Annotated in this window: 100 protein-coding genes; 58 read left to right on the forward strand and 42 right to left on the reverse strand. The window is 72.8% G+C overall.

Annotated elements, in window-relative coordinates:
- Positions 1 to 59 precede the first annotated feature (59 nt).
- The 7 genes from serC to ACFV6E_RS17690 all read right to left on the reverse strand — a co-directional run bounded on the left by serC (position 60) and on the right by ACFV6E_RS17690 (position 7340).
- Positions 60 to 1178: a phosphoserine transaminase gene (gene serC / locus ACFV6E_RS17660; protein WP_385462585.1), complete on the reverse strand. Its 1119-nt coding sequence runs from the start codon at positions 1176 to 1178 to the stop codon at positions 60 to 62.
- 303 nt (positions 1179 to 1481) lie between these two features.
- Positions 1482 to 2753, reverse strand: a complete 1272-nt coding sequence (locus ACFV6E_RS17665) for a cytochrome P450 (RefSeq protein WP_385462588.1) — start codon at positions 2751 to 2753, stop codon at positions 1482 to 1484.
- Positions 2750 to 3916 (reverse strand): cytochrome P450, encoded by a 1167-nt coding sequence (locus tag ACFV6E_RS17670; protein ID WP_385462744.1) that lies wholly within the window; start codon positions 3914 to 3916, stop codon positions 2750 to 2752. The genes ACFV6E_RS17665 and ACFV6E_RS17670 overlap by 4 nt, the downstream gene beginning before the upstream one ends.
- Before the next feature lie 53 nt (positions 3917 to 3969).
- On the reverse strand, positions 3970 to 4707 hold the full coding sequence (locus tag ACFV6E_RS17675; protein WP_385462591.1) for an ATP/GTP-binding protein: 738 nt from the start codon (positions 4705 to 4707) through the stop codon (positions 3970 to 3972).
- Complete coding sequence (locus ACFV6E_RS17680) at positions 4688 to 5044, reverse strand: DUF742 domain-containing protein (RefSeq protein ID WP_385167788.1); 357 nt, start codon at positions 5042 to 5044, stop codon at positions 4688 to 4690. The genes ACFV6E_RS17675 and ACFV6E_RS17680 overlap by 20 nt, the downstream gene beginning before the upstream one ends.
- Positions 5041 to 5448 (reverse strand): roadblock/LC7 domain-containing protein, encoded by a 408-nt coding sequence (locus tag ACFV6E_RS17685; RefSeq protein WP_385462594.1) that lies wholly within the window; start codon positions 5446 to 5448, stop codon positions 5041 to 5043. The genes ACFV6E_RS17680 and ACFV6E_RS17685 overlap by 4 nt, the downstream gene beginning before the upstream one ends.
- Positions 5445 to 7340, reverse strand: a complete 1896-nt coding sequence (locus ACFV6E_RS17690; RefSeq protein ID WP_385462597.1) for a sensor histidine kinase — start codon at positions 7338 to 7340, stop codon at positions 5445 to 5447. Before ACFV6E_RS17690 ends, ACFV6E_RS17685 begins: the two co-directional genes overlap by 4 nt.
- A gap of 327 nt (positions 7341 to 7667) precedes the next feature.
- On the opposite strand from ACFV6E_RS17690, the gene ACFV6E_RS17695 reads away from it, so the two are divergent.
- Entirely contained in the window at positions 7668 to 10733 is a 3066-nt protein-coding gene (locus ACFV6E_RS17695; RefSeq protein ID WP_385462747.1) for an FAD-binding and (Fe-S)-binding domain-containing protein, read from the forward strand.
- 27 nt (positions 10734 to 10760) lie between these two features.
- Here ACFV6E_RS17695 and ACFV6E_RS17700 read toward each other — a convergent pair whose 3' ends face one another.
- Together ACFV6E_RS17700 and ACFV6E_RS17705 are read right to left on the reverse strand one after the other, a co-directional pair.
- Entirely contained in the window at positions 10761 to 11042 is a 282-nt protein-coding gene (locus tag ACFV6E_RS17700; protein ID WP_385167784.1) for a hypothetical protein, read from the reverse strand.
- Positions 11039 to 11290 (reverse strand): hypothetical protein, encoded by a 252-nt coding sequence (locus tag ACFV6E_RS17705; RefSeq protein WP_385462600.1) that lies wholly within the window; start codon positions 11288 to 11290, stop codon positions 11039 to 11041. Before ACFV6E_RS17705 ends, ACFV6E_RS17700 begins: the two co-directional genes overlap by 4 nt.
- 140 nt (positions 11291 to 11430) lie before the next feature.
- On the opposite strand from ACFV6E_RS17705, the gene ACFV6E_RS17710 reads away from it, so the two are divergent.
- The 12 genes from ACFV6E_RS17710 to ACFV6E_RS17765 all read left to right on the forward strand — a co-directional run bounded on the left by ACFV6E_RS17710 (position 11431) and on the right by ACFV6E_RS17765 (position 23699).
- Entirely contained in the window at positions 11431 to 11682 is a 252-nt protein-coding gene (locus ACFV6E_RS17710) for a GntR family transcriptional regulator (RefSeq protein WP_385462602.1), read from the forward strand.
- Between the two features lie 119 nt (positions 11683 to 11801).
- Positions 11802 to 12740 (forward strand): DMT family transporter, encoded by a 939-nt coding sequence (locus ACFV6E_RS17715; RefSeq protein WP_385462605.1) that lies wholly within the window; start codon positions 11802 to 11804, stop codon positions 12738 to 12740.
- A gap of 86 nt (positions 12741 to 12826) precedes the next feature.
- The gene (locus ACFV6E_RS17720) at positions 12827 to 13189 is read left to right on the forward strand and encodes a DUF6247 family protein (protein ID WP_385167778.1); all 363 of its coding nucleotides are present in this window, start codon (positions 12827 to 12829) and stop codon (positions 13187 to 13189) included.
- Positions 13186 to 13446, forward strand: a complete 261-nt coding sequence (locus ACFV6E_RS17725) for a hypothetical protein (RefSeq protein WP_385167776.1) — start codon at positions 13186 to 13188, stop codon at positions 13444 to 13446. Before ACFV6E_RS17720 ends, ACFV6E_RS17725 begins: the two co-directional genes overlap by 4 nt.
- A gap of 109 nt (positions 13447 to 13555) precedes the next feature.
- Positions 13556 to 14350 (forward strand): TIGR03084 family metal-binding protein, encoded by a 795-nt coding sequence (locus tag ACFV6E_RS17730; RefSeq protein WP_385167774.1) that lies wholly within the window; start codon positions 13556 to 13558, stop codon positions 14348 to 14350.
- Positions 14347 to 16041 (forward strand): acyclic terpene utilization AtuA family protein, encoded by a 1695-nt coding sequence (locus ACFV6E_RS17735; RefSeq protein WP_385462608.1) that lies wholly within the window; start codon positions 14347 to 14349, stop codon positions 16039 to 16041. Before ACFV6E_RS17730 ends, ACFV6E_RS17735 begins: the two co-directional genes overlap by 4 nt.
- Positions 16038 to 17651 carry an acyl-CoA carboxylase subunit beta gene (locus tag ACFV6E_RS17740; protein WP_385462611.1) on the forward strand — a complete coding sequence of 538 codons (1614 nt, stop codon included), beginning with the start codon at positions 16038 to 16040 and terminating at the stop codon, positions 17649 to 17651. The genes ACFV6E_RS17735 and ACFV6E_RS17740 overlap by 4 nt, the downstream gene beginning before the upstream one ends.
- Before the next feature lie 11 nt (positions 17652 to 17662).
- A complete protein-coding gene (locus tag ACFV6E_RS17745; protein ID WP_385462614.1) occupies positions 17663 to 19534 on the forward strand; it encodes an acetyl/propionyl/methylcrotonyl-CoA carboxylase subunit alpha in 1872 nt (623 codons plus the stop codon).
- Between the two features lie 32 nt (positions 19535 to 19566).
- Positions 19567 to 20727 (forward strand): acyl-CoA dehydrogenase family protein, encoded by a 1161-nt coding sequence (locus ACFV6E_RS17750; protein ID WP_385167768.1) that lies wholly within the window; start codon positions 19567 to 19569, stop codon positions 20725 to 20727.
- 76 nt (positions 20728 to 20803) lie between these two features.
- Positions 20804 to 22369 (forward strand): 4-coumarate--CoA ligase family protein, encoded by a 1566-nt coding sequence (locus tag ACFV6E_RS17755; RefSeq protein ID WP_385167766.1) that lies wholly within the window; start codon positions 20804 to 20806, stop codon positions 22367 to 22369.
- Complete coding sequence (locus ACFV6E_RS17760) at positions 22366 to 23106, forward strand: enoyl-CoA hydratase family protein (RefSeq protein WP_385462617.1); 741 nt, start codon at positions 22366 to 22368, stop codon at positions 23104 to 23106. Before ACFV6E_RS17755 ends, ACFV6E_RS17760 begins: the two co-directional genes overlap by 4 nt.
- Positions 23094 to 23699 carry a TetR/AcrR family transcriptional regulator gene (locus ACFV6E_RS17765; protein ID WP_385167762.1) on the forward strand — a complete coding sequence of 202 codons (606 nt, stop codon included), beginning with the start codon at positions 23094 to 23096 and terminating at the stop codon, positions 23697 to 23699. Before ACFV6E_RS17760 ends, ACFV6E_RS17765 begins: the two co-directional genes overlap by 13 nt.
- Before the next feature lie 15 nt (positions 23700 to 23714).
- On the opposite strand, the gene pdxH is transcribed toward ACFV6E_RS17765, so the two are convergent.
- Positions 23715 to 24383 carry a pyridoxamine 5'-phosphate oxidase gene (gene pdxH, locus ACFV6E_RS17770; protein ID WP_385167795.1) on the reverse strand — a complete coding sequence of 223 codons (669 nt, stop codon included), beginning with the start codon at positions 24381 to 24383 and terminating at the stop codon, positions 23715 to 23717.
- Positions 24384 to 24925: 542 nt separating this feature from the next.
- Here pdxH and ACFV6E_RS17775 point away from each other — a divergent pair.
- Positions 24926 to 26044 (forward strand): citrate synthase 2, encoded by a 1119-nt coding sequence (locus ACFV6E_RS17775; protein WP_385462620.1) that lies wholly within the window; start codon positions 24926 to 24928, stop codon positions 26042 to 26044.
- 473 nt (positions 26045 to 26517) lie between these two features.
- Complete coding sequence (locus ACFV6E_RS17780; protein WP_385167759.1) at positions 26518 to 27933, forward strand: PAS domain-containing protein; 1416 nt, start codon at positions 26518 to 26520, stop codon at positions 27931 to 27933.
- A 158-nt stretch (positions 27934 to 28091) separates the two neighbouring features.
- Here the strand turns inward: ACFV6E_RS17780 and ACFV6E_RS17785 are convergent, their stop codons facing one another.
- Positions 28092 to 28847 carry an SIS domain-containing protein gene (locus ACFV6E_RS17785; RefSeq protein WP_385167758.1) on the reverse strand — a complete coding sequence of 252 codons (756 nt, stop codon included), beginning with the start codon at positions 28845 to 28847 and terminating at the stop codon, positions 28092 to 28094.
- A gap of 339 nt (positions 28848 to 29186) precedes the next feature.
- Between ACFV6E_RS17785 and ACFV6E_RS17790 the strand changes: the two genes are divergently transcribed.
- Entirely contained in the window at positions 29187 to 29879 is a 693-nt protein-coding gene (locus ACFV6E_RS17790; RefSeq protein ID WP_385167756.1) for a metal-dependent transcriptional regulator, read from the forward strand.
- 826 nt (positions 29880 to 30705) lie between these two features.
- Positions 30706 to 31794: an alpha/beta fold hydrolase gene (locus ACFV6E_RS17795; RefSeq protein WP_385462622.1), complete on the forward strand. Its 1089-nt coding sequence runs from the start codon at positions 30706 to 30708 to the stop codon at positions 31792 to 31794.
- Between the two features lie 263 nt (positions 31795 to 32057).
- On the opposite strand, the gene ACFV6E_RS17800 is transcribed toward ACFV6E_RS17795, so the two are convergent.
- The 3 genes from ACFV6E_RS17800 to ACFV6E_RS17810 are packed head-to-tail and all read right to left on the reverse strand — an operon-like array spanning position 32058 to position 35098.
- Positions 32058 to 33638, reverse strand: a complete 1581-nt coding sequence (locus ACFV6E_RS17800) for a transporter (RefSeq protein ID WP_385462624.1) — start codon at positions 33636 to 33638, stop codon at positions 32058 to 32060.
- On the reverse strand, positions 33635 to 34426 hold the full coding sequence (locus tag ACFV6E_RS17805) for an ABC transporter ATP-binding protein (RefSeq protein ID WP_385462627.1): 792 nt from the start codon (positions 34424 to 34426) through the stop codon (positions 33635 to 33637). The genes ACFV6E_RS17800 and ACFV6E_RS17805 overlap by 4 nt, the downstream gene beginning before the upstream one ends.
- A gap of 24 nt (positions 34427 to 34450) precedes the next feature.
- On the reverse strand, positions 34451 to 35098 hold the full coding sequence (locus ACFV6E_RS17810) for a bifunctional DNA primase/polymerase (protein WP_385167750.1): 648 nt from the start codon (positions 35096 to 35098) through the stop codon (positions 34451 to 34453).
- Between the two features lie 322 nt (positions 35099 to 35420).
- On the opposite strand from ACFV6E_RS17810, the gene ACFV6E_RS17815 reads away from it, so the two are divergent.
- Positions 35421 to 36806, forward strand: coding sequence for a transcriptional regulator (locus tag ACFV6E_RS17815; RefSeq protein ID WP_385167749.1), 1386 nt, complete (start codon positions 35421 to 35423; stop codon positions 36804 to 36806).
- Between the two features lie 251 nt (positions 36807 to 37057).
- A complete protein-coding gene (locus tag ACFV6E_RS17820; RefSeq protein WP_385462628.1) occupies positions 37058 to 38722 on the forward strand; it encodes a hypothetical protein in 1665 nt (554 codons plus the stop codon).
- A 29-nt stretch (positions 38723 to 38751) separates the two neighbouring features.
- Here ACFV6E_RS17820 and ACFV6E_RS17825 read toward each other — a convergent pair whose 3' ends face one another.
- Positions 38752 to 40065: an ABC transporter substrate-binding protein gene (locus ACFV6E_RS17825; RefSeq protein WP_385162775.1), complete on the reverse strand. Its 1314-nt coding sequence runs from the start codon at positions 40063 to 40065 to the stop codon at positions 38752 to 38754.
- A 117-nt stretch (positions 40066 to 40182) separates the two neighbouring features.
- Between ACFV6E_RS17825 and ACFV6E_RS17830 the strand changes: the two genes are divergently transcribed.
- Positions 40183 to 40683 (forward strand): hypothetical protein, encoded by a 501-nt coding sequence (locus ACFV6E_RS17830; RefSeq protein WP_385162777.1) that lies wholly within the window; start codon positions 40183 to 40185, stop codon positions 40681 to 40683.
- Between the two features lie 132 nt (positions 40684 to 40815).
- Positions 40816 to 41700: a formyltetrahydrofolate deformylase gene (gene purU / locus ACFV6E_RS17835; protein WP_385162779.1), complete on the forward strand. Its 885-nt coding sequence runs from the start codon at positions 40816 to 40818 to the stop codon at positions 41698 to 41700.
- Between the two features lie 37 nt (positions 41701 to 41737).
- On the opposite strand, the gene ACFV6E_RS17840 is transcribed toward purU, so the two are convergent.
- Together ACFV6E_RS17840 and ACFV6E_RS17845 are read right to left on the reverse strand one after the other, a co-directional pair.
- Entirely contained in the window at positions 41738 to 43132 is a 1395-nt protein-coding gene (locus ACFV6E_RS17840; RefSeq protein WP_385462631.1) for a maleylpyruvate isomerase N-terminal domain-containing protein, read from the reverse strand.
- Entirely contained in the window at positions 43129 to 43707 is a 579-nt protein-coding gene (locus ACFV6E_RS17845; protein ID WP_385162783.1) for a sigma factor, read from the reverse strand. The genes ACFV6E_RS17840 and ACFV6E_RS17845 overlap by 4 nt, the downstream gene beginning before the upstream one ends.
- Positions 43708 to 44052: 345 nt before the next feature.
- On the opposite strand from ACFV6E_RS17845, the gene ACFV6E_RS17850 reads away from it, so the two are divergent.
- Positions 44053 to 44433 carry an STAS domain-containing protein gene (locus ACFV6E_RS17850; RefSeq protein WP_385162785.1) on the forward strand — a complete coding sequence of 127 codons (381 nt, stop codon included), beginning with the start codon at positions 44053 to 44055 and terminating at the stop codon, positions 44431 to 44433.
- 196 nt (positions 44434 to 44629) lie between these two features.
- Positions 44630 to 45142, forward strand: a complete 513-nt coding sequence (locus tag ACFV6E_RS17855; protein WP_385162787.1) for an EF-hand domain-containing protein — start codon at positions 44630 to 44632, stop codon at positions 45140 to 45142.
- A 34-nt stretch (positions 45143 to 45176) separates the two neighbouring features.
- Here ACFV6E_RS17855 and ACFV6E_RS17860 read toward each other — a convergent pair whose 3' ends face one another.
- Positions 45177 to 46691, reverse strand: a complete 1515-nt coding sequence (locus ACFV6E_RS17860; RefSeq protein ID WP_385162789.1) for a class I adenylate-forming enzyme family protein — start codon at positions 46689 to 46691, stop codon at positions 45177 to 45179.
- Between the two features lie 190 nt (positions 46692 to 46881).
- Between ACFV6E_RS17860 and ACFV6E_RS17865 the strand changes: the two genes are divergently transcribed.
- The 4 genes from ACFV6E_RS17865 to ACFV6E_RS17880 all read left to right on the forward strand — a co-directional run bounded on the left by ACFV6E_RS17865 (position 46882) and on the right by ACFV6E_RS17880 (position 51289).
- On the forward strand, positions 46882 to 48099 hold the full coding sequence (locus tag ACFV6E_RS17865; RefSeq protein ID WP_385162791.1) for an amidohydrolase family protein: 1218 nt from the start codon (positions 46882 to 46884) through the stop codon (positions 48097 to 48099).
- Positions 48099 to 49277: an acyl-CoA dehydrogenase family protein gene (locus ACFV6E_RS17870; protein ID WP_385462634.1), complete on the forward strand. Its 1179-nt coding sequence runs from the start codon at positions 48099 to 48101 to the stop codon at positions 49275 to 49277. Before ACFV6E_RS17865 ends, ACFV6E_RS17870 begins: the two co-directional genes overlap by 1 nt.
- Positions 49278 to 49296: 19 nt before the next feature.
- Positions 49297 to 50331, forward strand: coding sequence for an acyl-CoA dehydrogenase family protein (locus ACFV6E_RS17875; protein ID WP_385462637.1), 1035 nt, complete (start codon positions 49297 to 49299; stop codon positions 50329 to 50331).
- Positions 50332 to 50806: 475 nt separating this feature from the next.
- Entirely contained in the window at positions 50807 to 51289 is a 483-nt protein-coding gene (locus ACFV6E_RS17880; RefSeq protein WP_385162797.1) for an ATP-binding protein, read from the forward strand.
- Positions 51290 to 51761: 472 nt separating this feature from the next.
- Here ACFV6E_RS17880 and ACFV6E_RS17885 read toward each other — a convergent pair whose 3' ends face one another.
- Positions 51762 to 52697: a cyclase family protein gene (locus ACFV6E_RS17885; protein ID WP_385162799.1), complete on the reverse strand. Its 936-nt coding sequence runs from the start codon at positions 52695 to 52697 to the stop codon at positions 51762 to 51764.
- 84 nt (positions 52698 to 52781) lie between these two features.
- Between ACFV6E_RS17885 and ACFV6E_RS17890 the strand changes: the two genes are divergently transcribed.
- The 4 genes from ACFV6E_RS17890 (at position 52782) to ACFV6E_RS17905 (ending at position 57510) form a co-directional block, all read left to right on the forward strand.
- Positions 52782 to 53693: an SDR family oxidoreductase gene (locus ACFV6E_RS17890; protein ID WP_385162801.1), complete on the forward strand. Its 912-nt coding sequence runs from the start codon at positions 52782 to 52784 to the stop codon at positions 53691 to 53693.
- 54 nt (positions 53694 to 53747) lie between these two features.
- Positions 53748 to 55025: an acyl-CoA dehydrogenase family protein gene (locus ACFV6E_RS17895; protein WP_385462640.1), complete on the forward strand. Its 1278-nt coding sequence runs from the start codon at positions 53748 to 53750 to the stop codon at positions 55023 to 55025.
- Complete coding sequence (locus ACFV6E_RS17900) at positions 55025 to 56074, forward strand: Zn-dependent alcohol dehydrogenase (protein WP_385162805.1); 1050 nt, start codon at positions 55025 to 55027, stop codon at positions 56072 to 56074. The genes ACFV6E_RS17895 and ACFV6E_RS17900 overlap by 1 nt, the downstream gene beginning before the upstream one ends.
- A gap of 176 nt (positions 56075 to 56250) precedes the next feature.
- A complete protein-coding gene (locus tag ACFV6E_RS17905; protein ID WP_385462643.1) occupies positions 56251 to 57510 on the forward strand; it encodes an MFS transporter in 1260 nt (419 codons plus the stop codon).
- Here the strand turns inward: ACFV6E_RS17905 and ACFV6E_RS17910 are convergent.
- Positions 57436 to 58530 (reverse strand): GlxA family transcriptional regulator, encoded by a 1095-nt coding sequence (locus ACFV6E_RS17910; RefSeq protein WP_385162808.1) that lies wholly within the window; start codon positions 58528 to 58530, stop codon positions 57436 to 57438. The genes ACFV6E_RS17905 and ACFV6E_RS17910 overlap by 75 nt on opposite strands.
- A 71-nt stretch (positions 58531 to 58601) precedes the next feature.
- Here ACFV6E_RS17910 and ACFV6E_RS17915 point away from each other — a divergent pair, with 71 nt between their 5' ends.
- Positions 58602 to 59921, forward strand: coding sequence for an MFS transporter (locus tag ACFV6E_RS17915; protein WP_385462645.1), 1320 nt, complete (start codon positions 58602 to 58604; stop codon positions 59919 to 59921).
- A 27-nt stretch (positions 59922 to 59948) separates the two neighbouring features.
- Here ACFV6E_RS17915 and ACFV6E_RS17920 read toward each other — a convergent pair whose 3' ends face one another.
- The 4 genes from ACFV6E_RS17920 to ACFV6E_RS17935 form a co-directional block, all read right to left on the reverse strand.
- Positions 59949 to 60560, reverse strand: a complete 612-nt coding sequence (locus tag ACFV6E_RS17920; protein WP_385162812.1) for a flavin reductase family protein — start codon at positions 60558 to 60560, stop codon at positions 59949 to 59951.
- Positions 60561 to 60714: 154 nt separating this feature from the next.
- Complete coding sequence (locus tag ACFV6E_RS17925) at positions 60715 to 61494, reverse strand: enoyl-CoA hydratase/isomerase family protein (protein WP_385462648.1); 780 nt, start codon at positions 61492 to 61494, stop codon at positions 60715 to 60717.
- Positions 61495 to 61687: 193 nt separating this feature from the next.
- The gene (locus ACFV6E_RS17930; protein ID WP_385462651.1) at positions 61688 to 63913 is read right to left on the reverse strand and encodes an acetate--CoA ligase family protein; all 2226 of its coding nucleotides are present in this window, start codon (positions 63911 to 63913) and stop codon (positions 61688 to 61690) included.
- Positions 63914 to 64004: 91 nt separating this feature from the next.
- Positions 64005 to 65204, reverse strand: coding sequence for a flavin-containing monooxygenase (locus tag ACFV6E_RS17935; RefSeq protein ID WP_385462654.1), 1200 nt, complete (start codon positions 65202 to 65204; stop codon positions 64005 to 64007).
- 166 nt (positions 65205 to 65370) lie between these two features.
- Here ACFV6E_RS17935 and ACFV6E_RS17940 point away from each other — a divergent pair, with 166 nt between their 5' ends.
- Genes ACFV6E_RS17940 through ACFV6E_RS17950 form a run of 3 tightly spaced genes read left to right on the forward strand, consistent with a single transcriptional unit; the run spans position 65371 to position 66878 of the window.
- Positions 65371 to 65823, forward strand: a complete 453-nt coding sequence (locus ACFV6E_RS17940; protein WP_385162900.1) for a DoxX family protein — start codon at positions 65371 to 65373, stop codon at positions 65821 to 65823.
- On the forward strand, positions 65820 to 66275 hold the full coding sequence (locus ACFV6E_RS17945; protein WP_385462657.1) for a Zn-ribbon domain-containing OB-fold protein: 456 nt from the start codon (positions 65820 to 65822) through the stop codon (positions 66273 to 66275). The genes ACFV6E_RS17940 and ACFV6E_RS17945 overlap by 4 nt, the downstream gene beginning before the upstream one ends.
- A complete protein-coding gene (locus ACFV6E_RS17950) occupies positions 66276 to 66878 on the forward strand; it encodes a GNAT family N-acetyltransferase (protein WP_385462660.1) in 603 nt (200 codons plus the stop codon).
- Here ACFV6E_RS17950 and ACFV6E_RS17955 read toward each other — a convergent pair whose 3' ends face one another.
- Positions 66879 to 67535, reverse strand: a complete 657-nt coding sequence (locus ACFV6E_RS17955) for a pyridoxal 5'-phosphate synthase (RefSeq protein ID WP_385162823.1) — start codon at positions 67533 to 67535, stop codon at positions 66879 to 66881.
- A 344-nt stretch (positions 67536 to 67879) separates the two neighbouring features.
- The gene (locus ACFV6E_RS17960) at positions 67880 to 69052 is read right to left on the reverse strand and encodes an acetyl-CoA acetyltransferase (RefSeq protein WP_385462663.1); all 1173 of its coding nucleotides are present in this window, start codon (positions 69050 to 69052) and stop codon (positions 67880 to 67882) included.
- A 136-nt stretch (positions 69053 to 69188) separates the two neighbouring features.
- Here ACFV6E_RS17960 and ACFV6E_RS17965 point away from each other — a divergent pair, with 136 nt between their 5' ends.
- Together ACFV6E_RS17965 and ACFV6E_RS17970 are read left to right on the forward strand one after the other, a co-directional pair.
- Positions 69189 to 70445: an acyl-CoA dehydrogenase family protein gene (locus ACFV6E_RS17965; protein ID WP_385462665.1), complete on the forward strand. Its 1257-nt coding sequence runs from the start codon at positions 69189 to 69191 to the stop codon at positions 70443 to 70445.
- Positions 70442 to 70954 (forward strand): nitroreductase family deazaflavin-dependent oxidoreductase, encoded by a 513-nt coding sequence (locus ACFV6E_RS17970; protein WP_385462668.1) that lies wholly within the window; start codon positions 70442 to 70444, stop codon positions 70952 to 70954. The genes ACFV6E_RS17965 and ACFV6E_RS17970 overlap by 4 nt, the downstream gene beginning before the upstream one ends.
- A 161-nt stretch (positions 70955 to 71115) precedes the next feature.
- On the opposite strand, the gene ACFV6E_RS17975 is transcribed toward ACFV6E_RS17970, so the two are convergent.
- Positions 71116 to 71751 (reverse strand): TetR family transcriptional regulator, encoded by a 636-nt coding sequence (locus tag ACFV6E_RS17975; RefSeq protein WP_385162902.1) that lies wholly within the window; start codon positions 71749 to 71751, stop codon positions 71116 to 71118.
- 201 nt (positions 71752 to 71952) lie between these two features.
- Here ACFV6E_RS17975 and ACFV6E_RS17980 point away from each other — a divergent pair, with 201 nt between their 5' ends.
- The 3 genes from ACFV6E_RS17980 to ACFV6E_RS17990 all read left to right on the forward strand — a co-directional run bounded on the left by ACFV6E_RS17980 (position 71953) and on the right by ACFV6E_RS17990 (position 76022).
- Positions 71953 to 72723 (forward strand): VOC family protein, encoded by a 771-nt coding sequence (locus ACFV6E_RS17980; protein ID WP_385462671.1) that lies wholly within the window; start codon positions 71953 to 71955, stop codon positions 72721 to 72723.
- 220 nt (positions 72724 to 72943) lie between these two features.
- Entirely contained in the window at positions 72944 to 75271 is a 2328-nt protein-coding gene (locus ACFV6E_RS17985) for a PQQ-binding-like beta-propeller repeat protein (RefSeq protein ID WP_385462674.1), read from the forward strand.
- 157 nt (positions 75272 to 75428) lie between these two features.
- On the forward strand, positions 75429 to 76022 hold the full coding sequence (locus ACFV6E_RS17990) for a hypothetical protein (protein WP_385162835.1): 594 nt from the start codon (positions 75429 to 75431) through the stop codon (positions 76020 to 76022).
- 24 nt (positions 76023 to 76046) lie between these two features.
- Here ACFV6E_RS17990 and ACFV6E_RS17995 read toward each other — a convergent pair whose 3' ends face one another.
- From ACFV6E_RS17995 to ACFV6E_RS18005, 3 genes are read right to left on the reverse strand one after another with little or no spacing between them, the layout of a single operon-like run.
- Complete coding sequence (locus ACFV6E_RS17995) at positions 76047 to 76823, reverse strand: enoyl-CoA hydratase/isomerase family protein (protein WP_385462676.1); 777 nt, start codon at positions 76821 to 76823, stop codon at positions 76047 to 76049.
- A complete protein-coding gene (locus tag ACFV6E_RS18000; RefSeq protein WP_385462679.1) occupies positions 76820 to 77278 on the reverse strand; it encodes a Zn-ribbon domain-containing OB-fold protein in 459 nt (152 codons plus the stop codon). Before ACFV6E_RS18000 ends, ACFV6E_RS17995 begins: the two co-directional genes overlap by 4 nt.
- 10 nt (positions 77279 to 77288) lie before the next feature.
- Complete coding sequence (locus ACFV6E_RS18005; RefSeq protein WP_385462681.1) at positions 77289 to 78473, reverse strand: lipid-transfer protein; 1185 nt, start codon at positions 78471 to 78473, stop codon at positions 77289 to 77291.
- 112 nt (positions 78474 to 78585) lie between these two features.
- On the opposite strand from ACFV6E_RS18005, the gene ACFV6E_RS18010 reads away from it, so the two are divergent.
- Positions 78586 to 80190: a FadD3 family acyl-CoA ligase gene (locus ACFV6E_RS18010; RefSeq protein ID WP_385162843.1), complete on the forward strand. Its 1605-nt coding sequence runs from the start codon at positions 78586 to 78588 to the stop codon at positions 80188 to 80190.
- A 100-nt stretch (positions 80191 to 80290) separates the two neighbouring features.
- Here ACFV6E_RS18010 and ACFV6E_RS18015 read toward each other — a convergent pair whose 3' ends face one another.
- Together ACFV6E_RS18015 and ACFV6E_RS18020 are read right to left on the reverse strand one after the other, a co-directional pair.
- Entirely contained in the window at positions 80291 to 80461 is a 171-nt protein-coding gene (locus tag ACFV6E_RS18015; RefSeq protein ID WP_385162845.1) for a hypothetical protein, read from the reverse strand.
- Positions 80462 to 80791: 330 nt separating this feature from the next.
- Complete coding sequence (locus ACFV6E_RS18020; protein WP_385462684.1) at positions 80792 to 83728, reverse strand: BTAD domain-containing putative transcriptional regulator; 2937 nt, start codon at positions 83726 to 83728, stop codon at positions 80792 to 80794.
- A 221-nt stretch (positions 83729 to 83949) separates the two neighbouring features.
- Here ACFV6E_RS18020 and ACFV6E_RS18025 point away from each other — a divergent pair, with 221 nt between their 5' ends.
- From ACFV6E_RS18025 to ACFV6E_RS18075, 11 genes are all read left to right on the forward strand, one after another.
- On the forward strand, positions 83950 to 85197 hold the full coding sequence (locus ACFV6E_RS18025; RefSeq protein WP_385462687.1) for an amidohydrolase family protein: 1248 nt from the start codon (positions 83950 to 83952) through the stop codon (positions 85195 to 85197).
- Entirely contained in the window at positions 85185 to 86135 is a 951-nt protein-coding gene (locus ACFV6E_RS18030) for an LLM class F420-dependent oxidoreductase (RefSeq protein WP_385162850.1), read from the forward strand. Before ACFV6E_RS18025 ends, ACFV6E_RS18030 begins: the two co-directional genes overlap by 13 nt.
- Positions 86136 to 86142: 7 nt before the next feature.
- A complete protein-coding gene (locus ACFV6E_RS18035) occupies positions 86143 to 86955 on the forward strand; it encodes an SDR family NAD(P)-dependent oxidoreductase (protein WP_385462690.1) in 813 nt (270 codons plus the stop codon).
- 123 nt (positions 86956 to 87078) lie between these two features.
- Complete coding sequence (locus ACFV6E_RS18040; protein ID WP_385162854.1) at positions 87079 to 88200, forward strand: LLM class flavin-dependent oxidoreductase; 1122 nt, start codon at positions 87079 to 87081, stop codon at positions 88198 to 88200.
- 13 nt (positions 88201 to 88213) lie between these two features.
- Complete coding sequence (locus ACFV6E_RS18045; RefSeq protein WP_385162856.1) at positions 88214 to 89947, forward strand: amidohydrolase family protein; 1734 nt, start codon at positions 88214 to 88216, stop codon at positions 89945 to 89947.
- A complete protein-coding gene (locus ACFV6E_RS18050; RefSeq protein WP_385462693.1) occupies positions 89944 to 91416 on the forward strand; it encodes an aldehyde dehydrogenase family protein in 1473 nt (490 codons plus the stop codon). The genes ACFV6E_RS18045 and ACFV6E_RS18050 overlap by 4 nt, the downstream gene beginning before the upstream one ends.
- 182 nt (positions 91417 to 91598) lie before the next feature.
- Positions 91599 to 91973: a hypothetical protein gene (locus tag ACFV6E_RS18055; RefSeq protein ID WP_385162860.1), complete on the forward strand. Its 375-nt coding sequence runs from the start codon at positions 91599 to 91601 to the stop codon at positions 91971 to 91973.
- Positions 91974 to 91983: 10 nt separating this feature from the next.
- Positions 91984 to 93588 carry a peptidoglycan-binding protein gene (locus ACFV6E_RS18060; protein WP_385162862.1) on the forward strand — a complete coding sequence of 535 codons (1605 nt, stop codon included), beginning with the start codon at positions 91984 to 91986 and terminating at the stop codon, positions 93586 to 93588.
- Complete coding sequence (locus tag ACFV6E_RS18065) at positions 93560 to 94075, forward strand: protease inhibitor I42 family protein (protein WP_385462696.1); 516 nt, start codon at positions 93560 to 93562, stop codon at positions 94073 to 94075. Before ACFV6E_RS18060 ends, ACFV6E_RS18065 begins: the two co-directional genes overlap by 29 nt.
- 57 nt (positions 94076 to 94132) lie before the next feature.
- Positions 94133 to 94537: a hypothetical protein gene (locus ACFV6E_RS18070; RefSeq protein ID WP_385162866.1), complete on the forward strand. Its 405-nt coding sequence runs from the start codon at positions 94133 to 94135 to the stop codon at positions 94535 to 94537.
- 120 nt (positions 94538 to 94657) lie between these two features.
- Positions 94658 to 95017, forward strand: coding sequence for a hypothetical protein (locus ACFV6E_RS18075; protein WP_385162868.1), 360 nt, complete (start codon positions 94658 to 94660; stop codon positions 95015 to 95017).
- Positions 95018 to 95029: 12 nt separating this feature from the next.
- Here ACFV6E_RS18075 and ACFV6E_RS18080 read toward each other — a convergent pair whose 3' ends face one another.
- From ACFV6E_RS18080 to ACFV6E_RS18090, 3 genes are read right to left on the reverse strand one after another with little or no spacing between them, the layout of a single operon-like run.
- Complete coding sequence (locus ACFV6E_RS18080; protein WP_385162870.1) at positions 95030 to 95326, reverse strand: DUF397 domain-containing protein; 297 nt, start codon at positions 95324 to 95326, stop codon at positions 95030 to 95032.
- 11 nt (positions 95327 to 95337) lie between these two features.
- A complete protein-coding gene (locus ACFV6E_RS18085; RefSeq protein WP_385162872.1) occupies positions 95338 to 95673 on the reverse strand; it encodes a DUF397 domain-containing protein in 336 nt (111 codons plus the stop codon).
- Positions 95561 to 96412, reverse strand: coding sequence for a helix-turn-helix transcriptional regulator (locus ACFV6E_RS18090; protein WP_385162874.1), 852 nt, complete (start codon positions 96410 to 96412; stop codon positions 95561 to 95563). Before ACFV6E_RS18090 ends, ACFV6E_RS18085 begins: the two co-directional genes overlap by 113 nt.
- Before the next feature lie 226 nt (positions 96413 to 96638).
- Between ACFV6E_RS18090 and ACFV6E_RS18095 the strand changes: the two genes are divergently transcribed.
- A complete protein-coding gene (locus tag ACFV6E_RS18095) occupies positions 96639 to 97076 on the forward strand; it encodes an ATP-binding protein (protein ID WP_385162876.1) in 438 nt (145 codons plus the stop codon).
- 136 nt (positions 97077 to 97212) lie between these two features.
- Here the strand turns inward: ACFV6E_RS18095 and ACFV6E_RS18100 are convergent, their stop codons facing one another.
- Both ACFV6E_RS18100 and ACFV6E_RS18105 read right to left on the reverse strand, forming a co-directional pair.
- Positions 97213 to 97632, reverse strand: a complete 420-nt coding sequence (locus ACFV6E_RS18100; RefSeq protein WP_385162878.1) for a nitroreductase/quinone reductase family protein — start codon at positions 97630 to 97632, stop codon at positions 97213 to 97215.
- A gap of 65 nt (positions 97633 to 97697) precedes the next feature.
- On the reverse strand, positions 97698 to 99296 hold the full coding sequence (locus ACFV6E_RS18105; protein WP_385162880.1) for a CehA/McbA family metallohydrolase: 1599 nt from the start codon (positions 99294 to 99296) through the stop codon (positions 97698 to 97700).
- Positions 99297 to 99434: 138 nt separating this feature from the next.
- On the opposite strand from ACFV6E_RS18105, the gene ACFV6E_RS18110 reads away from it, so the two are divergent.
- Both ACFV6E_RS18110 and ACFV6E_RS18115 read left to right on the forward strand, forming a co-directional pair.
- The gene (locus ACFV6E_RS18110) at positions 99435 to 100292 is read left to right on the forward strand and encodes a TIGR03619 family F420-dependent LLM class oxidoreductase (protein WP_385162882.1); all 858 of its coding nucleotides are present in this window, start codon (positions 99435 to 99437) and stop codon (positions 100290 to 100292) included.
- Positions 100293 to 100380: 88 nt separating this feature from the next.
- Positions 100381 to 102984, forward strand: a complete 2604-nt coding sequence (locus tag ACFV6E_RS18115) for a bifunctional FO biosynthesis protein CofGH (RefSeq protein WP_385162884.1) — start codon at positions 100381 to 100383, stop codon at positions 102982 to 102984.
- A 120-nt stretch (positions 102985 to 103104) separates the two neighbouring features.
- Here ACFV6E_RS18115 and ACFV6E_RS18120 read toward each other — a convergent pair whose 3' ends face one another.
- Positions 103105 to 103632, reverse strand: coding sequence for a DUF2165 domain-containing protein (locus tag ACFV6E_RS18120; protein ID WP_385162886.1), 528 nt, complete (start codon positions 103630 to 103632; stop codon positions 103105 to 103107).
- A gap of 118 nt (positions 103633 to 103750) precedes the next feature.
- Here ACFV6E_RS18120 and ACFV6E_RS18125 point away from each other — a divergent pair, with 118 nt between their 5' ends.
- The gene (locus tag ACFV6E_RS18125) at positions 103751 to 106474 is read left to right on the forward strand and encodes a tetratricopeptide repeat protein (protein ID WP_385462699.1); all 2724 of its coding nucleotides are present in this window, start codon (positions 103751 to 103753) and stop codon (positions 106472 to 106474) included.
- A gap of 214 nt (positions 106475 to 106688) precedes the next feature.
- Positions 106689 to 107804 (forward strand): ADP-ribosylglycohydrolase family protein, encoded by a 1116-nt coding sequence (locus ACFV6E_RS18130; protein ID WP_385462701.1) that lies wholly within the window; start codon positions 106689 to 106691, stop codon positions 107802 to 107804.
- A gap of 14 nt (positions 107805 to 107818) precedes the next feature.
- On the opposite strand, the gene ACFV6E_RS18135 is transcribed toward ACFV6E_RS18130, so the two are convergent.
- A complete protein-coding gene (locus tag ACFV6E_RS18135; RefSeq protein ID WP_385462703.1) occupies positions 107819 to 109405 on the reverse strand; it encodes a sodium:solute symporter family protein in 1587 nt (528 codons plus the stop codon).
- Positions 109406 to 109755: 350 nt separating this feature from the next.
- Entirely contained in the window at positions 109756 to 110541 is a 786-nt protein-coding gene (locus ACFV6E_RS18140) for an SDR family oxidoreductase (RefSeq protein WP_385162893.1), read from the reverse strand.
- Positions 110542 to 110617: 76 nt separating this feature from the next.
- Here ACFV6E_RS18140 and ACFV6E_RS18145 point away from each other — a divergent pair, with 76 nt between their 5' ends.
- Positions 110618 to 111457, forward strand: coding sequence for a hypothetical protein (locus tag ACFV6E_RS18145; protein WP_385162895.1), 840 nt, complete (start codon positions 110618 to 110620; stop codon positions 111455 to 111457).
- Between the two features lie 258 nt (positions 111458 to 111715).
- Here ACFV6E_RS18145 and ACFV6E_RS18150 read toward each other — a convergent pair whose 3' ends face one another.
- Positions 111716 to 111922, reverse strand: coding sequence for a DUF397 domain-containing protein (locus ACFV6E_RS18150; protein ID WP_385162897.1), 207 nt, complete (start codon positions 111920 to 111922; stop codon positions 111716 to 111718).
- Between the two features lie 328 nt (positions 111923 to 112250).
- The gene (locus ACFV6E_RS18155) at positions 112251 to 113108 is read right to left on the reverse strand and encodes a helix-turn-helix domain-containing protein (RefSeq protein ID WP_385162898.1); all 858 of its coding nucleotides are present in this window, start codon (positions 113106 to 113108) and stop codon (positions 112251 to 112253) included.
- Between the last annotated feature and the right edge of the window lie 226 nt (positions 113109 to 113334).

Consider the following 113334-nt stretch of genomic DNA (forward strand, 5'->3'; position numbering starts at 1 on the left):
GGGCCCAGGGCGCCCGCGGGTCTCCGCCGGGCGCCCTTCGCTGCTGTTGTCGTTGAGAACTACAGCTTCTCGATCACATAGTCGACGCACTTCGTCAGGGCCTCGACATCGGCCGGGTCGATCGCCGGGAACATCGCCACGCGCAGCTGGTTGCGGCCCAGCTTGCGGTACGGCTCCGTGTCCACGATGCCGTTGGCGCGCAGCACCTTCGCCACCGCAGCCGCGTCCACCTCGTCCGCGAAGTCGATCGTGCCGATGACCTGCGACCGCTTGGCCGGGTCGGCGACGAACGGGTTCGCGTACTTGATGTCCTCGGCCCACCCGTACAGCGTCCGCGCCGACGTGGCCGTACGCCGCACCGCCCAGTCGAGCCCGCCCTGCCCGTTCAGCCACTCCAACTGCTCGTTCAGCAGGAAGAGAGTCGCCAGGGCCGGAGTGTTGTAGGTCTGGTTCTTGCGGCTGTTGTCGATCGCAGTCGGCAGGCTGAAGAACTCGGGCACGTGCCGACCGCTCGCGTGGATACGCTCCGCCCGCTCGATCGCCGCCGGCGAGAAGATCCCGATCCACAGCCCGCCGTCCGAGGCGAACGACTTCTGCGGCGCGAAGTAGTAGACGTCCGTCTCGGAGACGTCCACCGGCAGGCCACCCGCACCACTGGTCGCGTCCACGAGCACCAGGGCGCCCTCGTCCGCACCGGCCACCCGCTTGATCGGCATGGCCACACCGGTCGAGGTCTCGTTGTGCGTGAAGGCGTACACGTCCACGCCCGCCTCGGCCACCGGCTCCGGATGCGTACCCGGCTCGGAAGCGATCACATCCGGCTCGGCCAGCCACGGAGCGAGCTTCGACGCCTTGGCGAATTTGCTGGAGAACTCACCGAAGTTCAGGTGCTGCGACCTGTTCTCGATCAGACCGTGCGTCGCCACGTCCCAGAACGCGGTCGAGCCGCCGTTGCCGAGGACGACCTCGTACCCGTCCGGCAGCGAGAACAGCTCGCGCACGCCCTCGCGAACGCGCCCGACCAAATTCTTGACCGGGGCCTGGCGGTGAGAGGTGCCCATCAGGGACGTACCGGTGGCGGCCAGCGCGTCCAGCGCTTCCGTCCGCACCTTGGAGGGGCCCGCGCCGAATCGTCCGTCGGCGGGCTTGATGTCAGCGGGAATCTGGATCTCAGCCACGACGGGAGCCTAACCGTTCGGGGAAACCTGGGCGAAACGTCGTCCGTCCGGTGAGACGGAGCGAGCAGGGAGGGGCGGAATTTCCCCCTGCTGACTTCTGTACGGCGGGTCGCCCGGTGCCTCATGGCAAGCCGGCCCGCAGCCGCGTACGCACGGAAGGGGCCGCACCGGTACATCAAATGCCCGTCGATTGCGTGGTCGTACCGATACGGGAGCTCCGTAGGAAAGTCAGGCGACCGCGCAAGCGACGGGCGGATGTACCGGGGCGGCCCCGACCCGCCCACTACCGGCAGCGAACCGGCGTCAGCCCAAACGCACCGGCAGCTCGTACAGATCGTTCTGCGTCACCACCGGCTTGTTCCGCAGCTCGGACGCCGGTACCGCCAGATCCAGCTTCGGGAAGCGACGGTACAGAGCCGGCAGCGCGACCCCCGCCTCCAGCCGGGACAAGGCAGCGCCCGGGCAGACATGCGGCCCGTGCCCGAACGAGATGTGCCGGTTCTCCGTGGTGCGGGTGATGTCGAAGACGTTCGCAGACGGTCCGTGCGCGCTCTCGTCCCGCCCGATCGCCCCGTACGACACGATCAGCGCATCCCCCGCCGGGATCACCTTGTCGCCGACCGGCACGTCCTCCGTGGCGAACCGGATCAGCACGTGCGACGTGGGCGCGGACCACCGCAGCGTCTCCTCGACGACCGCGGACCAGTCGGCCTCCCCCGACAGCACGAGCTCCCGCTGCTCCGGATGCGTCGACAGGTTCACCACCGCGTTCACGATCAGCGAGATCGTCGTCTCGTGTCCCGCCGCGACGATCACCTGAAGCGTGGAGACGATCTCCTGATCGGTGAGCTGGTCACCGTTCTCGGAGGCGAGAATCAGCGCGCTCGTCAGGTCGTCGCCCAGGTTCTCCCGCTTCTTGGCGACCGTCGCGGTCATCAGCTCCGACAGCTCGGCGAGCGTCGCGAGGACCACCTCGGGCGCGGCCAGCGTGTCGAAGAAGTTCTCGAACAGCACCTTCAGCCGCGGAAGCTGCTCCTCCTCGAGCCCCATCAGGTCGGCGACGACGTACATCGGCAGCCAGTAGGCGAACTCGGCCTTCAGATCGACGGGACCGTCACCGTCGGCGGTACGCGCGGCGAGCCGGTCGAGCAACCCCTCCGTCAGCTCGACGATCCGCTCCCGCATCCGCTCCACCCGCCGCACGGTCAGCGCCTGCGCGGTGAGCGTGCGCAGCCGCCGGTGATCCGCCCCGTCCACCGTGAGCATGGACCGCCCCGGATTCGCCAGCCCGATCAGCGGCCAGTCGGGCGCGATCTCGCCCCGCTGCCAGGCCCCCCACACGTTGATGTCCTTGACCATCCGGGGATCCGTGAGCAGCGCACGGGCCTCCGCGTGCCGGGTGACCGCCCACACAGGCACCCCACCGGGCAGCTCCACCGCGGCGAGCGGCCCCGCCGCCCGCAGCCGCGCGCTCTCGCCGACGAGGTCGGACACTAACGGGTCGAGGGCGATCCGCTCGGGGTCTGCGGGGGTCTCTCTGCCGGTGCCGGGGTGTATGCCGCTGTCGGTGGTCATGCGGACGTGCCTCCAAGGGCCGGGATCGGGGTGAACCGCACAGGAAGTTCGCTGAGCCCGCGCAACCAGGGCGAGGGCCGCCGCGCCAGGGATTCCGCCGGTACGGCGAGATCGATGTCCGGCAGCCGGTCGAGGACCACCTCGATCCCCGTACGGGCGATGACCTCGGCGATCTCCTGTGCCGGGAACGGGCACCGGTGCTCGCCGTGGCTGAAGGAGAAGTGCGCGTTGTTGCCGCCGGTCAGGGCCGAGCCGTCGGTCCGCACCTGCGGATCGGAGTTCGCGCCCTGGAGACCGAGCAGCACCATGTCACCGGTACGGACCCGGTGGCTGCCGAGCTGGATGTCACGGGTGGCCCAGCGCCCGGCGATGTTCTGGCTGGGCGTGTCCTCCCACAGGACCTCGTTCATCGCCTCGGCGACACTGTGCCGCCCGCCGAACAGCGAAGCCGCGAACCGCTCGTCGGTCAGCATCAGCCGCAGCGAGTTGCCGATCCAGTCGGCGGTCGGCTGGTGGCCCGCGGCCAGCGCGACCATCAGGTCCTGGATGATCTCCTCATCGGTGAAGCCGGAGGAGTCGGCGAGCATCCGGGAGGCCACGTCGCTCGCGGGGGAGGCCTTGCGGTCCGCGAGGAGCTGCGCCATGGAGGCGCCGAGGTGCTGCTGCCCGGCGATCGCCCCCTCCCGCCCGTTGATCATGTCGTTGAGGGCGGTGACGAGCCCCGGCCCCTGCTCGTCGGCGAAACCGAAGACGAAGGCCAGCACTCGCACCGGCAGCAGCATCGCGAAGTCGGCGATGATGTCGGTCTCGCCCTTGGCGCACACGGCGTCGAGCAGTTCGTCGGCGTACCGCTCGGTGGTCGAGCGCAGCTCGAAGGAGTCGACGGCCTCCAGCGCGTTGCCGATCATGGCGGCACGCTCGCGGTGCCGCTCGCCGACGGTGTAGAGGATCGAGTTCTGCTTGCGCCCGATCATCGGCAGCAGCGGCCAGTCGTCGGGGATGTTGTCCCACTGGTTCCACAGGTCGGAGTCCCGGCTGAACAGCACGGAGTCGCCGGTGACCTGGTGCAGCTCGCGGTAGCCGAGGACGAGCCAGGCGGGGACGTCGCCTTCGAGGATCACGGGGACGACGGACCCGTGGTCGCGCCGCATGTCCCGGTACATCGCGGCGGGGTCGGTCTGGAACCTGGGATCGCTCAGCAGTACGGGATCAGGCGTCACAGGGCCAACTCCGGTGATGTATGGGGTTCGTCGACGCCGGCCTGCCCGGCGTGAGCAGCCTGCCCGGCCTGAGCGGTCTGCCCGGCGTGAGCAGGCCCGGCCTGAGCGGTCTGCCCGGCCTGACGAGCCTGCCCGGCTTGCCCGGCCTGCCCGGCGTACAGGGTCTTGAGATGCTCGACCAGCGTGATCAGCACCCGCTTGCTGGACTCGCGGGACCGCGCGTCGCACTCGACCAGCGGCACGTGCGGGTCGAGGTCGAGCGCCTCGCGGAGCTGGGCCGGGGTGTGGGTGGTGCCGCCGAAGTCGTTGCAGGCCACGATGAACGGCGTCCCGTGGTGTTCGAGCCGGTCTATGGCGTACCAGGAGTCGTCGATGCGGCGGGTGTCGACGAGGACGACCGCGCCGAGCGTGCCGGAGAACAGCCGGTCCCAGAGGAACCAGAACCGCTCCTGACCGGGCGCGCCGAAGAGGTAGAGCACATTGCGTGCGTCGAGGGATATTCGGCCGAAGTCGAAGGCGACGGTGGTGGAGGTCTTGCCGCGCACCTCGCTGGTGTCGTCGACGGCCTCGCCGGCCTGGGTCATCGTCTCCTCGGTGTTGAGGGGACGTATCTCGCTGACGGAACGGACCAGGGTCGTCTTGCCGACGCCGAAGCCGCCGACGACGACGATCTTCAGTCCGTTGTCGGCGGTGGCCCCCAGCGGGGTCCTGGCGTCAGAGGTTACGGAGTCCAACGAGCACCTGCTCCAGGATGTCGGGATCGGGGAGACCGGAGGAGACGGCCTTGCGCGGGTGGCGGGCGCTGACGCGGCCCGCGGCGAGGAGGTCGGAGAGCAGGATCCGGACGATGCTCACCGGCAGTTTCAGCTCGGCGGCGATCTCCACGACGGCGGTGGGCCGCTCGGCGAGCCGCAGGATCCGGGCGTGCTCGGACTGCATGCCGGGTACCGGATCGCACTCGGCGACCACCAGGGTAACCAGGTCGAACGGGGTGTCGGGGCCGGACCGGCTGCGCCCTCCGGTGAGGGTGTACAGCCGGTCGGGTGCGTCGTCCCTGCCGGGCCGGCTCATGAGGTCCGGGGCCGAGCGATCAGGTGCTCGCCGAGTTGTTCCACGAGCTCGCTCATGTTGTGTCCGACGAGTCCGGCGTCCGCGTCCTCGGCGGTGACGACGGCCAGGTGGGCACCCTGGCCGGCCTCGACGATGAACAGGACGCCGCCGTAGAACTCGGCCATGGCGGAGCGGACGCCGCCGCTGCCGTCGCCGAATTCCACGGAGGCGCCGTGGGACAGCGACTGGATGCCGGCGGCGATCGCGGCGAGCTGGTCGGCCTGGTCGACGGAGAGCTCCGGGGTACGGCACAGCTTCAGGCCGTCGCGGGAGAGCACGAGGGCGTGGCGGGCGCCCGGGGTGCGCTCCAGCAGACCCTCGATGAGCCAGGAGAGCTTCTCGTCGGCGGTGGTGGTGCCGGTCATGAAGTGGTGTCGCCTTCCGGGTGCGAGTGCGCGGGCGGGGGGCTGGCGGTGGCGTTGGCCGGTTCGGACACGGCCTCCCGTTCCGCCTCTTCGGGTGCGTTCGTGCGGGCCGGGGTGCCCGCGGCGGCGGTCGCGTGCGAACGCGGCGCTTTTGTACGGGCGCTGTCTCCGGACGGGGTTTCCCCGGACCGGGTCTCCTCGGGCCGCGTTTCGCCGGGCCGTATGTCCTCGGGCCGTATGTCCTCGGGCCGGGTTTCCTCAGGCACGCTGCCCTGGACGGCGGCCTGGTCGGGCACGGTGTTGCGGACCGCCTGGCGGAAGCTGCTGAAGCGGGCGGCGCGGGCCTTGGTCTGCTCGGCCGTCGGGGGTTCGCGGTCGACGCGGGCGGTGCTCGCGGCCTGGGCGCGGCGCTCGGCCTCGGCGAGGGTACGGCCGCGACGGCGCTTGGGCAGACCGCCGCTCGCGGTATCGGCGCTCGCGGTGTCGGCGCCCGTACCGGCGCGGGCCGGCGACTCGTGGGTGGGCACCGGGTCGGGGTCGAGGTCACCGGTGGCGCGGGCGGCGGCGTAGGAGGTCTGCGAGGGCGACGACTCGCTCGCCCCCGAAGCCGCTGAGGTCGTCACCGCACCCGAGGCCGTCACCGCGCCCGAAGCCCCCGAGCTCCCGGCAGCGCTCCCCTTGGGCAGCGCGGCCGGCGGCGTGGCCGACGTGGAGAGCAGCTCCTGAGGTACGAGCACCAGCACCCCCGTACCGCCGCGCGCCGACGGCCGGAAGGACACCTTCAGGCCGTGCTTGCGGGCCAGCCGGCCGACCACCGCGAGGCCGAGCCGGGTGCCGGTGATGCCGCCGAGGTCGGAGGTCTCGCCGGACACGGCCTGTTCGGCGCGGCGGAGCTGTACGTCGCTCATCACCAGGCCGCTGTCCTCGACGGAGACGATGACACCGGCCGGCACCTCCTCGACGTACACGTGCACCTCGGCCGTGGGCGGCGAGAAGTTCGCGGCGTTGTCGAGGAGTTCGGCGACGGCGTGCATGACGCCCTCGGCGGCGTGCCCGGAGACGGCGGCCTCGCTGGTGGAGTGGATGCGGACGCGCTGGTAGCCGCTGATGCGGCCCATCGCGCCGCGCAGGATCGACTCCATGACGATCGGCCGGGCCCAGCGGCGGCCGGAGCGGGCGCCCGCGAGGACGGCGACGGAGTCGGCGAGCCGGCCCGCCTGGGCGGTGCGGTGGTCGAGGTGGAGCAGGTCGGCGAGGACGTCCTCGTCGGAGTGGCGTTCCTCCATGGCGCGCAGGTCGGCGAGCATGCCGGTGGCGAGCGCCTGCATCCGGCCCGCCGCGTTGGCGGTGGCCGCGACGGCGGCGTCGCGGGCGCGGGCGGCCTGCCGGGCGCGCTCGTTCAGCCGGGCGTTGTCGTCGGCGAGCCGGGTCCGGTCCGCGGTGAGCCGCTGCCGCTCCTGGGCGAACTCCTCGGTCAGCCGTATCCGTTCCGCGCCGAGCTCGTCGGCGATCCGGGCGCTCTCGCGGGTCGCCTCGTCGGCGAGCCGGGCGCGCTCCTGCGCGAACTCCTCGGCCAGCCGTCCCCGTTCGCGGGAGAGTTCGTCGGCGAGCCGGGCGCGTTCCTGGAGCAGCCGGCCGGAGTCCGCGGCCACCGCGTCGAGCCGGCGCCGGGTCAGCCGGGCGGCGTGCAGGGAGCGGGCCGCGACGGCGACGGCCACGCACAGCAGGACGGCGCCCGCCCCGGCGCCCCACGCGAGGGGCACGCGGACCGAGTCCGGTGCCGCGGCGACCGCGCCGGCGACCACGAGGGCGGACAGTACTGCGGTGATCGCGGGGGCCGGCGCGACCGTACGGAAGGTGGGCCGTTCGCCTGGGGGGAGGGGCGCGGTCATCAATCGTGTCCTCGGTCGGAGCTTGGTCCTCGGTCTGTGCTTCGTTCTCTGTTCTGGGCGTGGGTGGGTCTGCGTGGTTTCTGTTGTTTACGCATAGGGGAGCGTCACCCGTTGCCCAACAAGCCGTCACTATATGAGAGTTCGTGATCGATGCGGGGAGGTTCCTGAGCAGCTTTCTGGATCCGGCCCCAAATCGCCGTAAAGACCGGCGATCCCGCGCCAAGGCGCGCGGCGATGACCGGCGATCCCGCGCCGAGGCCCGCCCCCCGACCCCCGATGCATCCTGAAGCCATGACGGATCCAGGGAAGCAGGGCACGGCGGAGGGCATGGCGGGGGACACGGCGGGGGACACGGCGGAGGGTACGGCGGACCCCGTCGAGCTGCGGGCCGCGCTGGCCGCGGCGGTACGCGGCGAGGTCGCCTTCGGCGCGACGGCCAGGGCGCTGACCACCATGGACGCCTCCAACTACCGCCGCGTACCGCTCGGCGTGGTGGCCCCGCGGGACGCCGAGGACGTCGCGGCGGCCCTCGCGGTGTGCCGGGCGCGCGGCGTGCCGGTCGTGCCGCGCGGCGGCGGTACCTCGATCGCCGGACAGGCCACCGGCACCGGAGTCGTCCTGGACTTCACCCGCCACATGAACCGGCTGCTGTCCCTGGACCCGGAGTCGCGCACGGCGGTGGTCCAGCCGGGCCTGGTCCTCGACCGGCTCCAGGAGGCGGCGGCCCCGCACGGCCTGCGCTTCGGCCCCGACCCCTCCACCCACGGCCGCTGCACGCTCGGCGGCATGATCGGCAACAACTCCTGCGGCTCGCACTCGGTGGCCTGGGGCACCACGGCGGACAACGTGCGCGGGCTGACGGTCCTCACCGCGCGGGGCGAGACGCTGCGCCCCGGCCGCGACTGGGCGGGCGCCCCGGCGGGCCTCCGCTCCCTGGTCGACGGCGAACTGGCCCGGCTCCGTACGGGCTACCCCGACCTCCCGCGGCGCATCAGCGGATACGCCCTGGATGCCCTGCTGCCCGAGCGCGGCGCGGACGTGGCCCGCTCCTTCTGCGGCTCCGAGGGCACGCTCGGCGTCCTGACGGAGGCGGTGGTCCGGCTGGTCGAGGCGCCGCGCGCGCAGGCGCTCGCGGTGCTCGGGTACGCGGACGAGAGCGCGGCGGCGGAGGCGGCGGCGGGCCTGCTGCCGTACGGGCCGCTGACGGTGGAGGGGATGGCCGCCGACCTGGTCCGCTCGGACGCGGGGCTGCCCAGGGGCGGGGCCTGGCTGTTCGTGGAGACGGGCGGGGCGGACGCCGGTGAGGCCGGGGCCCGCGCGGAGGCGATCGTGCGGGCGGCGGACGCGCTGGACGCCCGCGTCGTCACCGACCGGGCCGGGCAGCGCGCCCTGTGGCGCATCCGCGAGGACGCGAGCGGCGCGGCGACCCGCATTCCGGACCGGGCGACCGCGCCCGGCGCGGAGACCTGGCCGGACAAGCGGACGCGGCCGAGCGGTGAAGTCTGGCCGGACAAGCGGACGCGGCCGAGCGGTGAGGCCTGGCCCGGCTGGGAGGACTGCGCCGTCCCGCCCGCCCGGCTCGGCGCGTACCTGCGGGACTTCCGGCGCCTGCTCGCGGACCACGGCCTGCGCGGCACCCCGTACGGGCACTTCGGCGACGGCTGCATCCACGTCCGTATCGACTTCGATCTGCTGACGCCCGCCGGGGTGGCCCGCTTCCGGCGCTTCTCCGGGGAACTGGCGGACCTGGTCGTCGCGCACGGCGGCTCCCTCTCCGGGGAGCACGGCGACGGGCAGGCCCGCGCCGAACTCCTGCCGAGGATGTACGGCACGGAGCTGGTCGCCCTCTTCGAGCGGGCGAAGGCCGTCTGGGACCCGGACGACCTCCTCAACCCCGGGATGCTGGTACGGCCGCACCCGCTCGACACGAACCTGCGCTTCGCAGTGCTGCCGCGCGAACCGGTGGACGTGGAGTTCGGCTACCCGGCGGACGGCGGCGACTTCTCGGCGGCGGTACGGCGCTGCGTGGGCGTCGCCAAGTGCCGTACGGAGGCCACGAGTCCACCCGGCCCCGGGGTGATGTGCCCCTCCTACCGGGTGACGGGGGAGGAGGAGCACTCCACCCGGGGGCGGGCCCGGCTGCTGCACGAGATGCTCGCGGGCGAGGTGATCACGGACGGCTGGCGCTCGACGGAGGTCAGGGACGCACTCGACCTGTGCCTGTCCTGCAAGGGGTGCCGCACGGACTGCCCGGTCGGCGTGGACATGGCCACGTACAAGGCGGAGTTCCTGCACCACCATTACGCGGGCCGCAGGCGCCCGGCGGCGCACTACGCGATGGGGTGGCTGCCGCGCTGGCTGGAACTGGCCGCCCGGACGCGTACGGCCCGCCCGCTCAACGCCCTGGCCGCGCTGCCCCCGCTGGCCGCCCTCGCCAAACGCCTCGGCGGCATCGCGCCGGAGCGCACCCTGCCCCGGCTGGCGCGGGAACCGTTCAGCCGCTGGTGGTCGCGACGCTTCCGGGACCGGGCCCGCGGCTGGCTGCGCGCGGCCGGTACCGGTACCAGCACCGGGGACCGGGGGCCGTTCCCCGGCACCGGCCGGAACGCCGTCGTGCTGTGGCCGGACACCTTCACCGAGCACCTCTCACCCTCCGTGGGCAAGGCGGCGGTACGGGTCCTGGAGGCGGCCGGGGTCGAGGTACTGCTGCCGCCGACGGTCCGCTTCCCGTCGGCACCCGTAGGGGACGGGAAGACGACCGGGCTGGGGGCCGTTCCCGCCCTCCGTACCCGCCGGGGCCGGGTCTGCTGCGGCCTCACGTACGTCTCCACCGGCCAGCTCGACCGCGCCCGCGCCGTACTGCGCCGCACGCTCGACCTGATGGAACCGGTGCTGGAGAGCGGCCTGCCGGTGGTCGTCCTGGAGCCGAGCTGCGCCGCCGCCCTCCGCACGGACCTGCCGGAACTGCTCCACGACGACCCGCGCGCGCCGCGCCTGGCGTCCGCCGTGCTGACCTTCGCCGAGGCGCTGGAACGCCACGCGCCGGACTGGACCCCGCCGCGCGTCGACCGGCCCGCGGTGGGCCAGACGCACTGCCACCAGTACGCGGTGCTGGGCGACGCGGCGGACCGGCGGCTGCGTGAGGCGGCCGGTCTGACCGGCCCGCTGTCCGGCGGCTGCTGCGGCCTGGCGGGGAACTTCGGCTTCGAGAAGGGGCACTACGAGGTGTCGGCGGCGTGCGCGGAGGAACAGCTCCTCTCGGCGGTGCGGTCGGCACCGCCGGAAGCGGTGGTCCTGGCGGACGGCTTCTCGTGCCGTACGCAGGTGGCGCAGCTCGCGGGGCGGGACGGCCGGCACCTGGCGGAGGTACTGGCGGAGGCGCTGCGGGAGTAGCCGGACCGGGGTGCCGGACGCCCACCGTCACTCCCACCGCTCCAGCCGCCGGCCCCGGCTCTCCGCGATGCGCAGGGCGTCGCGGAGCGCCCCGGTCAGGCACTCGGCGAGATGGCGGAGGTCGCCGGGAGGGGTGTCGGGGAGCAGGGCGTCGGCGTGCGTGAGGAGCCGTGCGCCCATGTCCAACTGGACGGTTTCGGTGGTGTCGGCGAGCCGGGACATGGGCCCGTCCGGGTCGTCGGTGATCAAGTAACAGGTCTTGCCCTCGCCGCCCGCCCAGGGCAGCAGCCGGCCGGGGCGCTCCATCATGCGGCGACCTCCAGGACGAGGTGGGCCAGGTAGGGGCGGAGGGCTTTCGTGGCGGCGCCGTCGAGGGGGGTGTCGAGTCCGTAGGGGCTGCGGTGGGGAGGGAGGGAGGAGGGGGGTGACGGGGAGCAGGCGGCGGGGCGGGGCGGGGCGACCGGCCGTACGCGGTGACGCGCGGTACGGCGGTGCGTTCCGCGCGGGGTGAGCAGGAGACTTACCCAGGCGGTGAGGCGGCGGATAAGGTGGGTCACGTCGTCAGCTCCAAATCTGGTGACCGTGCCCCCGGACGGTTAGGCCCCGTCGCGGGGGTGTTTCGTTGAGCACGCTAAGTGCGGTAGACCGCAGTGTACTGCGGTCGCGCGGTCTACCGCAGAGTTTTAGCGTCAACCGCATGAGTCCCGAACTCGACCGCACCCGCCCCGTCTGGCGTCAGGTCGCCGCAGCCATCGCTGAGCGCATCGCCGACGGTCGGTATCCCGTAGGGGCTCGGGTGCCGTCCGTTGTCGAGTTGTCCGCCGAGTTCGGGATCGCGGCCTCGACCGCTCAGAAGGCGCTGGCCCACCTCAAGGCGGAGGGTCTCATTCGCGCGGAGGTCGGCCTCGGATCGTTCGTCGCCGAACGTCTCGGAGAGTCCACTGAGTAACAGGTCGCCCTTCCCTGTCAGTTGCATAACGGCTGTACGCCCCTGAACCGGTGCACTACCCTGAACTTCCCAGTGCATCGAGCTGGACGTACCCCCGCACCTGATCCCTGGAAGGCGCCGTGACCACCCCCACCCCCGCCCAGCCCACTTCCACGGCGGCCCCCGCTGCCGCACCGGCAGGTGCGCCGCGCCGGGGTTCGCTGGGGCCGGTCGGCCTGGTGCTCGCCGGCGGCATATCGGTGCAGTTCGGTGGCGCGCTGGCCGTGAGTCTGATGCCCCGGGCGGGAGCCCTGGGCGTGGTGACGCTGCGCCTGGTGGTGTCGGCGATCGTCATGCTGCTGGTGTGCCGGCCGAGGCTGCGCGGGCACTCGCGCAACGACTGGGGGACGGTCGTGGTCTTCGGCCTGGCGATGGGAGCGATGAACGGCCTCTTCTACCAGGCGGTGGACCGCATCCCGCTGGGTACGGCGGTGACGCTGGAGGTGCTGGGCCCGCTGACCCTGTCGGTGCTGGCGTCGCGCAGGGCGATCAACTTGGTCTGGGCGGGGCTGGCGCTGGGGGGCGTCTTCCTGCTGGGCGGCGGAAACTTCAGCGGGTTGGACCCGGCGGGCGTCGCCTTCGCGCTGGGGGCGGGCGTGATGTGGGCGGGGTACATCATCTTCAGCGCGCGTACGGGGCGGAGGTTTCCGCAGGCGGATGGGCTGGCGCTGGCGATGGCGGTGGCGGCGGTGTGTTTCCTGCCGCTGGGGATCGCGGAGTCGGGGGCGAAGCTGGTGAATCCGACGACGCTGGGGCTGGGCGCGGCGGTGGCGATGCTGTCGTCGGTGCTGCCGTACACGCTGGAACTGCTCGCGCTGCGCTCGTTGCCGGCGTCGACGTTCGCGGTCCTGATGAGCCTGGAACCGGCCATAGCGGCCATCGCGGGCTTCCTGGTCCTGGACCAGGCCCTGACCGCGCCGGAGGCCGCAGCGATCGCCCTGGTCGTAGCGGCGAGCATGGGCGCGGTCCGCACCCAGGTGGGCCGGAGGAAGGCACCCCTCCCGACGGAACCCGTCTGAGGGTTCACAAGACGCGGCCGAGCGTTCTGGGGCTAGAGTCGGGCACGCGTTGACATTCGGACCGAGGGCATGAAGGGAGCGGCAGCATGAGCCTTCAGCACACGGAGAGGGCCGGGGACGGGCCGTTGATCCCCCGTCCGGAGCGCACTCCAGGCGCCTTGCGTGCCGCGTGTGCCGTTGTCGCCCCGCAGCTTCTGACCGCGTACGACCAGGCGAAGGACCAGGCGCTCGCGGAGGCGGTGGAGCACGGTTCGCTCGGGCCTGTCCACGCCTACCTGGCCCATTGGGCGGCTCTGATCGAGATCGAGCGTCACCCGGAGTATGCGAGGGCGTATCACCGGGCCGAGTACCTTGCCCAGGTCGCGACCACGCCCGAGGCGGCGCGCGAGCATCTGGTCGAGGCGAGCGGCATCTACCGAGAAGCCGCAAGCGCGGTGCGCGGCGAGTGACCTGGCGCTGGGAGTACGTTCCGGACGAGGACACCGTGGCAGCCGGCGCGCCCGCCGCCTTCCTCGCCGAGGTGGAGCGTAAGGCCGCCGAGCTGGTCCGTGCCGCCGAGGCGCTTCATCTTCACGGGTCGGCCTTCCAGGAAGCCGACGAGGGCGCCAAGCAGGTATTCGTGGCGGGCGGCTTCTTCGTGTACATGGTCACGCCGCGCTCGGAACTCGTCAGCATCTGGCAGATTCAGCCCGACCCTTTCGCCTGAGCACCTTTCGCTCGAGCGCGGCAGACCGCTGCTCGACGGGTCCCCGAGTGGGTGAACCATTCATGCAAGCACGCTTGCTTGTTTCTGGGGGCGCTGCCATGCTCCCGTCATGGCCGATCCGACGCCCGTGCTCGACGACCTGTGTGCCGAAAGTGATGAACTCGACCTTCTGGTAAGCGAGTTGACGCCAGAGGGGTGGGCGCTTGCGACGCCCGCCGCCGGGTGGACCGTCGCTCACCAGATCGCCCACCTCGCCTGGACCGATCACTCCGCCCTGCTGGCCGTCACCGACGAGGACGGCTTCCGTGTCCTGGTGGAAAGGGCGCTCGCCGCGCCGTACACCTTCGTGGACGAGGGCGCGGCGGACGGCGCGAAGAAACCGCCCGCCGAGCTGCTCGCGACCTGGCGGCAGGGCCGTACCGCGCTCGACCGCGCCCTGCGCGACGCACCGCCCGGCGCCCGCTTCCCCTGGTACGGGCCCCACATGTCGGCCGCCTCCATGGCTTCCGCCCGTCTTATGGAGACCTGGGCCCACGGCCAGGACATCGCGGACACCCTCGGTGTGGTGCGCGCACCCACCGCCCGGCTCCGGCATGTGGCCCGCATCGGCGTACGCGCCCGTAACTACGCCTACGCGGTACGGGGGCTCATCCCGCCCGACGACGAGTTCCGCGTCGAACTCGTCGCCCCGGACGGTGGCCTGTGGAACTACGGGCCCGAGGGCGCCGACCAGCGGGTCACCGGGGCCGCGCTCGACTTCTGTCTGCTGGTCACCCAGCGCGCCCACCGCGACGACCTCGACGTCCGCGCGGAGGGCGAGGACGCCGACCGGTGGCTGGACATCGCCCAGGCGTTCGCCGGGCCACCGGGGGACGGCCGCCCGCCCAGGGAGGGGGAGAAGTGACCGTTCTGCGGATCGGCAACGCCTCCGGCTTCTACGGCGACCGCTTCGACGCCGTGCGCGAGATGCTCACCGGCGGCCCCCTGGACGTGCTGACCGGCGACTACCTCGCCGAGCTGACCATGCTCATCCTGGGCCGCGACCGGCTGCGCGACCCCGCGCGGGGGTACGCGAAGACCTTCCTGCGGCAGATGGAGGAGTGTCTGGGGCTCGCCCACGAACGCGGCGTGCGCATCGTCACCAACGCCGGGGGCCTCAACCCGGCCGGACTCGCCGACGCGCTCCGGGAACTGGCCGCCCGCCTCGGCGTCCCGGTACGCGTCGCCCACGTCGAGGGCGACGACCTCGCACGCGACCACCCGACGGCGCTCGCCGCGCACGCGTACCTCGGCGGCGGCGGAATCGCCGCCTGCCTGCGCGAGGGCGCCGACGTCGTGGTCACCGGGCGGGTGACGGACGCGGCCCTCGTCACCGGCCCGGCCGCCGCGCACTTCGGCTGGGGACCCGAGGAGTACGACCGGCTCGCCGGTGCCGTCGTCGCCGGGCACGTCCTGGAGTGCGGCACGCAGGCGACCGGCGGCAACTACGCCTTCTTCACCGACCACGACCCCGCCCGGCTGCGCCGCCCCGGCTTCCCGCTCGCCGAACTCCACGCGGACGGCACCGCCGTGATCACCAAGCACGCCGGCACCGGCGGCGTGGTCGACCTCGGCACGGTCACCGCGCAGCTCCTGTACGAGACGGCGGGCGCCCGCTACCCAGGGCCCGACGTCACCGCCCGCCTCGACACCGTCCGGCTGACCCAGGAGGGCCCGGACCGGGTACGGATCGTCGGCGTACGGGGCGAGGCACCGCCGCCGACCCTCAAGGTCGGCCTCAACCGGCTCGGCGGCTTCCGCAACGAGGTCACCTTCGTGCTGACCGGCCTCGATATCGAGCACAAGGCGGCGCTCGTACGGGACCAGATGGAGGCCGCGCTCGACGCCGCCAAGTCCCGTCCGGCGGACGTGCGCTGGGACCTCGTACGGACCGACCGTCCCGACGCGGCGACCGAGGAGACGGCGAGCGCCCTGCTGCGCCTGGTCGTCCGTGATGCCGACCAGGACGCGGTGGGCCGGACGCTCAGCGGGGCCGCCGTCGAACTCGCCCTGGCGAGCTACCCCGGCTTCCATGTGCTCGCCCCACCCGGAAAGGGCGCGCCCTACGGCGTCTTCGAGGATGTGTACGTAGCCCATGGCGCCGTGGACCATGTGGCCGTCCTCCACGACGGACGCCGTATCCCTGTGGCCCCGCCCGCCGAGACCCGCGCACTCGGGCCGGTCGGGGACCCCTCTTCGCCGCCGCCGTTCCCCGACGGAACGCCGGTCCGCCACGCCCCCCTCGGCCTCGTCGCCGGCGCGCGCAGCGGCGACAAGGGCGGCCACGCCAACGTCGGCGTCTGGGTGCGGACGGACGAAGCCTGGCGGTGGCTGGCGCACGAGCTGACGGCCGACCGGTTCCGGCAGTTGCTCCCCGAGAGCCGTGACCTGCCCGTCGCGCGGCACGTCCTGCCCGGCCTCCGTGCCCTGAACTTCGTGATCGAAGGGATCCTCGGCGAGGGCGTGGCCTCCCAGGCCCGCTTCGACCCTCAGGCCAAGGCGCTCGGCGAATGGCTCCGCTCCCGCCACCTGGACATACCGGAGACGCTCCTGTGACGGTCCTTCCCACCTCCCTGGACACCACCGGCCCCGACTACGCGGCCCACCGCGAGGCCATGCTCGGCAAGCTCACCGCCCTCGACGCCGAGCACGCCAAGGCGCTGGCGGGCGGCGGCGAGAAGTACGTCGCCCGGCACCGCAAGCGCGGAAAACTGCTCGCCCGGGAGCGCATCGAACTGCTCCTCGACCCCGACACCCCCTTCCTGGAGCTGTCGCCGCTGGCGGCCTGGGGCAGCGAGGCCCCCGGATACACGGTCGGCGCCTCGCTCGTCACCGGCATCGGCGTCGTCGCGGGCGTCGAGTGCCTGATCACCGCCAACGACCCGACCGTGCGCGGCGGCGCCAGCAACCCCTGGAGCCTGAAGAAGGCCCTGCGCGCCAACGACATCGCGCTCGCCAACCGGCTGCCCTGCATCAGCCTCGTCGAGTCCGGCGGCGCCGACCTGCCCTCCCAGAAGGAGATCTTCATCCCCGGGGGCGCCATTTTCCGCGACCTGACCCGGCTGTCGGCGGCCGGGATCCCGACGATCGCGGTCGTCTTCGGCAACTCCACGGCCGGTGGCGCGTACATCCCCGGCATGTCCGACCACGTCGTCATGGTCAAGGAACGGGCGAAGGTGTTCCTCGGCGGCCCGCCCCTGGTGAAGATGGCCACCGGCGAGGAGAGCGACGACGAGTCCCTGGGCGGCGCCGAGATGCACGCGCGCGTGTCGGGCCTCGCCGACCACTTCGCCGTGGACGAGCCGGACGCCCTGCGCCAGGCCCGCCGGATCGTCGCCCGCCTCAACCACCGCAAGGCGTACGACGATCCCGCCCCCGCCCTGGTCGAACCCCCGAAGTACGACTCCGACGAACTCCTGGGCATCGTCCCGGACGACCTCAAGACGCCCTTCGATCCGCGCGAGGTGATCGCCCGGATCGTCGACGGCTCCGACTTCGACGAGTTCAAGCCGCTGTACGGGACGAGCCTGACGACCGGCTGGGCCCGCCTGCACGGCTATCCCGTCGGCATCCTGGCCAACGCCCAGGGGGTGTTGTTCAGCGCCGAGTCCCAGAAGGCGGCCCAGTTCATCCAGCTCGCCAACCAGCGCGACATCCCGCTGCTCTTCCTGCACAACACCACCGGCTACATGGTCGGCAAGGAGTACGAGCAGGGCGGCATCATCAAGCACGGCGCGATGATGATCAACGCGGTGAGCAACAGCCGCGTCCCCCACCTCTCCGTCCTCATGGGCGCCTCCTACGGAGCGGGCCACTACGGGATGTGCGGGCGCGCGTACGACCCGCGGTTCCTGTTCGCCTGGCCCAGCGCCAAGTCCGCCGTCATGGGCCCGCAGCAGCTCGCGGGCGTCCTGTCGATCGTCGCCCGGCAGTCGGCGGCGGCGAAGGGACAGCCCTACGACGACGAGGCGGACGCCGCGCTGCGCGCCATGGTGGAGCAGCAGATCGAGTCGGAGTCCCTGCCGATGTTCCTGTCCGGGCGGCTGTACGACGACGGGGTCATCGACCCGCGCGACACCCGCACCGTCCTCGGCCTGTGCCTGTCCGCGATCCACACGGCCCCCTACGAGGGCGCCCGCGGCGGCTTCGGCGTCCTCCGGATGTGAGGTCCTGCTTGATGATCACTTCAGTGCTCGTCGCCAACCGCGGTGAGATCGCCTGCCGGGTCTTCCGCACCTGCCGCGAACTGGGCATCCGTACCGTCGCCGTGCACTCGGACGCCGACGGGGGCGCCCTCCACGCGCGCGTGGCAGACGCCTCGGTGCGGCTGCCGGGCGCGGCACCCGCGGACACGTACCTGCGCGCCGAGCTGATCGTGAAGGCCGCCCTGGACGCGGGCGCGGACGCCGTGCACCCCGGTTACGGATTCCTGTCCGAGAACGCCGACTTCGCGCGGGCGGTCATCGACGCGGGCCTGGTCTGGATCGGGCCGCCGCCCGCCGCGATCGAGGCGATGGCGTCCAAGACCCGCGCCAAGGAGCTGATGGGCCTCGCGCCGCTCGGCGAGGTCACCGAGGACGACCTGCCGGTGCTGGTGAAGGCGGCGGCGGGCGGCGGCGGACGCGGCATGCGCGTCGTACGCGAACTCGGCGCCCTGGAGGCCGAGCTGACGGCAGCACGGTCCGAGGCGCTGGCCGCCTTCGGCGACGGCGAGGTCTTCGTCGAGCCGTACGTGGAGGGCGGCCGGCACGTCGAGGTGCAGGTGCTGGCCGACACCCACGGCACGGTGTGGGCGCTCGGCACCCGCGACTGCTCGCTCCAGCGACGCCACCAGAAGGTGATCGAGGAGGCCCCGGCCCCGGGCCTGCCGCCCGCGCTCACCGCGGAGCTGGAGGAGCTGGCCGTACGGGCCGCCCGTGCCGTGGACTACGTCGGCGCGGGCACGGTCGAGTTCCTGGTCGCCGACGGCCGGGCGCACTTCCTGGAGATGAACACCCGCCTCCAGGTCGAACATCCGGTGACGGAGGCCGTGTTCGGCGTCGACCTCGTGGCCCTCCAGATCGAGGTCGCCGAGGGCGCGGCCCTCCCGGCCGACCCGCCACGCGCGCGTGGACACGCGATAGAGGCCCGCCTGTACGCCGAGGACCCCGCGCACGCGTGGGCACCGCAGACCGGCACCCTGCACCGGCTCGCCGTACCTGACGGCATCCGCCTGGACACCGGTTACGCGGACGGCGACACCATCGGCGTCCACTACGACCCCCTGATCGCCAAGGCGGTCGCATACGCTCCCACGCGCGCGGGAGCCGTCCGGGCACTCGCCGGTGCCCTGGAGCGTGCGGACGTCCACGGCCCGGTCACCAACCGGGACCTGCTCGTCCGCTCCCTGCGCCACCCGGAGTTCACCGCCGCGCGGATGGACACCGGGTTCTACGACCGGCACCTGGACGACCTCACGGCGGCCGTACCGGACCCGTACGCCCCGCTGGCCGCCGCCCTCGCGGACGCCCACGGGCGCTCCCGCTTCGGCGGCTGGCGCAACCTGCCCTCCCAGCCGCAGACCAAGCGGTACCTGGTGGACGGCGATGGCCGGGGCGACGGCACCGGCACCGAGCACGAGGTCCGCTATCACCACACCCGGGAGGGCGGTCTGGCCGCCGAAGGGGTGCGCGTGGTGCACGCGGACGCCGGGCTCGTCGTCCTCGACATCGGCGGCGTCCGTCGCAGGTTCCCCGTCCACCGCTACGGGGACCGCGTGTACGTCGGCGCCACCGCCCTCACCGCCCTGCCCCGCTTCCCCGACCCCACGGCCCGGCAGGAGCCAGGCTCCCTGCTCGCGCCGATGCCCGGCACGGTCGTCCGCGTCGCCGACGGCCTCACCGAGGGCTCCCCGGTCACGGCCGGACAGCCCCTGCTCTGGCTGGAGGCGATGAAGATGGAGCACCGCGTTTCCGCCCCGGCGGACGGCACCCTCACCGCCCTGTACGCCACTCCTGGCCGACAGGTCGAGATGGGCACGCTTCTGGCCGTCGTACAGAGCACCCCCTGAACCCCGTACGCGCAGAGCGAGGAGAGGACCCGATGACCGCCGTCATTGAAACCGAGGAACACAAGGCGCTGCGCGCTGCCGTCGCCGCCCTGGGCGCCCGCTACGGCCGTGACTACATGTCGCGCGCCGTGGACGCGGGCGGCCACCCCGACGCCCTCTGGTCGGAGGCGGCCAAGCTCGGCTATCTCGGCGTGAACCTGCCGGAGGCACACGGCGGTGGAGGCGGCGGCATAGCCGAGCTCTCCATCGTCCTGGAGGAGCTGGGCGCCGCGGGCTGCCCGCTGCTCATGCTGGTGGTCTCCCCGGCGATCTGCGGCACCGTCATCGCCCGCTTCGGCACGGACGCGCAGAAGGAGCGCTGGCTGCCCGGCCTCGCGGACGGCACCCGCACCATGGCGTTCGGCATCACCGAGCCCGACGCGGGCTCCAACTCGCACCGGATCACCACCACCGCCCGCCGCGACGGCGACGGCTGGGTGCTGAACGGGCGCAAGGTGTTCATCTCCGGCGTCGACATCGCGGACGCGACGCTCGTGGTGGGGCGCACGGAGGACGCCCGCACCGGCCGGCTCAAGCCCTGCCTGTTCATCGTCCCCCGGGACGCCGAGGGCTTCGGGCGGCGCCAGATCGACATGGAACTGCACAGCGCGGAGAAGCAGTTCGAGCTGATCCTCGACGACGTACGGCTGCCCGCCGACGCCCTGGTCGGTGACGAAGACGCGGGGTTGCTCCAGCTCTTCGCCGGGCTCAACCCCGAGCGGATCATGACGGCCGCCTTCTCGATCGGCATGGGCCGCTACGCCCTCTCGCGTGCCGTCGCCTACGCGCGCGAGCGCAGCGTCTGGAAGACCCCCATAGGCGCCCACCAGGCCATCGCCCACCCCCTCGCGCAGGCCCACATCGAACTCGAACTGGCCCGCCTGATGATGCAGAAGGCGGCCCATCTGTACGACTCCGGGGACGACGTCGCGGCCGGTGAGGCCGCCAACATGGCCAAGTACGCGGCGGCCGAGGCGTGCGTGAAGGCCGTCGACCAGTCCGTGCACACCCTCGGCGGCAACGGCCTGACCAGAGAGTTCGGCCTCGCCTCCCTCATCACGGCCTCCCGGGTGGCCCGGATCGCCCCGGTGAGCCGGGAAATGATCCTCAACTACGTCTCCCACCAGACCCTGGGCCTTCCCAAGTCGTACTAGATGCCGTACGAGGGAGCCGTACCACGAGACGCACCAGGAGCCGCACGCCGCCCAGAGGCCGCACCCAGGAGGAACCGTGTTCCGCAGCGAGTACGCAGACGTCCCGGCCGTGGACGTGCCCATCCACGAGGCGGTCCTCGGCCGGGCCGCCGAACGGGGCGACCTCCCGGCCCTGGTCGACGGGGTCGACGGCACCACCCTCAGCTACGCGCAGGTCGACCACTTCCACCGCAGGATCGCCGCCGCGTTCGCCGAGGCGGGCCTCGCCAAGGGCGACGTGCTCGCCCTGCACAGCCCGAACACGATCGCCTTCCCGACCGCCTTCTACGCCGCCACGCGCGCAGGGGCCTCGGTCACCACCGTGCATCCGCTCGCCACGGCCGAGGAGTTCGCCAAGCAGCTCCGCGACAGCGGCGCCCGCTGGATCGTCACCGTCTCACCGCTCCTGGACGTGGCGCGTGCGGCGGCCGGACAGGCGGGCGGCATAAGAGAGATATTCGTCTGCGACAGCGCCCCGGGCCACCGCTCCCTGATCGACCTGCTCGGCACGACCGCGCCCGAGCCCGCGGTCGCCATCGACCCCGCCGAGGACGTCGCCGCCCTGCCCTACTCCTCGGGCACCACCGGCACCCCCAAGGGCGTGATGCTCACCCACCGCTCCATAGCCACCAATCTGGCGCAGCTGGAGCCCACGACCCCGACGGGCCCGGGTGACCGCATATTGGCAGTTCTGCCCTTTTTCCACATCTACGGTCTGACCGCGCTCATGAACGGCCCCCTGCGGCAGGGCGCCACCGTCGTCGTGCTGCCCCGCTTCGACCTCGACACCTTCCTCGCGGCCATCGAGAAGCACCGCATCACCCGCCTCTACGTGGCCCCGCCGATCGTCCTCGCCCTCGCCAAGCACCCGGCGGTCGAGGGCTACGACCTGTCGTCCCTGGAGCACATCGTCAGCGCCGCCGCGCCCCTGGACGCCGAACTGGCCGCCGCCTGCTCCCGAAGACTCGGCCTGCCGCCGATCGGGCAGGCGTACGGCATGACCGAGCTGTCACCCGGTACGCACGTCGTCCCCCTGGACGCCGAGAACCCGCCCCCGGGCGCGGTCGGCAAGCTGATCCCCGGCACCGAGATGCGCATCCTCGCCCTGGACGACCCGCGGCAGGACCTGGGCGTCGGCGAAGCCGGCGAGATCGCCATCCGCGGCCCCCAGGTGATGAAGGGCTACCTGGGGCACCCCGAGGCCACCGCCGAGATGATCGACGCGGACGGCTGGCTGCGCACCGGCGACGTCGGCCACGTGGACGCCGACGGCTGGCTGTACATCGTCGACCGGGTCAAGGAACTCATCAAGTACAAGGGGTTCCAGGTCGCGCCCGCCGAGCTGGAGGCCCTGCTGCTCACCCACCCCGCCATCGCCGACGCCGCCGTCATCGGCGTCTACAACGACGACCACAACGAGGTCCCGCACGCCTTCGTGGTCCGCCAGCCGTCCGCGCCGGACCTCTCCGAGAACGAGGTCATGCTGCACGTCGCCGAGCGCGTCGCCCCGTACAAGCGGGTGCGGGGCGTGACCTTCGTCGAGAGCGTGCCGCGCGCCGCCTCCGGGAAGATCCTGCGCCGGGAACTGCGGGAGAGGTCATGAGCGTTGTCACCGTCACGCGCGCGCGGGGCGTCGCCACGCTGACCCTGGACTCCCCGGGGAACCGCAATGCCCTGTCAGCCGCCCTGGTGGGCGAGCTCGCGGACGCGCTCGCCGACTGCGGCGCGGACGCAGACGTGCGCGCCGTCGTGCTCACCCACACGGGGAACACCTTCAGCGCGGGCGCCGACCTGAAGCAGCCGCCGGACCCGGCCGCGTTCGTGGCACTGCTGCGCCAGGTCGTGGAACTGCCCAAGCCGGTCGTCGCCCGGGTCACCGGCCACGTACGGGCCGGCGGGCTCGGCCTGGTCGGCGCCTGCGACCTCGCGGCGGCCGGACCCGACGCCACCTTCGCCTTCACGGAGGTACGGATCGGCGTCGCGCCCGCGGTGATCTCCATGCCGCTGCTGCCCCGCCTCGACCCGCGCGCCGCCGCCCGCTACTACCTCACCGGCGAGCGCTTCGACGCGGAAGAGGCCGCCCGGATCGGGCTGCTGACGGTCGCCGCCACCTCCACCGGCATCGACGCCGCCCTGGAACCCGTACTCGACGGCCTGCGCAGGTCCTCGCCCCAGGCCCTGGCCGAGACGAAACGGCTGCTCACGGCTATCGTGCTGGAGACCTTCGACCGGGACGCCGCCGCGCTGACCGCGCTCTCGGCACGGCTGTTCGCCTCCGCCGAGGCCCGCGAGGGGATGACGGCCTTCCTCGAACGACGGGATCCCGCATGGGTGCTGTGACCGCGACCGGCGCCGACCGGGCCCCGAAGCAGGACCGCAGCCGGGCCACCCGGCAGCGGCTCCTGGAGGCCGCCGTGGCCTGCCTCGCCGTACACGGCTGGGCGGGCTCCACGGTCTCCGTCGTCGCCGAGCGCGCCGGCGTCTCCCGGGGCGCCGCCCAGCACCACTTCCCCACCCGCGAGGACCTGTTCACCGCGGCGGTCGAGTACGTCGCCGAGGAGCGCTCCACGGCGCTGCGCGCCCTCTTCCCCGAGGGCGCCGCCGACCGCCGCGCCGTGGTCGCCGCCCTCGTCGACCTCTACACGGGACCCCTCTTCCGGGCCGCCCTGCACCTGTGGGTCGCCGCCTCCTACGAGGAGCCGCTGCGCCCGCGCGTCACCGAGCTGGAGGCCCGTGTCGGCCGCGAGACCCACCGCATCGCCGTCGACCTGCTGGCCGCCGACGAGTCGCGGCCCGGCGTCCGCGAGACGGTGCAGGGCCTGCTCGACATGGCCCGCGGCCTGGGCCTTGCCAATCTGCTCACCGACGACGCGGGGCGCCGCGAACGGGTGGTCGCGCAGTGGGCGGCGCTGCTGGACGAGGCGCTCGGCTGAACCACGCCCCGGGGCTCACGGGCTCAGCCGCTCCACCCGCCAGCCGCCGTCCGCCCCGGCCACGTACCGCAGGCGGTCGTGCAGCCGGTTCTCGCGGCCCTGCCAGAACTCCACCGATCGCGGCGTCACCCGGAAGCCGCCCCAGTGCGGCGGGACCGGCACCTGCTCGCCCTCCGGATAGCGGGCCGCCAGCTCCTCGTACGAAGCGTCCAGCTCCGCGCGCGAGCCGATCACCGAGGACTGGGCGCTCGCCCACGCACCCAGCCGGGAGCCGTGCGGGCGGGAGCGGAAGTACGCCGCCGTCTCGTCGCGCCCGGTGCGCCGCGCCACGCCGGAGACGATCACCTGCCGGGCGATCGGGTGCCAGGGGAACAGCAGCGAGACATACGGGTTCGCGGTCAGCTCGCTCCCCTTGCGGGAGTCGTAGTTGGTGTAGAAGACGAAGCCGTGCTCGTCGTACTGCTTCAGCAGTACCGTGCGGGAACTGGGCCGCCCCTCGGCGTCGGCCGTCGAGACGACCATGGCGTTCGGCTCGTACAGCGTGCCCCGGACGGCGGCCTGCGCGGCCTGCTCGAACCAGCGGGCGAACTGGCCCATCGGGTCCGGCGCGAGATCGGGCTCCGCGAGCCCTGCCGCGCGGTAGTGGGCGCGCATCGTCGCGGGGTCGGCGGCGAGTGCCCCCATGGCGGCGGTGCCGGGCGCGGCGTCGGCTGCCGCCGCCGCGCGCAGGACGAGGGGTTCGGCGGCGGATTCATCCGGGTGGCGGTCGTTCACACGGTCGTTCACGCGGTCATCCTGCCGTACGGGCAAAGGACTTCGCGGGCGTGCGCTTCGTCACTGTGTGGCACTCAGTGCCGCAGAGTCTCCCCAACGGTGGCACTCGGGGATATCGTGCTGCTGCGGCACCCGGTCGGACGACCGCCGGCCGGTACCCGGCCGGATGGCCGTCGACCGGTACCCGGCCGGATGACCGCGGACCGCACCGGGCATCACCGCAGTGACCGCCGCAGCACCGCAGTGACGGCCGAAGCACCACAGCGTCCGCTCCGGACCGCGAGCCGCCGAGGTCTCACCGGGTACGTGTTACGGGACCTCGCCCACGGACGTGGAACCGGACCGGACACCGTCACCCCGTACGACACGGGGCGTCCGACCCACGAAGAAGCCGCCCCACCCAGCAGAACGAGCTGTCGCCCCATCGCACCCTTCTCACGAGGAGCCGCCCGATGTCCGACTTCGTACCCGGACTAGAAGGAGTCGTCGCGTTCGAGACGGAGATCGCCGAACCCGACAAGGAGGGCGGCGCCCTGCGGTACCGAGGCGTCGACATCGAGGACCTGGTCGGTCACGTCTCCTTCGGGAACGTCTGGGGCCTCCTCGTCGACGGCGCCTTCAACCCCGGCCTGCCGCCCGCCGAGCCCTTCCCGATCCCCGTCCACTCCGGTGACATCCGCGTCGACGTACAGTCCGCGCTCGCCATGCTCGCCCCCGTCTGGGGCCTCAAGCCGCTCCTCGACATCGACGAGAAGCAGGCCCGCGAGGACCTGGCCCGCGCCGCCGTGATGGCCCTGTCGTACGTCGCCCAGTCCGCCCGCGGACAGGGGCTCGCCATGGTCCCGCAGAGCGAGATCGACAAGGCGCAGTCGATCGTCGAGCGGTTCATGATCCGCTGGCGCGGAGAGCCCGACCCCAAGCACGTCGCCGCCGTCGACGCCTACTGGACCTCCGCCGCCGAGCACGGCATGAACGCCTCCACGTTCACCGCCCGGGTCATCGCCTCCACGGGCGCGGACGTCGCCGCCGCCCTCTCCGGTGCCGTCGGCGCCATGTCGGGCCCGCTGCACGGCGGCGCCCCCTCCCGCGTCCTCGGCATGATCGAGGAAATCGAGCGCACCGGCGACGCCGACGCCTACGTCAAACGGGCGCTGGACAACGGCGAGCGCCTGATGGGCTTCGGGCACCGCGTCTACCGGGCCGAGGACCCGCGCGCGCGGGTGCTGCGCCGCACCGCCCGCGAACTGGGCGCGCCCCGCTTCGAGGTCGCCGAGGCGCTGGAGAAGGCGGCGCTCGCCGAACTGCACGCCCGGCGGCCCGACCGGGTGCTGGCCACCAACGTGGAGTTCTGGGCGGCGATCGTGCTCGACTTCGCCGAGGTCCCGGCGCACATGTTCACGTCGATGTTCACCTGCGCCCGTACCGCGGGCTGGTCCGCGCACATCCTGGAGCAGAAGAGCACGGGCCGGCTCGTGCGGCCGTCCGCGCGCTACGTGGGTCCGGGCTCGCGCAGCCCCCGGGAGATCGCGGGCTTCGACGACATCGCCGACATCGCGCACGACGCCCGCTGAACGCAGGCGACCCGCGGGCTCTGGTCTCCCACCGGGGCGGTGAAGCCTCGGCGGGAGAGCCGGCCGGACGTACCGGCGAGCCCGCGGGTCGGGTGACTGCGTTGAGATTCGGCCGGCTGCGCGCTCAGCTCGCGCGCTGGTCCGGCACCGCACTGAAGACGTGGTGACGGGCCGCTAGCCCGCAGCCACCTCGCTCGTCCGGGTTTGATACATCTGCCGGATCACCTCCTTTCTCAGCGTGCGGCACAGCCTAGGAAGCGATCGATGGCGGCTCAACCGATTTTCGGGACGACTTTTCTCCGGCGTCCGGGGCAGGCGGCCTGGCAGGCGGCCTGGCAGGCGACCGTGCGGGGTACAACGATTTCGTCGAATCTTCGGGGAACGTGCTGTGGGCTGGGTCACGTTCGAGTTGAATGATGGCCAGTGAGCGATGGGACGCGCCGTATACGCGGACGCAGCCGTAGGGGGTCCAGGTGAGTGCTTCCCGGCGTAGTGGGACCACCGACGAGCTGGGGCCCGACGAGCCAGAACGCGACGGCGCGGATCTGCTCGCGGCGCTGCTGGACGGCATGGACGCGGCGCTGTGCGCCTTCGACGCCGACGGCATCGTCACCCACTGGAACCGCGAGGCCGAGCGGATCCTCGGCTGGAGCGCGGAGGAGGCGGTGGGGCGGCACGGGTTCGCCGGCTGGGCCGTGCGCACCGCGGACGCCCAGGAGGTCGAGGAGCGGCTGCTGTCCGCCATGCGGGCGCCCGGCCGCCAGGTCCACGAGTTCGCGCTGCTGACCAAGGACGGCGGCCGGGTCCTCGTCCGCACCCAGTCCGCCGCCGTACGCGGCCCGGACGGCAAGCCCGCCGGTGTCTACTGCGCCTTCAGCGAGGTGCACACCCAGATCGACCTGGAGCGGTCCATCGCGCTGAGCGAGGCCCTCTTCGAGGACGCCGGCTGGGGCGTCGTACTCGTCGACGCCGACCTGCGGCCCGCCGTGGTGAACGCGCACGCGGCCCGCTCCCTCGGCATCGGACGCACGGCCGTCCTGGGGCGGCCCCTGGGCGAACTGCTCGTCCAGGGCGTCGAGGAACTGGAGAGCGCGCTCACCCACGTCCTCGCCGAGGGCGCGCCGCCCGCGCCCGCCGAGATGTGGGTGAGCGTCAGGGGCGCGGAGGGGGCCGACCGGCGGCGCTGCTGGCGCAGCGGGTTCCTGCGGCTGGCCTCACCGCTCGCGGAGGAACCGGTGCCGCTGGGCGTCGGCTGGCTCTTCCAGGACGTCACCGAGGCGAAGCAGGCCGAGCAGGAGGCCGCGCTGCTGCGGTTCCGCGCCAACCAGCTCCACCGGGCGGCGCGGGCCGCCGCCGAGTGCGAGGACCCCGCCGAGGCGGCCACCGTCCACCTGGACTTCGCCCTCGCGGGCTTCGCCGACCACGCGGTGCTCGACCGGGTGATCGACCAGCCGGCCGCGCCCGGCGCGGGTCCGGGCGCCGCGGGTCCGGCGGGCGAGGGCGGGCCGGTGCGGCTGGTACGGGTCGCGGCGACGCCTTCCGGGACGCCGGGGCCGAGCCATCTGGCCGGGCGCGCGGGACTGCCCGTCCGTTACGAGGAGGGCCATCCCGCCCTCCAGTGCGTGGACCGGGCCGGCTCGGTACGGGCCACCGCGGGCACCGTGGGCGCGGAGTCCGCGCGCGCGTGGGCCGTCGGGCGCCAGTGGCCGCCGGACTCCGTGCACGCGCTGTGCGCCGTCCTGCGCAGCCGCGGGCGCACCCTGGGCGTCGTGACCTTCCTGCGGACGGCGGGGCGCAGCCAGTTCGAGCGCACGGACGCCACGTACGCGGAGGACGTGGCCGTACGGATCGCGGGGGCGCTGGATCTGGCGGGGCTCGTGGGCGACTGACGCGAGGCACGGACGGGGCGGGCGGGCGTACCGGTGGATGCGCTCTGTGCGGTTCGCCGGTGGGCGCAGGAGCGTTGTCGGGTGCGGGTGCGGGTGCGGGTGCGGGTGCCGGTGCGGGTGCCGGTGCGGGTGCCGGTGCGAGTGCCGGTGCGCCCCGGTCAGCGCCGGTAGAAGATGCGGTCCCCGTACTCCCTCAGCACACGGCCGTTCCACTCGTGGCCGCCGTCGACGTTCCCCGAGCGCAGCAGCGGGGGCTCGATGCCGCGCTCGGCCAGCGCTCCGGCCGCCGTCGCCATCACCGCCTGGAGCACCGCACTGGTGACGACCGTCGACGCCGGGGCGAAGGGCGCCGGGACGGTGTCCACGGTCAGCTCCGCGTCCCCGACCGCGATCTTCGTGTCCAGCACCACGTCGCAGTGGTCCTTGAGGTACGTCCCGGAGCTGTGCCGGGACTTGGTCTCGGACGCGTACGCCACCGACGTCACCCCGACGACCTGCACGCCCAGGGCGCGGGCGTTCATCGCCATCTCCACGGGCAGGGCGTTGCGGCCGGACAGCGAGATGATGACCAGCAGATCGCCGGAGCGCAGGGGGCTGGAGTCCAGGACGGCGCCCGCGAGACCGTCGACCCGCTCGAGCGCGGAGCCCAGCGTGGCGGGCATCACGTCGACGCCGACGACCCCGGGGACGGCGAGCAGGTTCATCAGGGCGAGTCCGCCCGCGCGGTAGACGACGTCCTGCGCGGCGAGCGAGGAGTGCCCGGCGCCGAAGGCGAACAGCCGGCCGCCGTCGGCCACGGTGTCCGCGACGAGTTCACCGGCCGCGGCGATGGACTCGGCGCCCTCGTCCCGCACCCGCTGCAACAGGCCGATCGCGGCGTCGAAGAACTGCCCGGCCAGCTTGCTCTCGCTCATCGCGGAACCCTTTCGAGGTCGGTGGCGGCACGTCGGCATACTGGGGGGAGCACCGGTGCCCGGCCGGTGAGCCGGCGGCCCGGCACGGCACGGCCGCGCCGACGGCTCCAACGCCTTCGTCGTGTCGCGGATCACGTTGCGGTCTGGACCAGTGCCCTGTCAATACGGCTCCCGTACGGGCCCGGCCGTCGGCCGTCGCCGGTCCCGTGCGCGCAGGCGGTACCGCCCGTCGGCACCGGCGGGACACGGTTGTCAGTGGTATGCGTCAGAATTGAAGCCAGGGCCAGCGCACACGCCGGAGAGCCGACGAGCCTTCGGCAGAGCAATCGAGGGGCACGTATGTCCGGACTGATCGACACCACCGAGATGTATCTCCGCACCATCCTGGAGCTGGAGGAGGAAGGTGTGGTCCCCATGCGCGCCCGGATCGCCGAGCGGCTCGACCAGAGCGGCCCGACGGTCAGCCAGACGGTGGCGCGGATGGAGCGCGACGGCCTGGTGGCCGTCGCCAGCGACCGGCACCTGGAGCTGACCGAGGAGGGCCGGCGGCTCGCCACCCGTGTGATGCGCAAGCACCGGCTCGCCGAGTGCCTGCTCGTCGACGTCATCGGGCTCGAGTGGGAGCAGGTGCACGCCGAGGCGTGTCGCTGGGAGCACGTGATGAGCGAGGCGGTCGAGCGCCGCGTCCTGGAGCTGCTCCGCCACCCCACCGAGTCGCCGTACGGGAATCCGATCCCGGGCCTGGAGGAGCTGGGCGAGAAGGACGGGGCCGACCCGTTCCTCGACGAGGGCATGCTCTCGCTGGCCGAGCTGGACCCGGGCGCGGAGGGCAAGACCGTCGTAGTGCGGCGCATCGGCGAGCCGATCCAGACGGACGCCCAGCTCATGTACACGCTGCGGCGGGCCGGCGTGCAGCCCGGTTCCGTGGTCAGCGTCACGGAGTCGGCGGGCGGGGTGCTGGTGGGCAGCAGCGGCGAGGCCGCCGAGCTGACGACCGACGTCGCCTCGCACGTGTTCGTCGCCAAGCGCTGAGTCGTTGCCGGGCGCTGACTCCGCGTTCGCCGCCGAGCGCTGATTTCGCGCTCACTTTTACTGAGCGCTTACTTCGGCGGGGCCGTCCCGCGGTGACCTGCGGAGGCGTCAACTGGCGTGACGGGTGAGCGGTTTGTGGCGCTTTAGCGGCCGCACCGAAACCAAGATTCAGTGCGCGGAACCGCAGCGCGGCGACCGTTCGCGTGCGACGCTGTCGCGTGAGGCATATGACCGAGGGGCACTCGGAGGCCCTCGGTCGTCGGTCGACAGCGATGTCATACCCGGCCGGTGGGTGCTACCGGCCGTTGAAGGACCTGTACGGGTCCGGGGAAGGGGCGGGAGGATGTGCCACAGACAAGCCGAGGGCCCCGGCGCCTCGCGGCGCCGGGGCCTGTCCTCCCCTGTGCTGACCCGGAGCCCCGAGCTCTCAGGGTCATTCCCTGCGGACCGGTTTCCCCGAGCGGCCCGCTCCCCGCAGAAGATCTCCCCGCGGCGACGGCGGCCAACCCCTGAGCGGGGTCACCCGATCGAGGGGTGTTGGTGCGGGACGGAGCATTTTCGAATATGTATTCGATAGCGTGAGGGTGACGGGCCCTCACGACCCGCGTTGTACCCACCGGCGTACGCGGGTCCGCGTGAACAGTGCGTGGCGTGGATCTGTGGGACCGGCGCGAATGGCGTTACGGTGCGGCGCAGGCAGCACGGTGCCGCGGACAGCGGTGCCGACCTATCAGCGGGACAGCAGGAGCAGCGGGACGACCGGCAGTATGAACGAGGGGACCGGCGGGAGCGAGCGGTCCTAATGAGCCTGGGGGGTGCCAGGACGATGGTGCGGCGCATCGACGTGACCGGCGCGGGCGGTGTACGGCTCGCGGCCTGGGAGTTCGGTGATCCTCCCAAAACCGATCCGGCCCGGAACGGCTCGGTCGGCGGCGGTTCGGCCCGGAACGGGTCGCTCGGCGGCGGTTCGGTCGGGAACGGCTCGGCGGTCGGGAACGGTTCGGTCCGGAACGGGTCGGTGGACAGCCGGTCGGCCGGGCGCGGGGCGGCGCGGGACGCGGGCCTGGAGGGTGGCTCCCTGCGGGACGGTTCCGTGCGCGACGGCTCTGTACGGGAAGCCCTGGTGGGGGACGGGGGTGAGCAGGGCCCCGGGGTTCTTCTGCTGCACGGTCTGATGGGGCGTGCCTCGCACTGGGCGTCCACCGCCCGCTGGCTCTCCGAGCGGTACCGCGCGGTGGCGCTCGACCAGCGCGGGCACGGTCGCAGCGACAAGCCGCCGGTGGAGTACTACACCCGTGATGCGTACGTCGAGGACGCCGAGGCCGCGCTGGAGCAGCTCGGGCTCGCGCCCGCCGTCGTCATCGGGCACGCCATGGGGGCGCTGACCGCCTGGCAGCTCGCCGCCAAGCGGCCCGATCTCGTGCGGGGGCTGGTCATCTGCGACATGCGGGCCTCCGCGTTAGGCGCCGCGTCGCAGCGGGAGTGGGAGGACTGGTTCAGGGCCTGGCCCGTTCCGTTCGCGACGCTCGCCGATGTCCGCAAGTGGTTCGGCGAGGACGATCCCTGGGTGGAGCGGCCGAGCGCGGCGCGTGGTGAGTTCTACGCCGAGGTCATGGCCGAGTCCGGTGACGGGTGGCGGCCCGTGTTCGAGCCGGAGCAGATGCTCAAGTCCCGGGAGAGCTGGGTGTACGACGCGCACTGGGAGGAGCTGGCGCAGGTGCAGTGCCCGGCTCTGGTGGTGCGGGGGCTCGACGGGGAGCTGGGGCGGGCCGAGTCCCAGGAGATGGTGCGGGTGCTGCCCCGGGGGCAGTACGCGGAGGTGGCCGACGCGGGGCATCTCGTGCACTACGACCAGCCCGAGGCCTGGCGGACGGCCATCGAGCCGTTCCTGGACGGGGTGCTCGCGTCGTCGTGAGGCGGGGTGCTCGCGGGGCTCGCCTCGTGCCTCGACCTGCGGCCGGTGGTCGCAGCGCCTTCCCGCCGTGGTGGGCCGGGGCCGTGCCGGTACATCCGCCCGTCGCTTACGCGGCGTCCCGGACGTGCGTGGTGCGGGCTTTCTGATGACCACGTAAGCGACGGGCATTTGATGTACCGGCACGGCCCCTTCCGGGTGTTCGGCGGGTGCGGGCCGTCGGGCGTGCGCCTGACCCCTTCCGCGCGTTCGCGCCTGCGGGTGCTTCAGCCTCTGCTCACCGCTGTCAGGATCTCCGGGAGTCTGCGGGCCGTGCGCGGGGCCGCCAGGCGCAGGCCCAGGAAGGTGGCCGCGGCGCCGTACGCGATGCCCAGGGGGAGGAGGGGCCAGGTGGTGGCCGACGCGAGGTTCAGCCAGACCGTCAGGGTCAGGACGGGGGCGCACAGCAGGGCCGCCGAGACCATGCCGCCGAAGATGGAGATCCAGGCCAGGCCCGCCTGCCCCGGGGCCACGTTCTTGTAGCCCTCCTGCGGGATCGAGTACGGGAAGCGCGCTGAGGACCAGGCGCCCGTCGCCAGCATCGCGCCCAGCAGGGCGAACGACAGGCCGAGTACTTCGGGCAGGCGGCGCCACTCGTCGAGCATCGCCGTCGTCAGGACGGTCACGAGCGCCGTGTAGGGCAGCGTGATGACCAGGAGGGCCAGTGCGCGGCCGCGCAGCTCCAGATAGGCGTCCCGGGGTGAGGAAATGGTCAGCGCCACCGTCCAGAACGCCGAGGTGTCCTGGCCGAACTGGTTGTACATCTGGATGCCGAGCATGCCGGCGGCGAAGCAGGCGAAGTACGGGGAGCCGGTGCCCTGGAGGGCATTGAAGACCGGGACGATCAGGCCGATGGCGAGTGAGGTGACCCAGGCCGCCTTCGTCTTCGGGTCCCGCCAGACGTAGCGCAGGCTGCGCTCCATGACCGTTCCGGTGCGGCCGGCGGGCAGAAGGCGGCTCAGGCCCGTCGACGCGCGGGCACGGGTGGGCTGTTGGGCCGCCTGGAGCGTCGAGCCGTCCGGTGCGGTCATGAGCTTCGTCAGGCTGCGTGACCAGAGGGTCAGAAGCGACACCAACGCTGCCGCGCTGAGCAGTAGTTGGGCTAGTGCTGTGGCGTACGAGCCTTGCGATGCGTTGTGTACGGCCGCGATTGATGTGGCGGGTGGGATCCAGCTGATTGCGTCCGCTACGGGGTCCAGGCGGCTGATGCCGCCTGCCGTGCCCAGGGCCTGGATGCCGAAGTTGACGAGCTGGATGCCGATCGCGATGACCAGGCCGCTCAGGACCGCCAGGTCGCGGCCGCGGCGGCTGGTGAGGAGGCGGATGTTGGCGGCCGCCACGGCTCGGGCCAGGGCCACGCAGGTCAGCAGGGCGAGCGCCGTGCCGAGCACCGCGGTCACGTACGCCGCCGGGCCGTGGGCCAGGGCGATCACCGAGCCCGCCAGCAGGCAGAGGGTGAACAGGGGGCCTATGCCCACCAGCGAGGCGGTGAGCAGGGCCAGGATCAGGGGCCGGGGGCGCAGGGGGAGCATCACCAGGCGGGTGGGGTCCAGCGTCTCGTCGCCGCTGGGGAAGAACAGCGGCATGACGGCCCAGCCGAGGGCCAGGAGCTCCACCAGCAGGAGGGTGACGGTGGTGGCGTGCGCGGTGCCGCGCAGGGCGATGAGGCCGATGAGCTGGAGGGCGGCGAGTAGCAGGACCAGGACGGCCGAGGTGATGAACGCCGCCCGCCGGCCGGTGGACTGGCGCAGGCCGTTGCGCAGCAGCGACAGCTTCAGGCGTACGAGGGTGGGGGTGGTCGTGTTCATCGGGGGGTGCCGCCCAGCCAGTCCAGGTCGGAGTGGCTGGTCCGGGCCTGGGCGCCGACGAGTTGCAGGAACGCCTGCTGGAGCGAGGGGGCGTCGCCGCGCACCTCGGTGAGGGGGCCGTGGGCGCGGATGCGGCCCGCGGCCAGGACGGCCACCCAGTCGCACAGGGACTCCACCAGCTCCATGACGTGGGAGGAGAAGACCACCGTGGCACCGGAGGCGGTGTAGCGCTCCAGTACGCCGCGGATGGTCTGCGCGGAGACCGGGTCCACGCCCTCGAACGGCTCGTCCAGGAACAGGATCTCCGGGTTGTGCAGGAGCGCCGCGGCCAGGCCGATTTTCTTGCGCATGCCCGTCGAGTAGTCGACGACCAGTTTGTGCTGGGAGCCGGAGAGATCGAGGACGTCCAGGAGCTGGGTGGTCCGCTTGTCCACTTCGGCGCCCGGGAGGCCGCGCAACCTGCCGGTGTAGGCGAGCAGTTCGCGGCCCGAGAGCCGCTCGAACAGGCGCAGTCCCTCGGGCAGGACGCCGATCCGGGCCTTGACCTGCACCGGGTCCTGCCAGACGTCGTGGCCGACGACCTCCACGGTGCCCTGGTCGGGGCGGAGCAGGCCGGTCACCATGGAGAGTGTGGTGGTCTTGCCCGCTCCGTTCGGTCCGACGAGGCCGATGAACCGGCCGGCGGGCAGATCGAGATCGATACCGGCGACCGCTACCTGGTCACCGAAGCGTTTCCACAGCCCCCGTACGCGTACGGCGGCTGCTTCTTTCCGTGCTTCCTCCGTCATGTCTGCACGATACGGGGCCTGCCGTCAGCGGCGGACGTCCCGTCCACAGGCGTAGGCGAGGGGGGAGATGACTTCCTCCGCGTCCGGCAGCCAGCGGTTGGCCGCGGTCGGCCGGCAGGCCCACTGCACGGCGCCGCGTGATCCGTAACGGGTGGGCGGGGCCGCCACGTACGTGCCCTCGCCGAGGGCGACCAGGTCGAGGGAGGCGGGCAGCCAGCCGAGCCCCCGGATGAGGTCGGGGATCTTGACGGCGCCGCCGGGGAGCACGAAGAACTGCATGCGCCGGTCCGGCGTGCAGGTCACCGGACCGAGCGTCAGCTCCATGCGCTCCATGCGGGCGAGCGCGAGGAAACCGGCGGTCTCGGGCACGTCGATCGCGTCGAACGTACGCCCGGTGGGGAGCAGGATCGACGCCGACGGCTGTTTCGACCACATGCGGCGGGCGGCCGACGCGCTGCCCGTGGCCTGGGTCGCCCAGTCCTCGCGCGCCGGGTGCGCGCCGGGCAGCGTGCACGCCGGGTCACCGCAGGAGCAGCGCTGGGTGCCGTCGACGGCCTCCAGCCAGGTGCCGGGGAACACGTCCCAGTGGCGCTCCTCGGCATAGCGCACGGCGGTGTCCAGCAGCGCCTCCCCACGCTGGTGGGGGATCTGTGCGGTCTCGGTGACTGCCATGGTCTCTTCCACGATCAGCTCAACTCCCGGGTTCACAACGGGTTACGGGGGACGTGCGCGCGGGGGCGGAGCACTGATTTCGCACCTGGGGCGCATGGATGCACGGGTGGGGGCGCGCGCGGGCTATGGCAGCGGGGGGTGGGTAGCCAGGTGTGGGGCCCGGGCAATCGCCTTTACCCCGGCAATCCTCGCATGCCTCGCATCTTCCGTATCTCGGCGGGGCATCGATCTTCATGGCCGTGCTCCCGGGACGGAGTTCGGCTATTGAGGACATGACAAATCTGGTGCGTGGGCAGAGCACCACAGCCACAGGGGGTACGCCATGGCCGCAAGGCCGCTCGTCGCGCGGCAGCCGAACGAACGGTTGCAGGCGCTCATTCAGGAAGCGGGCTGCTCGAACGCCGGGCTGGCCCGCCGGGTCAACATGTGCGGGGCCGAACACGGTCTTGATCTACGTTACGACAAAACGTCGGTCGCCCGCTGGCTGCGCGGACAGCAGCCGCGGGGCCGGGCTCCGGCCATCATCGCGGAGGCGCTGGGACGCAAACTCGGCCGTACGGTCACGATCGACGAGATCGGGATGGCCAACGGCAAGAACCTCGCGTCCGGCGTCGGGCTCCAGTTCTCGCCGACCGTGCTGGGCGCCATCGAGCAGGTCTGCGAGCTGTGGCGCAGCGACGTGGGGCGCCGGGACTTCCTGTCCGGCTCGTCCGTCGCCGCCTCCGCGCTCGTCGAGCCCAGCCGCGACTGGCTGATCTCGTCGCCGGACTCGCAGGTCGCGCGGTCGGCGGGGCCCCGGGTCGGGCCCTCGGACGTGGCGGCGGTACGCGCCATGACGCAGGCCCTGGTCCAACTCGACCACCAGTACGGCAGCGGTCATGTGCGCCCGGTGGTCGTGCACTACCTCAACAGCGTGGTCTCCGGGCTGCTCGCCGGCTCCTACCGGGAGGCGGTCGGACGCGAACTGTTCTCGGCCGTCTCGCGGTTGACCGAACTCGCCGGCTACATGGCCATCGACACCGGCCAGCCGGGACTGGCCCAGCGGTACTACATCCAGGCGCTGCGCCTCGCGCAGGCGGCCGGCGACCGCGGTTACGGCGGTTACGTACTGGCCGCGTCCATGAGCCACCTCGCCGCGCAGCTCGGGAACCCGCGCGAGATCGCGCAGTTGGCGCGGGCGGCCCAGGAGGGCGCGCGCGGCCGGGTCACCCCGCGCGCGGAGGCGATGTTCCACGCGGCGGAGGCCAGGGGGCACGCGCTGATGGGCGACTCCCGGGCGGCGCAGGCCGCGTCCGGGCGGGCGGTCGGCGCCCTGGAGTCGGCCGACCCGTCCTCCGGTGACGACCCGGTGTGGATCGCGCACTTCGACGAGGCGTACCTGGCCGACGAGTTGGCGCACTGCCACCGGGACCTCGGCCAGCCGGAACCGGCCGCGCGGTACGCGCAGGAGGCCCTCGACGGGCACCCCGAGTCGCGCGCGCGGCGCCGGGCGATCGGCTACGTGCTGCTCGCCACCGCGCAGGTGCAGCGGCGCGAGGTCGAGGAGGCCTGCCATACGGGCCTGCGCGCCGTGGAGTTGCTCGGCACCCTGCGCTCCAACCGCGGCGCCGAGTACCTCGACGACTTCCAGCAGCGCCTGGAGCCCTACCGCGAGGAGCCGGTGGTGCGGGAGTTCGGGGCCCGCCTCGAACTCCAGGCAGCTGCCTGACCAAGGGAGTTGGGAAACCGCGCACGTAAAAATGGTGTGCGTGAGGTGAACGGATGCCTCTTTATGGCCTGAACGGGGCGCAAAGAGGCGCACTTGGTGGGAAAGGAGTCAAATACAGCGTACGGAGGGGCGGTTTCGTTACCCCGGTCACAGGGGTAGGAGGTCATGCCCTGTGCTGCGTGGCATCGGGTTGTGGGGACCCGGTAGCGTGAGCCGACGATTCCGAAGGTCCCCCAATCGTAGGAGCCCCGGTGACGCAGAGTGGACAGGGCGAGGAGCCCTCGGCGCGGCAAGCGCGCGAAGGCATCGTGCTGCCCTCCGACGGCGGTGAGCCCCTGCTGCCGGGGATGACCGGCGACCGGGCGGCACCGGCCGGCGGTCGGTCCTGGGGGCAGCAGTGGGGCCCCGCCCCGTCGGCGCCCCAGCAGCAGGACCACGGGACCGGACACGGTCCGGGACAGGGCTGGAGCGCGCCCGCCGCCGACGGCAACGCCCCGCAGACCCAGACCTGGGAGATGCCGGAGGCGTCCAGGTCCGGGTCCGCCCCGGCCCCGGACTGGGGCACCCCCGAGAGACCGGGCGGCTGGGACGCGTCCGCCGCGCCCCGGCACCCGCACGCGGGCGACCACGCCGCGCAGGGCTGGACGGGCACCACGTCGGCCGCGCTGCCCCCGGAGGGCGCGCCCCCGGCCTCGTACGGGACCACGGGCGGCCACCCCGGCGCCCTGCCGCCGCAGCACGCCGCGCACTCCTCGGCGCCGCTGCCGCCCGTCGCGCCCGCAGACGAAGGCGCGACCCAGTACATCCCGCCCGTCCCGGCCCACGACGACGGCGCGACGCAGTACATACCTCCGGTGGCCGCGGCCCCGGACGAGGGCGCCACGCAGTACATACCCCCGGTGGGTCCGGGCGCGCTGCCGCCCGAGGTGCCCGCCGACGCCGCGCAGTACCTGGGCCGCGCACCGCACGGCGGGGCGGGACCGCTGCCGCCCACCGCGGACCCCGACGCCCAGGCCACGCAGTACATCGCCCCCGTTCCCGCGGAACCGGCCGCCCCGTCGTACGGGATCCGTCCCGGAGGGCCCGAGGACCGCCAGCCGCCCGCCGAGTTCGACAACCTCTTCCGCAGCGAGCAGGAGGGGCCCGCCTCCACCCAGCAGCTGCCGAAGTTCGACGCGCCGCGTCCGGCGGGCGCGCCCCAGGCGGGGCCGCCGCAGGGCCCGGGGGCGCCGGGCGGGCGGGCCGCCGCACGGCGCGGCGGCTCCGGCGGCGGACGCGGCGGCCGTACCGGCTCGCGCGTGCCGCTGCTCGCCGCTCTCGGCGTGGGCATCGCGGTGCTCGGCCTCGGCGCCGGTGCGCTGCTCAGCAGCGGTTCGGGCGACGACGGCGGTGACGACGACAGCAGGACGGTCTCGGCGACGGCGCCCGCCACCGAGGGATCACCGTCCGCGTCGGCCGACCCGGTGAAGGAGCAGGCCGTCGCGCTCGACCAGCTCCTCGCGGACAGCAACAGCAGCCGTGACTCGGTGATCAAGGCCGTCGCGAACGTCAAGGCGTGCAAGGAGCTGGACCAGGCGGCCACGGATCTCCGCGACGCCGCCAAGCAGCGAGGCGAGCTGGTCACCCGGCTGTCGAAGCTCCAGGTCGGCAAGCTTCCGAACCACGCCGAGCTGACCACCGCCCTGACCAAGGCCTGGCAGGCGTCCGCCTCGGCGGACAACCACTACGCCGCCTGGGCCGACCAGGCCGCGGGCAAGAAGGGCTGCCGCAAGGGCCAGGCCCGTACGACGGGGCAGACGCAGGCGGGCAACAAGGCCAGCGGCACCGCGAGCGCGCAGAAGACCGAGGCCGCGAAGCTCTGGAACTCCATCGCGTCGAGCTACGGGCTGACGGAGCGTCAGCCGACCCAGCTCTGACGGGCGGCGGCCCGCGCCGGAGGCGTCGTTCAGCGCAGCGCGCTGGACGACGCGCTCTCCAGGATCTTCTTCACGTCGACGAAGCCGTTGCGCGCGGGCACGAGCTGCCCGTCCCGCACCACCTGGTACGTGACGTGGGCGTTGACCAGGCGCGGGAAGTCGACGGCCGCGATCAGGTCCTCGAACTGCCAGCTCAGCGCGGGCGTGAGCCCGCCGGTCCTGACCTTGAGTCCGTCGTCCAGCGCCCGCCGGATGCTCTGCGCGGTCACCTCGCCGTCCCCGAGGGACTCGACGACCTGCTTCAGCACGCCGTACGCGATCCAGGTGGTCTGCACGCCCGCGTCCGCCGGATCGATCCGGTTGTCCCCGAAGGCCTGCTGCTTGATCACCTTCTTCATCGGGTCCCAGCGGTCGTCGCTCGCCGCCGGGTACCAGCCCGTGACGTACGCCTCCTCGTACGGGCCCGACTTGCCGCCGGTGGTGTCGATCACCGTCTGGTCGACGCTGCCGAGCACCGAGGCGGCCCGCACCGACGGGTAGTCCTCGCGGTCGTGCCGGAAGGAGTCCATGAACGCGTCCGTACGGTCGCCGAGCGCGGCGACCACGCAGCCCTTCGCCGTGCTGTCGGCGCTCGCCCGCTCCAGGGCCTGCTTGGCCTGCCCGGAGTACCCGGTGGCGTCGTCGGGGGCCCGTACGTCGGCGGCGGGGTCGTGCCCGCCCTTCTCCAGGCCGGTGTCGATCAGCAGCGGCAGCTCGTCGCCGGCGATGGTGTCGGGCCGCACCAGGGAGACGCCGCCGCAGTTCTTGGCCAGCTCCTCGCCGAGGCCGGCCAGCAGCGCGGGCTGCCCGCCGTTCACCGGGTAGGAGAGCGGGCTCTTGAACTCGTCGTCGGTCAGCCCGTACCCGCCGATGTACGGGATGCCGGACGCTTGCAGCGGGGTGAGGAAGGAGCTGCCGTACTGGCTGTAGGAGCCGACGACGGCGACGACGTTCTCGTTGACCGCGCGCCGTGCGCACTTCGCGGCGTCCTGCGAGTTGTTGTGGTCGTTGCAGGTGAGGACCTTGAGCTCGTGGCCGTTGATGCCGCCCTTGGCGTTCACCCAGCGGGCGTACGCCTGGGCCATGGCGGGCATGCCGGGCTTGTTGGTCGCGGCCGTGTTGTCGGGCGCCCAGGTCATGACGGTGATGGGGTCGTCCCCGGATCCCCCTGTGACCCCGGGGACGACTCCACAGCCGACGGCCGACGACGCACACGCCGTCAGCGCGCACGCGGCCAGCAGCGCGGCCTTGAGCGGGCGGGAACGGAGGGGGGTGGAGGTGCGGGTGCGTCGCCTGCCGGTCATAAGCACACACGTTTCCGCCACATCGCCAACCCCGGAGTGACCGGCGGTCAACGTGGGGTGACGTGAAGGTGAATTGCGGGGGGCGGTGATCCGCTTCCGCGGCGGAACGTACGATCGGTGACCGTGCAAGGTTCGGAGAACTCTTCCCGTCGCGGGCGCCGCTCATCCACCATGGGCGTCATGCCACTGAACGACATGCCGTGGTGGCGCTGGCGCAGCAATGTGCGCTCCGCGCTGCACATGCTTTCCGACCCCGTCTTCCAGCGGGACGTCTGGCTCGCGGGCGTGGACGGCTACGGGGACGTCACCGACGCCGTGTACCGCCTGGTCGAGGACACCTGGCTGGACAACTGGTCGGCCGAGAAATACGTCGGCACGATCTTCCGCGACTCGCAGGAGGCGGCGCTCGTCGACACCGCCGTGCTGCGGGTGCTGCGGATCATGCACCAGGTCGGCCCCGACGCCCCCGTCTCCGCCTATCTCGACCACCACGGGTGGCCCGAGGCGGTACGGGCCGCCCGGGACGCGCACCTGCGGATGGCCGCGAGCGACGGCGAGGACCCGGACACGCCGCCCCGCACGCTCGAGGTGCTGAACATCATGACGCGGTCCGCCTGACGCCCGGGTGCCGGGCCCGTGGCCCGGGGCGGCCGGGGGCGGGCGGCCGGGGCACGGGGCGCACGGCGGGGGCGCACGCCGCACTGTGGACGGATTGACCACCGCGGCGGCCCGTGTGGGACCCTGTGCGGCATGAACGAGCAGCCCGTCCGCGCCGCCGCGGTGCCCGCCGACCAGTACGTCCTGACGCTGTCCTGCCCCGACAAGCAGGGCATCGTGCACGCCGTGTCGAGCTACCTCTTCATGACCGGCTGCAACATCGAGGACAGTCAGCAGTTCGGCGACCACGACACGGGCCTGTTCTTCATGCGCGTGCACTTCTCGGCGGAGGCCCCGGTGACGGTGGAGAAGCTGCGCGCCAGCTTCGCGGCGGTCGGCGACTCCTTCCAGATGGACTGGCAGATCCACCGGGCCGAGGAGCGGATGCGCGTCGTCCTCATGGTCAGCAAGTTCGGCCACTGCCTGAACGACCTGCTCTTCCGCGCGCGGACCGGCGCCCTGCCCGTCGAGATCGCCGCAGTGGTGTCCAACCACACGGACTTCGCCGAGCTCGTGGCGTCGTACGACATTCCCTTCCACCACATTCCGGTGACCAAGGACACCAAGGCCGAGGCCGAGGCGCAGGTCCTGGAGCTGGTGCGCGGGGAGAACGTGGAGCTCGTCGTCCTCGCCCGCTACATGCAGGTGCTCTCGGACGACCTGTGCAAGCAGCTCAGCGGCCGGATCATCAACATCCACCACTCCTTCCTGCCGAGCTTCAAGGGCGCCAAGCCCTACCACCAGGCCCACGCGCGCGGGGTGAAGCTCATCGGCGCCACCGCGCACTACGTCACCGCCGACCTCGACGAGGGCCCGATCATCGAGCAGGAGGTCGAGCGCGTCGGCCACGGCGTGACCCCGGACCAGCTCGTCGCCATCGGCCGCGACGTGGAGTGCCAGGCGCTGGCCCGCGCGGTGAAGTGGCACGCCGAGCGCCGCATCCTGCTGAACGGCCGCCGCACGGTCGTCTTCCCGTAGCCCCACGACTGCCTGGCAGCCCACCGGCCGGCGGTCGCTACATCCGGCTCAGTGACGCCGCGGCGAACAGTACGTCCTTGATCGCCGCGCGGTCGCCGTCCTGTCCGGCGGCCGCGTCCTCCGGCGCCACGTGGCCCGCCGCCAGCCGGCAGAACTCCACGCCGTCCAGGGCGACATGCGCGACCTCGCGGTCCGCCGTGGCGAGCGCGGCCGGGGAGTCGAGCGGGATCAGCCACTCCCCGCCGCCGGAGCCCTCGATCTCCAGCCGCAGACTGCGCCCCGGCGAGCCCGCCGCGACGAGATGGCGCGGCGCCGCCGCGTCCGCCCGCCCCGCGCGCCGCCGTTCGGCCAGCGCCACGGGCAGCAGCCGCGCCGCCAGGTCGATCATGCGGTGCAGATGCCGCGGCGCCGGCGGCTGGTACGGGTAGTCCACGGCCTCCGCGATGTCGTCCGCGTGCACCCAGCACTCGAAGGCGCGGTCCAGCATCGCGTCGCGCAGCGGCAGCGTGAACGCGCCGTACGGCACCGCCATGCCGCCCCGGCCGCCGCCCGCGAAGGACACGGTGCGCACCAGGTCGTGGCTCTGCTCCCGCCACGGGCCGCGCAGCGACCGGGTGGGCGGCTGGTCCGATGCCTTCCAGTACGCCTCCGTGCGCCCGGTGGGATTCGCCTCACCGGGGCGGGCCGCGCCGAGCGGGTCCTCCAGACCGAGCGCCACGGCCACCAGGCCGTCGACGCTGAGCAGATGTGCGATGACACCGGCGACGGTCGTGCGGCGCACGGCGGGCGCGTCGTCCGCGAACCAGCGCAGCCGGACCGGCGCGTGCCAGTCGGCCTCGCCGATGTCCTGCAACAGGGCGTCGAGGCGCGCGGCCTCGGCGTCGTACGGGGCCGCCCACTCCGGCACCGGGATGCGCGGCGGGCGCCGCTCCAGGCAGCTCTCCAGGACGCGGGTGCGCAGCGCCGGGTCGAGGTCGAGGCTCTCCGCGGGGTGCAGCAGGCCGACCGCCTCGCGCAGCCGCCGCGCCTCGTCCGCGCACGGGCCGCAGCCCCCGAGGTGGTCCTCGACGGCCGCCGCCTCCTCCGCCGAGCAGGCGGCCAGCGCCCAGGCGCCCAGCAGCGACTTCAGCACCCGGTGCGCCAGGACGGGAGGGGTGGCCGGGGGCGGCGGGGGTCCGGGCCGTCCGGTGCCGAGCCGCGGCAGCGAGCGCCCGGTGTCCTCGACGGAGGACCGGGGCGGGGGTATACGGGGGCCGGGCTCCCCGGCGGGATCACCCTTGCCGGGACCCGGGGGCCTGCCGGGACCGCCGCCACCACCGGCGGCGCCACCGCTGCCGTACCGGCTGTGCGGCCCGTACGGATCGTACGGATCGTGCGCGCCGAAGGAGCCGAAACGTTCCGGGCGGTCGGGGTGGTCCGGCTGTGCGTTCAAGGGGCACCCCCGTGGCCGGGCGGCGCCCCGGCGGGGCCGACGTCGTGGGCGGTGGCCAGCAGTTGGAGGCCGAGGCGGAGCCGGCGGCGGGACTCGTCCTCGGTGATGCCGAGGTCCGCGGCGGTCTGCCGGTAGTCGCGGCGCTGGAAGTAGGCGCGCTCCAGGGCGGCCCGCAGCGGGGTGGGCATCGAGGTGACGATGTAGTCGGCGCGGGCGGCCACCGAGGCGCGGCGCACCTTGTGCTCCAGGTCCTCTGCCGTGCCGCCGCCGTCGCCGAGCGCCGCGGTCTCGGTGGCGCGCAGCCGCTGCACGGCGAGCCGGTGCGTCAGCGTGGCCAGCCAGGAGCGGAGCGGTCCCTGCTTGGGGTCGTACGTCTCCGGGTGCTCCCAGACGTGGGTGAAGACCTCGCGCGTGATGGAGTCGGCGGACCGTTCGTCGCCGACGACGCGGTGGGCGAGGCCGTGCACGAGCGAGGCGAACCGGTCGTAGAGCTCGCCGAGCGCGGCGGCCTCGCCGCGGGCCAGCCGCTGCTGCATCTTGCGGTCCCAGCGAGGCGGTGCGTCGTTGCTCGCCATGCGGCCACCTCACCCCTGTCCGTGCCCGGTGCCTGTTCCGTGTCGACGTGTGCCCAGGTGTCCAGCCTCTGTGCACCACTGTCTCGAATGTAGTCGGCACGTCTAAGAGCGCACGCCCCTTTACCGCAATGTGCGCCCCCCGACAGGAGACGGATGGTAAGGCCCTGCGGGTGACGGACGGTGTGCGGTGTATCACCGCTCAGCAGCCGGAAAGGGACCGTCCACCCCGTGCGTTCGGGCGCGGGGCGGTGTTTCATGGGACGACCGCCTGGGCAGCCGCGCTGAAAGAAACGTACGGACTGCTTCCGGTTGCGAAGGGCGGGCCGGCGGGCGGCGACGAGAGGCATGGCGGTGACGCTCAAAGTGACCGACGGGGAGCACGGCGAGTGGGCCGTGCTCCAGGTGACGGGCGAAATGGACCTGATGACGTCGCCGGTGGTGCGCCAGGGGGTGCACGACGCGGTGGCGGACGGCCGCCACAGCCTGGTCCTCGACCTCTCCGACGTGCTCTTCTGCGATTCCAGCGGGGTCGGCGTGCTGATCGCATCCCGCCGTCTCATGCACTCCTGCGGGGGCCGGCTGCGGCTGATCCTGCCCGCGCAGGGCGCCGTCGACGGCTCGCACGTCAACCGGGTGCTGGCCGCCCTCGGGGTGCGCCGCCTCTTCGACGTCTACCAGGACCTCGACGCCGCCCTGGACGAGGACTCGCGGCCCCTCTCGGCGTGACGCCGGCCACATCGTCCCAGTGACTCTGATCACATCAAGTGGGTGGCGATGCCACACAGTTGTCCCGGAATTCCCGCGGTCTTGGTACAAGCGTCGTTTTCCCTGCCTGTCGGGGCACCCGCGTCGTACGCTCCCTGCCAGGCAAACCGGCAGTCCGGCTGTGAGTCCGGCTGAGATGTAAGGCGGTCCGAACACGATGATCAGCACCGAGTACGAACGGCGGATCGCCGCCCGGTTCGCCACCTTCGACCAGGACGGCAACGGATACATCGACCGGGCGGACTTCAACGCGGCCGCCAAGGCGGTCCTCGCCGCGTTCGACACGGCGGCCAGGTCGGACAAGGGCCAGGCCCTGTACAGCGGTGCCGAGGCGTTCTGGCAGGGCATGGCCGGGATCGCGGACCGGGACGGCGACCAGCGCATCACGCGGGGCGAGTTCGTCGGCGGCGCGGTGAAGCGGCTGCGCGACAACCCCGAGCGCTTCGCGGAGATCGCCCGCCCCTTCCTGCACGCGACGCTCGCGGTGGCGGACACCGACGGGGACGGCTCGGCCACGGTCGACGAGACCGTACGCGTACTGCGGGCGCTGGGCGCCACCGAGGAGGTCGCGGCGTTCGCGGCCGGCGCGCTCGACGCCGACGCCGACGGCCGGATCGGCGAGGCGGAGATCGTGAACGCCTTCGCCCGCTACTTCACGGTGCCGGAGTGACACCGACCCGCTGAGCACCGGCCGTGGAGGCCCGTCACCCGTACCGCTCCCGCAGCCGGTACTTGAGCACCTTGCGCAGCGTCTCGTTGCGCGGCAGGGCGTCCACCACCTCCAGTTGCTCCGGCAGCTTGTGCACGGACAGCCCCTGCGCGCGCAGGTACGAGGTGACCGCGGGCAGCGTCAGCTCCCCGCCGTCCGGCGGCCGTTCGACCACCGCGCAGACCCGTTCCCCGCGCTCGGCGTCCGGCAGTCCGATGACGGCGACGTCGCCGACGTCCGGGTGCCGGTGCAGCAGGTCCTCGATCTCCTTGGCCGAGATGTTCTCGCCCTTGCGGATGATGACGTCCTTGCGGCGGCCGGTCAGCACCAGGTGGCCGCTGCCGGTGAGGTGTCCGAGGTCGCCGGTGCGCAGGAAGCCGTCCTCGTCGAACGCCTCGGCGCTCTGCGCCGGGTCCAGATAGCCCTGGCAGACGGCCTCGCCGCGCAGCCGCACCTCGCCGTCCACGATCCGGATGGTCATGCCGTCGGGCGGCCGCCCCTCCGTCGTCGCCAGGTTCTCGGCGGTGTCGTCGGGGGAGCCCATGGTGATCATCGGCACCTCGGTCATCCCGTACCCGTGGGTGAGCTGGACGCCCATCTCGCGGACGACGTCGTGGTAGAGCGCGGGCGGTTTCGGGGCGCCGCCGCCGGCCAGCAGCCGCAGCGTGGGGACGACCGGCTCGCCCGGCCGCTTGCGCTGCTCGGCCAGGAACAGGGAGTAGAAGGCCGTGGAGCCGCCGGCCACCGTCACCCCGTGTCTGCGGTAGTCGGCCAGGGCGTCCTCCATCGCGAAGTGCTCGAACATCACCGCCGGGAACCCGTACAGCAGCAGCATCACCGTGTAGTCGGGCCCGGCGATGTGCGCGTACGGGAAGGCCATGGAACCGACGTCGGCGGCCGACAGGCGCAGCGCGTGCGCCAGGCAGGAGCCGCCCGCGATCAGCGAACGGTCGGTGTGCAGCACGCCCTTCGGATCGGACGTCGTGCCGGAGGTCCAGTAGATCCAGCGCACGGCGCCCCCGTCGGCGGGCGGGTCCGGCAGCGTGGCCGGGTCCCCGTCCGGCAGGACGTCGTACGCCTCGAAGACGCCCTTCGCGCCGAGCCGCCGCGCCATCGCCGTGTGGTCGAAGCCGCGCCACTCACCTGGTACGGCGAAGAACTCGGCCGCCGAGGCGCGCAGCGCGAAGCCGACCTCGCGGTCCCGGTAGAAGGGGATCACCGGCGACTGCACGGCGCCGAGCCGGGCCAGCGCGAAGGACAGCAGCGCCGTCTCGATCCGGGTGGGCAGCTGCCAGGCGACCACCGTGCCGGGGCGCACCCCCATGGCGTACAGGCCCGCCGCGACCCGTTCGGCGCGGTCGTGCAGCGCGCCGAAGGTGAGGGAGCGCCCGCCCTGGAGGAGGACGGGCCGGTCGGGGGTGCGGCGGGCGCGGCGGGTCACGAGCTCCCAGAGGGTGCGGGAGGCGGCCAGGGCGTGCGCGGTCCCGGCGGTCTCTGCGGTCTCGTTCACGGGCGCTCCCCTCGGCCGCTACGGCCCGCGGCGACTTGAGCTGACGGCATGTCAGATGGTGCGCAGAGCGTAGGGCGCACCGCCTTGTCGGTCCAGGGGTGCGGGGCTAGCCTGCAAGGCAGACAATCTGACGGGTCATCAGATACAGCGGTGCGGGAGCACCGGATCAGCCCTCACGGTGGAGGTCCCCATGACGGAACTGCCGCGGATCGTCAGCGTCGACGACCATGTGATCGAGCCCGAGCACCTCTTCGAGACCTGGCTGCCGCGGAAGTACCGGGACCGCGGGCCCAAACCGCTCACCGCCGGGATCGGCGAACTCGCCTACGTCGGCGGCAAGTACCGGATCACCATGGACCCGGACGGGCCGCCCACCGACTGGTGGGTCTACGAGGACCTGAAGTTCCCGTACAAGCGGAACATCGCCGCCGTCGGCTTCGACCGGGACGAGATGACGCTCGAGGGGATCACCCGCGCGGAGATGCGCCGGGGCTGCTGGGACCCCAGGGAACGCCTCGCCGACATGGACCTCAACCACGTCGAGGCGAGCCTGTGCTTCCCCACCTTCCCGCGCTTCTGCGGGCAGACCTTCGCCGAGGCGCACGACAAGGAGGTCGCGCTGGCGTGCGTGCGGGCGTACAACGACTGGATGGTCGAGGAGTGGTGCGGCGACAGCGGCGGCCGGCTGATCCCGCTGTGCCTGATCCCGCTCTGGGACATCGACCTCGCGGTCGCCGAGATCCGCCGGAACGCGGCGCGCGGCGTCAGGGCGGTCACCTTCTCCGAGATCCCGACCTACCTGGGGCTGCCCTCGATCCACTCCGGGTACTGGGACCCCTTCTTCGCCGTGTGCGAGGAGACCGGCACGGTCGTGAACATGCACATCGGGTCCAGCTCCCAGATGCCCGCCGCGTCCCCGGACGCGCCGCCCGCCGTCCAGGCGTCACTGAGCTTCAACAACGCCATGGCGTCGATGATGGACTTCCTCTTCTCCGGTGTCCTGGTGCGGTTCCCGCGGCTGAAACTGGCGTACTCGGAGGGCCAGATGGGGTGGATCCCGTACGCCCTGGAGCGCGCCGACGACGTCTGGGAGGAGCACCGCGCCTGGGGCGGCGTCCGCGACCTGATCCCCGAGCCGCCGTCGACGTACTACTACCGGCAGATCTTCTGCTGTTTCTTCCGGGACAAGCACGGGGTGGCGTCCCTGGACGTCGTAGGCCGCGACAACGCCACCTTCGAGACCGACTACCCGCACGTCGACTCGACCTTCCCGCACACCAAGGAGGTCGCCCTCGACCATGTGCGGGGCCTGGACGACGAGACCGTCCACAAGCTGATGCGCGGCAACGCCATCCGCATGCTGGGCCTGGACCTCGATGACCGCGCCGGCACCGTACGTACCGGGTGATGGACCTCGCGGACACCTCCGAGGAGGCGGAGTTCCGGGCCGGGCTGCGCAAGTGGCTCGCGGACGTGCTCCCCGGACTGCCCCCGAAGCCGCCGCCAAACGACTGGCCGGGACGGCGCGCGTACGACCTCGGCTGGCAGCGGACGCTGTACGACGCCGGGTACGCGGGGCTGCACTGGCCCGTCGACGCGGGCGGCCGGGGCGCCCCCGCCGCCCAGCACCTGATCTTCCTGGAGGAGACGGAGCGGGCGGGCGCGCCCTATGTGGGGGCGGGTTTCGTCGGGCTGCTGCACGCCGGGCCGACCATCGCGGCCGAGGGGACCGCCGGGCAGCGGGCCCGCTGGCTGCCGCCCGTGCTGCGCGGCGAGGAGGTCTGGTGCCAGGGGTTCTCCGAACCGGAAGCGGGCTCCGACCTCGCGGCGCTGCGCACGCGCGCGTGGCGCGACGGCGACGACTACGTGGTGAGCGGGTCCAAGATCTGGACCTCCCACGCGGAGGTGGCCGACTGGTGCGAACTCCTCGTGCGCACGGACCCCGCGGCCCCGAAGCACCGCGGCATCTCCTGGCTCGCCCTGCGCATGGACACCCCGGGCGTCACCGTACGGCCGCTGCGCACCCTCGCGGGCTCCGCCGAGTTCGCCGAGGTCTTCCTCGACGAGGTGCGGGTCCCCGTCGCGCACCGGGTCGGCGCCGAGAACGACGGCTGGCGGGTGAGCATGGTGACGCTGTCCTTCGAGCGCGGCACCGCCTTCGCGGGCGAGGTGGTCGCCTGCCGCAGACTCCTCGGCGAACTGGCCGCCCGCGCGCGCGAGGACGGCATCTGGGACGACCCCGCCCTGCGCCGCCGCCTCGGCCGCCTGAACGCCGAGTTCCGCGCGCTGTGGCGGCTGATCCAGTGGAACGTGAGCGAGACGGCGGGCACCCGGCGCGGGCCGGGCCCGGTGCCCGGCGCCGGCGGCTCCGTCTTCAAGCTCCGCTACTCGCACGCCCGCCAGGAGCTGTACGAGGCGGCGGCCGAGGTGCTCGGCACCGGCGCCCTCGACCTGCGCCACGAGTGGACGGCCGGCCGGCTGTCGGCGCTGGCGTACACCATCGCGGCCGGCACCTCGCAGATCCAGCGGAACATCGTCGCCGAACGGATCCTGGGCCTGCCGAAGGAACCGAAGGAACCGAAGTGACCGGGGGAGCCCTGAGCCCATGCGCTTTCAACTGACGGACGACCAGCGCGCCTTGCGGCGGGGGACACGGGAGCTGTTCGAGGCGCGGTTCGACCGGGCGGCGCTGCGGCGGGCCGTCGACCACGGCGGTCTCGACCGGACCCTGTGGCGGACGCTGGGCGAGGCGGGCCTCTTCGCGCTCCGGCTGCCCGAGGCCGACGGCGGCGTGGGACTCGGCCTCCCCGAGGCGGTGCTCGCCTTCGAGGAGGCGGGCCGCGTCCTGCTGCCGGGCCCGCTGGTCGCCACCCACCTCGCGGCCGGCGAGATCCCGGGCGCGGCCACCGGCGAGACCGTGGTGACGGCCGCGTACGGGGGCCTGGTGGAGTGGCTGGAGGAGGCGGACGTCGTGCGGGGGCTGGAGGAGGCGGACGTCGTGCGGGGGCTGGAGGAGGCGGACGTCGTGCGGGAGCTGGACGCGGCGGACCTCGTACGGGAGCTGGACGCGGCGGACGCGGTACGGGGCCTGGACGCGGCGGACGCCGTACGGGGAGCGGGGGCCGTTGCCGGGCCGGTGCCCCTGGAGTCGGTGGACCCGCTGACCCCGCTGCACCGCAGTACCCCTCCCGCTCGGGCCGTTCCCGCTGGTCCGGCCGATCCGGTCGTCGTGCTGCTCACCGCGGCCGAACAACTGGGCGGTGCCGCCCGAACCTGTGAACTGGCGGTGCAACACGCCCGGGCACGCGAGCAGTTCGGGCGGCCGATCGGGGCCTTCCAGGCGGTCAAGCACCTGTGCGCGGAGATGCTGGTGCGGGTGGAGACGGCGCGCGCGGCGGTCTACGCGGCCGCCGTGACCGCCGATCCGCTGGACGCCGCGGCGGCCCGGCTGCTCGCGGACGACGCCGCCGTGCGCGGCGCGCGCGACTGCCTCCAGGTGCACGGCGGCATGGGCTTCACCTGGGACTCCGAGGTGCATCTGCATCTCAAGCGCGCCTGGGTGCGCACGCGCCGCACGGGCGATGTCACGCACAGTGAGGAACTGTTGGCCGGAAACCTGCTGTCCGCGACGGCCCCGTGAGGCCCCGTACCGGCTGAGCGTGGACAGCCTCGGTGAGGGTGTCGCGGAGCGCGGCAATCCGTCGTTACGGAGCGTGATCGGTGGTTCGGCCCGTCGACCGCGAAGTCACGGCCCGGAGTCGGCGCCGTGCTCGGGTACCTTGGGTGAGATGCGAGTGGTTCCGAGGCCGGGTCTTCCCGGCGCCGCCTCCCGGGTGGTGCCGGAGTCGGCGATGCGTGCCGCTGGCAGGGCAGGACGGCTCGCCGTCACTGCCTGTTCGACTCCCCGCAGCGAGCGTCGCACAGTATGCCCTACGCGTACTCCTTCGCGCTGGAATATGCCCGAAGCGCTTGTTGGGGTGACTGTACGTCAACCATGCTGTTTCCTCAGGGGATCACGTTCCGTGATTCCAGATCCGGCCACGCAGGCGATGGCCGTGATCGTGGCCCTGGTGAGGCGCGAGGCGATGTGTCCGCCGGTTCGGATGGTGTGAGCGGTGCAGGTGCTTCAAGTGCAACTGGAGATCCGGCCCGACCCCGCGGAGGTGGGGCGCGCCCGGAGATGGGCCCGTTCGCGGCTTGCCGGGTCCGGTATAGAGGCCGATGAGCCGCTCGCGGAGACCCTGATCCTGCTGGTCTCCGAACTCGTCACCAACGCGGTGGTGCACACCGGCTGTCCGGCCGTGCTGCGGCTGCAATTGCACGACGTGCGGCAGGACTCGTCCGGTACGCCGGCCGGCACGGTCCGGCTGGAAGTGACGGATGCCAGCGCATGCCCGCCGATGCCCCGGCACGCGGAGGGCGAGGAGACGGGCGGCCGCGGTCTCGAGCTCGTCGACGGTCTGGCGGACCGCTGGGGCTGGGCGCGCGAGGGCGTCGGCAAGCGGATCTGGTGCGAACTGGACCGCTGCGCCGCGTCGGGTGCCGTACGCGCGGCCGCGTACCCGGCCTACGACGGTCTCGCCCGCGAGGCGGTGTAGCGGCCGTCCGCCGCGGCGCGCGATCTGTAGCGGCGCCGCGTTCCCCTGCCGGGCCGCGGCCGGTGCCGTACGGATGGCGGGCTCGGAATACGACCAGGCCGCGCGCGCGAGGGTGCACGGTCCGTGCATACATGCACGGATTCCGCTTCCGCGGCGCGAGCCGTGACGGAATGCGCCGGGCCGTGCTTCCGTTGCGGTGGTCATAAATCGGACGTAAGTGATGAATGCCTGAACGGGTGTTGACGTGGCGTGTCCGTTTGATCACGCTTGTGTTCAGTGATTCGCCGTGAGGGGACGACGAGGGTTTCGGTGACGGGAGCCCTCGACGAATGCGGATCGCGATTCGGCGTCGGCTCCTCATGGGCCAAGAGGGAGCAGGGCGGGAACGCCGGAGCCGGATGGCGGCGCGCGGTGCCGTGCTCGGGGCGAGCAGTGACGCGCCGCCAGCCGATCCTCGGGACGGCTGCCGTTCTCAGAGAACGGCGACCGGGGCCACAGGGGTTCCCGTACCGCCCGTGAACGGCTCCGGCATCGCTGACAGCAGGAAGCTGTACCGCCCCTCTTCTCCACAGGCTGTGGACAACTCTTCGAGATTCCAGTTCTGGCCCTGGAGCATCCCCATCTCGACCAAGTGGAGCGCGTGCACGGGCAGCCACAGATCCTCGATCTCCGGCGGAAAGATCTCGAAGGTGAGGGTGTCGTTCGCGACCGCGGCGACGTCGCGCGCGTGGAACCACTCCGGCGTACGGACCGACAGGCCCGGCGACGGATACCCGTACGCCTCCCGGTCGCCGGAGAGCAGGACGCGGAGCTGGCCGGTGCGGACGAGGACGATGTCGCCGGGCCGCACGCGGGTGCCCGCCAGGTCCTCGGCCGCGTCCAGGTCCTCGGGGGTCACGGCGTGGCCGCCGTCGAGGCGGTCGGTGTTCCGGGCGCGGGCGACGTCGAGCAGGACGCCGCGCGAGACGATGTGGCGCGGCTTGTCGATGCCGCCGAACTCCGCCCCGCCGTGCGCCGTGACCGTGCCGGCCGGGCGGCCGTTGTAGAGCCTGCCCGCGTGGGAGACGTGGGACAGCGCGTCCCAGTGGGTGGCCGCCTGCAGGCCCATCGTCACGGCGTCGTCGCTGCACGCCACGGTGCCGGGTCCGAACAGCTCCTGGTTGATCTGCACCATCACGTGCAGCGGATTGACCCGCCCCGGGATCAGGCCGGTCTGCACCCCGTCCTGGCGCAGCGGCAGCGCGAGCGGGACGCGGCGCCCGGTGCGGACCCCGGCGGCGGCCTCGCGCACCACCGCGTCGGTGATCAGGTTCAGGGTGCCGGTCTCGTCGTCGGCCCCCCAGCGGCCCCAGTTGTTCACGCGCCCGGCGATCTCCTGGAAGGCCGGATGCGTCGTCGGTGCTGACATGGGTCCTCCCCGGGGCTTGTCTCCGGCTGTCCGGCGGGTTCTAGAATCTAACGGACCGTCAGAAACCGCGGGAAGGGGCCGGGCGTGGGGAACTTCTTGGCAGGCAAGGTCGTCGCCGTGACCGGGGCGGGACGGGGGATCGGACGCGCCGTCGCGCTCGCCGCGGCGGCCGAGGGCGCCCGCGTCGTCGTCAACGACCACGGGGTGTCCGTCGAGGGCGCCGAGCCGACGAGCGCGGTCGCCGACACGGTCGTCAAGGAGATCGAGGCGGCGGGCGGCGACGCCGTCGCGGTGGCCGACGACATCTCCGTCATGGCCGGCGGGCAGCGCGTCGTGGACACGGCGCTGATGTCGTACGGGCGCCTGGACGGTGTGGTGTGCGTGGCGGGGATCCTGCGCGAGCGGATGCTGTTCAACATGACCGAGGAGGAGTGGGACGCGGTCGTCGCCACCCACCTCAAGGGCACCTTCACCGTCTTCCGCGCGGCCAGTGCCGTCATGCGCGAGCAGCGCACCGGCACCCTGATCGGCTTCACCAGCGGCAACCACCAGGGGTCCGTCTCCCAGGCCAACTACAGCGCCGCCAAGGGCGGGATCATCTCCCTGGTGCGCAGCGCGGCGCTGGGCATGCACAAGTACGGGGTGACGGCTAACGCGGTCGCGCCCGTCGCCCGTACCCGGATGTCGGCGAAGGTCCCGATGGACCTCGCCGAGATCGGCGAACCGGAGGACGTGGCCGCCCTGGTGGTCTATCTGCTCTCCGACCGCGCGCGCGGGGAGGGCATCACCGGGCAGGTCTACACGGTGGCCGGGCCCAAGATCGCCGTGTGGGCGCAGCCGCGTGAGCTGCGCGCGGGCTACGCCGAGGGCCCCTGGACGCCGGAGCGGATCGCCGACTTCCTGCCCGGGACGGTCGGCACCGATCCGATGCCGCTGCTGGAACGGGTGACGGAGATGGCGCGCGCGGCGGCAGCGAAACGGCAGTCCCATGGGTAGCGGCCTGGTGACCGGCGGCCGGGCGGCGCGACCCGCGCGCGGGACGTGGTGAGCGTGGACTTCGGATTCGGACCCGAGGACGAGGAGTTCCGGCGGGAGGCGCGGGACTGGCTCGCGGCTAATCTTCCGGGCGAGCACGCGGGTGACGGCGAGCACGCGGGTGACGGCGAGCACGCGCGTGACGGCGGGCACGCGCGTGACGGCGAACCCGCGCGTGACGGCGGGCACGCGTGTGCGCGTGCGCGGGGTGCCTGGGAGCGGGAGCTCGGACGGGCCGGCTGGATCGGCCTCGGCTGGCGCGAGGACGGCTACGGCAACCGGACCGCGTCCCTGACCCAACAGGTCGTCTGGGCCGAGGAGTACGCCCGCGCGGGCGCGCCCGCCCGCAGCGGTCACATCGGCGAGAACCTGCTCGCCCCCACCCTCATCGCCCACGGCACCCCCGAGCAGAAGGCCCGCTTCCTGCCCGCCGTCGCACGCGGCGAGGAACTGTGGTGCCAGGGCTACAGCGAGCCCGGCGCGGGCTCCGACCTGGCCGGCGTGCGCACCACCGCCGTACGGGAGGGGGACACGTACCGCGTCCGCGGGCAGAAGATCTGGACCTCGCTCGCCCACGAGGCGCACTGGTGCTTCGTCCTGGCCCGTACCGAGCCGGACTTCGTGCGGCACCACGGGCTGTCCCTGCTGCTCCTCCCGATGGACCAGCCGGGCCGCGTCGAGATCCGCCCGATCCGCCAGCTCACCGGCACGAGCGACTTCAACGAGGTGTTCTTCGACGGGGCCCTGGCCCGCGCCGGGCACGTCGTCGGCGGCGCGGGGAACGGCTGGCGGGTGGCGATGAGCCTGCTCGGCTTCGAGCGGGGCGTGTCGACGCTGGCCCAGCAGATCGGCTTCGCCCGGGAGCTGGACGAGGTGATCGCGGAGGCCGTCGCCACGGGCGCGGCCGACGATCCCGTCCTGCGCGACCGGCTGGTGCGCCAGTGGGCCGAACTGCGCGTCATGCGCTGGAACGCCCTGCGCACCCTGGGCGGTGCGGACGCCGCCGAGCGGGGCGCGCCGAGCGTGGCCAAGCTGCTGTGGGGCCGCTGGCACCAGCGGCTCGGCGAACTGGCCGTCCAGGTGCGCGGCAGCGCCGCCGCCGTCGGACCCGCCGGCTGGTCGGCCGACCGGCCCTACGAACTGGCCGCGGCACAGCACCTGTTCCTGTTCAGCCGGGCCGACACGATCTACGGCGGCTCGGACGAGATCCAGCGCACGATCATCGCCGAGCGGGTGCTCGGCCTGCCGAAGGAGCCCCGGGGACGGGCGGAGCGCGGAGGGGAGCCGGTGTGATGCGGGGTGTGGTGTTCGACGGCGAGCGGACCCGGGTCGTGGACGACCTGGAGGTACGGGAACCGGGACCCGGCGAGGTGGGGGTCGCGGTCGCGGCGGCCGGGCTCTGCCACAGCGATCTGTCGGTGGTGGACGGGACCATCCCGTTCCCGGTGCCGGTGGTACTCGGGCACGAGGGCGCGGGCGTCGTGGAGGCGGTCGGCGCGGGCGTCCGCCATGTGCGGCCCGGCGACCACGTGGCCCTGTCCACCCTCGCCAACTGCGGTGCCTGCGCGGACTGCGACCGGGGACGGCCCACCATGTGCCGCACGGCGATCGGGCGCCCGGAGCGGCCGTTCACGCGCGGCGGGCGGCCGGTGCACCAGTTCGCGGCCACCTCGGTCTTCGCCGAACGGACCGTGGTCAAGGCCGTCCAGGCGGTGCGGATCCCCGCGGACGTGCCGCTGACCTCCGCCGCGCTCATCGGGTGCGGGGTGCTCACCGGCGTGGGCGCCGTGCTGAACCGGGCGCGTGTCGACCGCGGGGACAGCGTGCTCGTCATCGGCACCGGCGGGATCGGGCTCAACGTCATCCAGGGGGCGCGGCTCGCGGGCGCCCTCAGCATCGTCGCGGTGGACGCCAACCCGGCGAAGGAGGCGGTGGCCCGCCGCTTCGGGGCCACGCACTTCCTGCCGTCGACGGACGGCGTCCGGGACATCCTGCCCACGGGCGCGGACCACGCCTTCGAGTGCGTCGGACGGACCGAACTCGTCCGCGAGGCCGTCGACCTGCTCGACCGGCACGGGCAGGCGGTCCTCCTCGGCGTCCCCGCCGCCACGGCCGAGGCGTCCTTCCGTGTCTCCTCGATGTACCTGGACAAGTCCATCCTCGGCTGCCGCTACGGCTCCTCACGGCCCCAGCGCGACATCGCCCTGTACGCCGGGATGTACCGCCAGGGACGGCTGCTCCTGGACGAACTGGTGACGGCGGTGCACCCGGTGGAGGACTTCGAGAAGGCGGCGGACGACGCGCACGGGGGGAGGGTGGCGCGGGCGGTGCTCACGTTCTGACGGCAGCGAGGGCACTGGCGGCAGCGAGGGCACTGGCGGCCTGAGGGAGCTGACGGCCTGAGGGAGCTGATGGCCTGAGAGCGCCGGCGGGCTGAGGGAGCTGACGGTCGGGCGAGTTATCCACAGGGCTGGGGAAAATTCTGGGGACTGTCGGCGCTCCCGTCTAGCTTCGGCACATGACATACCGCGACGTCGTCTCGAAGAAGGTCATGGTCTGGGCCCTGGTGTCCGTCGGCGCCCGGATGCCGGTGGCGATGGCCCCGCTGGCCCTGGTCTTCCTGGTCCGCGAACGCCCCGGCGGGTACGCGCTCGGCGCACTCCTGGCCGCGGTCTACGTGGCGGGGGAGATCGTCGGCGCCCCGCTGCTCGGCATGTACTTACGCCCGGAGCGGGCCCGTGCGCATCTGGCCGTGGGCCTGGCCGCCGGAGCCACGGGCTTCACCGGACTCGGCCTCCTGCCGGACGCGCCCGCGGCGGTCCTCGCGCCGCTCGCGTTCCTCGCGGGCGCCGCCCCCGCCGCGGCCACCGGCGGCCTGCGCACGCTGCTCACCGGCCTCGTCGCCCAGCGGGCCGTCACCCAGGCGCTGTCCGTCGAATCGACGCTGGTCTCCGCGATATGGGCGCTGTCCCCCGTGACCGTCACCGGCCTCGCGCTCGGCGCCGCGCCCCGCGTCCCGCTGCTGCTCGCCGCCGGTCTGATGGGGGCGTCCGTCGCGGGGCTGTGGCTGCTGCCCGCGGGCTGGGCGGCGAACCCGGCCGACCGGGACGGCGTCTCGATGCCGCGCCTGCTGGCCCGCGGCTGGCCGGTGTACGTCACGGGCGCGGCGAGCCTGTCCGTGCTCGCCCTCGCCGAACTCGTCCTGCCCGCGCTCCTGGAGCAGCGCGCCATCGCCGTGGGCTGGTCGGGACCGCTGCTCATGGGCCTCGCCCTCGGCTCCGGCGTGGGCGCGATCCTCTACGGGCTGCGCTCCTGGCCGTGGCGGCTGCCCACGCTGAGCCTGGTGCTGATGTGCGGCGTCTCGGCGTGCATCGCGCTGGTGGCGCTGATACCCCGGGCCGGCTGGATGGCGCCCGCCCTGGCCGGCGCGGGCGTGCTCCAGGCCGGCGTGATGGTCACCCGTAACCTTACGCTGCGCGAGGCCCTCCCGCCGAGCGCCCTGGCCGCGGGCTACTCCGTGATGTACGCCGCCGTCGGCCTGGGCTACGCGGCGACCGGCTCCCTCGCGGGCGCCCTGCTGCGCTTCGTCGCCCCCTCGACCGCGATCCTCGCCGGGGTCGGCCTGACGCTGCTGCTCACGGTGGCGGGCGCGACGGGGGAGTACCGGCGCACGGGGAGCGGCAGCGGCGGTGGGCGGACCGTGTCAGGCGCCGGTGGTGTGGCCGGCCCGGAAGGTGCGCCGATAAGCCGTGGGGGTCACGCCGAGGGCGGCCTGTAGATGCTGTCGCATCGACTGGGCCGTGCCGAAACCGGCGTCCCTGGCGACCTGGTCGACCGAGAGATCGCTCGACTCCAGCAGGTGCCGGGCCCGTTCCACGCGCTGCTGGGTGAGCCACTGGCCGGGACTGACGCCGGCCTCCTCGCGGAAGCGCCGGGTGAAGGTGCGCACGGACATGGCCTCCTGCTCCGCCATGTCCCGCAGCTGGATCGGCTCGTGCAGCCGGCCCAGCGCCCAGGCGCGCGCCGACCTGGTGGTGGCCACCTGCGGTTCGGGCAGCGGCCGGTGGATGTACTGCGCCTGTCCGCCGTCGCGGTGCGGCGGTACGACGGTGCGGCGGGCCACCTCGTTGGCGATGGCGGTGCCGTGGTCGCGGCGTACGACGTGCAGGCACAGGTCGATCCCGGCGGCCACCCCGGCGGAGGTCAGCACGTCGCCGTCATCGATGAACAGGACGTCCGCGTCGACCCGCACGCGCGGAAAGAGCCGCTGGAAGTGGTCGGCGGAGGCCCAGTGCGTGCTCGCGGGCCGGCCGTCGAGACGGCCGGCCGCGGCGAGGACGTAACCGCCGGTGCAGATCGACACCAGTCGCGTGCCGGGCCGCAGTCGGTCGAAGGCGGCGGCCAGTTCGGGCGTCAGCACGCCCTCCTCGTACACGGGCCCGAGTTCGTAGGAGGCGGGGACGACGAGGGTGTCGGCGGTGGCCAGCGCCTCGGGTCCGTTCTCGACGAGGACGGCGAAGTCGGCGTCGGTGGCGACGGGGCCGGGCGGGCGGACGGAACAGGTCACGACTTCGTAGAGGTGGCGGCCCGCGCTGTCCTTGGCGCGCCCGAAGATCCGCTGGGGGATGCCGAGTTCGAAGGGCAGCAGCCCGTCGAGCGCGAGCACGACGACGCGGTGCGGCCGGAAGGGCTCGGTACGACCGTCCCGCCCCTCCCGGCCGTCGGCGGCGTCCTGGGGGTCCGTAGCGGTGGCTCGGCCGGTCGTGCCGTCTCGCTCCGACGTACCGTCTCGGTCCATGGCCCGATCCTAGCGAATGCTGTCCTTCGGGCCACTCGTTCGGGCGGGCCGCGGGACGGAGGCTCTTGGGTGTGACCCAGACAACGGATGCCCTCGCAGACGCACGTGCCCCCCGGCCCGGCAGACAGCCGCGGCGCCCTGCCCGCGTCCACCGCGCGTGGTTCGTCGCGGCTGTCACCTTCGTGACGATCATCGGCGCGGCCGCCTTCCGTTCACTGCCGGGCCTGCTAATTGACCCGCTGCACGAGGAATTCAACTGGTCGCGCGGCATAATCGGCGCGGCCGTCTCGATCAACCTCGCGCTGTACGGGCTGACGGCGCCGTTCGCGGCCGCGCTGATGGACCGCTTCGGCATCCGCCGGGTGGTGGCCGTCGCCCTGGTGGTGATCGCCCTCGGCTCCGGGCTCACCGTGTGGATGACCGCCGTCTGGCAACTGCTGCTCTGCTGGGGTCTGCTGGTCGGGCTCGGCTCGGGCTCGATGGCGCTCGCCTTCGCGGCCACCGTCACCAACCGCTGGTTCACCGAGCGCCGCGGCCTGGTCACCGGCATCCTCACCGCCGCCTCGGCCTCGGGACAGCTCATCTTCCTCCCGCTGCTGTCCTGGATCGTCACGGAGCACGACTGGCGCCCCGCCGCCGTGACGGTCGCCCTCGCGGCCCTCGCCGTCGTGCCGTTCGTCTGGCTGCTGCTGCGCGACCACCCCGCGGACGTCGGCCTCGCGCCGTACGGGGCGAAGGAGTTCACGGCGAAGCCGGAACCCGTGCCCGGAGCGGCCCGCCGGGCGGTCACGGTGCTGTTCTCGGCGGTCCGCACCGGTCCGTTCTGGCTGCTCGCCGGGACCTTCGCGATCTGCGGCGCCTCCACCAACGGCCTGATCCAGACCCACTTCGTGCCCGCCGCCCACGACCACGGCATGCCGATCACGGCCGCGGCCTCGCTGCTGGCGGTCGTCGGGGTCTTCGACGTGGTCGGCACGGTGGCCTCCGGCTGGTTCACCGACCGCTTCGAACCGCGCCGGCTGCTGGCGGTCTACTACGCGCTGCGCGGCGTCTCGCTGCTGTTCCTGCCGATGCTGCTGGCGCCCAGCGTGCACCCGCCGATGGTCTTCTTCATCGTCTTCTACGGCCTCGACTGGGTGGCCACCGTCCCGCCCACGCTTGCCCTGTGCCGGGAGCAGTACGGCGAGGACAGCGCCATCGTCTTCGGCTGGGTCCTCGCCTCCCACCAGGTGGGCGCCGCGGCCGTGGCCTTCCTCGGCGGCGTGGCGCGGGACGCCTTCGGCTCGTACGACGTCGTCTGGTACGCCTCCGGGGCGCTGTGCGCGGCGGCGGCGCTGATGGCCCTGGTGATCAGGCGCCGGCCGGTGCGGACGCCGGTTCTGGCCCAGTAGCCGCCGGTCCAGCGCCGCTCGACGGGCTCAGGCGAAGCGCCCCTTGTGGAAGAGCAGGGGCGCTTCGTCGTGCTCCGGGGTGCCGAGCGCGTTCACCCGGCCGACCACGACGAGGTGGTCGCCGCCGGTGTGCACGGCGTGGATCGCGCAGTCGATCCAGGCGAGAGTGTCCGCGAGCCGGGGCGAACCGGAGACCGGCGCCGCGTCGTACGCCACCCCGGCGAACTTGTCCGTGCCGCTCACCGCGAAGCCGCGGCACAGCTCGCCCTGGTGAGCCGCCAGCACGTTCACGCAGAAGACGCCGGCGCGGGCGATGCGGGGCCAGGTCGTCGACGTACGGCCGACCATGAAGGCGACCAGCGGCGGGTCGAGGGAGAGGGAACAGAAGGACTGACAGGCGAAGCCGGCCGGACCGGACGCCTGCCCGTCCCGCGCGGGCGGGGCGGTGATCACGGTGACGCCGGTCGGGAAGTGCCCCAGGACCCGGCGGAACTCGGCCGGGTCGACCGGCGCCCGTTCGTCGTCGGCGACCGCGCGCAGCTCCGGCCGCGGCAGCGGCTCGACCGGGCCCGTCGAGGTAAGGGCCCCGGCCGACCTGAGGTAGCGGACGGCGGCGGCTGCCATGCCTGCGTGTCCCATCACCCCTTCATTGAACCTGACGAACCGTCAGTTCGGAAGGGTTGATCCGGGCGGGCGGGAAACAGCGCGCCTCACCGGCCACGGCACGCCGGTTGGAAGCACCGGCCACGGACAACCGGCCACGGCATACCGGTCGGCGGGCATCGGCCACGCTTCACCGGCCACGGAAGCGGGGCGCGCGTCGCTCGACGAAGCTCGCCACTCCCTCCAACGCGTCCGCCGTCGTCATGTTGATCTCCTGGGCGGCGGCCTCGGCGGCGAAGGCGGCGGCGCGATCGGAGTCGAGGGAGGCGTTGACGAGCTGCTTGGTGAGGGCGAGGGCGCGGGTGGGCCCGGCGGCCAGCCGCTCGGCCCACGCACGGGCCGTCCGCTCCAGCTCGGCCGGCGGGACGACGCGGTTGACCAGGCCGAGCCGTTCGGCGTCCGCGGAGTCGAGGGCGTCGCCGAAGAACATCAGCTCCTTCGCCCGCTGCGGCCCGACGAGTCGCGGCAGCAGATAGGCGCCGCCGCCGTCCGGGACGAGACCGCGCCGGACGAACACCTCGATGAAACGGGCGGGTTCGGCCGCGAGGACCAGATCGCAGGCGAACGCGAGATGGGCGCCGAGTCCGGCGGCGGTGCCGTTCACGGCGGCGATCACCGGCTTCTCGCAGTCCAGGACGGCCGCGATCAGCCGCTGGGCGCCGAGGCGGAGGGTCCGGGCCACGTCACCGGGTACGCGCTCGCCCGGAGCCGGGGTGCCTCTCAGGTCCGCGCCCGCGCAGAAGCCGCGTCCGGTCGCGGTGATGACGACGGCCCGTACGTCCGGGTCGGCGGACGCCTCCGCGAGCCGGTCGATCAGCCGTTCCCGCAGGTCAGGGGTGAGGGCGTTGAGCGCTTCCGGCCGGTTGAGGGTGATCCACGAGACGGCGTTGTCAGTGGCGTGCAGTATCAATGAGTCAAGGCCGGGGGATGGGCCGGACGACGTGCGGGGGGAGGCGGCCGTGGGATCAGAAGTGGCTCGGGACACGGGTGCGCTCCGTTTCGTACGACGCCGGTTACGGCGGTTCGTATGCCTCGTATCTCTCGTATGCCTCGCATCTCTCGTATTTCCCGTATTTCTCGTACGCCTCATGCGCCGCGCCGGCTCAGTGACATACGGCCAGCGCGTCCAGCGCCACGGCCCCCTGCCCCCGGGGCAGCACCATGAGGGGGTTGATGTCCAGCTCGGCGAGGTCGTCGCCGAGTTCGAGGGCCATCCGCTGCACCCGGAGGATCACCTCGACCAGCGCGTCGACGTCCAGGGGCGGGCCGCCGCGGACGCCGTCCAGGAGTGCCCGCCCGCGCAGCTCGTCGAGCATGTCCCGCGCCTGCTCCTCGCCGAACGGCGGCACGCGTACGGCCGTGTCCCGCAGCACCTCGACGAGGACGCCGCCGAGCCCCGCGGTCACGGTCGGCCCGAAGAGCGGATCGTGGGTGACGCCCACGACCAGCTCCGCGCCCCGCTGGACCATCTGGCAGACGAGGACGCCGTCCAGCTCGATGTCCTCGAAGCGCGCGACGTCGGTCAGCTCCCGATAGGCGTCCCTGACCTGGCTCGCGGAGGTCAGCTCGACCTTCACCAGGCCCAGTTCGGTCTTGTGGGCGATCCGCGCGCCGGAGGCCTTCATCACCACCGGGTAGCCGACCAGGCCCGCCGCCCGCACGGCACCGGCCGCGCTGGTCACCAGCTGCTCGCGCGGCACGCGGATCCCGTACGCCCGCAGGAGCTGTTTCGCCGCGTGCTCGCTCAGCCGGCGGCCGGGCCGCATCAGTTCGCGGGCCTTGCGGAAGGACGGCGAGAGCGTGCGCGGTGCCTCGTCGAAGGGCGAGCGGTAGGCGGAGACGAAGCGGTGGTGGCCGAGGTAGGCGCGGACGGCGGTGATGCAGTTGGCGAAGGTGCGGAAGGTGGCGACGCGGGAGGAGCCGAGCAGCGTCTCGCGGTAGGCGGCCTCGGTGCCGACCGGCGATCCCCACACCACGCACACCAGTTTGTCGGTCTCCTCCGCCGCGTCCACGAGATCGCGGACGAGCCGGTCGCTCATCGGCGGGAAGGGCCCGGTCACGGGACAGATCAGTACGCCGGTCGCCGGGTCGGCGAGCAGCGAGTCGATGATCTTCCGGCCGCGCTCGTCGCCCACCGGGTGGCCGCCGGTGTCGACCGGGTTGGAGACGTCGAGGTACTCCGGTATCCACTGGTGCAGCTCCGCCTGCTTGGCGGCGGAGAGGGCGGGCAGGGGCAGACCCGCCTCGGTCGCCAGGTCCGCGAAGTGCGCGCCCGTGCCGCCCGAGATCGAATAGACGACGACGCCGTCGGCCTGCGGCGGGCGGGCGCGCGCCAGTAGCGCCGAGGTGTCCTGGAGCTCGTCGAGTCCGTCGACGCGGATCACGCCGTACTGGCGCAGTGCCGCGTCCACCACCGCGTCGGCGCCGGTCAGCTTGCCGGTGTGGGAGGCGGCCGTGCGGGCGCCGGTCTCGGTGCGGCCGACCTTGACCGCGACGACGGGCACCCGGCGGCGGGCGGCGCGGTCGGCGGCGAGCAGAAAGGAGCGGCCGTCCTTCAGCCCTTCCAGGTAGCAGGCGATGGCGCCGGTCTCGGGGCGCTCGGCGAAGTAGGCGAGGAAGTCGGCGGCCTCCAGGTCGGCCTCGTTGCCGGTGGGCGCCCAGTGGGAGAGGCGGATGCCGAGTTCCTGGAGAGCGAAGACGGGCCGGCCCTGGTGTCCGGACTGGGTGATGAGCGCGATCGCGGGGCCGTCGAGGTCGTCGCGGAAGAGCTCGAAGGCGTTGAGGTTGGTGTTGGGCCCGAGCAGCCGCAGGCCGGAGCGGCCGACGGCGGCGGCCAGCCGGTCCTGCGCGGCGGCGCCCGCCGGGCCGGTCTCGGCGAAGCCGGAGGCGAAGACGACCGCGAACCGGGCCTTGGCCTCGGCCAGTTCGCCGAGCACGGGAAGGGGGTCGCCGACGAGGAGCACGCCGAGGTCGACGGGTTCGGGCAGGTCCGCGACGGAAGGGGAGCAGGGGATGCCGAAGACTGCGGTCCTGGTGGGGTGCACGGGGTGCAGTCGGGCGCCGACGCGCTCGGCCCAGGCGACGAGTTGCCGGGTGATACCGGCGTTGGGCCGGCCCTCGGTGTCCGAGGCGCCGACGACGGCCACGGACTCGGGACGGAAGAAGCGGTCCAGATCGGGTACGGCGGCGTGCAGCGGCCGGCCGCTGACGTCCGTGTCACCGGCCTCGGCGGGACGGCCGTGGACGACCGGTGAGGGGTGCTCGCCGCAGGCGATGACCCGGGCCCGGCGGGAGTCGGTGGTGAGGGTGCCGTGGGTTGATCCAAGCATCGGTCCGCCCGCTCCTGTGCGACAACCAAGTAACTGACGTACCGTCAGATTACTGAACAGGAGCGGCGGCAGGAACAGGCGTGCAGGGCTGTTACGGACGTCCCGCGGCGCGGGTGCGGGCCGAGCGGCGTGCCACCGCCTTGGCGATCTTCTCGGCGTCGAGGGCCAGTTCGCGGAACATGCCGCTGATGGGGTTGGTGAAGCCGGTGAAGTACAGACCGGGCGCGTTGCGGGGGCTGCGGGCGCCGTGCACCGTGGGACGCCCGCGGCCGTCCAGCACACCGAGGTGCCCGACAAGATCCTCCAGCCCCCGCCGGTACCCGGTCGCGGCGACCACGGCGTCCGGGGAGATGCGCGTACCGTCCGAGAGAAGCACCTCACCCTCCTCGAAACCGTCGACGGCGGCGACGACCTCCACTCGCCCGGTGCGTACGGCGTCGATGAGGCCGACGTCCTGGACCGGGATGGCGCCCTCGCGTACGCGCGAGTACAGCCCGGTGTCGGGCCGGGGCAGCCCGTGGGCCGACAGGTCGGGGATGCTGATCCTGGCCAGCGGTCCGGCCAGCCGGTCCACCAGGCGGACCGGCAGCCGGCGGCACAGGATGCCGGTGTACTGGGCGGCCCAGCCGGCCGTGGAGCGGCGCACGATGTGCGGCGCGGTGCGCACCGCGAGCCGCACTCGCGAGGCGCCGCCCTCGGCCAGGTCGACGGCGATCTCGGCGCCGGTGTTGCCGACGCCGACGACGAGGACGTCCCGGCCGGTGAACGGGGCGGCGTTGCGGTAGTCGGCGGCGTGCAGGAGTTCACCCGGGTACGCGGCGCGGCCGGGCCAGTCGGGCAGGCGCGGGGTGTGGTTGTGGCCGGTGGCGACGACCACGGCGCCGCCGGTCAGCTCGCGGCCGCCGGTGGCGTGCAGCACCCAGTCGTCGCCGGACCGCTCGACGCGGGAGACCTCCACGCCGGTGATGATCTCCAGCTCGTGGTGCTCGGCGTACTTCTCCAGGTAGCGCACGACGTTGTCCCGCGAGACCCAGCGCCCGAAGCGGCGCGGCATCGGCAGCCCCGGGAGTCCGGACAGCCGGCGTGTGGTGTGCAGGTGGAGCCGGTCGTAGTGGCGGCGCCAGGAGGCGCCGACGTGGTCGGCCCGTTCCAGTACGACGGCGCGGACGCCGCGGGCGCGCAGGGCGTGGGCGGCGGCGAGCCCGCCGGGACCGCCGCCGACGACGTACACGGGGCGGTCTTCGTGGGACGGCACCGTGCGGGACGTCGGGGAAGCGGTCGATCCGGTCATGAGCGCGAGCGTAATCACGCCGTCGCTTGATGGGTCTCGGTCAAGACCGGAATCGATTGCGAATAGATCACGGATGCGGACGCGTCCCCCCGCCGAAGTCTTGCGCGGACCGCCGCCATACGCTGAACTGACGTACCGTCAGATAAAACTCAAGGGCGTGGACGACATGGACACGATCTGGCTGACCGGTGCGGAATGGCTCGCCGTGCTCCGTATCGGGCTCGGGCTGTGGTGGCTGGAGAGCTGGCGGCACAAGGACAAGAAGAGCTGGTTCGAGCGGGGCACGGGGATCGCGTGGGCGGCGGACGTCGCCGCGAAACACCGCTGGAACGCGGTCCGCGGCGGCTTCGAGACGGTGGTGGCGCCCCGCCCCCGGACCATGGCATACGTCGTCGTCTACGCCGAACTCGCGCTGGGCCTCGGCCTGGTCGCCGGTTTCCTGACGCCGGTGGCCCTGTGTGCGGGGCTGCTCCTCAACGTGCTGTATCTCGTCCTGATGATCCACGACTGGGCGGAGCAGGGCCAGAACTCGATGATGGCGCTGATCTCGCTCGTGGCCGTCTTCGGCATGTCGTGGCAGACCTGGTCGGTGGACGCGGCGATCGGCCTGTTCGCGTGACCGGGCCGCAGGGCAGGTTCGACGTGCCGGAGGCGGACGCCTTCACCCGCCCGTACTGGGAGGCCACGGCGGACGGCACGCTGCTGCTGCGGCACTGCGCCGCCTGCGACCGCGCCCATCACTACCCCCGCGAGTTCTGCCCGTACTGCTGGAGCGAGGACGTGGACTGGCGGCCCGCGAGCGGCCGGGCGGTCCTCTACACATGGTCGGTCGTGCACCGCAACGACCTGCCGCCCTTCGGCGGGCGCACTCCGTACGCCGCCGCCGTCGTCGACCTGGCGGAGGGGCCGCGGATGATGACCGAGGTGGTCGGCTGCGAACCGGAGGCGTTGCGGGTGGGCATGGCGCTGGAGGTGACGTTCCGCGCGCTGGGGGAGATGTGGGTACCGGTCTTCGGACCCAAGGGGCGGCCCGGGTGTGAACCGGCCGGGGGCGCGGGTTTCAATGGCTGAATGTCCGACGTCCACGAGCAGTACACGAACTCCCCCTTCCCGGACCTCCACGGCCACGGTCTGCGATTGCGCCCGTGGGATCCCGAGTCCGACATCGATGCCGACGCCTGGCTGCGCGGGCTGACCGACCCGGAGTTCCAGCGCTGGAACACACCTCTGAAGGCGATCACCGACATCGACGGAGCCCGGGAGTCGCTGCGGGCGCGCGCCGAGAGCACGGCGTCGGGCACCGCCGCGTCGTACTGCGTGACGGACGCGGCGAGCGGCACGCCCCTCGGACACATCGGCGTCAACGAGATCGACCACGTCATGAGCGTCGCCCGGATCGGGTACTGGGTGCTCCCCGAGGCGCGCGGCCGTCAGGTCGCCACCCGTTCCCTCGCGCTGGCCGCCCACTTCGGCTTCACCGACCTGGGCCTGAACCGGCTGGAACTCGGCCACGCCCTGGGGCACGAGGCGTCCTGCCGGGTCGCTGAACGGTGCGGTTTCCGGTACGAGGGAACGCTGCGCGGCGCGATGTTCGAGACGGGCAGGCACGACGCGTTCAGAGACGTACACCTGCACGGCCGCATAGCAGCGGACGAGGCCCCGAAAATCGACTGACTACGGCCAGAGCAGCTCCCGCTCCCAGCCACTGCCCGTACGGCGATAATCCAGCCGGACGTGCCGCCGCCGGGCATCGCCCTGGAAGAACTCGACCTCCTCGGCCTCCAGGCGGTACAGGGTCCAGGTAGGCACAGACGCGTCCGGCTCGCGCCCGGCCCGCGCCCAGGCGGCCTCGGAGGCCCGCTCCAGCTCCCCGTACGAGCCCAGGACCTCGCTCTGGCGGCCCACGAGGGCGGCGGCCAGAGCACCGGTGGACCGGGCGTGCAGATCGGCCGCGCCCTCCTCGGCGGGGGCGGCCGTGACGGGCCCGCGCACCCGCACCTGGCGCCCCTGCACGGGCCAGTAGAACCCGAGGGCGGCGTACGGGCGCTCCGCGAGCTGACGGCCCTTGCGGCTGCTCGCGTGCGTGGCGAAGGACCAGCCGTCCGGCCCGGCGCCGTGCAGCATCACCGTGCGGACGTCGGGCAGCCCGTCCGCGCCGGCCGTGGCGAGCGACATGGTGTGCGGCTCGACCTGCCCGGCCGCCACCACCTCGGCGAACCACCGCACGAACAACGCCAACGGCTCCGCGGGCGCCTCCTCCGGCACGAACCCGGGCAACTCGGTGTCCCACACCCGCAACGACCGCAACAGCTCATGAAGATCGGCTCCCATGCCCCGAGTATGGCCGCCGCCCCGCGCCCCGGAGCGCACCTGCTCCCCGCACCGCCGGGCAGGTACCACCGACAACCCGAGGCGGCCCGCGCACGGAAGGGGCCGCACCGGTACATCAAATGCCCGTCGATCACGTGGTCGCACACCAACGGAACCTCCTGCACCCCGGAGGTGACCGCGGGAGCGACGGGCGGATGTACCGGTGCGGTCCCGACCCCCCACCGGAGCCGAAGCCGGAGCCCGCCCACCGGAGCCGCAGCCGGAGCCGGCCCACCGGAGCCGCAGCCGGAGCCCGCCCACCGGAGCCGCAGCCAGACCCGCAGCCCGCACGGCGGGAACCGTCGTTACCGCCCCAGCACCACCGTCCCCGAAGAGCAGAACCACCCCCCGGTCCCGGAAGCCACGGCCAGCCGCGGCACCGCCCCGTCGGCCCGCCGCACCTGACGCCCCACCCCGGCCTCCCCCCGGAGCTGCCGCACCGCCTCCACCAGCAGAAACAACCCCCGCATCCCGGGATGCTGAGCCGCGAGACCGCCACCGTCGGTGTTCACCGGCAGCTCCCCGGCCAGCGTCAGCCGCCCCTTCTCCACGAACGCACCGCCCTCGCCCTTCGCGCAGAACCCCAGATCCTCCAGGGTCAGCAGCGTCATGTACGTGAAGGCGTCGTAGATCTCGGCGACGTCGATCTCGTCCGGACGCACCCCGGCCCGTCCGAAGGCGAGCCGTCCGCTCACCGCCGCGGGCGAGACGGTGAAGTCGGCCCACTCGGACATCGTGGTGTGGGAGACGTGCTCACCGGTACCGAGCACCCACACAGGCAGGCTCCGGCAGTCGCGCACGTACTCCTCGGCGGCCAGCAGCACCGCCGCGCCCCCGTCGGAGCGCAGACAGCAGTGCAGCTTGGTGAAGGGATCGGCGATCACAGGACCCGACAGCACGTCGTCGACGGTGATCGGGTCGCGGTACAGCGCCTCGGGGTTGGGCACGGCGTTCGCCCGCGCCTGTACGGCCACGGACGCGAGCTGCTCCAGCGTGGTGCCGTACTGGTGCATGTGGCGGCGCGCGGCCATCGCGTACTTGGCGACGAGCGTGTGCCCGTAGGGCACCTCGAACTGGAGCGGCCCCCGGGAACCGAACGACAGGTCACCGGTGCGGCGCCCGGCCCGGATGTCGGCGCGGGCGGTGGACCCGTAAGCCAGCAGAACCGCACGCGCGCGGCCCGCCGCGATCGCGTCCGCCGCGTGCGCCGCCATGACCTCCCAGGTGGAGCCGCCGACGGAGGTGGAGTCCACCCACACGGGCCGCAGCCCCAGGTACTCGGCGACCTCGGCCGGGGCGAGCGTGCCGAGGCCCGCCGAGGCGAACCCGTCGATCAGCGTCCGGTCGAGCCCCGAGTCGGCCAGCGCGCGGCGCGCGGCCTGGGCGTGCAGCGCGTACGGGGTCGCCGCGTCCAGCCGGCCGCAGTCGGAGAGGGCGGCGCCGACGACGGCGACCCTGCGCCGCCCGGGTGACGTCATGTATCTGACGGTACATCAGCTACGCCCGAACGGCGCCACCTCGCTCCGCACCGCCCCGCACCGCTGGTCATCGAAGGACCCCGGACCTACGATGACGCTTCGCCTGACGGGCAGTCAGCTAAAGAAGGGCCCACTCATGGACGCCCGCTTCACCACGGAACAGGACGAGATCCGCCGGGCCCTGCGCGAGGTCCTGCACCAACGCTGCGGCCCCGAGCAGGTGCGGACCGCGGTACGGACCCCGGACGGCCACGACGGAGCGCTCTGGCAGACGCTCGCGCACCGGCTCGGCCTGCCGGGCCTCGCGCTCCCGGAGACGTACGGCGGTGTCGGCTGCCCGGTGACCGACCTCGTCCTCGCCTGCGAGGAGACCGGCCGCGCCCTCGCCCCCACACCACTGCTGCCCACGGCCGTACTGGCAGCCCCGCTGATCCTGGCCCTCGGTACGGACGCCCAGCGCACCGCGCTGCTGCCGCGGATCGCCTCGGGCGAGCTGACCGCCGCGCTGGCGGTGCCGGGCAGGGCGCTGCCCGTCGCCCTCGGCCTGACCGGCGACAACGGCGGGAGCTGGGCGGGCGGCGGCCGGGCGGGCGGCGTACAGGCGAGGCGGTGCGGGACCGGCTGGCGGCTGCACGGCGAGGCGGACCAGGTGCTGGACGGCCACAGCGCCCGGCTGCTCGTGGTGGCGGCGCACACGGGCGGCTATGCGCGATCGCGGACGCTGCTGTTCCTGGTCCCTGCCGACACCACCGCCGCAGGGAACACCACCGCCGGACTGAGACGAACACGCCAGACGGCGCTGGACGAAACCCGCCCCCGCGCATGCGTCGAACTGCGCGACGTCCCAGCCGAGTTGCTGGGGGACGCCGAGAACGCGGGTCACGTGCTCCGCGCACTCGCCGACACCGGAAACGCGACCGCCGCCACCCTCGCCGCGGAGGCCGTGGGAGCCGCGGACCGGATGCTGGAGCGGACGGTGGCGTACGCGCGGCAGCGGGAGCAGTTCGGCCGGCCGATCGGTTCGTTCCAGGCGGTCAAGCACAGGCTCGCGGACGTCCACGTACGGGTACAGGCGGCCCGCTCCGCCGCGTACTACGCGGCCTGGTCGTGCGGCACCGGCGGCGACCGAGCGGGCGCCCTCGCGCTGGCCCAGGCGCTCGACGCGCTGCGGCTGGCGGCCGCCGAGGGCATCCAGCTCCACGGGGGGATCGGTTTCACCTGGGAGCACGAGGCGCACCTGTACTTCAAGCGGGCGGCGGGCGACGAGCTGCTGTTCGGCCCGGTGCACCGGTTGCGGGCGCACGCGGCGGACGAGGCGGGGCTGTTCGCGACGGCGGGGCCGGTACGGGCCGTACGGGCCCCGGAGACCGTGAGAAAGACGGTGGTCCGGTGACCAACAAGGCGAAGGGGACGGCCCCGGTCGTCCGACTGGCACAGCGGGTCTCCTCCACAGAAACCTTCGCACGGCTGGCGCCGAGCATGCTGCCCGCGTTCGACCGCGCCGTGCACCGGCTGACGCGCGGCCGGGTCCTGCTCAGCGCGCGACTCCTGCCGGGTGTTGTCCTCACGGCGCGCGGCGCCCGCAGCGGACTGCCCCGGGAGACACCGCTGGCCTGCATGCCTGAGGGCCAGGGACCGGACAGCTGGATCGTCGTCGGCTCGAACTTCGGGCGTCCGCGGCACCCCGCGTGGACCGCGAACCTGCTGGCGCACCCGGACGCGGAGATCAGCTGGCGGGGTACGCGCGTCCCGGTCACGGCGCGCCTGCTGGCGGGGGAGGAGCGGGCGGCGGCGTGGCGGGCGGTGCTGGAGTTCTGGCCGCCGTACGCCACGTACCAGCGGCGGGTCACGCGGGAGATCCGGCTCTTCAGGATCGAGCGGCGCCAGGAGACCGGGCGTTGAGCGCCGGGAGCCCGGACGTTGAGCGCCGGAGACGGGCGGCAGTCCACGCCGGTGGACTGCCGCCCGCATGACAGGAGTGGAACCCGGAACCGGTCCGCAGCCGGAGCCGGAGCCGGAGCCGGAACTGACGGCTGTTTCGCCTCCGCAGCCGAATCCGAGGGCTACTTCGTCGGCTTCTTGCCCGTAACCCCGAGATACACCAACAAAGCCAGATTGGGCTTGAGTTCGGCCTGCTTGACGCCCCAGGTCGAGAAGCCCTTCTGGTGCGAGGCGACCGCGGCCAGCATGGCGACGAGCGACCCGGCGACGGCCGGCGGGCTCACGTCCTTGTCGACCTTGTTCTTCGCTTGCAGATCGGAGATCGCGTCCGCGAGGGAGTTGTTGACCGAGTTCAGGATCTTCATGCGGAGCTTGTAGAACCGCTTGTCGCCCTCGGCGGCGCCGAGATCGACCACCCGCAGGAGCGCGTCGTTCTTGCGCCAGAACTCGAGGAACCCGTCGACGAGTTCCTGCGCGGTCTGCCATCCGGCCTTGCCGACCCAGGAGCGCCCTTCGAGCAGCTCGGTCAACCCGGCGCCCTCGGAGGCCATTTGCTCGGCGAGTTCGAGGACGGCGCCCTCGACGTCCGGAAAGTACTGGTAGAAGGTCGCCGGTGACGTGCCTGCCTTCCGGGCGACATCAATGACTTTGACGTCCCGGTAGGGCGAGGTGCTGAGCATTTCTCTGAGGCAGTCGAGCAGCTTCTGCCTGGTCGCCTGCCCACGCCGGCCGGCCACACGGCCGTCGACGGTACGCACTTGTCCTGTCATGCCGTCAGCTTACCGAGGGGTGATCGGAGCGCGATTCGGCCGAGTGCAAATGGGGAGTAGGCCCCCGGACCGGGCCCGGAGGGCACCGTTTTCCGGACAGCGGCGGACGCCGGTCGGATGCCGGTCACGATCGGCCGAGAGGCGCGCACTCACCGTGCGACCGGCGTCACCGCCCGTTAGCTTGGCCGCATGGTCGATCACGCGGCGTCCGCCGCACCCGCCCCCTCCGCCGAGGGCGTGCCCTGCTGGGTCGACGCCCAGTTGCCCGACGTGGCCGCGGGCAGGCGTTTCTACGGAGAGCTCTTCGGGTGGTCCTACCGGGAGGCGTACAGCGCGCCGCGTACCCCGGGTACGCCCGGTACGGAGCGCGCCGCCTCCGTGTGGGCGTATCTCGGCGGCCGGCCGGTGGCGGGTCTGGTGCCCAAGCGGGACGGGCGGATGCCCACGGTCTGGACGGTGTACTTCGCCGCGACCGACGCGTCCGCGCTGGCCGTACGGGTCCGGGAGGCCGGCGGCCAGGTGATCACGCAGCCGCTGCCGGTGGGCTCCCTGGGCACGTCCGTGCTGGCCGCCGACCCGCAGGGCGCCGTCTTCGGCCTCTGGGAGCCCGGCCGCCACCCCGGATTCGGCAGGCACCACGAGGTCGGCACCTTCTGCCGGGCGGAGCTGTTCGCCCGGGACCCGTCCGCGGGCTTCTACGAGGAACTGTTCGGGCGTGACGCCCCCGAGGCGGGGAGGAACGCGGCCGAGACCGGCCGGGGACCGCTGGCAGGCGTCTTCCCGGCCGAGATGCCGCCCCACTTCCTCGTCCACTTCGGCGTACGCGACTGCGACAGCGCGCTGGGTACGGTGCTGCGCCTCGGCGGCCGGGTGCAGGCACCGCCGTTCGACACCTCGTACGGACGGGTGGCGGTGGTCACCGACAATCAGGGGGCGTCGTTCGTCCTGCTCCAGCGCTGAGCCGGTCCCTGGACGCAGGGGCGCGGGCTCCGATCCGGCACCGAGGCGTTTTGTACCCAGACACCCCGATTCTGCCCCGGGTTCGCAACCAGTGGCCCGGACAGGAAGAATCGGGGTGCGTGCCGCCACGGCGGTGCGGTGGTGAGACGCTGCACGGGGTCGCGTTCCATACGAGTTCCGTACGAGGACGAAGCGGCCCGTACGGGGAGGTGGCAGGCAAGTGGTGGATCAGCTGACGCAGCACGATCCGCGGCGGATCGGGCCGTTCGAGGTGCTGGGACGGCTGGGGGCCGGCGGCATGGGGCTGGTCTATCTGGCGCGCTCGGCGTCCGGTCGGCGCGTGGCGATCAAGACGGTCAGGACGGAGCTCGCCGAGGACCAGCTCTTCCGGGTGCGGTTCACCCGTGAGGTCGAGGCCGCGCGGGCGGTGTCCGGGTTCTACACGGCGGCCGTCGTCGACGCCGACCCGCGCGCGGCCGTGCCCTGGCTGGCCACCGCCTATGTGCCCGCCCCCTCCCTCGAGGAGATAGTGAACGAGTGCGGGCCGCTCCCGGCCCAGGCGGTGCGCTGGCTGGCGGCGGGCGTCGCGGAGGCGTTGCAGTCCATCCACGGCGCCGGACTCGTGCACCGCGACCTGAAGCCGTCGAACGTGCTCGTGGTCGAGGACGGTCCCCGCGTCATCGACTTCGGTATCGCCTCCGGCGTCTCCAACACCCGGCTGACCATGACGAACGTCGCGGTCGGCACGCCCGCCTACATGTCGCCCGAGCAGGCCAAGGACTCGCGCAGCGTGACCGGCGCGAGCGATGTGTTCTCGCTCGGCTCGATGCTCGTCTTCGCCGCCACCGGACACGCGCCCTTCCACGGCGCGAACCCCGTCGAGACGGTCTTCATGCTGCTGCGCGAGGGCCCGGACCTGGAGGGGCTGCCGGACGAGCTGCGTCCGCTGATCGAGTCCTGCATGCAGATGGAGGCGACGGGCCGCCCCAACCCGGCCGACCTCCAGGCGCAGCTCGCGCCGCATCTCTTCGGCTCCGGCTCCGACGACAGCGGCACCGCCTCGGCGTGGCTGCCCGAGCGCGCGGTGAGCCTGATCGAGGGCAGGCGCGGCGGCCGTCCCGCCGTCCGGCCCCCGGCCTCGCCCCGCAGCGGCGGCCGGGGCAGCGTCGCCGCGCCGCCCCCGCCGCCGCACCCGCCCGCACCAGTACCGGTCGGCGCGCCCGGCACGGGCCCGGTCCGGCTGGCCGGCGCCCAGGTGCCGATCGGGCCCGGCCCGCGCGTCGCCGACGCCCGCGCCGCCGCCACCCAGGCGCCGCCCCCGGAGGCGGGCCTCGCCGCGTCCTGGTCCCGGCCGCGCCCCGGGGTCAACGGCGCCGATCCCGCGCCCGTCGTGGCCCCGCCCGCCCCGGAAGCTCCGGCGGGCTGGCGCCCCTGGCGGTTCCGTATGTCGAACGACGTCTGGGGCACCCCCGAGGTCGTCGAGGACCTCGTCTACGTCACCTCCTTCGAGGTGCACGCCCTGGACGTGGCCACCGGCCGGCGCCGGTTCAAGACGCGCGACGTAGCCTGGTCGATGGCGGTCGCGGACGGCCGGATCCACGCCTCCGACGGGCCCACGCTGTTCGCCCTTGAGGCCCGCGAGGGCGGTGACCTGTGGCGGCTGTCGACCGACGCCTGGGTGTACTCGCTCAAGGCCGACCGGGGCACCGTCATCACCGGCACCCGCGGCGGCGCGGTCCAGGCGTGGGAGGCTTCGAACGGCCAGAAGCTGTGGGAGATCACCGGCGTCCAGACCGACTTCGAGTCCCCGGAGGCGGGACCGGCCGTCCACGACGGCACGGTCTACGTGTGGCAGGACGCGCGGCTGCGCGCCCTGGACACCCGTACCGGCGACGAGCGCTGGTCGTACCCGATCGGCGACGCGGCCTCCTGCGGCGGCGTCCCGGTCCGGCTGACCCCGGGCTCCGACGGCTACGTGTACATCTGCGCCGGCACCCGGGTGCTCGCCGTCGACGTGGCGAGCGGGCACGTGCGCTGGCACTTCGAGGCCCCGGCGGTCTTCCTGAGCCCGCCGACCTTCGCGCCGGGCCCGGCCGTGACGGGCGGCGGCGTCTACCTCGCCGACTACCTCGGCACGGTGTACGCGCTCGACGCCACCGACGGCCGCGACCGCTGGCGGATCGCCACCGAGTCCCGCTCCTCGACCGAACCGGTCCTGGTCGCGGGCGGCCATGTGCACGTGGGCAGCGGCAAGGGCCTGTACACCCTCGACGCGGTGACGGGCACGCCCAAGTGGCGCTTCCAGGCGGGCGGCGACATCGTCGGCGCCCCGGCGGTGGCCGAGGGCCGTATCCACTTCGGCTCCACCGACCACCTGCTCTACACCCTCAAGGCCGACGACGGGCGGCTGCGCTGGAAGCTGGCGACCGGCGGCGAGATCACCGGCGCTCCGGTGGTCAAGGACGGCGTGGTGTACGCGTGCAGCAAGGACCGCTGCGTGTACGCGCTGGACGCGGAGAAGGGCACGGGCACGGCACGCACGGCGTGAACCGTACGAGGCGGTCCACCCCGTACGGTCCGGGACGGCCGTCGCACCCGACACGGAAGGGGTGGGGACGGCGGCCGTCGCCCCCGACGCTACGCCCGGTGCCCGCCCGGCGCCATCCGGTGACGTGTTCGTGACATGCCTGAGTAGGCTGAGACGCATGCGAATCCGGGGGAGTGGAATCAAGCTGACCGCGACGCTGGGCCTGGTGGTCCTGGCCCTGACCGGCTTCTCGAGCCGCGGGCACGGTCACAGCAGCCACGGCAGCGGCGGCGGCGGTTGCAGCAGTTCGAGCCAGGACCACGACAGCTCTTCGTCGACGTCCGGCGGCAGCTCGTCGGGCGGCAGCACCTACGACGACGACAGTTACGACGACGACTACTACGACGATGACGACGACGACAGCACCAGCAGCGGCAGCACCGGCGGCTACAACCGGCGCCCCACGCACCGCTCCACCTCCAGCGCGTCCGGCAGCGGTCTGAAGGACGGCACCGTGAAACTGGTGAGCTGCGCGACGCAGAAGCGGAAGTACGCGACCGTCGAGGTCACCAACCCGAACAAGAGCGAGCAGACCTTCTCCGTGTACCTCGCCTTCCAGGACGCGGACGACACGGCCGTGGCGCAGGGCACCAAGGAGGTCGAGGTGCCCGCGAAGGGCACGGTGACCACCCAGGTGCCCGTGGACGACGACACGTACCTGGACGAGCTGGACCACTGCACGGCCAACGAGGTGGCGTCGCTGGCCGACTGAGGGCCCGGAAGCCCTCGGTCCAGTTCAGCGGGTGCGGAACTCCCGGCGGCGGGCGGCGAACAGCTCCGCCTGCCGCCCGGCCGGCAGATTGCCGAGCGCGACCAGGTCACCGGCGTGCGCGAGCGCCCGGGACCGCGTCGCCTCCTGCGCCGCCCAGCAGGCCCGTACGGTGCCCTGCACAGCAGTTGCCGGGTACGAGGCGAGCACGGCCGCGCAGCGCAGGGCCGCGGCCTCCGCCTCGCCGGGCGCCGTCACCTCGGACACCAGGCCCACCTCGTACGCCCGCCGCGCGGACACCCGTTCCGCCGTGCCCATGAGCGCCAGCCTGGCCACCTCCCCGGCCGGCATCCGCTGGGCGAGCAGCGCCGTCTCGTAGGCGCTGACCATGCCGTACGTGGTGTGCGGGTCGAAGAAGACGGCCGTCTCGTCGGCGATCACGAAGTCCGCCTCGCCCAGCAGGTAGAAGGCGCCGCCGCAGGCCATGCCGCGCACGGCGGCGATCACCGGCGTCCACAGGCCGTTCGCCTTCGGCCCTACGGTGAGCAGTGGATCGTCCGCCATGTGGGGTGAGTCCGGCTGCGGTACGTCCGCGCTCCGGTCGATGCCGGTGCAGAAGGCCCGCTCGCCCGCGCCGGTCAGCACGACGGCCCGTACCGAGTCGTCGTGGCGGAACGAGCGCCAGGCGGCTGCGAGTTCGGCGGCCAGGGCGAGGTCGATGGCGTTGAGCCGGTCCGGCCGGTCCAGGGTGACGACGGCGACCCCTGTGCCGTCCGCCACGCTCACGCGCAGGCCGCCGCTCACGGGCGCTCCAGCACCCAGCGCGGCACGACCGGGCCGCCGGGGCCCGCCGGGGCGAAGACCGCCTGCACCCGGGCCCCGATCCGCAGCCGCCGCGGGTCGACGGAGTCGAGCCGGGCGCCGGGCCCGCTGACCACGTTCCCCACCAGCCGGATCCGCGGCGCCTCGGCCAGTTCGACCACGACGGCGTTGTACGGGGCCTGTTCGGCGTAGCCGGGCAGCAGCGGCGGGTGCGGGACGACGTACGACCAGATCCGGCCCCGGCCGCTCGCCGGGCGCCACTCGCTGTCGAAGCCGTGGCAGTGCGGGCAGCAGGGGCGGGGCGGGAAGCGCGGTTCGCCGCAGTCCGGGTCCGCGCAGTACTGGACGCGCAGTTCGCCCTGGGCGGCGTACCGCCAGAACGGGGCGCCGTCGTCGTCGGGGACGGGAAGGAGGAGGGCGTTCTCGTTCGTGGTCACGGCTGTCTCCTCAGTTCCTGAGCAGGAGGGCGGAGGTGGGGACGCCCTCGCCCGCGGTGACCAGGCAGGTGGCCGCGCCGGGTATCTGGGCGGTGCTGGTGCCGCGCAGCTGCCGCACGCCCTCGGTGATGAGGTTGAAGCCGTGCACGTACGCCTCGGAGAGGCCGCCGCCGCCGGTGTTGAGCGGCAGCCGCCCGCCGGTCTCCAGAGCGCCGCCCTCGGTGAAGGCGCCGCCCTCGCCGCGCCCGCAGAAGCCGTAGCCCTCCAGGGAGAGCGGGATCAGCGCGGTGAACGCGTCGTAGATCTGCGCGACGTCGACGTCCTCGGGGGTGAAGTCCGCCTGTTTCCACAGGTGCCGGGCTGCGGTCCAGGCCGGTCCGGTCAGCGGGTCGTCGTTCCAGTAGTTGACCATGCCGTGGTGCTGGGCGGGCAGGCCCTGGGCGGCGGCGTGCACGTAAACGGGGCGGTGGCGGCAGTCGCGGGCCCGGTCGGCGGAGACGACGACGCAGGCCAGCGCCCCGTCGGTCTCCAGGCAGTTGTCGAAGAGGCAGAGCGGTTCGCTGATCCAGCGGGAGGTCATGTACATCTCGCGGGTCAGGGGGCGCTCGTACATCACGGCGGCCGGGTTCTGGTTGGCGCGGTTGCGGCAGGCGAGGGCGACGTTGAAGAGGTGGTCGCGGGTGACGCCGTACTCGTGCATGTAGCGGCGGGTCAGCATGGCGATCTCGTCGGCGGGCCGCAGGAGTCCGAAGGGGCGGGTCCACTGGGCCGGGGTGGGCAGCTGCGCGGTGGTGTTGCGCCAGGGGCGCGGCCCGCTGCCGCGTTTGCGGGACCGCCAGGCGACGCCCACGGTGGCCTGCCCGGTGCGGATGGCGGCGGCGAGGTGGGCGACGGTGGCGCACGAACCGCCGCCCCCGTAGCCGACCTTGCTGAAGTGCGTGAGGTCGCCGAGGCCGAGCGCCTTGGCGACCTCCACCTCGTCGGTCTCCTCCATGGTGTACGAGGCGAGCCCGTCGACCTCGGCGGGCGTGATCCCGGCGTCGTCCAGGGCGGCCAGGATCGCCCGGCAGGCCAGCGTCTTCTCGGACTCGGGCAGGTGCTTGGCGAAGGCCGTCCGCCCGATGCCCGCGATGGCGGTGGCGTCCTTGAGGCCCGCCGGTGCGACGGCCGTTCTGCCCGCCGTGCTCGCTGTCATGGACGCACCTCCGCACGCGGCCGACTCTGCTGACAGCCCGTCAGGCTACCGCTAATCTGACGGTCAGTCAGGTACAGCGAAGCGGACGATCACACGGCCCGGGAGGCGGACGATGCGCGGAGACCTTCAGTGGGGCTCCCTCCCCGGCCTGGTACGCGCCGCGGCCGGACGGTACGGCCACGTCGAGGCCGTGATCGAGGGCCGCACCCGCGTCACGTACGCCGAACTGGGCGCCCGTGTCGAGCGCGCGGCGGCGGCCTGCCTGGCGAGCGGCGTACGGACCGGCGACCGGGTGGCGATCTGGGCGCCCAACACGCTCGACTGGATCGTCTGCGCGCTCGGCGCCGTCTCGGCGGGCGCCGTCCTGGTCCCGGTGAACACCCGCTTCAAGGGCGCCGAGGCCGCCTACGTGCTGTCCCGCAGCCGCGCCCGGCTGCTCTTCGTCACCGGCACCTTCCTCGGCACCTCGTACGTGGCCTCGCTGCGCCGGGCCGCGGGCGAGGGGGAGGGGACCGGTCCGCTGCCGGGCCTGCCGCACCTGGAACAGGTGGTGGTGCTCTCCGGCGACGCCCCCGCCGACTTCCGCACCCTCAAGGACTTCCTCGCGGGCGGCGAGGCCGTGCCGCCCGGCGAGGTGCGGGACCGCGGCTCCGCCCTCACCGGCTCCTCGCCCTCGGACATCGTCTTCACCTCCGGGACCACCGGCCGCCCCAAGGGCGCGGTGATCACGCACGCGCAGACACTGCGCGCGTACGCCGTCTGGGCCGAACTGGCCGGGCTGCGCGAGGGCGACCGCTATCTGATCGTGAACCCGTTCTTCCACACCTTCGGCTACAAGGCGGGCATCGTCGCCTGTCTGATGCGGGGCGCCACGATGATCCCGCAGCCCGTCTTCGACGTGGACACGGTGCTGGCCAACATCGCCAAGGAGCGCGTCTCGGTGCTGCCGGGACCGCCCACCCTGCACCAGTCCCTGCTGGACCACCCCTCCCGCGACGCCCACGATCTGTCGGCGCTGCGCCTGGTGGTGACGGGCGCGGCGGTCGTGCCGCTGCGACTGGTGGAGCGGCTGCGCGCGGAGCTGCGGATCGACACGGTCCTGACGGCGTACGGGCTGTCCGAGGCGAGCGGCATCGTCACGATGTGCCGCCGCGGGGACGCCCCGTCGGTGATCGCCGCCACCTCCGGCCGGGCGATCCCGGACACGGAGGTACGGGTGGTGGACGCGGCCGGGGAAGAGGTCCCGGCCGGCAACCGCGGCGAGGTCCTGGTCCGCGGCTTCAACGTGATGGCCGGCTACTTCGAGGACGCCGCCGCCACCGCGGAGGTGCTGACCGGGGACGGCTGGCTGCGCACCGGCGACGTGGGCGTGCTCGACGCGGACGGCAATCTGCGGATCACCGACCGGATCAAGGACATGTTCGTCGTGGGCGGCTTCAACGCCTACCCGGCGGAGATAGAGCAGCTGCTCGGCCTGCACCCGGACGTCTCCGACGTGGCCGTGGTCGGCGTCCCCGACGCCCGCCTCGGCGAGGTCGGCATGGCCTACGTCGTACGCCGTCCCGGCGCCACCCTCACCGCCGACGACCTGATCGCCTGGTCCCGCCGGGAGATGGCCAACTACAAGGTCCCGCGGAGCGTGGCGTTCGTACCCGGGCTGCCCCGCAACGCGAGCGGCAAGGTGGTGAAGGGGGAGCTGCGCCGGGGCGCGTCCTGAAACCGGGCCCGGACGCACGTCGGCCGCGGCGGCTCCCCCTTGCCCGCGCCGCCGCGGCCGTCCCCCGTGCCCCCCTTGCTCCCCCGTGCGGTGAGGCTCGTTAGGGCTTCTCCTCCGTGGCGTGGACGTTGTCCGTGGAGGTGTCGCCGGTCTCCTCGTCGGTGGCGAGCAGGTTCTTCGTGGCGAGCGGCTCGCTCGTCGCGTGCACGTTCTTCGTGGTGACCGGCTCGCTGGTGGCGTGGACGTTGTCGGTGGTGTTCTCGTCGCTCATGACTGCACTCCCCTGACAGTTGGAACAGCTGGGTCTTCGTTCGGAAAGGGACCCGCCCGGCGACTCCCCCGTGGGTCGCCGGGCGGGCACCTTCTTGGCCGGATCACCCTAAGGTGCGGCCCTTTGCCGCCCCGCCTGCCCCCCGACGCGACGGATCGACACGTTGAATATGCCGTGCGGCGATAAACGAACGATGAACGAGCAGGACCGCCCGCCTCCGGGCCTGTTCACGGCCCTTGCGGACGGCCCTGGCGGCCGGGGGCCGGGACCTTGCGAGCGGCCCCGGCGGCCGGGTGTCAGGCCCCGGCGGGCGGTCTTGTGCGGCGGTTGTCAGGCCACGGCGAGCGGCTTCAGCAGCCCGCGCACCTCTTCCGCCTCGGCGGCCCCCAGCGTCTCGTAGATCTCCAGGGCCTCGCGCCAGCAGACCTGGGCGCGGCCGATCTGGCCTATGCCGCTGAGCGCGCGGCCCAGGACGGTGAGCACGTTACCCCGTCGCCACTCGCCGCCGATGCCGCGCAGCACCGTCAGCGCGAGTTCGGCGTTGGCGGCGGCGCCGGCGGCGCGCCGCGCGGAGAGGTCGACCTCGGCGAGCCGGAACAGGGTCATGCCCTCCCACAGCCGCTGCCGGCTGTCGCGGAAGACGTCCAGCGCCTCCTGGAGCCGCTCGGCGGCCTGGCCGAGCTGCCCGCTCTGGGCGAGCGCGAGGCCCAGCGCGTAGCGGCCGTTGGCGGACCTCAACGCGTGGCCCATGTCGTCGTACATGACCGTGCCCTGCTGGGCGAGGGCTACGGCGCTCGCGGTCCGGCCCTCGGCGAGGTGGATCCGGGAGAGGTTGCACAGGGCGCTGGCCTCACCGGGGCGGTCCTCCAAGACGCGGAAGCCCTCGAGGGCCTGGGTGAGGAGGGCCTCGCCGTCGTCGTGCCGGTTCTGGTAGAGCGCGATCACACCGCGGATGTTGGAGGACCAGCAGCCGGTCATGGGGTCCTCGCAGGCCAGGGCCAGTTCCACGGCCCGGGCCGCCTCCTGGTCGGCGAGGTCGAAGCGGCCGGTGAACTGGTGCACGAAGGCCAGCGCGTTCTGGGCGCGGGCCTCGGCGCGGGTGTGGCCCAGGGCCCGGGCGGCGGCGACGGCGGCCTCGGCGACCGCCTCGTACCCCTTGGAGTTGGCGCCCGACTCGGCGACGTCGACGGCGGCCCAGAGGCAGTCCACGGCCCGCGACAGGGTGTCCGGGCCCATCGACTGCCGTACGCAGGCCAGCATGGAGACCGCCTCCGCGTACAGCCAGTCCTGGGCGCGGTGGCGGTCCTCGAAGACCAGGCCCGGGTGGCGGGCGTTCTCCAGGTGGTCCACCAGGCGGTCGCCGGGCCGCTCGAGCGCGTACACGCCCGCGACCGTGGCCAGGTAGAAGTCGAGGAGTCGGGAGAGCGCCGCGTCCCGCTCGCTCGGCGGCTGCTCGTCGCGCTCGGCGCACGCACGCGCGTAGAGCCGTACGAGATCGTGGTAGCGGTAGCGGCCCGGCGCCGCCGACTCCACCAGGGAGGTGTCGACCAGGGACTCCAGGACGTCCTCGGCCTCCTCGACGGGCAGGTCCAGCATGGCGGCCGCGGCGGCCAGCGAGATGTCGGGGCCGTCGGCCAGGCCGAGCAGGCGGAAGGCGCGGGCCTGCGCGGGCTCCAGCTGGCCGTAGCCGAGCTCGAAGGTGGCCTTGACGGCCAGGTCGCCGGCCTGGAGTTCGTCCAGGCGGCGGCGCTCGTCGGCGAGCTTGGAGGCGAGCACCGAGACGGTCCAGGTGCGCCGCGAGGCCAGCCGGGAGGCGGCGATGCGGATCGCCAGCGGCAGGAAGCCGCAGGCGGCGACCACGTCGAGGGCGGCCTCCCGCTCGGCCGCCACCCGCTCCTCGCCGACGATCCGGGTGAAGAGCTGAAGGGCTTCCTCCGGGGACATCACGTCCAGGTCGACCAGGTGCGCCCCGGCCAGGTCCACCATCCGCACCCGCGAGGTGACCAGTGCCGCGCAGCCTTCCGTGCCGGGCAGCAGCGGGCGGACCTGGGCGGCGTCGCGGGCGTTGTCCAGCAGTACGAGCACCCGGCGGCCGTCGAGCATCGAGCGGTACAGGGCCGAGCGCTCCTCCAGGGTGTCGGGCACCTCCGCGGCGCCCAGGGCGCGCAGGAACGAGCCGAGCACCGTCTCGGGCTCCGCGGCGCGCGGCCCGGTGCCCTGGAGGTCGACGTAGAGCTGGCCGTCGGGGAAGGCGGTGCGGGCCCGGTGGGCGACGTGCACGGCCAGCGTCGTCTTGCCGACGCCGCCGATGCCCGCGAGCGCGGAGACGGCCATCACGCGGCCCTCCGCGGAGGCGAGGATGTCGCCGAGCTCGGAGACGAAGGAGACCCGGCCGGTGAAGTCGGGGACCGTGGCCGGGAGCTGCGCCGGGCGCACGGGCGCGGCGGCCGGTTCGGCGGCCGGCGCGGACGGCTCGGCGAGCGCCGGGTCGGCCTGGAGGATGCGCCGCTGGAGCTCCTTGAGGCCGGGGCGGGGGTCGACGCCGAGTTCGTCGGCGAGCAGCCGCCGGGTGTCGGCGTAGACGGCCAGCGCCTCGGCCTGGCGTCCGCTGCGGTACAGCGCCAGCATCAGCAGCTCGCGCAGCCGCTCGCGCAGCGGGTGGGCCGCGGTCAGCGCGGTCAGCTCGGAGACCGCCTCCGCGTGGCAGCCCTGCTCCAGGTCCATGTCGAGCAGCGACTCCAGGAGTTGCAGGCGCCACTCGACCAGCCGGGTGCGCTGGTTCTCCGCGTACGGTCCCGGGACGCCGGCCAGCGGCTCGCCGTCCCACAGCTCCAGCACCTCGTGCAGCACCGCGCGGGCGTGGCACAGGTCGCCGCCGCTCTTGGCCTTCTCGGCGTCGGCGGCCAGCTGCTGGGCCTGGGTGAGGTCGAGCGCGCCGGGGTCCGGCAGCCGCATGGCGTAGCCGCCGGACTCGCTGACCAGGACGCCGTGGTCGATCACCTTGCGGAGCCTGGAGGCGTAGGTGCGCACGGCGGCCAGCGCCTGGGACGGCGGTTCGTCGCCCCACAGCGCGTCGATCAGCTCCGCCGCGGTGGCGGTACGGCCCTCGCGCAGCAGCAGCGCGGCCAGCAGGGCGCGTTGCTGCGGGGACCCCATGGGCAAGGACTCGTCCCCGCGCCAGGCGCGCACCGGGCCGAGCACGGCGAAGCGCAGCGCCGCCGAATCATCGGGGCCCCGCTGCTCCGGCACTCGCGGTACACCGTCCATTGCTGCCCCCTGCCAAGCGTCATGACAACGAGGCCAGTTTGCCTTGTTCATGGGGGATGCGTCAGCCGTGGGAGAGAGCGATCACAGTGGGACGGACGGTGCATCACAAGGTTCTCACGCGCTCTCCTCACATTTCCGCTCGGATTCGACCGTCTGGGACGGGAATGTGCAAGGCTCCCGCATACCTGACGGGTCGTCAGTTCGGCGCTACGGTGACCCGTATGGAGACCACGAAAAGCAGGGAGCGGCCAGAGTTCACCTTCCCGAGGATCATCTCGGTGGACGACCACACGGTGGAGCCGCCCGAGGTCTGGCGGGACCGGCTGCCGGCGAAGTACCAGGACGCGGGCCCGCGCATCGTCCGCGCGCCGCTGAAGGAGATGTCGTTCCTCGGCGGCCGGTTCAAGCCCGTCATGGGCGCCCCGGGCGACGAGGGACCGCTCGGCGACTGGTGGGTGTACGAGGACCTGCGCCGCCCGCTCACCCGCCTCGACACCGCCGTCGGCTGTTCCCGCGACGAGATCCGGCTCGAAGTCATCACGTACGAGCAGATGCGCCCCGGCTCCTACGACGTACCCGCGCGCCTCGCCGACATGGACGTCAACCACGTGCAGTCGGCGCTCTGCTTCCCCACCTTCCCACGGTTCTGCGGGCAGACCTTCACCGAGGCCGACGACCGTGAGCTGGGCCTTCTCGGGGTGCGCGCGTACAACGACTGGATGGTGGAGGAGTGGTGCGGCCCCGCGGCCCGGGGGCGCCTGATACCCCTGACGCTGATCCCGCTGTGGGATCCGCAACTTGCGGCGGACGAAGTACGGCGCAATGCCGCCCGTGGCGTACGCGCGGTGGCCTTCTCCGAGATCCCGCCCCACCTGGGGCTGCCGTCGGTGCACACCGACGACTGGGACCCCTTCCTCGCCGCCTGCGCCGAGACCGGCACGGTCGTCGCCATGCACATCGGCTCCAGCAGCCGGATGCCCTCCACCTCCGCCGACGCGCCGCCCGCCGTCGGCTCCACCATCACCTTCGCCAACTGCTGCTTCTCGATGGTCGACTGGCTGATGAGCGGCAAGTTCGAGCGCTTCCCCGGGCTGAAGGTGATGTACGCGGAGGGGCAGATCGGCTGGATCCCGTACATCCTGGAGCGCGCCGACGTGGTCTGGGAGGAGAACCGGGGCTGGGGCGGCGTCGCCGACAAGGTGCACCGGCCGCCCTCCGAGCTCTTCGCCGAGCACGTCTACGGCTGCTTCTTCGACGACGCCTTCGGCCTGAGGAACCTGGACGCGATCGGCGTCGGCAACGTCCTGTACGAGACCGACTACCCGCACTCCGACTCCACCTGGCCCAAGTCCCGCGAGGTCGGCGAGGCCCAGATGGGCCACCTGGCGCCGGACGTCGTGGAGCGGATCGTGCGCGGCAACGCCATCGAACTGCTGGGGCTGACGAAGGACGGCCTGTGGGCGGGCTGACCGCCTGGCCGGGCGAGTGGCCGGCCTACGGCATCCAGCTCCCCGTCCAGTCGCAGAGCACGCTCTACGCCGAGGCGTGGGAGGCGCGCGCGGGTGCGGACGACCTCGCCGAGATCGCCCGCACCGCCGACCGCTCGGGCTTCGCCTACGTCGCGGCCTGCGACCACGTCGCCGTGCCGCGCCGCCTCGCGGACGCCATGGGCACCGTCTGGTACGACCCGGTCGCCACGCTCGCCTTCCTGGCCGGGGTCACCTCCCGCGTCCGGCTGCTCAGCCACGTCGCCGTGGTCGGCCTGCGCCACCCGCTCGCCACCGCCAAGAGCTACGCGACCCTCGACCACCTCTCCGGCGGCCGGCTGATCCTCGGCGTCGGCGCCGGGCACGTACGGGAGGAGTTCGAGGCGCTGGGCGCGGACTTCGCGCGGCGGGGCGCGGTCCTGGACGAGTCGGTCGACGCGCTCCGGGCCGCGCTCGGGCCCGAGGAGTACCCCGTCCACCACGGCGAGCGGTATTCCTTTGAGAGCCTCGGGCAGCGGCCCAGGCCTGCCCAGGAGCGGGTGCCGGTCTGGGTCGGCGGCTCCTCGCCCGCGGCCGTCCGCCGGGCCGCCGAGCGCGGCGACGGCTGGCTGCCGCAGGGCGACCGGCGCGAACGGATGCCCGCCCAGATCGCCCGGCTGCGCGAGCTGCGCGCCGAGGCGGGCGTCGGGACCCCGCTCGTGATCGGCGCCATCACCGAGCCGCTGTACGTCGGCGAGGCGGCCTGGGACGTGGGCCGCCGCACCCTGACCGGCACCCCCGAGGCGCTCGCGGAGTCGCTGCGCGCGTACCGGGCGATGGGTGTCGGTCAGCTCCAGGTCCGCTTCCGCGCGCGCTCGCGCGGCGAACTGACCGACCAGATGACCGCGTTCGGCGCGCAGGTCGCGCCCCTTCTCGACTAGGAGTGCCATGGGCAGGCTGGACGGACGGGTCGTGCTGATCACCGGGGCGGCGCGCGGGCAGGGCGAGCAGGAGGCGCGGCTCTTCGCCGCCGAGGGTGCCGAGGTGGTCGTCGCGGACGTGCTGGACGAGCCGGGCGCCGCGCTGGCGGCGGAGATCGGCGCGACCTATGTGCACCTCGACGTGGGCCGGGAGGACGACTGGCGCACGGCCGTCGCCGCGGCCTCAGCCGCGTACGGCCGGATCGACGGGCTGGTGAACAACGCCGGCATCCTGCGCTTCAACGAGCTGCTGAACACCCCGCTCGCGGAGTTCCAGCAGATCACGCAGGTCAACCAGGTCGGCGTCTTCCTCGGCATCAAGGCCGTCGCCCCCGAGATCGCGGCGGCGGGCGGCGGGACCATCGTCAACACCAGCTCGTACACGGGCCTGACCGGCATGGCGTACGTGGGCGCGTACGCGGCGGCCAAGCACGCCGTGGTCGGGCTGACCCGGGTGGCCGCGCTCGAACTGGCGGGCCGCAACATCCGCGTCAACGCCGTCTGCCCCGGCGCCATCGACACCGCGATGAGCAACCCGTCGCTGCTCGACCCGGAGCGCGGGAGAGACCGGGAGCGGGGCGGAGACCGGGAGCGCGGCGGAGGGGACGGCGGGGCGGCGCTCGACGCGTACTACGGCAAGCGCGTGCCGCTCGGCCGGATCGGCCGCCCCGAGGAGGTGGCGCGCCTGGCGCTCTTCCTCACCGGCGAGGACTCCTCGTACATCACCGGACAGCCGTTCGTGATCGACGGCGGCTGGCTGGCGGGGGTCAGCGTGCTCTAGCTCGTCCCCTTCCCTTGACTGCCCCGGTGGCCGGTGGAACAGTCGGCCCCATAATCTGACGGTGCGTCAGAAACACCGTCGTTCACGCGGAGCACGAACGAGGAAGAGGACGGTGAGGCGCCCGTGGAATTCGGCATCTTCGTACAGGGCTACGTGGGCACACGCGCCGACACCGATCCGCTCGCGGAGCACAAGGCGCTGATGGAGGAGACCGAGTACGTCATCCAGGCGGACAAGGCGGGCTTCAAGTACGCCTGGGCGTCCGAGCACCACTTCCTGGAGGAGTACTCGCACCTCTCCGCCAACGACGTCTTCCTCGGCTACCTCGCCCACGCCACCAAGCGCATCCACCTCGGCTCCGGGATCTTCAACCCGCTCGCCCAGGTCAACCACCCGGTGAAGGTCGCCGAGAAGGTCGCCATGCTCGACCACCTCTCCGAGGGCCGCTTCGAGTTCGGCAGCGGCCGGGGCGCGGGCTCGCACGAGATCCTCGGCTTCCTCCCCGGCATCACCGACATGAACCACACCAAGGAGATCTGGGAAGAGACCATCGCTGAGTTCCCCAAGATGTGGCTCCAGGAGGAGTACCAGGGCTTCCGGGGCAGGCACTGGTCCCTCCCGCCCCGCAAGGTCCTGCCGAAGCCGTACGGGAAGTCCCACCCCGCCATGTGGTACGCCGCCGGGTCGCCGCCGTCGTACGCCATGGCCGCCCGCAAGGGGCTCGGCGTGCTCGGCTTCAGCGTGCAGAAGGTCTCCGACATGGAGTGGGTCCTGGAGCAGTACAAGACCGCGATCACTCAGGCCGAGCCGGTCGGGGACTTCGTCAACGACAACGTGATGGTGACGTCGACGGCCGTCTGCGCGCCGACGCACGCGGAGGCCGTACGGATCGCCGCGAGCGGCGGACTGCACTACCTCCAGTCGCTCCTCTTCCGCTACCACGACACCTTCCCGCGCCCCGAGGGCATCCCCGTCTGGCCCGAGACACTGCCCCCGTACACCGAGGAGATCATCGAACTCCTCATCGCCGAGGAGCTGATGATCTGCGGCGACCCCGACGAGGTGCTGACCCAGTGCAAGCGCTGGGAGCAGGCGGGCGCCGACCAGCTCTCCTTCGGGCTGCCGGTCGGCATCCCCAGCGAGCAGACCCTCCAGACGATCCGGCTGGTGGGCGAGCACGTCATCCCGAAGATCGACACGGACCCGGTGCACCGGACGACCCGGTTCCGCCGGGCCGCCGAGTAGGAGGTCCGCCGAGATGCTCGACCACCTGATCAGGGGCGCGACCGTCGTGGACGGCACGGGCGCGCCGGGATTCACCGCCGACGTGGGGATCCGGGACGGCCGGATCGCCGTCGTCGCCGCCACGGTGCGCGAGGAGGCCCGTACGGCGGAGGACGCGGCCGGGCTGGTCCTCGCCCCCGGCTTCGTCGACCCGCACACCCACTACGACGCCCAGCTCTTCTGGGACCCGTACGCCACCCCGTCGCTCAACCACGGCGTGACCACGGTCGCGGGCGGCAACTGCGGCTTCACGCTCGCGCCGCTCAACCCCCACCGCCCCCAGGACGCCGACTACACCCGCCGGATGATGTCCAAGGTGGAGGGCATGTCCCTGGTCGCCCTGGAGCGTGGCGCGCCCTGGAACTGGCACACCTTCGGCGAGTACCTGGACGCCCTGGACGGCCGCACCGCCGTCAACGCCGGCTTCATGGTGGGCCACTGCGCCCTGCGCCGGCACGTCATGGGCCCGGACGCGGTGGGCGGACAGCCGACGCGGGAGCAACTGGCCGAGATGGTGGCCCTGCTCCACGAGGCGATGGAGTCCGGCGCCTGGGGCCTGTCCACCACCCAGTCCTCCACCCACTCCGACGGCGACGGGAAGCCGGTCGCCTCCCGGCACGCGCTCCCCGCCGAACTCCTCGCCCTGTCGCGGGCCGTCGGCGAGCACGAGGGCACCCAGATCGAGGCGATCGTGGCCGGCTGCCTGGACCGGTTCAGCGACGCGGAGATCGACCTGTTCGTGGAGATGAGCGCGGCGGCGGGCCGCCCGCTCAACTGGAACGTCCTCACCATCGACTCCGCCGTCCCCGAACGCGTACCGCGCCAGCTGGAGGCGAGCGAGCGCGCCCGCAAGGCAGGCGGCCGGATCGTCGCGCTCACCATGCCGATCCTCACCCCGATGAACATGTCGCTCGGCACGTTCTGCGCGCTGAACCTGATCCCGGGCTGGGGCGGGATCCTGGGCCTGCCGGTCCCCGAACGGATCGAGAAGCTCTGCGACCCGCGGGTACGGGCGGAGCTGCTGCGCCACGCGAACAGCGAGGAGGCCGGGGTCTTCCGCCGCCTCACCGACTTCTCCCGGTACGTCATCGGCGACACCTACAGCCCGGCGAACGAGGGCCTGACCGGCCGGGTCGTGAAGGACATCGCGGCCGAACGCGGCCAGGAACCCTTCGCGTGCCTGGTCAGCATCTGCGCCGCCGACGAACTGCGCACGGTGCTGTGGCCGATGCCCACCGACAACGACCCGGCGTCCTGGGCGCTGCGCGCCGAGACCTGGCTCCACGAGGACGTCCTGCTCGGCGGCTCCGACGCGGGCGCCCACCTGGACCGGATGTGCGGCGCCCCGTACACCACGCGCTTCCTCGGGGACTGTCTGCGCGGCCGGAAGCTGGTGCCGCTGGAGCAGGCGGTGCGGATGCTGACCGACGACCCGGCCCGGCTCTTCGGCCTGCGCGACCGGGGCCGCGTACAGGAGGGCTTCCACGCCGACCTGGTGCTCTTCGACCCGGACCGGATCGACGCGGGCAAGGCGACCCTCGTGCACGACCTGCCGGGCGACAGCCCGCGCCTGGACTCCAGGGCGGTCGGCGTCAGGGCGGTGTGGGTCAACGGCGTCGAGGCGATCCGCGACGACGTGGTCACGGGCGCCGTACCGGGCAAGGTACTGCGGTCGGGGCGGGACACCAGGACGGTGAGCACGCGGTGACCGGGCGGGCCGCCGGTGGGCAGCAGCGGCTGTACGTCGGGGGCTCGTGGGTGGAGCCCGAGGAAGGCCGGTACGAGGTGATCGACCCGGCGACCGAGGACGTCGTCGGGCTGGCCCCCGAGGCGTCGCGGCGGCAGGTGCACGAGGCCGCGGCGGCGGCGCGGGAGGCGTTCGGGGCGTGGTCGCGCACGGCCCCCGCCGAGCGTGCCGCGATCCTCGACCGGGCCGCCGGCCTCATGGCGCGCGACCTCGTCCCGTACGCCGAACTGGCCCGCGCCGAGAGCGGCGCGACGACGGCGACGGCGCGCGGGATGCAGGTGGGTGTCGCCGTGTCCCGCTTCCGCCGGTACGCGAAGGGCGCCCTGGAACCGGTCGAGCAGGCGATCCCGCCGCAGGTGACCGAGGCGGGCCCGTTCGGCGCCGCGGCGGTCCTCGGCGCGCTGGCCGTCCGCCAGCCGGTCGGCGTCGTCGCCTGCGTCACCTCGTACAACAACCCCTGGGCGAACCCGGCGGGCAAGATCGCCCCGGCCCTGGCGATGGGCAACACGGTGGTGGTGAAGCCTGCACCGCAGGACCCCCTGTCCGTCTACCGCATGGCGGAGGCCCTGGAGGCGGCGGGCGTCCCCCCTGGCGTGGTGAACGTGGTCAGCGGCTCGCGCCCGGAGGCCGGGGAGGCGGCCGTGGACTCGCCCGACGTCGACATGGTCAGCTTCACCGGCTCGACGGCCGTCGGGCGGCGCATCGCCGAGGTGTGCGGACGCGGCATGAAACGCCAGTTGATGGAGCTGGGCGGCAAGGGCGCGGCGGTCGTCTTCGACGACGCGGACCTGGACTCGGCGGTCAGGGGCATCGGTACGACGTTCTCCTTCTACAGCGGCCAGATCTGCACGGCACCGACGCGGGTGCTGGCCCAGCGGGGCGTGTACGGGGAACTGGTGTCGCGCCTCGCCGCGTACGCGTCCCGGCTCCCGGTCGGCGACCCGCGCGAACGCGGCACGGTCGTCGGCCCGGTCATCTCGGCGGCCCACCGCGACCGGGTGGAGTCGTACGTGGAACTGGGCCGGAAGGAGGGCGCGAGGGTGGTGACGGGCGGCGGACGCCCGGGTCTTGGCAGGGGTTTCTATGTCGCCCCCACGCTGCTGGCGGACTGCACGCCGGACATGCGGGTGGTGCGGGAGGAGATCTTCGGCCCGGTGGTGTCGGTGCTCCCCTTCGACGACGAGGAGCAGGCCGTCACCCTGGCCGACGACACCGACTACGGCCTCATCGACTACGTCTGGTCCGGCGACGTGGCCCGCGCCTTCCGCGTCGCCCGGCGGCTCCGCGCGGGCGGCGTCGGCGTGAACACGGCGGGCCGCAACATGGAGGCCCCGTTCGGCGGCTTCAAGAAGAGCGGGGTGGGCCGGGACGTGGGCTCGTACGCGCTGCACGCGTACAGCGAGGTGCAGGCGATCGTGTGGGCGGGGTGAGCGGGCGGCTGGCCAAAGGGAGCGTGCCGGCGGCTCGCCGAAGGGGTGGTGCGGGCGGCTCGCGAAGGGGATTGTGCGGGAGGTGTGTGAGGCGTGTGATCCGGGGGCCGCCGCAACCGTCCGCCCGTACGGTGCGTGTTAGCCTCCCGACAGCGTTGATCGTCCGCGTACGGGGGTACAGGGTGGGTTCTTCGGACGGCTATCAGATCAAGTCCAAATCGGGGATGGCCGGCCAGGCCGGGGAACTCAGCGGTGCGGGTGACGACATGGAGCTGATCCGTGCGGCCGTCCCCGCGGTGACCTACACGGCGGACACCCTGGGCTCCGAGGACGCCGTGAAGGCGTTCCACGCGTTCGCCACCGCCTGGGAGACCGAGGCCAAGACGCTCGCCGAGGCCCTGCACGAGCTCGGGAACAAGGTGCGGCTCTCCAAGGGCGCGTACGCCGGGGCCGACGGCCTCGTGGAGACGGGCGCCAACGACGTCTCCGTCGGCGAGAGCAGTCTCACCCCTACGTCCGCACCGGCCGGCCGCTCCTCGGCCCTGTCGGCCTACTGAGGGCGGGCCGATGTCGGGCTTCTTCTTCCCCTTCCCGGAAGACACTCCCTCCGGCCGCCGCGAGTGGCTGGCCCACCTGCGCGAAAGAGTGCTCAGCGTCGACAGCAAGAACGAGGTGCTCGACGTGATCGACAGCGCGCTCGCGGTCAACGCCCCGGACGGCAGTGAGGGCGCGCTGGAGGTGGTGAGCCAGCGCTACAGCGGCCGGGTCGGAGACGTCGACGACGTCTTCGACCGGGTGGACCGGGTGGCCCGCAAGGGTCTGCCCGAGGTCTGGGTCGGCGACACGAGCGTGCTCGCCACCGACGCGGTGAACGCGGCAGGACGCGCCGTGACGCACATGTCCGAGACGTTCACGAAGGGCGCGAAGGTCCTGCTCACGCTGGGCGACGCGCTCGGGGAAGCACAGCGGCTGGACGAGAAGGGCCGCGGGCAGCTGCGGGAACAGAAGACGGCGCTCGGCGGCCGGGACGGCTTCTTCGACGATCTGCACGAAAACGACGAGGAGGAGTGGGACCGCAAGAACGCCGCCCACTTCGCGGCCTTCGGTCTCGACGACATGCACAAGGCCGCCGCCGACGCCGAGGAGGCCGCCCGGGTCGCGGCCCGGGAGCTGAACAAACTGGCCTCCGAGGCGCGCACCGGCAAGATGAAGACCAAGGAACTCACCGCCGTCGACAAGCTGATGCTCGCCGACACCGCCGTCGCGGGCACCGCCACCGAGCTGAACGAGATCCTCTCGGCGGACGACATGCAGCGCGCCTCCCAGCGGCTGGACGGGCTGAACGCCAAGGACGAGCGGGCCGTGGAGAAGATGCTCGCGGGCGCGTCCAGCCCGCAGGAGCGGGCCTACCTGATGAAGGCGCTGGCCGCGGGGCACAGCGTCGCCGACATCGAGAAGTTCCGGAGCAAGATCCACGGCAAGGACCCGGACTGGCTGCGCGCACATCTCACACCGGTGGTCACCGCCTCTGACAGCATGAACGACGAGGGTCTGGCGGAGGACGGGTCGAACAACAACAAGGACTTCATGGCCTTTGACGGCCAGGGCTGGAGCCAGGGCGGCGACGGCTCCGAGGGCACCTGCGTGGCCTCCTCCACCGTCACCGCGCGCGCCATGGTCGATCCCCTGTACGCCCTCGACCTCACCGGCGGGCCCAGCGGGCAGGAGAACGACGGCGACGCCTTCAGGGAGCGCCTGGTGGCGGAACAGCACCGGCTGCACGAGGAGGGCGACGGGGGCGACGGCTGGAACGGCATGGACCTCGAAGGCAAGGAGCGCATCGTCGACTCCACGATCGGAAGCGCCACCGGCGACGACTACGAGCGTCACGACGTGAGCAGCGCCGACGACCGCAGGGCGGCCCTCAACGACATCGAGAAGGCCGTCGCGGACGGCAAGCCCGTGCCCATCGGTGTCGAGGGCAAGAACGAGGACGGTGATCGGGTCGGCCATGCGATGACGATCATCGGCCAGGAGGGCGACATGCTTCAGATCTACAATCCCTGGGGCACGACCACCTGGGTCAGTGAAGACGACTTCATCAACGGGCACATGAACAAGGCCTCGGACAAGGACCTTCCCAATGCGTACAGCGTTCTGCTTCCCGAGTAGGGCGATCGGCGCGGTCGTCGCGGCGACGTGCCTCGCGTTCGTCGCAGGCTGCGGAACGGACACCGACGAGCCCACCGGGCGGGGCACGGGGACCACCTCGGCCTCCCCGGAGAACGCCCCCTCCAGCCACCCCACCCAGGACACCAGCATCACCGCCGAGACCGGGGAGCGCTTCACGCTGGTCGTCGACGAGAACGTCTCCACCGGCGAGAAGTGGTACCTGGCGGCGCCGAAGCCCGACAGCGCGGTGGTACGCGACCGAGGCCAGGAGTACGAGGCCTCGGCCGACGCGGAGAAGATGGACGGCGCGGGCGGACACCGCGTCTTCACCTTCGAGGCCGCCGGCAAGGGCAGCACGAAGATCGTGCTGATGCACTGCCCGGTCTACGCCTGCAACGGCAGCACCACCTCTCCGGCCCCGGCGACCGGCGCACCGTCCTCGGTCCCCGAGCCGAAGAGCATCACCTACACCGTCACCGTCGGCTGAGAGCCGGTGTCCGACCGCGACGGACGCGCCAGCCGAGACCAGACCCCGAGGCCCGCCATGCCTGACGAAACCCCGCACCACCCCGACCGCACCGACGACGAGCTGGCCAGGCTCGACATCGCCCTCCTGGTCCGCTACGGCCTCACCGCCCCGCCGGGACCGAGGCGCACCGCGCTCTTCGGCGACGGAGCGGCGGGCGCGGCGGTGGTCCTCGACCGCCTCGGCACGGAGCCGCGCTCGGTCGCGTTCCTCGCCGACACGGTCCGCGCCGGCGGTCTGGCCCGAGCGGTCGACCTGCCCGAGCCGCTGCCCCGCCGGGAGGCGGCGGTCCTCGTACGCGACTGGCTGCGCGCCGGCACGGAACTCGCGGGCGGGCTGGCCGCCGACGACACCGCCGCGACGTGGCTGCGAGCCGTGGCGACGATCATCGAGGTGAAACAGGTGGCGAGGGCGCGGGGCTGATCCGGGACCGGAGCCCTGTGTACGTGATCTGACCACGAGATCCGAGGCTGTGACGTGAGCACGTGATCTGAGTACGGCGACGGATGTGGGGCGCCGGGCCGCGTTCGTAGCGTGGGCCTCATGGAGAACACCGGCACCGCGTCCGCATCGCCCGTCCCCGCCGCCACGGCTCGGCGCTCCGCCGCGCAGTGGGCGGGACTGGCCGTCCTGGCGATCGTGGTCCTGCTGACCGGCGCGTTCGTGTACGTCTTCGGCCCGCTGCTCGCGATCTCCTGCGGCAGTTGCCAGGACGGCGTCCGTGACGTGGGCGCGGGGGCGGGCACCGTGCTGCTCGCGCTCGCCCGCTTCGGCGTCCCGCTCACCGTGTTGGGTGCGATCGGCGCTATGGCCCATTCCCGAGGGGGTGCCCGAGCGGGCGCGATCGGCTTGGGCGTGCTGGTGGCCCTGCTGATCGCGATGGCGGCGCTGGCCGCGGCGTGATGACGGCGGCTCTCAGGGGCGGTTCCTCTTCAGCGCGCTGAGGAGGGCGGAGAAGGCGGCGGGGGTGGTGGCGAGGACGGTTTCGGTGGGGTCGGCGCTTTCGGTGAGGTGGATGGTGTCGGGGGCCTGGGATATGTGCAGGCAGGCTTCGCCTTCTTGGCAGTAGGACGACTTCTGCGGGGTCAGAGAGACGTGAACGCACGATTCCCCCTGGGCGCAGTGTGGGGATTTCTTCCAGGAAGAGGCGATGTTTAGGCAGGCTTCGCCTTGGGCGCAGTAGGACGACTTCCGCCAGATGGTGGTAGGCATCTCGGGTCACCTCACGGGTGATGCGTGGGGGTGTCAGGCGCACCGCTCGCCTTGAGGGACCCGAGAAACGCGGCGAATGCGGCGGGGGCTGCTAGCAGTACCGCGTGAGTGGGGTCGGCGCTTTCGGTGAGGTGGATGGCTATTTGGCCGTGGGAGACGTGGAGGCAAGCGTCGCCTTGGGCGCAGTAGGACGACTTCTGCCAGTTCTGCGTGCTCATGGACGATTCAGTCCTTTCAGAGTTCCCGGGTGATCGTGTTGATGAGGGCGCGCGATTTCTCCGGGGCCAGGGCGATGCCCTCGACCGTGTCCAGTAGCAGCCGGTACTTGTCCAGAAGCGCCTCGGCATCCAGTTGTACGGGCGCGTGAAACTGATCGAGCTGGGCGGTGTCCAGTTGCGGCACCGGTCCGTGCAGGTAGTTGATGGACTGCCCCGCGCCCGGGAAGGCGCCGACATCGAACGGGAGTACTCGCACGGTGATGTGCTCTCGCTCGCTCATGTCGAGCAAATGCTGAAGCTGAGCACGCGCAACGGTCCGGCCGCCGACGTTCATGCGCAATGCGGCTTCATGAATCACGGTCCGATAGTTCACCGGGTGGGTCTCGTGCAGCACTTGCTTCCGACTCAGTCGAAAAGAGAGGCGATGCTCCGCCTCAGCCGGTGTGAGAGCGGGGATCGCGTGGCGGAAGATCTCGCGGGCGTGGTCCGAGGTCTGGAGCAGCCCGGGCATGTACGAGGAGTAGACCGTGCGCACGGCGGTGGAGTGGTGCTCCAGCTCGGCCACGTGCAACAGGCTTGCCGGCAGAAACTCGCGATACGTCTCCCACCAGCCAGTCGTCTTCTCCGTCGCCATGCGGACCAGTTCCTCGATGAAAGCCTGGTCCGCGCAGTCGTACATGCGAGTCATGGCACGTAGTCGGTCCGGGCCGACGCCGAAGCGGGCCGACTCTATGTTGCTGAGCTGCCCCTGACCGATGCCGAGCGTGCGTGCGGCCTCGGTCGCCGTCATGCCTGCTCTCTCGCGCATCTTGCGCAATTCAGCGGCGAGCCGGAGGCGACGGGCTGATGCCGGTGGCCTTGGGGGCATTAGAACTCCTGCGATCAAGCGCGTAGTTGGGGCTCTCACTCATACGAGCTAACTTCTTTCAAGTTATCTCGAAACGCGCAAGAGCTACTTGCGGATGCCCTAGGTTCTCCGCAGGCGCCCCGCCCAGAAGCACCCCGCTCGACGGAGCGGCCGGGTCACTGGGCACCGGATACGAAGTTCCCCATCTCCCGACCGGACCAAGTCCTTCTCGTGATCGGACACTTCCATGCCCACCGTATCGCCGCCCTGGTCCTACACCCTCCAACTCCCGCACGACGTGCGCGCACCGGGCGTCGCACGCGTCACCCTCCGCGCCGTCCTCGCCGCCCACGGTCTCGCCGCGTCCGCACCGACCGCCGAGCTGCTGGCCTCGGAGCTGCTCACCAACGCCCACCTGCACACCGAGGGCCCGTACGCCCTGCGCGTCCTGTCCGGCACGGACCCCGGTCGCGTGCGCGTCGCGGTGTGGGACACCGATCCGAAGGTCCCGCCCGGCTTCAGAGGCGTACCGCCGCAGGCCGCCGCCGCGATGACCGACGAGCACGGCCGGGGGCTCCCCCTCGTACGGGCCTGCGCCGACGCGTGGGGCTCCTCCGTGCTGCGCGAGCTGGGCTCGTCGAAGGGCGGGAAACTGCTGTGGGCCGAGTGCGGGGAGTCGCGGTGAGCGGTGGGCCGCGTGCGGGAGCAGACGCTGTCCGATGTCCGACGTGGGCGCACAGCGCCATACTGAGAAAACGAGGTCCCGCTGGAAGAGGCCGAGCCCGCCAGGAAGCTGTACGCACACCGGCCGACGCCCCACCTCACCCCTGCGTCAACCCGTCCAGGTCCACCCGCACAGTAAGCAGCTCGTTCCCCAGTACCCACACCGCCGCGCTGTTCAGACGGGGCAGGGTGCGCAGGCGGGCCGTCGGGTCGTCGTCCGGGAGGATGTGGGCCGTGCCCTCGTGCCAGCGGCCCCGGATGCGGACGCGGACCCGCGGGTTCACGCGGATGTTGCGCACGTACTGGGACTTCTCGCCGAACTCGGAGACCAGCCAGAAGGCGTCGCCGATGCGGCGGCCGCCGACCGGGGTGCGGCGGGGCAGGCCGGAGACTCGGCCGGTGGTCTCCAGGACCGTCTGGAAGGGCAGGCGGCGCAGCAGCGGGTTGCCGATACGGCGCTGGAAGGAGGTGACGGCCCGGTGCTTGAGGTCGGTCTTCAGGTCGGTGCGGCGGGGCATACCCCGATCATCCACCCCTGGCCGGTCCCACGACCGTCACCGACGCCCGGGGGCCATCGGCTCAGTCACTGCTCCCGCCCCAGGAACACCGGATTGGTGAACGCCGCCAAGGCGCCCGGCAGCGGGCCCGCCGCCGTCTCGTGGCGGAGCTCCGCCCGTACGTACGCCGCGTTCGCCGGGGTCGTGTGCCATTCGGCTGTGCCCTCGCCGGAGACCGGGAGGGGGCCGGTCGTGAACAGGGTGCCCTGGTCCGTGACGAAGCGGATCGTGCAGCGGGGTGCGCCGGTGGCCTCCAGGCGTACCGTCACCGGGGTGTCGCGGGGGACCTCCAGGCGTTCGCCGATGCCGGCGTGCTGGCCGCGGGGGCCGGTCGCCGAGAAGGCCAGGGTCACGGTCTTGGACTCCGCCACGTACGAGCGGCCCGCTCGGATGCCCTCCTGGATCGCCTCTCGGGACAGGTCGTCCGCGAGGACCACCGTCTGCGGGAGGCCCACCGCGTCCGGGTCGCGGTGCGCGTCGCTGTTGCCCATCGCCGGGATCCAGGACGACCGGCCGCCCGAGCGCACCGCCGCGACCAGCATGCCGTCCCAGTCGGCGAGCGCCACCTCGTCGTCGGCCGTGTACGGGCCGTTCCACACCTCGACCGCGTCCGCCTCCCCGAAGCCGAACTTCCAGTTGCAGCCGATGCAGGTGGCGTGCGGGTGGGCCGGGACGACCAGGCCCCCGGCGCGGCGGATCCGGCGGGCGTAGCGGCCGAAGCGGTTGTCGCGGGCCCGGTAGCGCCAGTCGACGAACGTGCCGGGGTCGGTGCCGAGCGCCACCACGTGGCCGTTCCGGGTCGTCACCTCCTCGCCCAGCATGATCAGCAGGTCGTCGTCCGCCTCGTCGGCCCAGTGGGCGTGCGCGGAGTGCGTGTTGTGCTCCGAGGTGTTGATGAAGTCCAGGCCCGCCGCCCGGGCGAGGGCCGCGATCTCCGCCGGGGTGCGGCGGCCGTCCGAGTACCAGGAATGGAGGTGGCAGTCGCCGCGGTACCAGGACCGGCCCCTGCCCTTCGCCCGCACCGGCGGGTAGACCGGCTTCGCCACCTCGCCCGGTTCGCCGTACGTGAGCGTGACCGTCACCTCGTACGGCAGGCCCTGCGGGGCGACCGTGTACGGGCCGAGCGCGATGTGCCAGGTGCCGGGCCGTACGGGGCCGGGGAGGTAGCCCGGCGTGGCGTCGTCCGCGCGGAGGAAGAACTCCGTGCGCGCGCCGCCCGACCAGCCCCGGAAGCCCTCGCCGCCCAGCTCCGTGCCGCGCTCGTCGAAGATGCCGATGTCGAGCGCGTTGCCCGCCGTGCCGGCCGGCACCGACGGCTTCTCGTAGGTGTAGGAGACCTTGATCTCCCGGACGCCGGACGGTACTTCGACCGGGAGGTACACGTAGTCCGGGGAGCCCGTGGGCAGGGTGCCGCGCACCGTCCGCGTCACCACCGTGCCCGCGGCACCGGATGCGCCCCGGCCGGATCCGCCGGCCCCTTCGGCGCGCTCGGTCCCTTCGGCGCCCTCGGCGCCGCTCGCGAAGTCCACGCCGCCCAACGTAAGCGCGGCGGCGGCTCCCGTCACGAACAGGGCGCGTCTGCCGAGCCCGTGGTCCTGGCCGTGCTCGTGCTCGTCCTCGCACATGCTGCTGCCTTCCTCGAAAGACGGTGATGAGCGGCTGGAGTGACGCGGGTCCACTCTCGTATTCAGCCGTGAACTCAGCGGTACGGGAAGGGGAGCGGTGCCTTTCGGAACCGTGCTACCGGTGGTAGGAGGTAGCGCATGCGTATCGCCGTCACCATCTTTCTGACCGACGAGACGATCGGGCCGGTCCGGCTCGCCCGGGAACTTCAGGAGCGCGGTTTCGCGGGCCTCTACCTGCCCGAGCACACCCACATCCCCGTCGAGCGCACCACCCCGAACCCCTCCGGCGGCGAGCTGCCCCGCGAGTACGGCCGCACCCTGGACCCCTTCGTCGCGCTCGCCCAGGCCGCGGCCGTGACCGGACGCCTCGGGCTCGGCACGGGCGTCACGCTGATCGCCCAGCACGATCCGATCGCCCTCGCGAAGACGATCGCGACCCTCGACCACCTCTCCGGCGGACGGTTCACGCTCGGGGCCGGCTTCGGGTGGAACGTGGAGGAGGCCGACGACCACGGGGTGGACTGGCGGACCCGGCGGGACCTCGGCCGGGACCGGATCGGGCTGATGCGGGCGCTGTGGGCGGCCGGGCCGACCGCGTACGCGGGGACGTACGGGAGCGTGCGCGCCAGCCATGCCCATCCCAAGCCGGCGCAGCGGCCGAGGGGGAGCGTGGTCGGGCCGAGGACCCTGCTCGGGGGCGCCGCCGGACCGGTGCTCTTCCAGCACATCGGCGAGTACGCCGACGGGTGGATGCCCATCGGGGGCGGCGGCCTCGGCGAGTCGCTGCCCGTGCTGCGGGCCGCCTGGGACCGCGCCGGGCGCGACCCCGCCGCGCTCCACGTCGTGCCGTACGCCGTGCGGCCCACCCCAGGAAAGCTCGCCCACTACACGGACCTCGGCATCGAGGAGGTCGTGGTCCAACTGCCCTCCGCCGGGGAGCCGGAGGTCCTGCGGGCGCTCGACGCGTATGCCCAGTACGTGCCGCGTGGCGCGTGACGGGCGCCCCGTACAGGCCGCGTCCCGCGTGAGCGGAGACACCCGTCAGCCACGTTTTGGCTGATCACCCCGGTCGTATGCTCGAAGGATGACGACTTCCGAGACCCCCGCGACCCCCGCGACCGGAACCGGGCCGACCGCCAACGCCATGCGGCGCGCGCTGAAACGGGCGCGGGACGGTGTCGCCCTCGACGTCACCGAAGCGGCCGTGCTGCTCCAGGCGCGCGGCGCCGACCTCGACGACCTGACCGCCTCCGCCGCCCGGGTGCGCGACGCGGGGCTCGAACAGGCGGGCCGGCCCGGCGTCATCACCTATTCCAAGAGCGTCTTCATCCCGCTGACCCGGCTGTGCCGGGACAAGTGCCACTACTGCACCTTCGTCACCGTGCCGGGCAAGCTGCGCCGCGCCGGGCACGGCATGTTCATGTCCCCGGACGAAGTCCTCGACATCGCCCGCAAGGGCGCCGAACTCGGCTGCAAGGAAGCCCTGATCACCCTCGGCGACAAGCCCGAGGACCGCTGGCCCGAGGCCCGCGAATGGCTCAACGCGCACGGCTACGACGACACCATCGCCTACGTACGGGCCATCTCGATCCGGATCCTGGAGGAAACCGGGCTGCTGCCCCATCTCAACCCCGGGGTCATGACCTGGACCGACTTCCAGCGGCTCAAGCCCGTCGCGCCGTCGATGGGGATGATGCTGGAGACGACCGCCACCCGCCTGTGGTCCGAGCCGGGCGGCCCGCACCACGGCTCGCCGGACAAGGAGCCCGCCGTGCGGCTGCGGGTCCTGGAGGACGCGGGCCGTTCGTCCGTTCCCTTCACCAGCGGGCTGCTCATCGGGATCGGCGAGACGTACGAGGAGCGTGCCGAGGGGCTGTTCGCGCTGCGCCGCGTCGCCCGGTCGTACCACGGCGTGCAGGAGCTGATCATCCAGAACTTCCGCGCCAAGCCGGACACCGCGATGCGCGGGATGCCGGACGCGGAGCTGGACGACCTGGTCGCGGCCGTCGCCGTCGCCCGGCACATCATGGGCCCGGCCGCCAACATCCAGGCGCCCCCCAACCTGGTCGACAGCGAGTACGCCCGGCTGATCGGCGCCGGGATCGACGACTGGGGCGGTGTCTCGCCGCTGACCATCGACCACGTCAACCCCGAGCGTCCCTGGCCGCAGATCGAGGAGCTGGCCGAGCGGTCCCGTACCGCCGGTTTCGAGCTGCGCGAACGGCTCTGCGTCTACCCGGAGTTCGTCACCCGCGGCGAGCCCTGGCTGGACCCGCGGCTGCTGCCGCACGTCCGGGCGCTCGCCGACCCGGAGAGCGGCCTCGCCCGCCCGGACGCCACCGTCGAGGGCCACCCCTGGCAGGAGCCCGAGGAGGTCTTCCAGCCCTCAGGCCGCACCGATCTGCACCGCACCATCGACAGCGAGGGACGCACCTCCGACCGGCGCGACGACTTCGACGAGGTGTACGGGGACTGGGGTGCCCTGCGCGAGGCCGCCGCTCCCGGCATGGCGCCGTCGCGCATCGACACCGACGTACGGGCCGCCCTCGCGACCGCCGCCGACGACCCGACGAAGCTCACCGACGACGAGGCGCTGGCCCTGTTGCACGCGGACGGCCCCGCGCTCGACGCGCTGTGCCGGATCGCGGACGACGTCCGCAAGTCGGCGGTCGGCGACGACGTCACGTACATCGTCACGCGGAACATCAACTTCACCAACGTCTGCTACACCGGCTGCCGCTTCTGCGCCTTCGCCCAGCGCCGCACCGACGCCGACGCCTACACGCTCTCCCTGGACCAGGTCGCCGACCGGGCGCAGCAGGCGTGGGACGTGGGCGCGGTGGAGGTCTGCATGCAGGGCGGTATCCATCCCGACCTGCCCGGCACGGCGTACTTCGACATCGCGCGCGCGGTGAAGGAGCGGGTGCCCGGCATGCACGTGCACGCCTTCTCGCCGATGGAGGTCGTCAACGGCGCGACCCGTACGGGCCTGTCGATCCGCGAGTGGCTGTCCGCCGCCAAGGAGGCCGGGCTCGACACCATCCCCGGCACCGCCGCCGAGATCCTCGACGACGAGGTCCGCTGGGTCCTCACCAAGGGCAAGCTGCCCACGGCGACCTGGATCGAGGTCGTCACCACCGCGCACGAGCTCGGCATCCGGTCGAGCTCCACGATGATGTACGGGCACGTGGACCAGCCCCGGCACTGGCTCGGCCACCTGCGCACCCTCGCGGGCATCCAGCAGCGCACCGGCGGCTTCACCGAGTTCGTGACCCTGCCCTTCATCCACACCAACGCCCCCGTCTACCTCGCGGGCATCGCCCGCCCGGGGCCGACGATGCGCGACAACCGCGCGGTCACCGCCATGGCCCGCCTCCTGCTCCACCCGCACATCCCCAACATCCAGACGAGCTGGGTCAAGCTCGGCACGGAGGGCGCCGCCGAAATGCTCCGCTCCGGCGCCAACGACCTGGGCGGCACGCTCATGGAGGAGACCATCTCCCGTATGGCGGGCTCCAGTTACGGGTCCTACAAGTCCGTCAAGGACCTGATCGCGGTGGCGGAGGCCGCAGGCCGCCCGGCCGTGCCGCGCACGACGCTCTACGGCGCCGTCCCCGAGGAGCGGCAGCGCGCCGCCGCCGCGTCGGACGGGCATCTTCCGGAGCTGCTGCCGGTACTGGAGCAGTAGCGCCCGCACGCGGGGGTGCTCGTGCGGCGGATGGCCGTGCCCCGGTGCCGGACCCCATGCGGCCCGCCGCACGGGGTCCGGCACCGGCAACCGGGACCGGAGCGGCACCGGTGCCGGAGGCTAGGGCGTCCGGAGGTAGTCCGCCGTCCGGCCGCCGCCGGGCAGATGGATGACCAGCAGGACGATGCCGCTGAGCGTGACGACGCGGGTGGCGGCGTCCAGGCCGTTCCAGTCCGCCGACTGCCACATCGCGAACCACTCGCCGCCGATGGCGATGAACCCGGCCCCGAACAGCAGCAGGAGCATCAGCAGCCCGATGGTCGCGATCCGCCGGGCCCGCGCGTCGTCGCGCCGCGCGTACAGATACGTACCGGCGATCAGCACGAGCGCGGCGGCGGTCTCCCAGACGATGATCGCGACGTACGCCGCGTCCTGCCAGAAGTGCGAGGTGATCGCCCGCCACATCAGGTCGTCGTCCTTGAACGTCGTGTCCATCGCCAGGACATGGCGGACGAACTGCTGGTTGGTGCCGAAGTCGGTGATGTTGCCGAAGGCGACTAGGGCGGTATAGAGGGCCACCGTGGCGGTGAGCAGGGTGGCGGCGAGATGAAGTACGCCTGAGGGAGGGGTGGTTCGCGAGTCGGCCATGGTTCAAGTGTTGCCACCGTACGGCTGTGGGACCCAGCCGTTTTCCGGCGGGGTGGGAGAGACTGGGTCCGGCGTCCCGGTCCTGGCGGGCGGACGCGGACGCGGAGGAGTGGGCGGAATGGTGCGGCGTCGGGCGTCGATGCAGGAGCTGATCAGGGACCGCAGGCGGCACGGCTTCATCGGCAGGGCCGCCGAACGCGCGGCCTTCCGGGCCAACCTGGAGCTGGCACCGGAGGACGAGCGGCACCGGTTCCTGTTCCACGTGCACGGCACCGCGGGCGTCGGCAAGACCTTCCTGATCCGGGAGCTTGAGCAGGCGGCGCGCGACCGCGGCGCGCTCACCGCCCTGGTGGACGAGCGCGCCGAGGACCTGCCGGAGGCGATGGCCGCCATCGGCGAGCAGTTCGCCCGGCAGGGCCACCGCTTCAAGGACCTCGACCGGATGCTGGCCACCCACCGCGAGCGGCGCCACGAGGCCGAGGCGGCGGTCCTGGAGACCCTGGACCGGGACGGGAACGCGGACGGTGACGGGAGCGGGAACGGTGACGGGAGCGGGGAGCCGTCGGCGGCGAGTCTGACGGTGGCCCGGATGGGGGTGGCGGGCGCGGGCCTCATACCGGTCGTCGGGCCCTTCGCCGGAGCGCTCGACGCCGAGCGGGTCGCGGCGGGCGTGGACCGGCTGCGGGCCGGACTGAGCGCGCGCCTGCGCAGCCGGGAGGACGTCCTGCTGGTGCTGTCCCCGGAGCGGGTGCTCACCCCGCTGCTCCTCGGAGAACTGGCGCGCGCCGCCGAACAGACCCCGTGGATCGTGCTGTTCTTCGACACCTACGAACGGACCGGACGGCTCCTCGACGGCTGGCTGCACGAGGTGATGACGACCTTCCTCCACGGTGAGCTGCCCGCCAACGTCGTGGTCGTCACCGCCGGACAGCGGCCCCTGGACACCGCCCGCTGGGGCGGCCACGCCGACTTCGTCACGGACCTGCCGCTGGAGCCGTTCACGGAGGCCGAGGCGCGCGGCCTGCTCGCCGCCCGGGGCGTGACGGCCGAACCGGTCGTCGCCGAGGTGCTGCGGCTCACCGGCGGTCTGCCGGTCCTCGTGTCGACCCTCGCCGAGGCCAGGCCCGCCGACCCGGACGACATCGGCGACCCGAGCGCCACGGCCGTCGAACGCTTCCTGCGGTGGGAGGACGACCCGGTGCGGCGGGCCGCCGCGCTCGCCTGCGCGCTGCCCCGGAGCCTGGACGCCGACGTGTTCCGGGCCGCCGCGGACTGCCCGCCCGACGCGGCCGACCGGCTCTACGGCTGGCTGCGCGGGCTGCCCTTCGTCACCGCGCACGGCGACCGGGTGCGCTACCACGACGTCGTACGGAGTGCGATGCTGCGCTCGGAGCGGCTGCGGTCGCCGCGCGGCTGGGCCCAGCGGCACACCCGGCTCGCGGAGGCGTTCGGCGCCTGGCGGGCGGAGGCCGAGGCGGGGCTCGGACCCGGTGAGCGGTGGGCGGACGAGGCGTGGCTGCGGCTGCGGCTCGCGGAGTCGTACCACCTGCTGTGCGGCGCGCCCCGGACGGCGCTGTCCACGGTGCTCCAGGACGTCATCGACGCGTGCGGCGCGGGCGAACCGGTCGCCAGGCGCTGGGCGCAGGCGCTGGCCGACGCCGGCCGGGACGCCGACGCGGCGGGGCTCGCCGTCTGGGGCAAGGAACTGCTGAGGGCGCTGGCGGCGGACGGCACCCTCGCGGCGCTCGGCGTGCTGCTGGCGCGGGCCGGGTTCACCGCCCGGCTGCGCGCGGTCGTCTGCTGGCGGCGCGGGACCGTGCTGTCGGGGCGGGAGGAACACGCGCGCGCGGTGGACGAGTTCGACCGCGCCCTCGCCTTCGACCCGGGGCTGGGGCGGGCGTACCGGGCCCGTGCGGTCGCGTGGGCGAGACTCGGGGACCGCACCGGCGCCGTGGCGGACCTGGACCGCGCGGTGGAGCTCGAACCCGACCGGGTGGAGACCCTGCTGCTCCGCGGCGACCAGCGGCGCGTCCTCGGCGCGTACGGGGAGGCACTCGCGGACCTGGACCGGGCCGTCGAGCTGGACCCGGCGAGCGCGCCCGCCCGGGCCGCCCGCGGCGTCACCCGGCACCTGCTCGGCCGGCTCGAAGAGGCGACCGCGGACCTGGACCTGGCCCTGGAACTGGACCCGGAGTTCGTCTGGGCCTGGGTGCGCCGGGCGCGCGTGTGGCGGTCGCGGCACCGGGAGGAGCGGCGCGTCGCCGACCTGGACCGCGCCGTCGCGCTGGGCCCCGACTCGGCCTGGGTGCGGTGCGAACGGGGCGACGCGCTGACCGCCGCGGGCCGCTACGAGGACGCCCTCGCCGACTACGACCGGGCCGTGGCGCTCGACGGCGGCTACGCGTCGGCGTACGCGAGCCGCGGCGCGTGCCGGTTCCGGGCGGGGCGGCCCGACGGCGCGCTGGCGGACCTGGACCGGGCGCTGGAGCTCGAACCGGCGTACGGCTGGGCGCTGTACCGGCGGGCCGAGGTACGGCTGCACACCGGCGCGCACGACGGCGCACTCACCGACCTGGACCGCCTCCTGGACCTGGACGGCGGATACGCCCCGGCGCACACCCTCAGGGGCCGGGCGCTGCTCGGGCTCGGCCGGCCCGCGGAGGCCCTGGCGGCCGTCGGCCGCCGTCTCGGCCCCCCGCCGTCCGTGCCCCCGGCCGGCCCGGACCTGGACGAGGCGGCCGACCTGATCGAGGCCCTGCGCGCGGTGCCCGGAGCCGACCTGCCGGAACTCGGCCGGCTCGCGGACCGGGTGGCGCGGGCCCGGGAGGCGGCGGGGGCGTAGGACGGCTCACTCGGGGCTTGCATGCGGACATGGGGCCGCTCGATCGAGGCCGCAGGGCTGCCCATGAGGGGCCGCAAGGCTGCTTACTGTCCATAGCTGATCAATCGCGACCACTTCGGCCACCTGGGCCACTCTCCGCATACCGTTCCGGCCCCTCAACCGACCGTTCCCGGTCGATTACAGTGCTGAGCGATGCGGTCCGGAGGAGGGCGTGGTGGGTGCGACATCCGGTGCGGTCTGGGGCCGTGGCGAGCAGCAGGACTTCCGCAGCCGGGTCCGCGGGACGCTGCTCGGGGCCGCCGTCGGCGACGCGCTGGGCGCCCCGGTCCACCAGCTCACCCTGGAGGCGATCCGCGAGGAGCACGGCGGTACGGGGCTCACCGACCTCGCCCCCGGACACGGCGGCCGCGGCGCCGTCAGCCACCTCACCCAGCTCACGCTGTTCAGCCTCGACGGCCTGATCCGCGCCCAGGTCCGCCGGGACACCGGCGCCTGGCACCCGCCCACCGACCTGCACCGCGCCTATCGCCGCTGGGCCGCGACCCAGCGCGACTGGGGACCCGACGAACGCCGCAAGGAAGACGGCTGGCTGGCCCGCGAGGAGTGGCTGTACGCCCGCCGCTCGCCCACCCGCGCCCTGCTCCTCGGCCTCGGCGACGACACGATGGGCACCCTGGACGCGCCGAAGAACCCCGGGGACCCGGGCGGCGAGGCCGCGGCCAGGTCGGCGCCCTTCGGGCTGCTCGTCGGCTGGGAGCCGCAGCTCGTGATGCAGCTCGCGGTGGAGTGCGCGGCGCAGACCCACGGCCACCCGCTCGCGTATCTGACGGCGGGGGCGTACGCCGTCGTCGTGCACGCGCTGGCGCGCGGCGAGAACCTGGACGGCGCCGTGCAGCGGGCGCTGGCGCTGCTGGCCGCGCGCCCGGGGCAGCAGCCCGTCACGGACGCCCTCCAGCACGCCCTGGGCGCCGTACGGCAGGGCATGCCGACCCCGGCCCGGGTGGAGGAACTGGCCGGGGACGGCACGGCGGAGGGGACGCTCGCGGCCGCCGTGTACTGCGCGCTGGTCGGCGAGGACGTGCGGCACGGGCTGCTGCTCGCGGTGAACCACGGCGGGCCCTCGGGCACGGCGGGCGCCATGACCGGGGGCCTGCTCGGCGCCCTGCACGGCGAGACGGCCCTCCCGCCGGCCTGGCTGGCCGAGCTGGAGGGCCGTCCCACGATGCTTGTCCTGGCGGACGACTTCGCGATGGAGATGACCCAGGGCCCCGCGCTGCACGGACCGGCGGGCTCGTCCCCGGGCTGGCTGACCCGCTACCCGAGGGGCTGACCGGCCCGGGGCATTCAGTCCTTGACCGGCGTGCTCACCGCCCCGCCGTCCGCGGCCGTCCCGGCCGGACGCGGGAGCACGGCCGCCGCCGACCCGGACCCGTCGTCGTCCGTGTTGATCTTCTCCAGGACGGCGTCGCGCTCCGGGGTGTCCTCGGGCCTGATCAGGCCGATGAGGATGTACAGCACGAGCGAGATGGCCATCGGCACGGCCACCTGGTACTCGAGCTTCACATCCGTGCGCTGCGAGAAGTCCAGGTTGTAGTTGACGAAGAAGAAGGCGAGCAGCCCGCAGGCCCAGCTGGTGAGCGCCGCCGTCGGCCCCGACTTACGGAACGGCCGCAGCAGACCGAGGATGAACGGGATGGCGATCGGGCCCATGAGCCCGGCCACCCACTTGATGACGACGGTGATGATGTCCTTGAAGGTGGGCGAGTTGACCTGCGTGGCCACCGCCATGGACAGACCGAGGAAGGCGACCGTCGTCACGCGCCCGGCGATCAGCCCGGTCCGGGTGTCCCAGGCCCGCGCGGCCTTGGACAGCACCGGCACCACGTCACGGGTGAAGACGGCGGCGATGGCGTTGGCGTCCGAGGAGCACATGGCCATCGTGTGCGAGAAGAAGCCGACGACGACCAGACCCAGCAGACCGTGCGGCAGCAACTGCTCGGTCATCAGGCCGTACGCGTCGGACCCGTCCGGCTTCTCGGCCGTCACGAGCAGCGGCGACAGCCACATCGGGATGAACAGCACGACCGGCCAGACGAACCAGAGCCCGGCGGACAGCCACGCGGACCGGGTGGCCTCCCTGGCGCTGCCCGTCGCCATGTAGCGCTGGGCCTGGTTCCACATGCCGCCGTTGTACTCGAACAGCTTGATGAACAGGTACGCGATGAAGAACACCGTCATGTACGGTCCCGCGAACCCGTTCCCGTGCCCCTCCAGCTTCGGCGAGTCCAGCGCCTGGGACAGTCCGCCGTGCTTCTCGGAGATCTCGTGCAGCGCGATGATCAGCATCGCGAGACCGGCGAGCAGCTGGATGATGAACTGGCCGAGTTCGGTGAGCGCGTCGGCCCACAGCCCGCCGATCGTGCAGTACACGGCCGTGATGCCGCCGGTGATGATGATGCCCTGGGTGAGCGTGACCCCGGTGAAGACGCTGAGCAGGGTGGCGATGGCGGCCCACTTGGCGCCGACGTCGACGATCTTCAGCAGGATGCCGGACCAGGCGAGCGCCTGCTGCGTCGGCACGTTGTAGCGGTCCTTCAGGTACTCCAGCGGCGAGGCCACGTGCAGCCGGGACCGCAGCCGGTTCAGCCGCGGGGCGAACGCCTTGGCACCGATCGCCACGCCGATCGCGATCGGCAGCGACCAGGTGACGAACGAGGTGATGCCGTAGGTGTACGCGATGCCGGCGTACCCGGTGAACATCACCGCGCTGTAGCCCGACATGTGGTGCGAGATGCCGGACAGCCACCAGGGCATCTTGCCGCCCGCGGTGAAGAAGTCGCTGACGGTGTCCACGCGTTTGTGGGACCAGACGCCGATCGCGGTCATGACGCCGAAGTACGCGACCAGGACGGCCCAGTCGAGACCGTTCATGTGCCCCCTCCAGGGGTCCGCCTTGTGAACCTGCCAATACCGGACGGCACTTCGCCAGTACGCACAGGGGCGGAGCCCCCGTGCGGGAGCGGGGACTTCGGGGATTGAACCGCCGGTCCGACCGACCGGTCAAGACCTCAACGGATCACGGATATGAACGCGGATCAGCTTGCCGAACCATTTTGCCTTCTCTTGACCCGTACGCAGGTTGTCGTGCTCGTGACGAGAGCCACACGATGAGCGGGCACTTCGTCACACGGACAGATACCGTTCACGACGAGCAGGCGTACGGGATGCGGGTCCCGTACGGCCGAGTGAGGAGCCCGCCGGCCCCAGTCGCCCCCCGTCCGCTACCGCATCACTTCCCCCGCGTTCACCAGCAGGGACTGCCCGGTGATCGCCCGCGCCCGGTCGGACGCCAGGAACACCGCGGCGTCCGCCACGTCGCCGTCCGTCGCCAGCTCGGGCAGCGCCATCCGCCGGGTGAGCCGCCGCAGCACCGCCTCCTCCGGTACGCCCTCGCTGTCCGCGGTGAACCGGACGTACGCCTCCACGGGCGGGCCCCACATCCAGCCGGGCAGCACCGTGTTGACCCGGACCCGGTGGGGGCCCAGCTCCCGGGCCAGCGAGTACATCGCGCTCGTCAGGGCGCCCTTCGATGCCGCGTACGCCGCCTGGCGCACCTGCGTCGGGGCGGCCACCGACGACTGGGTGCCGATGAGGACGACGGAACCGCCGCGCTCCTTCAGTGCGGGCAGACAGGCCCGGGTCATCCGCAGCGAGCCGAGCAGGTTCACGTCGACGACCGTCCGCCAGGTGGCGAAGTCCGCGTCCTGGAGACCGCCGAAGTGGCTGTCCCAGGCGGCCACCTGGACGAGCGCGTCGATCCTGCCGAACCGCTCGCGCGCCAGCTCCGCGAGCGCCTCGCACTGCCGCTCGTCGGTGATGTCCGTCGCCCGGTACGCGGTGTGCGCCCCGCCGGGGTCGAGCTCGGCGGCGTACTTCGCGAGGTTGGCCTCCGTGCGCGCCCCGAGCACCGCGGCGCCTCCGTCGCGCACCACGGCCGCCGCGACCTCGCGCCCGAGCCCGGCACCGACCCCCGAGACGACGACCGTTCTGCCGGCCAGCAGTGACATCGCGACCCCCCTCTGGCCAATTATCTGACGGTCCGTCAGAGTAAGCGGAGCAGGTGGCGGAGGGAAGGGGAGCGACGTGGGAGAGCGGACGCGCAGCGAGACCTACGGGGAGCTGGCCGCCCTCGGCCCGTACGGGGTGCGGCCGGGCCATGCCCTGATCACCCTGGTCGAACCGCACCCGGGCCACGAGTACGCGTACAACCGCTGGTACGAGGACGACCACTACTACGCGGGCGCGATGGCGATGCCCTGGATGTACGCGGGCCGCCGCTGGGTCGCCACCCGGGACCTGCAACTCCTGCGCTACCCCGGGCACTCGGCGGTCGCCGACCCCGTCACGGCCGGCTGCTACCTGTCCACCTACTGGGTCACCGAGGGCCGCTACGACGATCACATGCGCTGGACCGTGGGCATCAACAAGCGGCTCAACCGCGACGGGCGCGTCTACCGGGACCGTACCCACGTGTTCACCGCGTTCCAGGACCACGAGGCGACCGTGTACCGCGACGGCGCGGCCGGGCCCCGTGACTTCCACGCTTTGGACCACCCGTACGCGGGGCTGGTCCTCGAGGTCGTGGACGCCGAATCCGCCGGAGCGCGCGCCGGGTTGCTCGACTGGCTGCGCTCCTGTCATCTGCCCGAGCGCCTGGCCGGTTCACCGGCCGCACTGGTCACCGTCTTCCGCCCGACCCCGCTGCCCGGCGACCGTATGACGTACGTCAAGCAGGTGGAGGGCGTGGACACCCGGCTGACGCTGCTGTGGTTCCTGGAGGCGGATCCGCGCGAATGCTGGGAGCGGTACTTCACCGGACTCGACGCGGTGGTGGCGGAAGCCGGCCGCGGCCGGCTCGAACTGCTGGCGCCGTTCGTCCCGACGGTGCCGGGCACGGACAAGTACGTCGACCGGCTGCGCTGAGAGGCGCGGGCCCCTGCGGCGGGGAGGCGGAAGGGGCCGGACGTCCGAGAAGGGCCGGATGCCGGAGAAGGAACCGGATGCCGAGAAGGAACCGGATGCCGGAGAAGGGCCGAGCCCCCTCGGCCAGGACGGCGGGCCGGTCGAGAGGGCTCTTCGGTACTGCGTATCCAATTGGGCGCTGCGGTTGTGTATGCGAAATACGGAATGCGAAATGCGGAATCCGGAATGCGAGATTCGGTCGCCGGTGCGGCCGACGCCTCATGTGCGGCCGAAAGCCCCCCGGCTCACCCCGGCCACGAACGCGTTCCACGATTCCGCGGGAAACGCCAGTGTGGGGCCCTCGGGGATCTTGGAGTCCCGCACCGCCAGCGCGAGCTGCGGGGACTTGACCTCGACGCACGCGCCGTTCCCCATGGAGTAGGAGGACTTGGTCCAGGTGTCCGCGATGCCTTGCTGAATCGCCATGTTTGCTCCGGTAGCCAGTCGTTGAGTTGCTGTCACCGAACTGCGGCGCCATAGCGGAACCTACGGTTCGGTTTTGCGCCAACTGTGTTGCTCGATGGCGTGATCGACGCTACTCGCCAATATGGGAGGACGAAGCAACTATTCACTCGACCGGGTGGCATATTCCCCTGGGTCTTCCATCCGGCTTGTCGAAGGTGTAGCTTCTGCGCCCCCTGACCGCCCAGGCCCGTTTCGGCACGATTCACTACGATCTGGTGCGATCCGGCAGCTCATGTTCCACTCGGTCCACGTCGTACCCGGCCTACGTCGTACCCGGCGTACGTTCCGCTCAGCGCGCGTACTCCTTGGCGAGGTCCGCGATGAACTGGCGCGACTGCTCCACGTTCATGGCCTGGGCCCGCAGGTGCTCGTACATCACGCTGTACTGCTGGACGTCGTTCGCCTTCTCCAGATAGAGGTCGCTCGTGACACCCTCGATGTAGACGACGCTGGAGTCCGCCGTGTCCGCGAACTCCAGGATCGCGTACTGGCCGTTGAGGCCCGGGTGCGCGCCCATCTCGAACGGGATCACCTGCACGGTGACGTGCGGCAGCTGCGACTGCTCGACCAGATGCTCCAGTTGCTCCCGCATCAGGGAGCGGTTGCCGACCAGCCGGCGCAGCGGCGCCTCGTCCAGGACGGCCCACAGCCGCAGCGGGTTGTCGGCCTCGGTGATTCGTTCCTGCCGGCGCATCCGGACCTGGACCCGCTTGTCGATGTCACCGGGGGCGGCCTCCGGCAGCGCCCCCGTGATCAGCGCCTCCGCGTACGACCGGGTCTGGAGGAGCCCGGGGACCACCTGCGGATCGTAGACGCGCAGGGACGCAGCGTCGGTCTCGAGACCGATGTAGACGCTGTAGGGGATGTCCCCGAACGAGTGCCACCAGCCCTGCTGGCGGGAATCCTTCGCCATCTGCATCAGCGAATCGACGACTCTCTGGTCCTCGACCTCGTAGACCCCGCACAGGTCGCGGACGTCACGCTGGCTGATACTGCGCCGCCCGTTCTCCAGGCGGCTGATCTTCGACTGGGAGACCAGCAGCCGGTCGGCGACCTCTTCGGCGGTCATGCCCTTGTTCTCGCGGAGCCGGCGCAGCTCCTGGCCCAGCCGGCGGCGCCGGACGGTGGGATTGACATTGGACGCCACGGGACGTGCACCTCCGGCTGCGGGCCTCTACTTTGCGTATCTGCTGTTGAGCAGATTGCCACCAAGGTGCTTTCTACCGCTGGAAAACAGCGGATATGCGCTGCGTACACGCCAGTTCGAGGACTTGGCCGGTTCTGCGGCCACAGGCCGGATCCGCCGTCCCGTACGGCGTGCCGCCCGGCCGCGGGAATGCGGTCGCGCGGGGCGACGGACCGTGCCCCCGCCC

It is taken from the genome of Streptomyces sp. NPDC059785, from assembly GCF_042732375.1.
Classification (GTDB): Bacteria; Actinomycetota; Actinomycetes; order Streptomycetales; family Streptomycetaceae; genus Streptomyces.

Coding starts and splice junctions, on each gene's coding strand:
- ACFV6E_RS17665 (WP_385462588.1), bottom strand. CDS start 2,753: ATGACCACCGACAGCGGCATACACCCCGGCACCGGCAGAGAGACCCCC.
- ACFV6E_RS17670 (WP_385462744.1), bottom strand. CDS start 3,916: ATGTACCGGGACATGCGGCGCGACCACGGGTCCGTCGTCCCCGTGATC.
- ACFV6E_RS17680 (WP_385167788.1), bottom strand. CDS start 5,044: ATGAGCCGGCCCGGCAGGGACGACGCACCCGACCGGCTGTACACCCTC.
- ACFV6E_RS17685 (WP_385462594.1), bottom strand. CDS start 5,448: ATGACCGGCACCACCACCGCCGACGAGAAGCTCTCCTGGCTCATCGAG.
- ACFV6E_RS17690 (WP_385462597.1), bottom strand. CDS start 7,340: ATGACCGCGCCCCTCCCCCCAGGCGAACGGCCCACCTTCCGTACGGTC.
- ACFV6E_RS17695 (WP_385462747.1), top strand. CDS start 7,668: ATGGCGGGGGACACGGCGGGGGACACGGCGGAGGGTACGGCGGACCCC.
- ACFV6E_RS17700 (WP_385167784.1), bottom strand. CDS start 11,042: ATGATGGAGCGCCCCGGCCGGCTGCTGCCCTGGGCGGGCGGCGAGGGC.
- ACFV6E_RS17710 (WP_385462602.1), top strand. CDS start 11,431: ATGAGTCCCGAACTCGACCGCACCCGCCCCGTCTGGCGTCAGGTCGCC.
- ACFV6E_RS17720 (WP_385167778.1), top strand. CDS start 12,827: ATGAGCCTTCAGCACACGGAGAGGGCCGGGGACGGGCCGTTGATCCCC.
- ACFV6E_RS17730 (WP_385167774.1), top strand. CDS start 13,556: ATGGCCGATCCGACGCCCGTGCTCGACGACCTGTGTGCCGAAAGTGAT.
- ACFV6E_RS17745 (WP_385462614.1), top strand. CDS start 17,663: ATGATCACTTCAGTGCTCGTCGCCAACCGCGGTGAGATCGCCTGCCGG.
- ACFV6E_RS17750 (WP_385167768.1), top strand. CDS start 19,567: ATGACCGCCGTCATTGAAACCGAGGAACACAAGGCGCTGCGCGCTGCC.
- ACFV6E_RS17760 (WP_385462617.1), top strand. CDS start 22,366: ATGAGCGTTGTCACCGTCACGCGCGCGCGGGGCGTCGCCACGCTGACC.
- ACFV6E_RS17765 (WP_385167762.1), top strand. CDS start 23,094: ATGGGTGCTGTGACCGCGACCGGCGCCGACCGGGCCCCGAAGCAGGAC.
- pdxH (WP_385167795.1), bottom strand. CDS start 24,383: ATGGGGGCACTCGCCGCCGACCCCGCGACGATGCGCGCCCACTACCGC.
- ACFV6E_RS17775 (WP_385462620.1), top strand. CDS start 24,926: ATGTCCGACTTCGTACCCGGACTAGAAGGAGTCGTCGCGTTCGAGACG.
- ACFV6E_RS17785 (WP_385167758.1), bottom strand. CDS start 28,847: ATGAGCGAGAGCAAGCTGGCCGGGCAGTTCTTCGACGCCGCGATCGGC.
- ACFV6E_RS17790 (WP_385167756.1), top strand. CDS start 29,187: ATGTCCGGACTGATCGACACCACCGAGATGTATCTCCGCACCATCCTG.
- ACFV6E_RS17795 (WP_385462622.1), top strand. CDS start 30,706: ATGGTGCGGCGCATCGACGTGACCGGCGCGGGCGGTGTACGGCTCGCG.
- ACFV6E_RS17800 (WP_385462624.1), bottom strand. CDS start 33,638: ATGAACACGACCACCCCCACCCTCGTACGCCTGAAGCTGTCGCTGCTG.
- ACFV6E_RS17805 (WP_385462627.1), bottom strand. CDS start 34,426: ATGACGGAGGAAGCACGGAAAGAAGCAGCCGCCGTACGCGTACGGGGG.
- ACFV6E_RS17810 (WP_385167750.1), bottom strand. CDS start 35,098: ATGGCAGTCACCGAGACCGCACAGATCCCCCACCAGCGTGGGGAGGCG.
- ACFV6E_RS17815 (WP_385167749.1), top strand. CDS start 35,421: ATGGCCGCAAGGCCGCTCGTCGCGCGGCAGCCGAACGAACGGTTGCAG.
- ACFV6E_RS17825 (WP_385162775.1), bottom strand. CDS start 40,065: ATGACCGGCAGGCGACGCACCCGCACCTCCACCCCCCTCCGTTCCCGC.
- purU (WP_385162779.1), top strand. CDS start 40,816: ATGAACGAGCAGCCCGTCCGCGCCGCCGCGGTGCCCGCCGACCAGTAC.
- ACFV6E_RS17845 (WP_385162783.1), bottom strand. CDS start 43,707: ATGGCGAGCAACGACGCACCGCCTCGCTGGGACCGCAAGATGCAGCAG.
- ACFV6E_RS17850 (WP_385162785.1), top strand. CDS start 44,053: ATGGCGGTGACGCTCAAAGTGACCGACGGGGAGCACGGCGAGTGGGCC.
- ACFV6E_RS17855 (WP_385162787.1), top strand. CDS start 44,630: ATGATCAGCACCGAGTACGAACGGCGGATCGCCGCCCGGTTCGCCACC.
- ACFV6E_RS17865 (WP_385162791.1), top strand. CDS start 46,882: ATGACGGAACTGCCGCGGATCGTCAGCGTCGACGACCATGTGATCGAG.
- ACFV6E_RS17870 (WP_385462634.1), top strand. CDS start 48,099: ATGGACCTCGCGGACACCTCCGAGGAGGCGGAGTTCCGGGCCGGGCTG.
- ACFV6E_RS17875 (WP_385462637.1), top strand. CDS start 49,297: ATGCGCTTTCAACTGACGGACGACCAGCGCGCCTTGCGGCGGGGGACA.
- ACFV6E_RS17885 (WP_385162799.1), bottom strand. CDS start 52,697: ATGTCAGCACCGACGACGCATCCGGCCTTCCAGGAGATCGCCGGGCGC.
- ACFV6E_RS17900 (WP_385162805.1), top strand. CDS start 55,025: ATGCGGGGTGTGGTGTTCGACGGCGAGCGGACCCGGGTCGTGGACGAC.
- ACFV6E_RS17905 (WP_385462643.1), top strand. CDS start 56,251: ATGACATACCGCGACGTCGTCTCGAAGAAGGTCATGGTCTGGGCCCTG.
- ACFV6E_RS17910 (WP_385162808.1), bottom strand. CDS start 58,530: ATGGACCGAGACGGTACGTCGGAGCGAGACGGCACGACCGGCCGAGCC.
- ACFV6E_RS17920 (WP_385162812.1), bottom strand. CDS start 60,560: ATGGGACACGCAGGCATGGCAGCCGCCGCCGTCCGCTACCTCAGGTCG.
- ACFV6E_RS17930 (WP_385462651.1), bottom strand. CDS start 63,913: ATGCTTGGATCAACCCACGGCACCCTCACCACCGACTCCCGCCGGGCC.
- ACFV6E_RS17935 (WP_385462654.1), bottom strand. CDS start 65,204: ATGACCGGATCGACCGCTTCCCCGACGTCCCGCACGGTGCCGTCCCAC.
- ACFV6E_RS17940 (WP_385162900.1), top strand. CDS start 65,371: ATGGACACGATCTGGCTGACCGGTGCGGAATGGCTCGCCGTGCTCCGT.
- ACFV6E_RS17950 (WP_385462660.1), top strand. CDS start 66,276: ATGTCCGACGTCCACGAGCAGTACACGAACTCCCCCTTCCCGGACCTC.
- ACFV6E_RS17955 (WP_385162823.1), bottom strand. CDS start 67,535: ATGGGAGCCGATCTTCATGAGCTGTTGCGGTCGTTGCGGGTGTGGGAC.
- ACFV6E_RS17960 (WP_385462663.1), bottom strand. CDS start 69,052: ATGACGTCACCCGGGCGGCGCAGGGTCGCCGTCGTCGGCGCCGCCCTC.
- ACFV6E_RS17965 (WP_385462665.1), top strand. CDS start 69,189: ATGGACGCCCGCTTCACCACGGAACAGGACGAGATCCGCCGGGCCCTG.
- ACFV6E_RS17980 (WP_385462671.1), top strand. CDS start 71,953: ATGGTCGATCACGCGGCGTCCGCCGCACCCGCCCCCTCCGCCGAGGGC.
- ACFV6E_RS17990 (WP_385162835.1), top strand. CDS start 75,429: ATGCGAATCCGGGGGAGTGGAATCAAGCTGACCGCGACGCTGGGCCTG.
- ACFV6E_RS18005 (WP_385462681.1), bottom strand. CDS start 78,473: ATGACAGCGAGCACGGCGGGCAGAACGGCCGTCGCACCGGCGGGCCTC.
- ACFV6E_RS18010 (WP_385162843.1), top strand. CDS start 78,586: ATGCGCGGAGACCTTCAGTGGGGCTCCCTCCCCGGCCTGGTACGCGCC.
- ACFV6E_RS18015 (WP_385162845.1), bottom strand. CDS start 80,461: ATGAGCGACGAGAACACCACCGACAACGTCCACGCCACCAGCGAGCCG.
- ACFV6E_RS18020 (WP_385462684.1), bottom strand. CDS start 83,728: ATGGACGGTGTACCGCGAGTGCCGGAGCAGCGGGGCCCCGATGATTCG.
- ACFV6E_RS18025 (WP_385462687.1), top strand. CDS start 83,950: ATGGAGACCACGAAAAGCAGGGAGCGGCCAGAGTTCACCTTCCCGAGG.
- ACFV6E_RS18035 (WP_385462690.1), top strand. CDS start 86,143: ATGGGCAGGCTGGACGGACGGGTCGTGCTGATCACCGGGGCGGCGCGC.
- ACFV6E_RS18045 (WP_385162856.1), top strand. CDS start 88,214: ATGCTCGACCACCTGATCAGGGGCGCGACCGTCGTGGACGGCACGGGC.
- ACFV6E_RS18060 (WP_385162862.1), top strand. CDS start 91,984: ATGTCGGGCTTCTTCTTCCCCTTCCCGGAAGACACTCCCTCCGGCCGC.
- ACFV6E_RS18065 (WP_385462696.1), top strand. CDS start 93,560: ATGCGTACAGCGTTCTGCTTCCCGAGTAGGGCGATCGGCGCGGTCGTC.
- ACFV6E_RS18070 (WP_385162866.1), top strand. CDS start 94,133: ATGCCTGACGAAACCCCGCACCACCCCGACCGCACCGACGACGAGCTG.
- ACFV6E_RS18075 (WP_385162868.1), top strand. CDS start 94,658: ATGGAGAACACCGGCACCGCGTCCGCATCGCCCGTCCCCGCCGCCACG.
- ACFV6E_RS18080 (WP_385162870.1), bottom strand. CDS start 95,326: ATGCCTACCACCATCTGGCGGAAGTCGTCCTACTGCGCCCAAGGCGAA.
- ACFV6E_RS18085 (WP_385162872.1), bottom strand. CDS start 95,673: ATGCCGAGGCGCTTCTGGACAAGTACCGGCTGCTACTGGACACGGTCG.
- ACFV6E_RS18090 (WP_385162874.1), bottom strand. CDS start 96,412: ATGCCCCCAAGGCCACCGGCATCAGCCCGTCGCCTCCGGCTCGCCGCT.
- ACFV6E_RS18095 (WP_385162876.1), top strand. CDS start 96,639: ATGCCCACCGTATCGCCGCCCTGGTCCTACACCCTCCAACTCCCGCAC.
- ACFV6E_RS18100 (WP_385162878.1), bottom strand. CDS start 97,632: ATGCCCCGCCGCACCGACCTGAAGACCGACCTCAAGCACCGGGCCGTC.
- ACFV6E_RS18105 (WP_385162880.1), bottom strand. CDS start 99,296: ATGTGCGAGGACGAGCACGAGCACGGCCAGGACCACGGGCTCGGCAGA.
- ACFV6E_RS18110 (WP_385162882.1), top strand. CDS start 99,435: ATGCGTATCGCCGTCACCATCTTTCTGACCGACGAGACGATCGGGCCG.
- ACFV6E_RS18115 (WP_385162884.1), top strand. CDS start 100,381: ATGACGACTTCCGAGACCCCCGCGACCCCCGCGACCGGAACCGGGCCG.
- ACFV6E_RS18120 (WP_385162886.1), bottom strand. CDS start 103,632: ATGGCCGACTCGCGAACCACCCCTCCCTCAGGCGTACTTCATCTCGCC.
- ACFV6E_RS18125 (WP_385462699.1), top strand. CDS start 103,751: ATGGTGCGGCGTCGGGCGTCGATGCAGGAGCTGATCAGGGACCGCAGG.
- ACFV6E_RS18135 (WP_385462703.1), bottom strand. CDS start 109,405: ATGAACGGTCTCGACTGGGCCGTCCTGGTCGCGTACTTCGGCGTCATG.
- ACFV6E_RS18140 (WP_385162893.1), bottom strand. CDS start 110,541: ATGTCACTGCTGGCCGGCAGAACGGTCGTCGTCTCGGGGGTCGGTGCC.
- ACFV6E_RS18150 (WP_385162897.1), bottom strand. CDS start 111,922: ATGGCGATTCAGCAAGGCATCGCGGACACCTGGACCAAGTCCTCCTAC.